The organism is Nitrospira sp. SG-bin1 (genome assembly GCA_002083365.1).
GTDB lineage: Bacteria > Nitrospirota > Nitrospiria > Nitrospirales > Nitrospiraceae > Nitrospira_D.
The window spans coordinates 57,672-142,082 of record LVWS01000034.1 but is presented as its reverse complement, the minus strand read 5'-3'; the positions used below and the strand labels follow the sequence as shown (position 1 = coordinate 142,082).

Annotated in this window: 87 protein-coding genes, 1 tRNA gene and 3 pseudogenes (1 of these 91 cut by a window edge); 48 read left to right on the top strand and 43 right to left on the bottom strand. The window is 57.6% G+C overall.

The features are described from left to right. Positions 1–25: 25 nt before the first annotated feature. Positions 26–1,546 (top strand): hypothetical protein, encoded by a 1,521-nt coding sequence (locus tag A4E19_20080; protein OQW32326.1) that lies wholly within the window; start codon positions 26–28, stop codon positions 1,544–1,546. A 247-nt stretch (positions 1,547–1,793) separates the two neighbouring features. Continuing rightward, positions 1,794–5,981, top strand: a complete 4,188-nt coding sequence (locus A4E19_20075; protein ID OQW32325.1) for a hypothetical protein — start codon at positions 1,794–1,796, stop codon at positions 5,979–5,981. A gap of 120 nt (positions 5,982–6,101) precedes the next feature. Here A4E19_20075 and A4E19_20070 read toward each other — a convergent pair whose 3' ends face one another. The 8 genes from A4E19_20070 to A4E19_20035 all read right to left on the bottom strand — a co-directional run bounded on the left by A4E19_20070 (position 6,102) and on the right by A4E19_20035 (position 12,093). Further along, entirely contained in the window at positions 6,102–6,326 is a 225-nt protein-coding gene (locus tag A4E19_20070; GenBank protein OQW32324.1) for a hypothetical protein, read from the bottom strand. Between the two features lie 15 nt (positions 6,327–6,341). Then, positions 6,342–7,379, bottom strand: coding sequence for a hypothetical protein (locus tag A4E19_20065; protein ID OQW32323.1), 1,038 nt, complete (start codon positions 7,377–7,379; stop codon positions 6,342–6,344). A 2-nt stretch (positions 7,380–7,381) separates the two neighbouring features. Continuing rightward, a complete protein-coding gene (locus A4E19_20060; protein ID OQW32333.1) occupies positions 7,382–8,713 on the bottom strand; it encodes a cytochrome BD ubiquinol oxidase subunit I in 1,332 nt (443 codons plus the stop codon). A gap of 110 nt (positions 8,714–8,823) precedes the next feature. Further along, positions 8,824–9,288 (bottom strand): hypothetical protein, encoded by a 465-nt coding sequence (locus A4E19_20055; protein OQW32322.1) that lies wholly within the window; start codon positions 9,286–9,288, stop codon positions 8,824–8,826. Beyond that, positions 9,285–10,301 carry a short-chain dehydrogenase gene (locus tag A4E19_20050; GenBank protein OQW32332.1) on the bottom strand — a complete coding sequence of 339 codons (1,017 nt, stop codon included), beginning with the start codon at positions 10,299–10,301 and terminating at the stop codon, positions 9,285–9,287. The genes A4E19_20055 and A4E19_20050 overlap by 4 nt, the downstream gene beginning before the upstream one ends. Positions 10,302–10,333: 32 nt before the next feature. Then, on the bottom strand, positions 10,334–10,534 hold the full coding sequence (locus A4E19_20045) for a hypothetical protein (GenBank protein ID OQW32321.1): 201 nt from the start codon (positions 10,532–10,534) through the stop codon (positions 10,334–10,336). A gap of 10 nt (positions 10,535–10,544) precedes the next feature. Continuing rightward, a complete protein-coding gene (locus A4E19_20040; protein ID OQW32320.1) occupies positions 10,545–11,573 on the bottom strand; it encodes a hypothetical protein in 1,029 nt (342 codons plus the stop codon). A gap of 157 nt (positions 11,574–11,730) precedes the next feature. Beyond that, complete coding sequence (locus tag A4E19_20035) at positions 11,731–12,093, bottom strand: hypothetical protein (protein ID OQW32319.1); 363 nt, start codon at positions 12,091–12,093, stop codon at positions 11,731–11,733. A 70-nt stretch (positions 12,094–12,163) separates the two neighbouring features. On the opposite strand from A4E19_20035, the gene A4E19_20030 reads away from it, so the two are divergent. The 6 genes from A4E19_20030 (at position 12,164) to A4E19_20005 (ending at position 16,467) form a co-directional block, all read left to right on the top strand. Beyond that, positions 12,164–13,213 carry a hypothetical protein gene (locus A4E19_20030; protein OQW32318.1) on the top strand — a complete coding sequence of 350 codons (1,050 nt, stop codon included), beginning with the start codon at positions 12,164–12,166 and terminating at the stop codon, positions 13,211–13,213. Between the two features lie 55 nt (positions 13,214–13,268). Beyond that, positions 13,269–13,544, top strand: coding sequence for a hypothetical protein (locus A4E19_20025; GenBank protein ID OQW32317.1), 276 nt, complete (start codon positions 13,269–13,271; stop codon positions 13,542–13,544). Between the two features lie 43 nt (positions 13,545–13,587). Continuing rightward, entirely contained in the window at positions 13,588–14,175 is a 588-nt protein-coding gene (locus A4E19_20020; protein OQW32316.1) for a hypothetical protein, read from the top strand. A 141-nt stretch (positions 14,176–14,316) separates the two neighbouring features. Beyond that, entirely contained in the window at positions 14,317–14,736 is a 420-nt protein-coding gene (locus tag A4E19_20015; GenBank protein ID OQW32315.1) for a hypothetical protein, read from the top strand. Between the two features lie 288 nt (positions 14,737–15,024). Then, complete coding sequence (locus A4E19_20010; GenBank protein OQW32314.1) at positions 15,025–15,729, top strand: hypothetical protein; 705 nt, start codon at positions 15,025–15,027, stop codon at positions 15,727–15,729. Positions 15,730–15,915: 186 nt separating this feature from the next. Further along, complete coding sequence (locus A4E19_20005; protein ID OQW32313.1) at positions 15,916–16,467, top strand: hypothetical protein; 552 nt, start codon at positions 15,916–15,918, stop codon at positions 16,465–16,467. Here the strand turns inward: A4E19_20005 and A4E19_20000 are convergent. From A4E19_20000 to A4E19_19990, 3 genes are all read right to left on the bottom strand, one after another. Beyond that, positions 16,455–17,822 (bottom strand): hypothetical protein, encoded by a 1,368-nt coding sequence (locus tag A4E19_20000; protein ID OQW32312.1) that lies wholly within the window; start codon positions 17,820–17,822, stop codon positions 16,455–16,457. The genes A4E19_20005 and A4E19_20000 overlap by 13 nt on opposite strands. Before the next feature lie 82 nt (positions 17,823–17,904). Continuing rightward, entirely contained in the window at positions 17,905–18,519 is a 615-nt protein-coding gene (locus A4E19_19995; protein OQW32311.1) for a hypothetical protein, read from the bottom strand. Then, positions 18,516–18,923, bottom strand: coding sequence for a hypothetical protein (locus A4E19_19990; protein OQW32310.1), 408 nt, complete (start codon positions 18,921–18,923; stop codon positions 18,516–18,518). Before A4E19_19990 ends, A4E19_19995 begins: the two co-directional genes overlap by 4 nt. 472 nt (positions 18,924–19,395) lie before the next feature. Here A4E19_19990 and A4E19_19985 point away from each other — a divergent pair, with 472 nt between their 5' ends. Further along, the gene (locus A4E19_19985; GenBank protein OQW32309.1) at positions 19,396–19,764 is read left to right on the top strand and encodes a hypothetical protein; all 369 of its coding nucleotides are present in this window, start codon (positions 19,396–19,398) and stop codon (positions 19,762–19,764) included. Positions 19,765–20,029: 265 nt separating this feature from the next. On the opposite strand, the gene A4E19_19980 is transcribed toward A4E19_19985, so the two are convergent. Both A4E19_19980 and A4E19_19975 read right to left on the bottom strand, forming a co-directional pair. After that, the gene (locus A4E19_19980; GenBank protein OQW32308.1) at positions 20,030–20,323 is read right to left on the bottom strand and encodes a hypothetical protein; all 294 of its coding nucleotides are present in this window, start codon (positions 20,321–20,323) and stop codon (positions 20,030–20,032) included. A gap of 269 nt (positions 20,324–20,592) precedes the next feature. Next, complete coding sequence (locus A4E19_19975) at positions 20,593–21,525, bottom strand: hypothetical protein (GenBank protein OQW32307.1); 933 nt, start codon at positions 21,523–21,525, stop codon at positions 20,593–20,595. Between the two features lie 349 nt (positions 21,526–21,874). On the opposite strand from A4E19_19975, the gene A4E19_19970 reads away from it, so the two are divergent. The 5 genes from A4E19_19970 to A4E19_19950 all read left to right on the top strand — a co-directional run bounded on the left by A4E19_19970 (position 21,875) and on the right by A4E19_19950 (position 26,934). Continuing rightward, on the top strand, positions 21,875–23,179 hold the full coding sequence (locus tag A4E19_19970) for a hypothetical protein (GenBank protein ID OQW32306.1): 1,305 nt from the start codon (positions 21,875–21,877) through the stop codon (positions 23,177–23,179). 284 nt (positions 23,180–23,463) lie between these two features. Next, positions 23,464–23,877: a hypothetical protein gene (locus tag A4E19_19965; GenBank protein OQW32305.1), complete on the top strand. Its 414-nt coding sequence runs from the start codon at positions 23,464–23,466 to the stop codon at positions 23,875–23,877. A 36-nt stretch (positions 23,878–23,913) separates the two neighbouring features. Continuing rightward, complete coding sequence (locus A4E19_19960; GenBank protein ID OQW32304.1) at positions 23,914–25,056, top strand: peptidase M50; 1,143 nt, start codon at positions 23,914–23,916, stop codon at positions 25,054–25,056. A 375-nt stretch (positions 25,057–25,431) separates the two neighbouring features. Further along, positions 25,432–25,971 carry a hypothetical protein gene (locus A4E19_19955; protein ID OQW32303.1) on the top strand — a complete coding sequence of 180 codons (540 nt, stop codon included), beginning with the start codon at positions 25,432–25,434 and terminating at the stop codon, positions 25,969–25,971. 216 nt (positions 25,972–26,187) lie between these two features. Next, positions 26,188–26,934: a hypothetical protein gene (locus A4E19_19950; GenBank protein OQW32302.1), complete on the top strand. Its 747-nt coding sequence runs from the start codon at positions 26,188–26,190 to the stop codon at positions 26,932–26,934. On the opposite strand, the gene A4E19_19945 is transcribed toward A4E19_19950, so the two are convergent. Then, positions 26,913–27,116: a hypothetical protein gene (locus A4E19_19945; GenBank protein ID OQW32301.1), complete on the bottom strand. Its 204-nt coding sequence runs from the start codon at positions 27,114–27,116 to the stop codon at positions 26,913–26,915. The genes A4E19_19950 and A4E19_19945 overlap by 22 nt on opposite strands. 66 nt (positions 27,117–27,182) lie before the next feature. Between A4E19_19945 and A4E19_19940 the strand changes: the two genes are divergently transcribed. The 8 genes from A4E19_19940 (at position 27,183) to A4E19_19905 (ending at position 34,399) form a co-directional block, all read left to right on the top strand. Further along, positions 27,183–27,707 (top strand): hypothetical protein, encoded by a 525-nt coding sequence (locus A4E19_19940; GenBank protein OQW32300.1) that lies wholly within the window; start codon positions 27,183–27,185, stop codon positions 27,705–27,707. Positions 27,708–27,899: 192 nt separating this feature from the next. After that, positions 27,900–28,454: a hypothetical protein gene (locus A4E19_19935; GenBank protein OQW32299.1), complete on the top strand. Its 555-nt coding sequence runs from the start codon at positions 27,900–27,902 to the stop codon at positions 28,452–28,454. A gap of 249 nt (positions 28,455–28,703) precedes the next feature. Continuing rightward, a complete protein-coding gene (locus tag A4E19_19930; protein ID OQW32298.1) occupies positions 28,704–29,132 on the top strand; it encodes a hypothetical protein in 429 nt (142 codons plus the stop codon). A gap of 66 nt (positions 29,133–29,198) precedes the next feature. Continuing rightward, positions 29,199–29,666 carry a hypothetical protein gene (locus A4E19_19925; protein OQW32297.1) on the top strand — a complete coding sequence of 156 codons (468 nt, stop codon included), beginning with the start codon at positions 29,199–29,201 and terminating at the stop codon, positions 29,664–29,666. A gap of 130 nt (positions 29,667–29,796) precedes the next feature. Further along, entirely contained in the window at positions 29,797–31,620 is a 1,824-nt protein-coding gene (locus A4E19_19920) for a glycoside hydrolase family 15 (GenBank protein OQW32331.1), read from the top strand. Continuing rightward, positions 31,617–32,972 (top strand): glucose-6-phosphate dehydrogenase, encoded by a 1,356-nt coding sequence (locus A4E19_19915; GenBank protein OQW32296.1) that lies wholly within the window; start codon positions 31,617–31,619, stop codon positions 32,970–32,972. The genes A4E19_19920 and A4E19_19915 overlap by 4 nt, the downstream gene beginning before the upstream one ends. A gap of 225 nt (positions 32,973–33,197) precedes the next feature. Next, the gene (locus tag A4E19_19910) at positions 33,198–33,749 is read left to right on the top strand and encodes a hypothetical protein (GenBank protein OQW32295.1); all 552 of its coding nucleotides are present in this window, start codon (positions 33,198–33,200) and stop codon (positions 33,747–33,749) included. 95 nt (positions 33,750–33,844) lie between these two features. Next, complete coding sequence (locus A4E19_19905) at positions 33,845–34,399, top strand: hypothetical protein (protein OQW32294.1); 555 nt, start codon at positions 33,845–33,847, stop codon at positions 34,397–34,399. A gap of 62 nt (positions 34,400–34,461) precedes the next feature. Here A4E19_19905 and A4E19_19900 read toward each other — a convergent pair whose 3' ends face one another. From A4E19_19900 to A4E19_19885, 4 genes are read right to left on the bottom strand one after another with little or no spacing between them, the layout of a single operon-like run. Beyond that, complete coding sequence (locus A4E19_19900; protein ID OQW32293.1) at positions 34,462–34,872, bottom strand: hypothetical protein; 411 nt, start codon at positions 34,870–34,872, stop codon at positions 34,462–34,464. Next, positions 34,869–35,327: a hypothetical protein gene (locus A4E19_19895; GenBank protein ID OQW32330.1), complete on the bottom strand. Its 459-nt coding sequence runs from the start codon at positions 35,325–35,327 to the stop codon at positions 34,869–34,871. The genes A4E19_19900 and A4E19_19895 overlap by 4 nt, the downstream gene beginning before the upstream one ends. Next, positions 35,324–37,627, bottom strand: coding sequence for a hypothetical protein (locus A4E19_19890; protein OQW32292.1), 2,304 nt, complete (start codon positions 37,625–37,627; stop codon positions 35,324–35,326). The genes A4E19_19895 and A4E19_19890 overlap by 4 nt, the downstream gene beginning before the upstream one ends. Then, a complete protein-coding gene (locus A4E19_19885; protein ID OQW32291.1) occupies positions 37,617–38,279 on the bottom strand; it encodes a hypothetical protein in 663 nt (220 codons plus the stop codon). The genes A4E19_19890 and A4E19_19885 overlap by 11 nt, the downstream gene beginning before the upstream one ends. A gap of 315 nt (positions 38,280–38,594) precedes the next feature. Here A4E19_19885 and A4E19_19880 point away from each other — a divergent pair, with 315 nt between their 5' ends. The 5 genes from A4E19_19880 (at position 38,595) to A4E19_19860 (ending at position 44,759) form a co-directional block, all read left to right on the top strand. Next, positions 38,595–39,110 carry a hypothetical protein gene (locus tag A4E19_19880; protein OQW32290.1) on the top strand — a complete coding sequence of 172 codons (516 nt, stop codon included), beginning with the start codon at positions 38,595–38,597 and terminating at the stop codon, positions 39,108–39,110. A 125-nt stretch (positions 39,111–39,235) separates the two neighbouring features. After that, the gene (locus A4E19_19875; GenBank protein ID OQW32289.1) at positions 39,236–39,613 is read left to right on the top strand and encodes a hypothetical protein; all 378 of its coding nucleotides are present in this window, start codon (positions 39,236–39,238) and stop codon (positions 39,611–39,613) included. A gap of 61 nt (positions 39,614–39,674) precedes the next feature. Further along, the gene (locus tag A4E19_19870; protein ID OQW32288.1) at positions 39,675–40,829 is read left to right on the top strand and encodes a transaldolase; all 1,155 of its coding nucleotides are present in this window, start codon (positions 39,675–39,677) and stop codon (positions 40,827–40,829) included. Between the two features lie 19 nt (positions 40,830–40,848). After that, positions 40,849–41,862, top strand: coding sequence for a type I glyceraldehyde-3-phosphate dehydrogenase (locus A4E19_19865; protein OQW32287.1), 1,014 nt, complete (start codon positions 40,849–40,851; stop codon positions 41,860–41,862). Between the two features lie 215 nt (positions 41,863–42,077). Next, the gene (locus tag A4E19_19860; GenBank protein OQW32286.1) at positions 42,078–44,759 is read left to right on the top strand and encodes a hypothetical protein; all 2,682 of its coding nucleotides are present in this window, start codon (positions 42,078–42,080) and stop codon (positions 44,757–44,759) included. A gap of 175 nt (positions 44,760–44,934) precedes the next feature. On the opposite strand, the pseudogene A4E19_19855 reads toward A4E19_19860, so the two are convergent. Beyond that, positions 44,935–45,942: pseudogene (locus A4E19_19855) on the bottom strand (glycosyl transferase). A gap of 259 nt (positions 45,943–46,201) precedes the next feature. Then, a complete protein-coding gene (locus A4E19_19850) occupies positions 46,202–46,660 on the bottom strand; it encodes a hypothetical protein (protein ID OQW32285.1) in 459 nt (152 codons plus the stop codon). Positions 46,661–46,783: 123 nt separating this feature from the next. Here A4E19_19850 and A4E19_19845 point away from each other — a divergent pair, with 123 nt between their 5' ends. The 11 genes and pseudogenes from A4E19_19845 to A4E19_19795 all read left to right on the top strand — a co-directional run bounded on the left by A4E19_19845 (position 46,784) and on the right by A4E19_19795 (position 53,624). Beyond that, positions 46,784–47,002 (top strand): hypothetical protein, encoded by a 219-nt coding sequence (locus tag A4E19_19845; protein OQW32284.1) that lies wholly within the window; start codon positions 46,784–46,786, stop codon positions 47,000–47,002. Between the two features lie 94 nt (positions 47,003–47,096). Further along, positions 47,097–47,732: a hypothetical protein gene (locus A4E19_19840; GenBank protein ID OQW32283.1), complete on the top strand. Its 636-nt coding sequence runs from the start codon at positions 47,097–47,099 to the stop codon at positions 47,730–47,732. A gap of 102 nt (positions 47,733–47,834) precedes the next feature. Next, on the top strand, positions 47,835–48,269 hold the full coding sequence (locus A4E19_19835; protein ID OQW32282.1) for a hypothetical protein: 435 nt from the start codon (positions 47,835–47,837) through the stop codon (positions 48,267–48,269). 28 nt (positions 48,270–48,297) lie between these two features. Beyond that, on the top strand, positions 48,298–48,627 hold the full coding sequence (locus A4E19_19830; GenBank protein ID OQW32281.1) for a hypothetical protein: 330 nt from the start codon (positions 48,298–48,300) through the stop codon (positions 48,625–48,627). A gap of 29 nt (positions 48,628–48,656) precedes the next feature. Next, complete coding sequence (locus A4E19_19825) at positions 48,657–48,995, top strand: hypothetical protein (protein OQW32280.1); 339 nt, start codon at positions 48,657–48,659, stop codon at positions 48,993–48,995. A 1-nt stretch (position 48,996) separates the two neighbouring features. Further along, on the top strand, positions 48,997–49,755 hold the full coding sequence (locus A4E19_19820; protein ID OQW32279.1) for a metallophosphoesterase: 759 nt from the start codon (positions 48,997–48,999) through the stop codon (positions 49,753–49,755). Positions 49,756–49,757: 2 nt separating this feature from the next. Then, complete coding sequence (locus tag A4E19_19815) at positions 49,758–50,633, top strand: hypothetical protein (GenBank protein ID OQW32278.1); 876 nt, start codon at positions 49,758–49,760, stop codon at positions 50,631–50,633. Next, entirely contained in the window at positions 50,630–51,316 is a 687-nt protein-coding gene (locus A4E19_19810) for a hypothetical protein (GenBank protein OQW32277.1), read from the top strand. Before A4E19_19815 ends, A4E19_19810 begins: the two co-directional genes overlap by 4 nt. A 3-nt stretch (positions 51,317–51,319) precedes the next feature. Next, positions 51,320–52,537 carry a glycosyl transferase family 1 gene (locus tag A4E19_19805; GenBank protein ID OQW32276.1) on the top strand — a complete coding sequence of 406 codons (1,218 nt, stop codon included), beginning with the start codon at positions 51,320–51,322 and terminating at the stop codon, positions 52,535–52,537. 79 nt (positions 52,538–52,616) lie between these two features. Next, a pseudogene (locus A4E19_19800) lies at positions 52,617–52,991 on the top strand (hypothetical protein). Between the two features lie 147 nt (positions 52,992–53,138). Beyond that, entirely contained in the window at positions 53,139–53,624 is a 486-nt protein-coding gene (locus A4E19_19795) for a hypothetical protein (protein ID OQW32275.1), read from the top strand. Between the two features lie 42 nt (positions 53,625–53,666). Here the strand turns inward: A4E19_19795 and A4E19_19790 are convergent, their stop codons facing one another. Further along, positions 53,667–55,061, bottom strand: a complete 1,395-nt coding sequence (locus tag A4E19_19790; protein ID OQW32274.1) for a hypothetical protein — start codon at positions 55,059–55,061, stop codon at positions 53,667–53,669. Between the two features lie 321 nt (positions 55,062–55,382). Further along, positions 55,383–55,799, bottom strand: coding sequence for a hypothetical protein (locus tag A4E19_19785; protein OQW32273.1), 417 nt, complete (start codon positions 55,797–55,799; stop codon positions 55,383–55,385). A gap of 610 nt (positions 55,800–56,409) precedes the next feature. On the opposite strand from A4E19_19785, the gene A4E19_19780 reads away from it, so the two are divergent. Beyond that, positions 56,410–57,069 carry a hypothetical protein gene (locus tag A4E19_19780; GenBank protein ID OQW32329.1) on the top strand — a complete coding sequence of 220 codons (660 nt, stop codon included), beginning with the start codon at positions 56,410–56,412 and terminating at the stop codon, positions 57,067–57,069. 2 nt (positions 57,070–57,071) lie between these two features. On the opposite strand, the gene A4E19_19775 is transcribed toward A4E19_19780, so the two are convergent. Further along, positions 57,072–57,722, bottom strand: a complete 651-nt coding sequence (locus A4E19_19775) for a hypothetical protein (protein OQW32272.1) — start codon at positions 57,720–57,722, stop codon at positions 57,072–57,074. Between the two features lie 10 nt (positions 57,723–57,732). Next, entirely contained in the window at positions 57,733–58,035 is a 303-nt protein-coding gene (locus A4E19_19770; GenBank protein ID OQW32271.1) for a hypothetical protein, read from the bottom strand. A 205-nt stretch (positions 58,036–58,240) separates the two neighbouring features. On the opposite strand from A4E19_19770, the gene A4E19_19765 reads away from it, so the two are divergent. Then, complete coding sequence (locus tag A4E19_19765) at positions 58,241–58,492, top strand: hypothetical protein (protein OQW32270.1); 252 nt, start codon at positions 58,241–58,243, stop codon at positions 58,490–58,492. A gap of 279 nt (positions 58,493–58,771) precedes the next feature. Here A4E19_19765 and A4E19_19760 read toward each other — a convergent pair whose 3' ends face one another. The 4 genes from A4E19_19760 to A4E19_19745 form a co-directional block, all read right to left on the bottom strand. After that, positions 58,772–59,281, bottom strand: a complete 510-nt coding sequence (locus A4E19_19760) for a hypothetical protein (protein ID OQW32269.1) — start codon at positions 59,279–59,281, stop codon at positions 58,772–58,774. A 59-nt stretch (positions 59,282–59,340) separates the two neighbouring features. Next, on the bottom strand, positions 59,341–59,796 hold the full coding sequence (locus A4E19_19755; protein OQW32268.1) for a hypothetical protein: 456 nt from the start codon (positions 59,794–59,796) through the stop codon (positions 59,341–59,343). Between the two features lie 251 nt (positions 59,797–60,047). Then, entirely contained in the window at positions 60,048–61,184 is a 1,137-nt protein-coding gene (locus A4E19_19750; protein OQW32267.1) for a hypothetical protein, read from the bottom strand. Positions 61,185–61,383: 199 nt separating this feature from the next. Next, complete coding sequence (locus A4E19_19745) at positions 61,384–61,761, bottom strand: hypothetical protein (GenBank protein ID OQW32266.1); 378 nt, start codon at positions 61,759–61,761, stop codon at positions 61,384–61,386. Positions 61,762–62,187: 426 nt separating this feature from the next. On the opposite strand from A4E19_19745, the gene A4E19_19740 reads away from it, so the two are divergent. The 5 genes from A4E19_19740 to A4E19_19720 all read left to right on the top strand — a co-directional run bounded on the left by A4E19_19740 (position 62,188) and on the right by A4E19_19720 (position 66,782). Then, complete coding sequence (locus A4E19_19740) at positions 62,188–62,715, top strand: hypothetical protein (GenBank protein ID OQW32265.1); 528 nt, start codon at positions 62,188–62,190, stop codon at positions 62,713–62,715. A gap of 65 nt (positions 62,716–62,780) precedes the next feature. Beyond that, positions 62,781–63,599 (top strand): hypothetical protein, encoded by an 819-nt coding sequence (locus A4E19_19735; protein OQW32264.1) that lies wholly within the window; start codon positions 62,781–62,783, stop codon positions 63,597–63,599. Between the two features lie 44 nt (positions 63,600–63,643). Beyond that, positions 63,644–64,315 carry a hypothetical protein gene (locus tag A4E19_19730; GenBank protein OQW32263.1) on the top strand — a complete coding sequence of 224 codons (672 nt, stop codon included), beginning with the start codon at positions 63,644–63,646 and terminating at the stop codon, positions 64,313–64,315. Positions 64,316–64,361: 46 nt separating this feature from the next. Further along, positions 64,362–64,937, top strand: coding sequence for a hypothetical protein (locus A4E19_19725; protein ID OQW32262.1), 576 nt, complete (start codon positions 64,362–64,364; stop codon positions 64,935–64,937). A 123-nt stretch (positions 64,938–65,060) separates the two neighbouring features. Further along, positions 65,061–66,782, top strand: coding sequence for a phosphoglycolate phosphatase (locus A4E19_19720; protein ID OQW32328.1), 1,722 nt, complete (start codon positions 65,061–65,063; stop codon positions 66,780–66,782). Between the two features lie 36 nt (positions 66,783–66,818). Here the strand turns inward: A4E19_19720 and A4E19_19715 are convergent, their stop codons facing one another. From A4E19_19715 to A4E19_19705, 3 genes are all read right to left on the bottom strand, one after another. After that, positions 66,819–67,259, bottom strand: a complete 441-nt coding sequence (locus A4E19_19715) for a hypothetical protein (GenBank protein ID OQW32261.1) — start codon at positions 67,257–67,259, stop codon at positions 66,819–66,821. Between the two features lie 39 nt (positions 67,260–67,298). After that, positions 67,299–67,814 (bottom strand): hypothetical protein, encoded by a 516-nt coding sequence (locus tag A4E19_19710; GenBank protein OQW32260.1) that lies wholly within the window; start codon positions 67,812–67,814, stop codon positions 67,299–67,301. A 265-nt stretch (positions 67,815–68,079) separates the two neighbouring features. Beyond that, positions 68,080–69,051, bottom strand: a complete 972-nt coding sequence (locus A4E19_19705) for a hypothetical protein (protein OQW32259.1) — start codon at positions 69,049–69,051, stop codon at positions 68,080–68,082. Between the two features lie 187 nt (positions 69,052–69,238). On the opposite strand from A4E19_19705, the gene A4E19_19700 reads away from it, so the two are divergent. Then, positions 69,239–71,158, top strand: coding sequence for a hypothetical protein (locus A4E19_19700; GenBank protein OQW32258.1), 1,920 nt, complete (start codon positions 69,239–69,241; stop codon positions 71,156–71,158). Positions 71,159–71,168: 10 nt separating this feature from the next. Further along, entirely contained in the window at positions 71,169–71,576 is a 408-nt protein-coding gene (locus tag A4E19_19695) for a hypothetical protein (GenBank protein ID OQW32257.1), read from the top strand. A 169-nt stretch (positions 71,577–71,745) separates the two neighbouring features. Here the strand turns inward: A4E19_19695 and A4E19_19690 are convergent. Continuing rightward, positions 71,746–73,089: pseudogene (locus tag A4E19_19690) on the bottom strand (hypothetical protein). Positions 73,090–73,766: 677 nt separating this feature from the next. Then, positions 73,767–74,936 carry a hypothetical protein gene (locus tag A4E19_19685; GenBank protein ID OQW32256.1) on the bottom strand — a complete coding sequence of 390 codons (1,170 nt, stop codon included), beginning with the start codon at positions 74,934–74,936 and terminating at the stop codon, positions 73,767–73,769. A gap of 424 nt (positions 74,937–75,360) precedes the next feature. Here A4E19_19685 and A4E19_19680 point away from each other — a divergent pair, with 424 nt between their 5' ends. Beyond that, positions 75,361–75,699 carry a hypothetical protein gene (locus A4E19_19680; protein OQW32255.1) on the top strand — a complete coding sequence of 113 codons (339 nt, stop codon included), beginning with the start codon at positions 75,361–75,363 and terminating at the stop codon, positions 75,697–75,699. A 342-nt stretch (positions 75,700–76,041) separates the two neighbouring features. On the opposite strand, the gene A4E19_19675 is transcribed toward A4E19_19680, so the two are convergent. From A4E19_19675 to A4E19_19630, 10 genes are all read right to left on the bottom strand, one after another. Further along, the gene (locus tag A4E19_19675; GenBank protein ID OQW32254.1) at positions 76,042–76,773 is read right to left on the bottom strand and encodes a hypothetical protein; all 732 of its coding nucleotides are present in this window, start codon (positions 76,771–76,773) and stop codon (positions 76,042–76,044) included. Positions 76,774–76,851: 78 nt separating this feature from the next. Continuing rightward, positions 76,852–78,057, bottom strand: a complete 1,206-nt coding sequence (locus A4E19_19670) for a hypothetical protein (GenBank protein OQW32253.1) — start codon at positions 78,055–78,057, stop codon at positions 76,852–76,854. A gap of 5 nt (positions 78,058–78,062) precedes the next feature. Further along, positions 78,063–78,677, bottom strand: a complete 615-nt coding sequence (locus tag A4E19_19665; GenBank protein OQW32252.1) for a hypothetical protein — start codon at positions 78,675–78,677, stop codon at positions 78,063–78,065. 194 nt (positions 78,678–78,871) lie between these two features. Further along, on the bottom strand, positions 78,872–80,395 hold the full coding sequence (locus A4E19_19660; protein ID OQW32251.1) for an oxidoreductase: 1,524 nt from the start codon (positions 80,393–80,395) through the stop codon (positions 78,872–78,874). Between the two features lie 249 nt (positions 80,396–80,644). Continuing rightward, positions 80,645–80,720: transfer RNA gene (locus A4E19_19655), tRNA-Arg, on the bottom strand. A gap of 173 nt (positions 80,721–80,893) precedes the next feature. Next, complete coding sequence (locus A4E19_19650; protein OQW32250.1) at positions 80,894–81,244, bottom strand: hypothetical protein; 351 nt, start codon at positions 81,242–81,244, stop codon at positions 80,894–80,896. 337 nt (positions 81,245–81,581) lie between these two features. Further along, positions 81,582–81,812: a hypothetical protein gene (locus tag A4E19_19645; GenBank protein ID OQW32249.1), complete on the bottom strand. Its 231-nt coding sequence runs from the start codon at positions 81,810–81,812 to the stop codon at positions 81,582–81,584. A 500-nt stretch (positions 81,813–82,312) separates the two neighbouring features. Then, positions 82,313–82,507: a thiamine biosynthesis protein ThiS gene (locus A4E19_19640; protein OQW32248.1), complete on the bottom strand. Its 195-nt coding sequence runs from the start codon at positions 82,505–82,507 to the stop codon at positions 82,313–82,315. A gap of 86 nt (positions 82,508–82,593) precedes the next feature. Then, the gene (locus A4E19_19635; GenBank protein OQW32327.1) at positions 82,594–83,910 is read right to left on the bottom strand and encodes a hypothetical protein; all 1,317 of its coding nucleotides are present in this window, start codon (positions 83,908–83,910) and stop codon (positions 82,594–82,596) included. A gap of 66 nt (positions 83,911–83,976) precedes the next feature. Continuing rightward, positions 83,977–84,411 carry the 3' end of a galactose-1-phosphate uridylyltransferase gene (locus A4E19_19630; protein OQW32247.1) on the bottom strand. The gene runs 570 nt beyond the window's last position, so 435 of the gene's 1,005 nt are visible here — the last part of the coding sequence; its start codon lies beyond the right edge, outside the window; the stop codon is at positions 83,977–83,979.

Here is an 84,411-nt window from a genome sequence, read left to right as displayed (position 1 = left end):
GCAATGTAATCCGGCCTTTTGTGCGATGCTGGGCTACACCGAAGAAGAATTGCGCGGGTTGACCGTCCACGGGCTGATCCATCCCGACGATCTGGCCGGGAACCGGGCTGGAATCGAGCGGCTCATACAGGAGGAATCGTCGAGCTTCGAGACCGAGAACCGGTATGTGCACAAGCAGGGGGAGCCGGTCTGGGCGCACAAGTTCGTCTCGCTGCTGCGCGACCATGCGGGCAAGGCGAAGTATCTGGTGGTCCTTGTCACGGATGTGACGGAACGACGACAAGCGGAACAGGCCTTGCGCGAGGCTCAACAGAAGCTGCAGCGTTGGAACGTCGAGCTGGAACAGACGGTCACCGTGAAGACCGCCGAGCTGATGCAGTCGCAGGAGCGTCTGCGCGCGCTGGCCAGCGAATTGAGCCTGGCGGAGCAGCGGGAACGGAAACGGCTGGCGACCGAGCTGCATGACCATCTGCAACAGATGCTGGTCTATGGGAAGATGACGATCGGACAGGGGAAGCGTCGGATCGCCGACGTGCCGGCCGCGGCGGAAGTGATGACGAAGGTGGACGATGTCCTCTCGGAGGCGCTGACCTATAGCCGCACGCTGGTCGCGGAACTGAGCCCGCCGGTGTTGCGGGATGAGGGATTGGCCGCCGGTCTCAGGTGGCTGGGCGAGTATATGAAGAAATACAATCAGACGGTCACGGTCCTGATCCCGGAACAACAGGAACTCAAACTTCCGGAGGCTCACCGTGTCTTGCTCTTTCAATCGGCCAGGGAACTCCTCATCAACGCCTCCAAACATGCCGGGACGGGCCAGGCGACGATCCTCATGGAACAACGCCATGGGCATCTGCGCGTGACGGTGAGCGATGAAGGCAAGGGGTTCGACCTGGCCGCGGGAACGGCGGGAACACCTAGTGGCGGGATCTCGTCGAAGTTTGGTTTACTGAGCATACAGGAACGGATGAAGGCGCTGGGCGGATCGTTCACCATCCAATCCGCTCCGGGGCAGGGAACCGCCGCGACGCTGGTCCTGCCCTTGGCCATGGAGGCCGAGCGGCACGCGCCGTACCCGACGACCACATCTGTTGTCCGTGCGGCGGTAAGTAAAGAGGGGACATCCGTGGCGCTTATGAAAGAACGAACCATGGTGCCGGTGTTGCTCGTGGATGATCATGCGATGGTGCGGCAAGGCCTTCGCGCGGTGCTGGATGCCTACGAAGACCTTCACGTGGTCGGAGAAGCTCGAGACGGGGCGGAAGCGGTGAAGTGCGTCGAGGAGCTCCGGCCTCGCGTGATCGTCATGGACATCAACATGCCGAAGATGACCGGCATCGAGGCGACGGAGCAGATCAAGACCAAGTGGCCGGAAACCATCGTCGTCGGCATCTCCGTGAACAGCGACAACGACGACAGCAACGCGATGAAGCGAGCCGGAGCGGTCGTCGTGCTCGCCAAAGACAAGGCGGTCGATCAGCTGCACGACGCGATCGTTCACGAGGTCGGCGCAGCCTCGGAAAAATTTTCCCCCTCCTCCCACTGACCGACCCCCGTAGCACTCATCGTTCACGAGTCTTCTCGCTCGAACAGATCCGATTCCTCCAGCGGCGAAGGTGGTCCGAAAATATTCGAATGACCTGATTTTTCTTAGACTCTCCCCCTAGGAAACCCCCTAGTTCTTCATGAACCTCATTGTGCCGGCGAGGTGATGAGCGTACGATGCTTCCCTTCGTACCGCACAGTACGGGCGCCTCTCTAACCATCCACCGCGCGAGGAGCCACGCAATGTAGTGAAAACGAAGCGTGGAGAAGTCATGACCCGTTCTCACCAATGGACCATCATCAACGTCAACGACTCTTCGACTACGCAAGCCTCGTCCGTTCAGCATCTCCGCGAGGCCGGATACCGGGTGATTGAGGCCTCCACCAATGAGGAAGCCTGCTCCATGGCGGAGCGGGAAGGAGCGGCGCTGCTGCTCTTGCGCGAGCAAGAATCGGAGGCATTTCATGTCTTGGCCGACCATGCGCCTGCGCTCCTCTGGATGAACGGGCCGGACGGCTGCGAGTTCGTCAATCAGGCGTACCTCGATTTTCTTGGAGTGCATGATGTTGACGTGCGAGGGTTCGATTGGGCGCAGTATGTCCATCCCGACGATTGCAAGGGCTACGTCGCAGCCTATCTGGAAGCCCTGGCCGAGCGCCGGTTGTTCGAAGCGACCTTCCGTTTCCGGCGCCATGACGGCGAATACCGCTGGATGAAATCCGTCGGCACGCCGCGATTCGGGCCGGATGGAGGTTTTCTCGGCTATGTCGGCTCCACGATCGACGTGACGGAGCTTCAAACTCGTGCGTTCAACTATCCGTCACCTACCAGTACAGGCTCTGATCGGAACGGCGAACTGCACCGGCGGTTTCGTACCGCTTCCACATGGCTTGCGTCGATGACAGCCTGTATCGCCGGTCTGGTTTTAGTCGGGTGGGGGTTCGGCCTCACGCTGCTCACCAGCATTTCGTCGTCGTTCATGTCCATGAAAATCACGACAGCCGTGGGGTTTCTGTGTTCCGCAGGGTCGGTGCTGCTCTTCAATACGAGAAGGAGCAAGTCGAATTCAGGAGCGGAGAAGGCTCTTGGACTCGCGTCGATCACGTTAGCTGTTCCAGCTGTCCTGCTTGGGTTCGGTACCTTGCTCGGCTATTCAGTCGGATTGGCAGGGGACGCCACGCATCCGGGGTGGATGGCGCAGGCCACCGCCGGGTGCTTCGTGTTGTTGTGGGTTGCGCTGATGTTCGCGAATCGCTGCGGCCGCATCAGTGAACGAATTTCGGAATTCTCGACGTTTCTCGTGCTGTGTATCGCCGGCGTAGCGTTGATCGGATGCCTCTACGACAAAAGCTCCCTCTATGCCGTCGGACCCTACAGCTCCATGGCCCTGCATACGGCCCTGTCATTCGTCTTTCTCGGCGCCGCATTGCTCTGCGCCGGTCCGGACCGCGGTCTCATGGCGACGCTCAGCAGCGGAGAACCAGGCGCGGTCATGATGCGACGTATGTTGCCGTTGACGGTGGGCCTGCTCGTGATCACAGGATGGATACGCCTGGTCGGTGAACACAAGGGATGGTTCGGGTCGCACTTCGGCCTGACGTTGCTGGTCGGACTCAACGTGGTGGGATTCGGCATGATCCTCTGGTCGGTCGCCCGCTCCTTGAACAGCACGGAATCGGCGCTGCGGGAGAGCGAAGAACGGTTGCAGGCCATCTTGGACCGTGCGCCGGCGGCCTTCTTCATTAAGGACGCCGAGGGTCGTAGCCTGTTTATGAATGAGTATTGCGCGAAAGTCCTTGGGGTGGAAGCGCGCGCGGCGAACGGAAAAACGGAATACGAGCTGTTTCCTCGCGACTTGGCCGATCAATTCAGGGCCAACGATGCCAAAGTCTGGAAGAGCGGGAAACTGTCCGTCGTGGAGGAGTACATCCCAAGCATGGAGGGCATACGCACCTATCTGTCGCAGAAGTTTCTCCTGCAAGACCCGCAAGGGGCGCCCTATGCCTTGTGCGGCATCGCGACGGACATCACGGAGCGGAAACAGGTTGAAAAGCAACTGCGCGAAAACGAAGAGCGATTGCGGTTGGCGCAGCAGGCGGCCCGCGTGGGGACCTTCGAATGGAACCTCCAAACTAACGTGAATACCTGGACGCCTGAGCTGGAAGCGTTGTACGGGCTCCAACGGGGTGAATTTGGACGAACGCAACCGGCATGGGAACAGCTCATTCATCCCGATGATCGATCCCATGCTCTCCAATTGGTCGAACAGGCGTTTGAAACGGGCCAACCCATCCAGGGTGAATGGCGAACCGTCTGGCCGGACGGCACGGTCCATTGGCTCGCCGGTCGCTGGCAAGTGTTCAAAGATTCGGAGGGAACGCCGCTCCGCATGACCGGTGTTAATTTCGACATCACCGAACGCAAGCAGGCGGAAGAAAGACTTCGCGAAAATGAGGAACGACTCCGGCTGGCACAGGGCATTGCACAGGCGGGCATCTTCGACTGGAATGTCCGTACCAATGAAGTCACGTGGACGGCGGAACTAGAGTCGGTGTATGGCTTGCGGGCCGGAGAATTCAGCCGGACGTACCAGGGTTTTCGCGACAGAGTCCATCCCGATGATGTGGCTCGGATCGAGGAGGAGCGGGATCGAGCGTTGTCGGAACATCGACCCTGGCACAACCTGGAGTTTCGCATCGTGTTGCCTTCCGGGGACATTCGCTGGGTCGATTCGGCCGGCGGCGGCATCTATGATGCGAGCGGGACGTTACATCGCGTGCTCGGGATCAATATGGATATCACCGAGCGCAAGCGGGCTGAAGAGCGACTGCGAGCGAGCGAAGAGCGGCTTCAGTTGGCCATGAAGGTAGGTCGGATGGGATCGTGGGATTGGGATGTGTTGACTGGGCGAGTCGAATGGTCACCCGGACACTTTGAGTTACTGGGCTTGCGTCCGGGTGATGTGCAACCCTCTTATGAGGCTTGGGCCTCACACGTGCACCGACATGACTTGCCCGGTGTCGAAAAGGTCTTGCAGCTGGCAATGGCCTCGCGTGATGAGTACCGGGCGGATTTCCGCGTGGTTTGGGCCGATGGCAGTACGCATTGGATGGCGGGGCGTGGTCGATTTGATTACGACGCGGACGGACGATGTCTCAGGATGGTGGGTGTGATGGTCGACATCACCGAACGGAAGCAAACGGAAGAGGCTCTGTGGGAGGCGCAAGCGCGGTTGCAACGCTGGAACGTGGAGTTGGCGCAGGTCGTCGAGGTCAAGACGGTCGAGCTGGTCCAATCGCAGGACCGTCTCCGCGCCATGGCGGCCGAGTTGAATCTCTTGGAGCAGCGGGAACGGAAACGGCTCGCTACGGAGCTGCACGACCATCTGCAACAGATGCTGGTCGTCGGCAAGCTGGCGATCGGACAGAGCAAGCGCGCGGTCCAAGGCGTGCCCGTCTGCGAAACCGCTCTGAAAAAGGTCGATGACGTCTTGTCCGATGCCTTGGCCTATAGCCGCACGCTGGTGGCGGAACTCAGTCCCCCGGTCCTGCGGGATCATGGTCTGGCCGCCAGTCTCAAGTGGCTCGCGGAGTATATGAAGAACAAGCACGACCACCGCGTGACCGTCGTGGTGCCGGACGATGAAGACCTGAGACTCCCGGAAGATCAAAAGATTCTCTTGTTCCAATCCGCGCGAGAGCTGCTGATCAACTCCTCGAAACATGCCGGCACCGGTGAAGCCACCATCCGGATGGAACAGCGGGATGGGCAGTTGCGGATCGACGTGCATGATGAGGGCGTGGGCTTCGATCTTGCTGCTGCTGCTGCTGCTGCTGCCGGTACGACTGACGGCGGTATTTCGTCCAAGTTCGGCCTGTTCAGCATTCAAGAACGGATGAGAGCGCTGGGTGGCTTGTTCACCATTCAATCGGCGTTGGGAGCAGGGACCACGGCGACGCTCACGCTGCCGCAACAGCACGAGGCTAAGGTCAAGGCTGAGATGAAGGGTTCAGAAACGATTCTTGCCTCAGCCTTAACCTCAACCTCCACCTTGCGGTCTCATGCATCACGCATTCGTGTGCTTCTGGTGGACGACCATGCGATGGTGCGGGAAGGGTTGCGCTCCGTACTGGATGCCTACGAGGATCTTCACGTGGTGGGAGAAGGTCGAGACGGGGTGGAGGCGGTGAAGCTTGTCGAAGAGCTGCGGCCTCGCGTGGTCGTCATGGACGTCAACATGCCGAAGATGACCGGCATCGAAGCGGCAACGCAGATTAAGATCAAATGGCCGGAGACCACTATCATCGGCATCTCCGTCAATATCGGGGACGACAACGCCACCGCGATGAAGCGGGCCGGAGCGGTCATCGTGCTCGCGAAAGATTCGGCGGTGGACGAACTGCATCAGACGATACAGCAGGTGTTGAAGACCTAAGTGGGCAGAGGCAACGAGCCCGGACCATCGACTCCCGATTGTTTGATTGCGACCATTGCACGATGCGATCGTCCACGAAGTCGCGTTTCTACGGACAAGGCCGCTTGCCCCAGTGACCGATCACCGCGCTTCGCGTTGGTTGACCGGCGGATCAGATCCTTCATAGGCGCGCTCCCTTTCGCTCTGCCAGAGCGTCGCCATCAGCCACATCAGCAAGAGCATCAGGGCAAACCGGAAGAGCCAGAAGTACGGGAGGCCGAGATACGGCGATTTGAACGCCCCGAAGAAATACAGGGCCACGATGATGAGTCCCAGGAACAAGCCACCGGCGATCAGCGTCACCATAAGAAAGTCCTGCTTTTAGCTTTTGAACTGTGCCGGGCGCGAGAGAATGTCCCCCTTGAACAGGGTGTATAAGTAATACAAAAAGGGAAGCAGCACGATGGATCCCAGGAGCAGGCTGGCCAACAGCACGTCCAATGTGCTGTGAGGAGCCGCATCGTGGATCGTCACCGACGGTTCGACCAGATACGGGTATTGCGAGAGAGCCCAACCCCACAAGACCGCGACCGCTCCGCCTCCCGCCAGGAATCGAGCCAATCGATCGCGCTCGGTGATCAATGCCCACAGGGCCGCCACGTGCAACAGCGCGGTGGCCACGATGGTGGCACGGCCCACAGCCGTCTTGGCCAGACCTCGATGGATTTCCGGGGCGCCGTCGCGTGTGAGGAACAACGCGACGGCGGCCATGCCGATGACGAGTATCCCGGTCATCATGGCCCGTCGTCGAAAGAGGCGGCGTAATCCCGGGTCCCGGCTCTCCATGATCAGATAGACGGCGGCGAGATAGGCGACCAATGCCGTCGCGAGGAAACCGACCGCGATGGGAAAGGGCGCGAGCCACGGGTCGACGAAGGTTTCTTTGACGGTACCGGTCGGTCCGGAGAGTCGCCCCGAGGCGATGGCCCCCAGGACCAGCCCCAACATGGCGGGAGTCAGCAGGCTCGACCAGGCGAATATTCGATGCCAGATCGCCGGCGCGCCCGTGAATCCGTCCGGACGCGACGTGATATCGTGCGTGCGAATCGCGAAGGCGGTTCCCCGCAGCACGATGCCGATGAGCATCACGGTCAATGGAATGTGCAGCCTGATCGAGATGACGGAAAAGGCGGGGGGGAAGGCGGTAAACAGAATCACGACCGCGATGATGAGCCACACATGGTTGGCTTCCCAGATGGGACCGATGGCCTCGTCGATCAACGCACGTTGCGGCTGGCCACGGCGCCCCATCGCAAAAAGCGTCCAGATCCCGGCGCCGAAATCCGCTCCGCCGAACAACAAATAAAACGTCAGCGCGCCGACGAGCGCCGCGGCAACCATGAGCTCATACGAGGGCATCGCTAGGCGGCTCTCCTTTCCGTTTCTGTTTCCACCGGAGGGACGGTCGCCGCGGCCGCGATGTGACGCCGGATCGCCCAGACGACGACGCCGGCCAGGACGACATACAAGACAGAAAAGGTGACCATCGGAATCCAGAGGCCCGGCATGGGTGTGACGGCCTGGGACGTGCGCAGGAGCCCCTGTATGGTCCACGGTTGACGTCCCACTTCCGTCACCACCCACCCGGCCTCGATGGCGACGAGTCCCAGCGGAGCCGTGACGACCAAGATCCTCAGGAGCCACCGATCCGTTTCCACGCGGCCTTTCCACCGACGCCAGCCGGCCCAGAGGGTGACCCCGGCCATGATCAGTCCACAGAGGACCATCACCTGGAAGGCCACATGGGTGACCGCGACGGGGGGCCAATCGTGACGAGGGATCCGGTCCAGTCCGGGAACCACCGCGTGAAGATCTCCGTGGAGGAGCAGACTCAATCCGTTTGGAATCACGACCGCATAGTCGACGGTTTGTGTGGACGCGTCGGGAAGTCCGAAGAGAATAAAATCCGCTCCGGCTTCCGTGACGAAGAGCGCTTCCATCGCGGCCAACTTAGCCGGCTGATGATCGGCGACGGCCCGCGCGATCAGATCTCCGCTGATCGGCTGAAGGAGCGCGGGGATCCCGCCGACCACCAGCGCGATGGCCAAAGCATTTCGGTGAAGTCGATGGGTCGGGTGGCGCAGCAGGAGAAAGGCATGGATGCCCGCGACCAGAAAACCGGTCGCGGCGAAGGCTGCCAGCAGCATATGCAACGTTTCATGGAAGGCAAAGGGGTGCAGAAACGGCACGAGCGGCCGGACGTTGCTGATTTGTCCGTCGATGATGTCGAAACCGGTCGGGGCGTTCATCCAGGCGTTGACCGTGACGATGAAGATCGCGGAGGCGGATCCGCTCACCGCGACGACCAACCCGGCGATGAAGTGCGTCCGAGGCGGGATGCGCGACCAGCCGTAAAGATAGATCCCCAAGAAGATCGCTTCGGTGAAGAACGCAAATCCCTCGAGCCCGAAGAGCGGGCCGACGACCGGGCCGGCGTGCTCCATGAACGAGGGCCAGAGCAGGCCCAATTCGAACGAGAGGACGGTCCCGGACACGGCGCCGACGGCGAACAAAATGGCGGTGCCCTTCGCCCAGCGCTTCGCCAGCGTCAGATAGACTTCGTCCCCCGTCTTCAGCCACCGCCACTCGGCGGCCGCCATCAGCACCGGCATCGCAATGCCCAGGACGGCAAAGACGATATGGAAGCCCAGGGACATGGCCATCTGGGAGCGAGCGGCGATGAGGTCGGACAGCATGGGTGCGTCTTTCAGGTCCCTAGAGTTTCCGGTTTCGGGTTTCTGGTCTGAGAGCGAAGGGTTTCAGGTTTTGGGTTCTGCTCTCTTGAACTCGAAACCTCATGGACTCATTTCCCTTCCAACGCCATGCCCTGTTCCCATCCGTAGCGGACGGCATCCTTGTACTGATTCCAGAGACCCATCGTGCTTTCGTTCCAGGTTCCGCGTACTTGAGGTTCCACGCCGTTCCAGTCCGGTTTCCGGTAACGTGGGTCGAGGGCCAGTTCAAAACCGTGTTGATACGCCGGCCGGTATTGATTGTAGTCATAGTGGGATGTCGAAAAATGCGATCGATAATGGTCCTTGAACCGCGCTTCGTGAGCCACGAACTTATCGAACGCTTCCTGTTCACGCTCGGTCATGCGAGCGACGCGATTCTGCTTCTGTTGAGACGACGATTGTTCCGGCGCCTCGAAGGAAACGAGGCGGCCGCCGGCGGATACGTGTTGTCCCACCGCGATCAGCAGCGTGAACATCCCGACCAACGGAACGACCAGGATAAGCGAGCGGAAAACGGTTGTAGGCTTCATCATGCCGACCTCCTTGGCGTCAGGAAAGAAGACAAGGCCGCAACCCCCAATCCTCCGAGTGCCAACCAACCGCGGTAGCGGTTGACCCAGGCCTGTAGGCTGTAGTCGGCGGAGCGTTTGCCGAACCGACCTCTTGCGCCGTAGTCGCCGGGCAAGGGCTCGTAGAGATTGTTGGGACGATGGGGATCCACCGGTTCGTGCGTCTGCTGAGCCTCGTATCCCATGGCGGCCAAATAGTGATCCAAGAGTCCGGGGACGAACTTGTCGCCGATGATGGCTTGCACGGCGGACAAGCCGATCGTGAACTCGCGTCGAGGATGATGGGCGACCCAGTAGACCGATCTGGCGATGACTTCCGGCTGAAAGATCGGCGGAACCGGCTGGGGATGGTTCGGCATCCGTGTCTTAATCCACGAGAATTGGGGTGTGTTGACCGCCGGCAATTGAACGATCGAGAGACGGACCCGGCTCCCGTCATGGATGAGCTCCGAGCGCAACGATTCCGTGAACCCCTGCACCGCGTGTTTGGCGCCGCAGTAGGCGGATTGCAACGGAATGGATCGGTATGCGAGGGCGGAGCCGATTTGCACCACGATGCCTCGGTCTCGGGGCACCATACGGCGCAACGCCGCCAAGGTCCCATGGACGTATCCGAGATACGTGACCTCGGTCACTCGTCGGTACTCCGCTGCCGTCATCTGAAGGGCAGGCGACAAGACGGACACCATGGCGTTGTTGATCCAGATATCGATCGGGCCGAACTCCTGTTCCGCTCGATCCGCCGCGGCTTCCACCTGCGTGTCGTCGGCGACATCCGTCGGGATGGGCAGCGCCCGCCCACCGAGACGTTCGACATCCCGCCTGGCTCCTTCCAGGCCGTCCCGGCCGCGGGCCAGCAGGACGACGGACGCGCCGTGCGCCGCGAACTCCTTTGCGATGGCTCTGCCGACACCGGCTGAGGCGCCGGTGACGATGACGACTTCGGATTTTGTCCTGCCGTTACGAACACGATTCATCGGTCCTCCTGCTCGGCCTGAATACGACCGCATCATGGGACTCTCACCGTGGGGTCATATCCTTCATAGGGATGATCGTATAGGGCGAAGCCGACGGTGAGCACGAACAGCACAAGAAGCAGATAAAACGCGAACCGAAACGCATCGCTATAGGGCGTGCTGAACCAACCGGCGACGTACAGCCCCGTGATGATCAGGGCGAACAGCAGAATGCCGGCAAGCAGCATGGTCATCGCGGATCTCCTATCCGGCCTTCTTCCATTGTCGCTCAGGTGTCGTGAGGGTTGACGTCGGAGACGGTGTCGTCCAGACACGGGACCAGCCGCCACCCGTTCGCTCTCGGCCGCGTCCTTTGAAAAAGGACAGGAGAAGAATCATTCCGCCGATCAGCGCGCTCCGTGCGCCGATGTGCAAAGGGCCGTAGTTCAGCAATACCGGGGCCAGCATCAACCAAAGACCGAGAGCGACGTTGACCCATCGAACGGAATGAGTAACTTCAGCCATGGCGATGATGGCCGTACTCACCACCAAGGGGCCCACAATATGATCGACGACCCGCTCCGGCCCTTCATACCCCATGACATCCGGTGCAGCCATGAGCCAGGCGCCCAGAGGGATGACCAGCAAGTGATTCCATATTCCTTCGAAGGGAAGACTATCCGTGCCGGTCTCCCTCGTGGGGGGCTGGACTGGTTCGAGCGCCGACGCGTCGCGATGCTGGATGGCTTCGCCGTGCCAGAATGTCTTCCACACCGACCGATTCTGCTCATGAGCACGCCGAAGGAACTGGAGACTCGCCAATATTTCATCCATCGCCGGCCCGATCATGATGAGCGAAATGAACGCGGAAAACAGGCACAGGGTACACCAGGCATGCAACAGCACCGGCTGGGAAATGACCAACAAGACGCTGACGAGTCCCAACGGACCGACGGCGAGGCCGAACAAAACGACCATCCACGGCATGGTCCGCCAACGTGCTTGTCCCCCGATGACTCCGGTCACGGCATCAAGTGCGTAGGCGAAGGCGCCAAGCGCCGCGTCGGGGACGGGAAGGAGATGAGAGAGAAACGAATTCAAGACCGTTTCACTTCCCGCGCCGAACAACGGTTCCCACACCTGTTCCACCCAGCCGAGTTGGTAGAGGGCCAGGTAACCGGAAACCGCGAACCCAAGGCAGGCCACACCCACGATCCACAGGCGCTCAGACCACGTCGAGGGATTGTATGACCATCCAAACGGGGCATCCGTACTGTCCGATCGTGGAGCCATGGCTTCCTTGTGTCTGTGCCCATGATCTCGAGGAGCGTCCTCACTCCGACTATGCAGATGTCCTCGGTAGGGCAACCCTGGGTCTGGGACGCCCTGTCCCAAGCAGGACAAATGGTCACATGGTGTCCGCATTGCGAGTCATCGTCGGCGGCGAATTTCAATCCTCGGGAAATCTAATGGATAAATTTGGCAATGGTTTCCGCCATCGCATACGTCCGATGTACCCACACGCAGACGCCATGAGGGGGATCGCAAAAAAGATCACAGCCCATTTCAGCGACATCTCACGTGATGCAATCTCGTGACGCAACATCGGTGCCCGCGCTGTGGAGACGTCTGCCCAAGATAGACCGTCCTTCACGAACAAGTTGTTCGGTGTAGGGAGACAGCGTGTCCGCCGGCCAAGAGCCGGGTCCTTCTTGTGCGTCGATGTGTCTTGAAAAAATTCAGCTGATTGGTCGATGGCCGCGCCAAACGCACGCCACAATCGTCTTGGTATGACCCTTGCGAAAATTATCATCTTTGGCTGATTTCGCCGATGCGGAGCTCGATCTCATCTCCATCTTGAACACATCGAAAGGAACATAACCATGACGACGTTATTACATCGTGTCATGTTACCGCTGGTGAGTCTTGGACTTGTGGCCGTCTGCCATACCGACGCCTGGTCCGATCAATCAGACACCACGAAAGGTCAGCACCCGTTACGACAGCAATCGATGAACGAAGCGTTGAACTTGGGGGGCGATCGACAATCGTCCAAATATACCGACCACAAGGCGTCGTGGAAGCAGGTGAGTGGGGAAATCGAACGGGTCAAGAAAGTGGCGGTGCGTGGGAAAGGGGAGGAGCATCTCGCTGTTCTCCTCAACACGGAGCAGGGCCGTCGCGTCGTGGCGGATTTGGGACAGGCCAAGCAGTTTCGCGGTGTGGAGCTTCGTGCCGGCGATTGGATTGCGGCGCGCGGCCCCGTGGGTCGGGTGAATGACCGTCGCGTGCTGTTCGCCCGCGAGATCAACGTCGATGGAGAGGTCATCCGCATCGATCGCGGGATGCCGGCACAACATTCGCGCCGATCTCCGAAAGCGGTGAGCGGGAAGATCGCCATTATCAAGGAGTTGAAGGTCAAAGACGGCGATCAACCCCACCAAGTCGTCCGAATCCTGATGAAAGACGGGAAACAAGTCGTTGCCGATCTGGGAAAGAAAGCCGCCCTTAAAGGTATCAATCTCGAATATGGACAAGAGATCTCCGTCGAAGGACCGATGGCAAGGTTGAGCGGCAAGCCGTTCGTCCTGGCTCAGAAAGTCACCACCAAAGGCGAGACGGCCCGCATCGAGCGGGAATTCTTGTCGGCGATGCCGCCCGGTCGGGAGGGAGAAGAAGCGGCCGCCGCCGAAAACAGATCGCGGGAAGTCAGCGGCGAAGTGCTGGTGAAAGGAGAGGTGCTCAATATCGATCGTGATGGGTTCTATATCGTGAGAGATCCCAGCGGGAAAGAGGTGCATCTGCTGATCGCGGAGGATTTGAATCAAGGCCTGCAAGTCGGTGATCGCATCCAAGCGCAGGTTCGGCCCGACGGGTCGGTCACGTCTATTTCGAAGGCATCCGAGACTCAATCTCAGTCGCCGAAGCAATAAGCGGTGGTACGACCTTGCGTCAATCGACAGGAGAAGAACCAAGAGGAGGTCCGCAATGAAACGGCTGATCGGTCTTTTTTGTTATGCATCCTTCTTCATGCTGACGACCATGACGACGTCCGCCTTCATGGCATCAGCCTCGGCGTATTCGGGCGGATATTTCGATGATGGATTGTACGACGACGACTGGTACGTCGACTATTACGAGCCGCCGACCGACTCTCCGCGTATGAGCAGCCAGGACGGCAATCAGGATCAGGACAAGCTGCGCGAGTATGATGCCGGTCAGATGTACGAAGGGGCGGAAGAAAGCGGCATCTTCAATTATTAATCTCTCATCGCCGCTTGGCGAGTTGATCGAGGAGTCCGTCATCATGAAGAAGTGGATTGTGTTTGTAGGCTGCATGATGGGAATTTTCGGCGCCATTGCCCTGATTCTCCCCATACCGGGCGTGGCGGCGCCCTGGCTGGCTCCGGCCGCCGACGAGCACATCAGTGCTCAGTGGGTGAAAGACGTGGCAAGAGCTCTTGAAAGCAACCGCTTCAAGAACGTCTTCATGCACCAGGCGTTTGGGTGCGATCAATGCGCTATTCTCGGATTTCTCAATGATGCGGCCGATGCGCTGGAGAGCGATAACCCGAGACTGGCCAAAAGCCTCGTTCGTCGGGCGCTGCCCGTCTTGGACGACGGGCGGGAACTCGGTCGATATTCCAAACACGATATTCGTCCGATCAAACGTTTGATCATCCGGAAGGCGAACGAGGGGTTCAAGGAATTTGGAGCCGAGCAGTTCGCCCGATCGATGCAGCATGAGAGTCGGGACCCACGATATGAGGAGGGAGATGATCCGCTGTTTGGTCAATCCGACAAGGCGGACCATTACGAAAAGGAGCCGGATCGATGGACGGGATACACCGGCGAGAGCCGATATGGACTGACAGAACGGCTCGATCAAAGATAGGACCGTATAAGAGCCGTCCGTGACGAAGTGCGTGTCCGGCCGGACTCTTCCGTTATGCCGGGTCCGTCGGTACCGTCGCTCAAGGGTAGCGAGACAAAACAGACCCATGGAAACGGAAGATAGAGATGAGGAGGTGCGTACATGCTTGAGATTACTATCTCGTTGTGCCTGGCGTTCCTGGCCATCTGGGGTTTGATGGCGTTTGCCGGTGAGAGGAGTGGATGGCAATGGGGCATGTGGCCGGCACTTCTGCTGTTTTTTCTGGCCATCTTGGTCGGGGGGTTATGGTTGGCACCCCTTGGTCCCCCGTTTGTCGGTGTGTACTGGTTACCGTTCGGACTCGTCGCGCTGTTTATCACGTTGTTCTGGGTCGCGATGCCGCCTCCGCCGAGACGAAAGCGGGGGACTGAGATACAGAATGCCGAATCGACCGCGCAGAGCGATACGCCGGCCACCGAGACGGGTATTGGAATATGGTTCTGGTTGCTCGTCCTGGGACTGATCGTCGCCGCGTTCTTTCGCTATGCCGCGTACGTGTCGCCGGTCGCCCAGGCATCGTGAAGCGGAAATCGGACGACGTGAAGATCGGGCCCTGTGGAAGAGAGTGCTGTGTGAAGTGTGTGGCATCGAAAGGTTGAGAAACCGGTTGCCGCTCGCCATCGAACGAATCCGTCCAAGGACGACTCACACGACAAGTAACCCGTAGCTCGATGCGGGAGCTGTGCGGGGCTGTCATGATCAAGAGCCGGGAGAAGAAACGGATGCGCCGGGTAGGACGATTGCCGATCGTTCCAAGGACATAGCATGAAGCTCGACTTATGCTTTCCTGATTCATAAGGAGGTGGAACAATGACTAGACTTCAAAAGGTATCGCTCGGAATTGTCCTTGTCGGCGCCACAATCTTTCCGATCTTGACGAGCCAAGCGCAGTTTTACGGGCAAAATTGGTACGACTTTCCCGACACGACGATCTATCCTGGAGATCCCTCTCCTTCGGACGGAGGCTATTCAGGTACAGGAACGCAAAGTTGGCGATGGCTGTCCGATCGTGAACTGAAAAAGGCTGTTGAGAACCAGCTGTTCTGGAGCCCATTCGTCGATGCGGATGACATCAAGGTTTCCGTCAAGGATGGAAAGGTGACTTTGCGCGGAACCGTGGAGGACCAGAGTACCGCCGAAGGTGCGATTGAAAACGCATACGAAGCGGGTGCCAGAGACGTCGTGAGTAAGCTCAAGACGGCGGAAGAGCAGAGGGCACACGAACAACGGTCTCATCGGAAAAATCAGCGGACAAAGACCGACCAACAACTGAAAGAGGACGTGAAAAACCGGCTTGCCCGGCATCCCAACGTGAACCCCGTCGATAACGGCGCTTGGCGAGTGGGGGTCACTGTACAGAACGGCGTCGTCACGTTACGAGGAACGTTGGATGATCAACATGCGGTGAATGACGCGATCCAAGCCGCTTACGAGGCGGGCGCCAAGGACGTGGTCAGTAAGTTGGATGCGGCGGAAGAATCCGGGGACGAAGGATTTATCACGAAAGACTTTTAACGGAGCACTAGTCGGTCCGGAGGGAGCAATGACGCAGTGTATGGTCCAAATCCTTTCGCCCGGTCGAGGCTCTCAGCCTGATGGCCAGAGTCGATGTTCGTCGGTGATGCCGACGTACGACTCACCGCCGCACAGCGTCGGACTGGACGGTGCCGTTAATTCTGGAGGGGTGAAAGAAGGTGGCTCATGAATCGGCCGACGATTGGGGTGATGTCGGTGTTGGTGTTGTTCGCCGGCGGATGTAATCGGCCGGACGTGATCCCGGAACGGCTTGAAGGAAAGGTCGATCGCGACCTGCGATACGCCGATATTAAACATGCTCCTCAAACACATAAAGGAAAACTCATGCTGGCGGGCGGGAAAGTGCTGTCTGCCGAACGCGTGCAAGACGGCACGGTGATCCACGTGCTGCAGATTCCCCTGTCGGGGGATTTGATTCCGACCGGCCGGGAAACCGAGTCGAAGGGACGATTCGTGGTGATCGATCGCAGCGGCCAGGTCTCCGATCCGGCCATATTCGACGATGATAAGACACGTATCACGGTGGTCGGGGAGGTGCTGGGCACGACGACCGTCACAGTCGATGAGAGGCAACAACAGGTTCCGGAGCTGGCCCTCAAACACGTCACGGTCTGGGACTGGGACCGCATGAAGGCCGGCTATCGGCCGTATGCAGGCTATCGATATCCGTCCGGTTGGGAATATCGTCACTCCCACGGCTATCCCTATTCTTGGTGAGCAACCAAACCAGAACATCGAGCTCGTTGGTGAGCGAACGAGTCGCGAACGGTCCTGAGCTTGGCTCGCACCTGTTCACGATCGATTTGCTGCGGGAGACTGCCGCAAAGCCCCTCGTCGATCGCCATGACCTGCCGTTCGAGCGCTGCGATTGCCTCGCTGTCGGTCAGGTGAGCCGTGACCAGCTTGCAGGTATCGAGTAGCCGGATGGTGACAAGAGCACTCGTATGTCCGTATTGGCGAATCGGACTCATGGTCTGTTCGATCAGTTCCGCTTCCGATACCGAATAGATCACCAGCCTGAGCCGACCTTTATCATCGTATCGGTACGGAGACGGTGTCCTGCGCCGGCCCAAGCGAATCATGGCGGCGCCCAGCCGATCGATACAGGCCAACGCTGTCGTCGGATCGTTCATGCTCGGCGAGAGAGCCCTCACGGCGATTTCGGTGAGTTGCTGCGCGGGGAAAAGCATGTCTTGCACCATCGTTCGCTCATCGCCCAAGATGAGTGCTTCGCATACCGTGTCGCCGACCTTCGGGAGTACCCGCTCCGCGGGGAAGATCGTGGCAACGGTCGACTCGCAGGTTATGAAATCTCCCGGGCGACAATCTAAACGAATGGTGAGGTCATGCCGAGCGGCGAGGAGGACAAGTTCCTCGACATTCACCATCTGTAGATACCCGCTCTCACGTGATTCAATCCGTGCGCAGTTGCCGTCGAACGTTTTCGAAGGGACGCATGGGTTCTGTGTTGCAGGAGGCGAGGGTCCCGGTCGCTTCACACGTTGAGGGAACAGCCTATCGATGGCCTCATCGAGGTCCAGCGCCACCTTGGCGATTACACTCGACGCGCGAATGGAGGACGTGGCGTGGTGAAAAAAATAGATGAGCACGCCGGCCGCCGTCAGAGCCAACACCAGCGCGATGGAGACCGACAGGTGCGGCACGAACTCGCCGGCTTCTTCCCCGCGCACGGCTCTCAGTATGATCAGGCAGTACAGATGGATGGAGATGAACGTCCCCAGAACGACTTGATTCCCGCGATCATGCATGAAATTACGGAGTAAACGCGGGCCGAATTGCTGAGAAGCCAGCGTGAGCGCCACCACCGTAATCGAAAAGATGACGCCCGCCACGGTAATCATCGCGCCGGCCACGGTGGAGAGCACTTCCCGTGCTCCATCGGCTCCTCCTCCGTACGCGAACGCGGTCTCAGCGGGTTTCCCCTTCAATACATGGTGATCGATCCATACAACGGTAAATGCCAACGTCACCGACCCTGCGGCCATGATCGACGGCACGAACCAAAGACTGCCTCGGATCATATCCCACAGCCAGGAAAGCTTGGTGAGCATGAGGGTGTTACTCAATACGGCTTGGTGAGTCCGACATGATTGAGTGAAAAGCTGTTCCAACCGAGCATCGCGTTTTCTTTCCTTAATTCAGCGGCTGCGGCATGAGGTCGGTCGAGGTCCAAGATATGATGAACAGCAGGGTGTATCGCTCGTGGTACACCGTGGCATCGACCGCGGATGGGGAGGCGATCAAACGTCCGGTTTCTTCGTCGTAGAGGTCCATGGACAGGCGCGAATAACCGCGGTGTCGCACCGTACTGTAGAATGTCAGCTCAGGCACGGCGATGGGCCAGAACCCGCTGTTGATTTGCGGAATGCCGACAAACACTTCTTTTTTGTCGAGGCCGAATGCATGCATGAGGACGCGCATGCGGTAGGCCGGAGAGTCTTTTCCGATGATCACGCCTTGCCGTGCCACCCAGGATTTCACGACGGCTTCGGCAAAGAGTTTGTCGGTGGAAAAGTCACCGTGGGAAGGCGGCCATGCGAACTCCACGGCGACGGAGTCGCCGGGCCTGATCGGAACGGCGGCATCCTCAAGGCTACGGAAGAGAGACTGTGTGAGCAAGAGTTGTTCGTACGGTATCCTCGGACCACCGACCGAACTCGCCTTCGTATTGCACCCGCCGACGTCCAGCAGAGCAGCGGCGGCCAGCAGACAGAGGAGCCGGCGGCGGCCTCGACGGTACAACCTCATCTGCAGCGATCTCCTTCCGGTGGTTCCCCCCAGGCGGCGTGCAACGCATGACAGGTCAGCCAGGTGATTCGGGCGCCGGTGGGACTCGATCGATATTCCGTTGCGCTGGCTTGGCCGCTCCATAGCACGGCATTGGAATCGGGATCTACTCCTCGCACCGAGACGGTCGGGGCGCGCAGGTCTCCCGTTTGTTCAACCCACACGATGGTGTGGGCCCCGATCCTGCGCGCCGTATCCGTTATTTCTGGATGGGTCGGTATGGGCCATGTGCCGGGCATCTCGAACGGCGTCACGCCACGGTTTTGCAGCCAACTCACGGTGGCCGCCACGGCATTCGGTCGGTTTCCGACGACCAGAACTTGGTTTGCCGCCATGGAGAGCCGGTGATGGGAACCTTGAGTCACCGGAGCTTCGTGGCACCCCATGATGGACCATGCAAGAAGGAAGACTATTGTTTTGGACCTGTGCAGCTGCCGGATGGCGTTTCTTCTGCAAGACATGTGGACGGAGCCCTCGGGTTATGGATGATGCTCGCAAAAGTATGTGCAGAATGAGTGCCAACGTTCTCGTTAGATGGATTTCGCGTGCCAATAGGGGAAGGGAGCGTTTGTTCACCGGCGGATAAGGTGTGCGTTCACAGACAAAATATCCCATACAACAACCTTCTAAAGAAGAGTTCTGGAATAGTCGGAACCGGAACGACCACGGAGTGCATCGGTGCGCCTTTTGCAAAGTATTTTGCAAAGTATAGGTGGTATGGATTGGGACATGTAGAGAAGGTTTCAATATCGGAGGAGCATATCGATGCTCAGCAGTAGAGGTCGCTCACTTATATTTATATTGTTGGTCGTTTGGATCCTATGGCTTCTTGTCCTTATGGGAAAGCTGGCTTATGCCCAGGATCAACAACAGGCCGCCGTGCAGGCGGTGGGGGATGAGATCTTAGAAACAAAAGTGGAACGGCGCCTGCGCATGGAAGGACGAATTCGATTCGACTCCCTCAAAGTCGAAGCCTCCAATGGTAAGGTGACGCTCTATGGGATTGTGAAATCGAACGAAGAACGGGAATGGGCGACAAAAGCTGCAAGCACCGTTCCGGAGGTCGTGGCGATTCACAACGAGCTTCTGGTCCAGCCTGAGAGCCAGCCTGGGGACAAATCGACGGATGCCCGCATTACTGAGACGACTCGCGACCGCGTCATCGAAGGTCCGGCCGGAGTGAAAGACCGACAGATTCTTCCCTGACGAGCGGTGTAGGTCGGGAACATAGCCCTATTCCTCTGCGTGAAGACGAGTAATCTCAGTTAGTACCGCTCGTCCGCAATCTGATGAATCCGAGTGGGCGGCGACTATCGTGAATACACAAACATGATCAAAGCCATCGATCTTGTCAGACGACTTGCAAACCCGCCAAATTGAGGAGATAGAGCACCGGAAACATGGCGAAGACGACGAAGCCATGATCATGAGAGAGGACGTAACGACTGGAATTGCTTGAACCGACCGGTGGTCACCAGCAACGCCGAAAACAGCACTGTACCCACCCCATACCACGTTGCTCGCCCGGGAAGGCAATCATCAAGACACTCCCGATCAATGCAGCAATACCGGCGATGGTGACGACCGCGGCGAGCAGTTGAGGAATGAAGATCAGCCGGACAGCCCAGCCTTTAGGTCTCGGCAGATCGCCGCAACCTTCAAGAAGCGTCCGACCTGTGACGACCGTATATCGTCCGACTTCCCGGATCATGGTCCACATGAACAGCGGAACGATCAACGGCCGCCCAGAGCATTTCATAGCCATACCGTGAGCCGACTCGGGGTGTAAATAAAATGGCTCCCGACCCGACGGAGGAGATCATCCACAAGAGGCCTGGTCCGTACCACCGGATGCGATCCGTGCCTTGTGCCGGTCTGCGATGTCTGCGCGGAGAAATGTTTCGGACATGAAGCTGAGCTCGTTCACACGGTAGCAATACAACTTATGGTCTTATGGTATTGGAGAAGCGGTTTTGTATGGTGACTTTCCGGGTTAAAGCCTGCCGGCGAAGTCGCATGTTCCTGCTTCATCGCTCATCGAGAAAGGCTTTGGGGCTCAGGTCTGAGGTGTGAGTCTGCGCGTCCTTCGTGCCTATTGCGGCTTCCATCGGTCTTGTCGTGGAACCAAACCACCTCATGAGGATAGGGGATATCGATACCCGCTCGATCCAACGCCAGCTTGATGCCCGTGGCGACCATATTGCCGGTCTTTAGGACGGCAGTCTGGTGGGCGTCGGTCCAGAAATACACGGTGAGGTTGACCGATGACGGCGCCAGTTCGGTGACATGGATCCACGGAGAGGGGTCCGGCAGGACTCCATCGGTGTCGCGCAAGACCTTTGCAATCACTTCGCGCGCTTCCTCGATGGAATCGGAATAGCCGATTCCGACGGTAAAATGGGAGCGTCGCTTCTCATAGGCGGTGCGCACAAGAATCGATCGTGAATACACTTCCATGTTAGGGACCGTCACCAGCTCTCCGTCATAGGTCTGGATTTTAGTCGAGCGGGTATTGATATCCTGGACCGTCCCTTCGAACTCTCCTGTCCGGATCTGATCACCTATTCGAAACGGTTGTCGCCACAGTAAGAGAATACCGGCTAAGAAATTCTGGAGGATATCTTTGAAGGCGAACCCCGCGGCAATCGATGTGATGCCGAGCCCGGCCATGAGATCCCCCGGGCGGAACGTCGGGAATACGATCACGGCGGCGACGAAGATTCCAAGGACGACTATCACCACCGAGACAAGCCGTCCCAAGAGATCGGCAAGCGCGGGATTGAGCTGCGTGCGGCGACCGCCAGCGCGGACCATGCTTTTCACCATGCGAGCGGCGACATAGAACATGGCCAGTACCAGTAGCCCGATGAGGATGAACGGGAGCCGTCCGAGGAATGCGTCCCATAGATCGATCAGCGTCTGCCAAGCCGCGCCAATATCGTTCATGCCGGATTGGTTGTGAGTCATTGTCTCCTTGAGGGTAACTCGCCCTTAGCCGGACATTGCCTTCAGGCGGATCGGGTCTTTGGCGGAAGGTACTTGTTCAGCCAGTTCCGCTAGTAGAGAGCAGGAGCTATGCCACGGCAGGTTCTCTGGTCCACGCATCTATCTTGGTGTGTGCGCGATAGCATTTTTGGAATTGTATCTTGGAGAGACAAGCGTGCAACGCATGCCATATCGCTGTACACCACAGCAGCCGCCTTGTGCTCTTGAATGATTCAACTTCCGCAACCTTCCCCTGGTCAGTAAAAAACGAGCATCGAGCCTAGGCGACTCCCTAGTAGGACACTTTGTCCTCACCCCGCATTCTAGTGACATGGATGGTTGTGGGCCTGCCCGTCACACCTACGTATCGCTGATCCTCCTCTGTGTTATTTCGATTCTATGGATCGATTCGGTTCGAGCGGATGACCAGCCGACTCCATTGGCCGGTGAAGAATTCCATACGAAGGTGCTCGGAGAGCGTGTCGAGGTGCCGCCCCGCGACCGCAGGAACGTGACCGCCGCGAGCTTCGGCGTTCAGTATCTTCCGAATGGACCGAGTTTTTATCAAGTCTTGCCATTCGGAGCCTTTTACCTGTGGCGCCATTCACACGATTACAAGAAGCGATTTCGCGGCAGTTTTGCGCTCGCAGTGAATGATGTGGCATGGAATGTGGGCTCCAGTGCATCACACGGGTGGGAACTCCGATTCACGTTCAATAACATGATCATCCCTTTGGGACGAGCGGAATATGTCGAGGGGCAGATTATTCGAGACGTCGAGGTGCAGTGGAATTATGTCTTCGCGGGTTTCGGTCTCGCGTACCGGAGACTCTTATCGCCCGGCCATCAGGACAACGCACTCGAGCTGTCCCTCACCTATGAACCGGGCTATCTCTGGTTTAAAGAAAGCGGAGACGCGTCGCCGAACTTCATCGTGCCGACCGATACCTATGAAGGCCGAGTCCATTTTCGACTTCGGAATGACGCGTTGGAACGCAACTTGATGGAACTGCCTCACCGCGGCTATGCCTTCGGCGGAGATTTTTTCTACGGTCATCGCGCAACCTGGGGACAATGGGGGGGAGTGGCCTTCGGGGCTCCGAATGTCGACCGGGAGCGGGACTACCTCCGAGCGAGCGGCTATGCCGTCATCGCCGGGGGAATCCCCTTTCTGAACAGCGAGCGGCATCGCTTTATCGCCACGTTTTACGGCGGCATAGGACAGGATCTCGATCGCTTTTCCGCCTTTCGGCTCCCGGGGCGACCGACCGGATATGAGTGGGAGGCGCTGGCATTACCGATCCTACCAAGCGTCGCGTTCAACGAGTTGTTTCCCTCGCGCTATGCCATCGTGCACGCCACCTATCGGTACGAGGCCTTGTTCTTTCTCTATCCGTACATTCGTGGGCTGTATGGATTGGTCGAACAGCCGCGTTTTCAACCCGGCGGGCAGATCCGCAACGAGATGGATTCCATGCCCGCGGTGAGCGCCGGCGTGGTGAGCGGCGCTCCATGGCGTTCCCAGATAGAAGTGAACTACAGCTATAACTTCGGCATTTATTCCGACCGAGGCGGAGGTCCGCCGATGGCCGGTCGACACGGCTTCTTTGTCTTTTGGTCCAAGGAATTTCGGTAGCGTCGGACCACGTTGGCCATTGAAGGATAGATCGACAAGCCTCGTGGACAAGTTGTCCGTCTGAAGAACATTCTCCCCCCGCGGTGCTCTCGCCCGGCGATCGGACCTGCATTGCCCCTTACGCATGGAGAACCTCTTCGAAATCGAATGTTAGAACATGTGTTCGTCTTACCGAACGGATCAAGGCCTGGCTCAAGTTTTGCGAAATATTCGGACATGTGAACAGAGAATGAGTCGGGTCAGCGTCACGTCACGGGAAGGCGGACCGAGGGGGCCTCGGCATTATGGTGGAGATTCTTGTCGCGATGTTTCTGGCATTCGGCGTCATGTGGGCGCTGATCGTGTATGCCGGTGAGAAGGGTGGATGGGGCGCATGGCCGGTGTTTTTCCTGTTCTTCTTCGCCATTTTGGCGGGAGGGCTATGGCTGACTCCGGTCGGTCCACCGCTGGTCGGCGTGTATTGGGTCCCGTTTTTGTTTGTCGCCATCTTTATCGCGTTGTTCTGGGCCGCTGCTTCTCCCATGCCCAAGCGAAAGAGACGGAGAAGTCCACCGCCGTCTGAACCAAGGATGGAAGATGATCAGCCTGTGGCACCGGTAGGGTTGAGTATCTTATTCTGGCTGCTCCTGGCCGGCTTAGCCATGGTCGCCCTTTTTCGCTATGCAACAACGCTTGGGCCCCTTACCCAGGCGTCATGAACACAGTGGCCAAACCGCCGAGCTGGAAAGGAAACAATGTTCGGAAGAAGTGTCGCCTTATTTCGGTTATTGGGGTTTCAAGTCCAGGCGGACCTGAGCTGGTTGATTCTCGCATTCCTTATCACTTGGTCTCTGGCGACCGGCTATTTCCCGTTACATTATACGCATCTCACACCCGTTCAGTACTGGGGGATGGGAATCCTTGCCGCCGTCGGCTTGTTCGGATCGTTGATCTTTCATGAATTGTCCCATTCGTTGGTGGCTCGGCGGTTCGGTATCCCGATGAAAGGTATTACGCTGCTCATATTCGGGGGGGTGGCCCATATGGAAGAAGAGCCACCGAACCCCAAGTCTGAATTCTTGATGGCGATTGCGGGACCGGTCTCCAGTGTACTGCTGGCGGCCTTGTTGTATGCCGTGATGTGGGGCGGGCGAGCCATCGGTTGGCCGGAACCAGCAAATGGAATATTGGGGTACTTGGCGTTCATCAACGTCCTACTGGCGATGTTCAACATGGTGCCGGCCTTTCCGTTGGACGGCGGACGAATATTTCGTTCCGCCTTGTGGGCCTGGAAAGGCGACCTTCGTTGGGGAACGAAACTGGCGGCCCGGTTCGGCTCAGCCTTCAGCATCCTGCTCATGGGATGGGGCGCGTTCAACCTCCTGAGCGGTCACTTCGTGGGAGGGTTCTGGTATCTCCTTATCGGCTTCTTTTTGTACGGCGCCGCCGATCAAGCGTACCAGCAGATGCTCGTGAACCGGGTTTTGAGCGGTGAACCGGTCACACGGTTCATGTCGCGCGATCCGATCAGCGTACCACTGGACATTTCAGTGCGATCGTTGGTCGATGACTATTTTTATCGCTATTTCCATGATGTGTTCCCGGTCGTGGTGGGCACACAGGTCGTGGGCTGTGTCTCGAAGAGGCAGATCGCCGCCTTACCGCGATCGGAATGGCCCTATAAGACCGTAGCGGACATCATGACCGGTTGTTCGTCGGAAAATACGGTGCAAGCCGAGTGCGATGTCATCAAAGCGTTGGCTCAAATGAACAAAACCGGATCGAGTCGGCTGCTCGTTCTTGACGGAGATCGCCTCGTGGGGATGATCGTCCTCAAGGATCTGCTCAAATATCTTGCGTTTCGCATGGATCTGGAGGGAACAGGGAGAGCCGCGTAAACTTCTGCATCCGGATGAAGAAATCGAATCGATCAGGGCGACAACACCATGCACGATGCCGGAAGGGAACATCCTTCTTTCAGTCCAATATTGTTACCTACTGTTGAAAGAAAGATACAGTACGGCTTGTACGGGGTCTCCAGCGGTTTGTCGCTGTGTGGTGAATCCTCGGGAAAACTAGGTGATTGGTTGATCGCTATGTATGATGTGCATGGCTCATATTTTGCAAAATCAATTTTTCGGGTATCGCCCGCATCCGGTCCGGTGAGAGTACAAAACGAAAACAGTATCGGATGATGCAAGAGTGCTTCAGAGAGTGAGAGCCGACGCCCATTCGAAAGAGACCACCTTCGAGAAGCTGTCGAGAGGCCTTTCATGGCTGAGATCCTTATCTTGTGGTTGTTGGGTTTGATCGTGGTTGCCATTGCATGGGGAGTCATTGATCGGATCACCGTGCCTTTCAAAGCCCTTGCGCAATCGTTGCGAGCTCCCCAACGAAGCAAGCGTGTGGAAATTGTTGTCGCGACTCTTTTGGCGTTGGCGGTGCTCTCGATCATGGTGGCCACGGCGAACCATCTTCACGTGAACACCATAATAGAGAGAAGCGGACTGCAGACGCTCCTGATATGGGCCGGTGGCCTCTGGTTCGTCCCGTTCCAGTTCGATGATGTGGGACATTACTGGCTCGCCGCGCTGGCCATCGCCTTGACTCTGATCCTATTTTGGGTGTGGGGCACTGCTTCTCCTTCCCCCCGAACGCACGCCCCAATAAACGTTTCGCCTCAACCGGGACAAGATACGACCGCCGGTGCGACGGGTCTGGGGTTCCTCTTGTGGATTGTCTTGATCGGCCTCACGGTGACCGCCATCGCCCGATACACGTCGATGGGGAATGCCGTGGCCCTTAATTCATAACCGTTCGCTCCTTCTTTCGTCGATCGTCTGCAACAACACTCTCCAGTCGGATCCGTAATCCGCCCGTCTCGGTGCATCTTTCTCTTAAAAAAGCCCGGCGCAATGTTCACAACAATGCCCGTCAATCATCTCTCCACCAAGTGAGACCAGGGGTCTAACCAGTGGAACCTTGTCGGGCGAACGGGCCACTATTGTCACATCCACATCGGAGGGGGCATGAAGCAATTCAGGCGTGTGCGGGACATTGCCAAATTGACTCTGTATGGTCACGATGGCCCGGTCGGCACGGCACAAGAGCTCTATTTCGACGACCAACATTGGACGGTCCGGTACCTGGTCGTGAGAACGGGAGGATGGTTGCTGGGGCGCGATGTATTGATCGCTCCGATTGCGATTGAGGGTATCGACGATACGGACGCCTCGATGCGAATCGGTCTGAACAATAAGCAGATCGAGCAAGCTCCTTCGATCGAGAGTACGAGGCCGATATCACGCCGCTACGAGGAAGCCTACTACAAGCATTTCCGTTGGGCTCCTTATTGGCAGCCGGACACCACAGTATGGGGAAGCCCGATTCCCTATTCCGATACTTCAGCCATGGACCATGATGAACCCTTGCGTACTGATTCCCCTGAACAGTCCCATCTCCGCAGCAGCAGCGAAGTCACGGGGTATGGGATTCATGCAAAAGACGGAGAAATCGGTCACCTTGAGGATCTGGTGGTGGATGATGAGGATTGGATCGTCCGGTACGTTGAGGTCGACACGGGAAACTGGCTGCCCGGAAAAAAAGTATTGGTGCAGAGCGGCCGGATTCAGCAGATCGATTGGCCGAGCCGGTCGGTGACGATGTCGCTCACTCGGCACGCCATCGAATCGGCTCCGGCTTATGATCCGTCGAAACTCATCACGCCGGATTATGAGGTTCGTCTGTTCAAACACTATGGACGAGATGCCGCATAGCCGCGAAACATGAAATCGCGGCTGTTGAAGGGTACAGGCCACCGTCCCAGGCCATCATCCTCAGCACATATAAAATAGATGGCAGAACTGCCCATCCCGAGACCGATGATCGACAACCATCGATCTTTGTGGGCGATCATCCTGTCCGTGAAGATAGAGACCAGCCCTACGGCAAAGCGCATCCTCGGTGAGTTCACTCGACGAGTGGGCGGAAAACATTCACGGAACAGAAGAAAGAGAGATTGATCATGACGCGGCGATCTAGAGTGGCTCGGTTTTGGTTGTATGGAATTGCAGCGGTTGTCCTCTTCGCCATGTTGCCGCCTGTCGGCATGGCAGATGATGGATTTGATGTATCAACGAATCGTTTGGGTCGGCAATCTGATTTGCAGCGTGAACAAGGCCTGCAAAAACTCATGGGCACGATAAAAAAGACGGAGAAAGTAGGTGCCGAGGACAGGGATCAACAGAACTTAATCGTGCAACTCAAGACACAGAAACAAGAAAAGACCATCACCGTGGATTTGGGCAACGTGGAGCAGCTCAAAGACATGGATATTCAGGTTGGAAACAGAATCATTGTTTGGGGTCGATTGGTCATCGACGGCGACAATCACTTGTTCAGAGCGCACCGGCTGTGGATCGCCGGCGGAACTATCGATATCGAACGTCCGGAGATGTCGAACCGACGAGCCGGCGGGCTTAGGTCCAGCGTTGAAAGCCGACAGAACAGGATAGTTGAAGAATCGGAGGACAATGATCGGAAGCGATAGTGGGAACCAATCTTAGAATTGATCCCGGGCCTCTCCATGCAGGGGAGCGGCTGAGGGAAGACGGTTGTTACACACACGTGAACTAGAGACAGGACACGGAAGCATGGCGATCGGCTTTGGTCGGGATGCCTTGTGAACAGGTTGGACCGTCTCATGGAAGAGGATGCTAATAGGAATGCCCGGTGCTCCTATGTGGCCGTCGTAGCGAGTACACTGGTATTTCTGATCCTTTCGGCGGCTCTCTATATCTGGTCGGGCGGCTACAACGTTGCCGCGAGTGACCCACACCTGGAGTTCGTGAGTCTGAGTTTGGCGACCATTCGAGACCGGTCCATCGAGGTGAGAGCGGGAGAGACCGAGGCACCTCGCCTCGAACCGGAAACGGCCATGAAAGGGTTCCGGCCGTATCATGGTCTGTGCAGCATCTGTCACTCGGCGCCCGGACTCGAAGCTGGTCCGATCCGTCAAGGACTCAACCCCAAGCCTCCGTTGCTGACTTCCGAACGCATCCAGCGGCGAAGCAATGAGCAGTTGTTTTGGATCGTGAAGCACGGAATCAAAATGAGCGGTATGCCGGCGTTCGGACCGACCCATAACGACCGCGAATTATGGCAGATCGTCTCGTTCGTCCGGCAGCTCCCTCGTATTACAGACGATGAATATCTGGCGATGGTGAGAGCTGCGGGCCGATTCGAGACCGACGACCATGGGCATGACCATGGTCGGCACACACACCATCAGCAATAGCGTCATGGTCTTGCGGGACCGGCTTGCGGAGGGACAAACGGTTCCGAAGCTAGACATCATGTCGATCCTTGCTTCTCCCAGTCTGCAACGCGCGACGCCATCTCGATGAAAATTCCCTGCGGTGGAGATAAGTTATGATTCACCGTCCAGGCGTTCTGCCTGCGTCGGTGGGCGGTGGAATTGGTATGGTCGTTGCGTTCCAGGACTTAGTACATTGAATGAATACATCTTATCGTGGAGGAGATACCCATGTTCATGAGAACGATGTTGCTAGGGATTGTCCTAGCCGCTTTCAGCGTGCCGTGCCCTACCGAGGTTCGAGCGCAAGCTACGGATGACGACTTCGATGTGTATGATTATCCACAGTCAGGTGACGACAATTGGTCTTACGGTCTTGTCGAGTCATGCCAAAAAGAAATATCGCGCGGTCCTTTGGGCGGCATAAGGGATTGGCAATGGAAATCAGACGAGGAACTGCGACGTGCTGTGAAATGCCATATTGAATCGAGCCCCTTTATCAAGAGTAAAGGCATCGATGTTTCGGTGAGTGACGGTACGGCCACCTTAAGTGGAACGGTACAGGATCAAGACTCGATTCGCAGTGCCATAGTCGATGCGTACGGAGCCGGCGTAAAAGACGTGGTCAGTAAACTCGAGGTCGAGCAAAACACGGAGTAGAATATTCTGTTGAATGCATTCTGTAAGGCGGTTACGTCGAGTGATTGAACTGAAAGGAGTCATACGATGACATATAAAAATCTATGTTCGTGTGTGTTGGCGACCGGTATCTGGTTGGCCGTGCCGGTCTTCGTGTCAGCGAAGGGACTGCCGTACTCTGCAGAAAGCCGGAACGCGCAAGATTCATTCATCCTTAACGTGCAGACTACTGAACGTTGGGAGACCGATCGCCCGGACCTCGGAGGTAAAGGGATTTACAGTTACGGCAGTGAGCTGTTCAGTGGAACGTGGGGAGGAAAATTGACCGGTGAACGTGAATCCCAGGAGAGTTCCGGTGTAATGGACACCCAGTCCTTTGGTAGTCCATCAGTCGATATGTCCCCCAGCGTCAATGGTCACACCGAAGGTGTAGACCGTCCCTTCTTCGGCGGCGGTCCGTCCGGAGGCGATCCGGCGGTCCAAGGTTTGAGCGGAATGGACGGCGGCGGCTTTTCTTCAGGCGGTGGCTCCGTCCCCGGCTATCATGGAAGATAAGAGGAAGGTAAGAGATATTGAAGCGCCCCATCGTGATCCGTTGGGGCGCTCGGAAAAGGCCGTTCCAAACGTTTTGAGTGCGAAGAAAGCGTGATATTTATCCGAGCCCGGCCTGCCTGTGACTGATCCTATCAAAAGTAAGTGGGGACCTCTCGGACAGACCGACGGATATCTGCCGCTGGAAGATTACGGGCTGATCGGGGACGGAACCACGGTCGCATTGGTGGGGCGGGACGGGAGTATTCCATGGCTGTGCTTGCCGCGGTTTGATTCACCTCCATTGTTTTGCGGGATACTGGATACTCACCATGGCGGGGCCTTTACCATCCAGCCGGATGGGCTGAGTGAGGCACGTCACTATTACGAACCCGACACCGCGATTCTGGTCACCGAACTCCGGGCCAAGACGGGGGTGGTACGCCTGACCGACGCCATGCCGGTTCGTTCCGGCGCCGATCTGACGGAAGATGTCGCGGCAGGGCGACATGAATTGTTGAGATACGCGCAGGTGATATCGGGGCATGTACGGCTGCATATCCGATTGGAGCCGAGAGGCGGGGCGAAGATTGAACGGCGAGGCGATGGGTTGAGGCTCCGCTGCCTGGAGCAGGAAGATCTCGATCTTCAACTGCGGGCCGGCGTACCGTTGCAAGGTCTCGATTCCACTCTTGATCTGAAGGCGGGGGAGCGGGTCCCGATCATTCTAGGTTGGAGCGCCGGACATCACCATCACCATCCCATCGAGGCGGAAGATCTCTTGTCCGCCACACGCGACGCATGGCGGCGCTGGACGGCGCATATCGACTATGACGGGCCGCAGACAGAGGCGGTCCGACGTTCGGCCGTCACGCTGAAACTTCTCGACCATTTCGACAGCGGTGCGATCATTGCCGCGCCGACGTCGTCCCTTCCAGAAGAAATCGGCGGGGTGCGCAATTGGGATTACCGGTACGCATGGATCCGAGATGCGGCGTTATCGGTCTATGCGCTCCTGCGAGTGGGGCTTCCGCAAGAAGCAGCGGGTTTCTTGGGATGGGTCCTCGATGCGGTGGAGAAGGATGGACGGCCCCGGGTACTGTACGATATCGACGGAGATGGTCCACTGAAAGAAACGGAGGATCAACGACTCGAAGGCTACCGCCGGTCCGCACCCGTCCGCTGGGGCAATGGGGCGGCTGAACAGCGCCAACACGATGTGTTCGGCGAGATCGTCGATTGTGCCTACCAATGGACCAGGCATCATGGCGGCGTGAGCGAGGCGCTCTGGGAAAAGCTGCGTCGATTGATCGATGCCGCCGGACAAGAATGGCATGAACCGGACCAAGGAATCTGGGAGGTCAGAACTTCCGGTCGGCGGTTCACATATTCGACGGCCTTGTGTCATGTCGCCCTTGATCGCGGCGTGCGTATAGCCGAACGGTTTGGACTTCCCTGCGACTTGTCACGCTGGAAAACCGAAGCGGACCGCATCGTGCGGGCCATCACGGATGAAGCGTGGAGTCCGCAGCTCAAGTCGTTCACCGAACATCTCGGTGGAGGAGGTCTCGACGCCAGTTTGCTCGCCCTGCCCATCCGTCGGGTCATTCCGGCCGACCATCCCCGAATGATCGCCACCACGGAGGCAGTCGTGCATCATCTCGGCGCCGGAAAGGGACTCTTGTATCGTTATCGATTGGAGGATTCGCCGGATGGCTTGACGGGACACGAAGGCGCCTTTCTCTTGTGCAGTTTCTGGCTGGTCGACAATTGGGCCAAACAAGGACGGATCGACGAAGCCTTGGAGTTGTATGAGTCGCTGTGTGCACGGGCCAACCCACTCGGTCTGCTTCCGGAACAAATCGACCCCTCGAGCGGAGCATTCCTTGGAAATTATCCCCAAGCCTTCAGCCATATCGGTGTCATCGCCAGCGGAGTGATCTTGGGACGCCTCTGTCGCGCCCGAAAGACATCGTGACGCAGTCATTCGTGATATTCGGAGCGACCGGTGACTTGACCGGACGGTTTTTATTGCCTGCTTTCGCCCATTTGCTCCATGCGGACAGACTGTCGGACGCCCCGACTATTGTGGGCATCGGGAGAGAGCCATGGGACCGCATGAAATTTCGTCGGCATGTTGAGGAACAGTTGATTTTGCATAGCGACACCGATGAACAGGCTCGGGGACGACTCATCGCCCGTCTTGAATATCAGCAGGCGGATATCACGGACCAGCGGCAAGTAGAAACCGTGCTGGGCAAGGTCAAGGGGCCGATCGTCGCCTATCTCGCGCTGCCCGCTGGATTGTTTGCTCCGGTCATCCGAGCCGTTGCGACTTCCGCCAAGGAAGGAACCCGCATCATCGTCGAAAAACCGTTCGGCGAGGACCTGGAATCCGCGCGGGCGTTGAACCGGTTGTTGCATGACTCGTTCTCCGAATCCGCCATCTTCCGCATGGACCATTTTCTCGGCATGAGAACGGTGCAGAATCTACTGGGTTTGCGGTTCGCCAACCGGCTTTTCGAACCCCTGTGGTCATGTGAGCATGTCAGTCGCGTGGAAATCATTTGGGATGAAACGCTGGGCCTGGAGGGGCGTTCTTCGTATTACGATCGGGCCGGGGCGTTGCGCGACATGGTGCAGAATCACTTGCTGCAAGTATTGTGTTACGTCGCAATGGAGCCTCCCTTGACGCTCGATGCGCATGACCTGCGTAGCCGAAAAGTGGACGTGCTGCGCGCGGTGAACAACATGACGGCGGAAGAGGTCCATACCCGCACCGTGCGTGCGCGGTACGGTGCCGGCCGAATCGGCGACCGGGCGATCCAGGCTTATGTCGATGAAGCAGGCATCAAACCGGAGCGCCGGACGGAAACGTTCGTGAAAGTCGTCCTGTACATCGACAACTGGCGTTGGGCGGGGGTTCCCTTCATGCTTCGTACCGGAAAGGCGCTGGCGCGAGACCGCCAGGAGATGGTCGTCCATTTCAAACCGGTGCCTCATCTGGCATTCGAACCGGGCACATCCGTTCAGCACAATCGACTTCGCATGCAATTCGACCCGGATCGCATCGACCTCCATCTCAATGTCACCGGCGCGGATGAGCTGTTCAGCCTCAAGGAAACGGCGTTGGAAAAACAATTCGTCAGGCAAACGATTCCCGCCTACGGTCAAGTCTTGCTGGACGTCATCCATGGAGATCAGACATTGTCCATTCGTCACGATGAAGCTGAAGAATCCTGGCGTATCGTCCAACCGATTTTGGATGCTTGGGCGGAAGGACGTAGTCCGTTGCAGGAATATCCCGCGGGAAGCGAAGGACCCACGTAATAAGTCCCGATACCATCCTTTCGCAGCGGCGGCACGAGCACAAGATGCCGGTCGAGGGACATTCCGTCTCGACTTGGACAGGTCGTCTTTTATCGCCAAAACTTTTCAGTGGAAAGAACCGGGCGTGTTCCTACTTCCCAAGCTTCCGGCCCTGGAATCACCTTTGCAGGAACACCAAGAAAAGGCCTTAGAACCAGTTCTGCAGAAAAAGAAGGAGGTGGGTCTATGTATTTATTGATGGTCGCGATGTTGTTCACGTCTCCTCTGTTTTTCGGTGGATGCAATCAGAAGGACGTGATCCCGGAGAGGTTGGAAGGGAAGGTCGATCGTGACCTGCGCTATTCCGACATCAAGAACAATCCGCAAGCCCATCGAGGCAAACTGATGCTCGCGGGCGGGAAGGTGTTGTCGGCAAAACGGACGCAAGAAGGGACAAGACTTGAAGTATTACAGATACCGTTGTCCGAAGATTTGATTCCCACCGGAAAAGAGACCGAATCGAAGGGGCGATTCGTGGTCATCGACCGGAACGATAAGGTATCGGATCCCGCCGTATTCGAGGATGAAAAGAAGCGCATCACTGCCGTCGGGGAAGTGGTGGGCATGACCACCATTACCATCGATGAGGTGCAACAACAAGTACCTCAGCTGGCACTCAAACATGTCACGGTGTGGGATTGGGATCGCGTGAAAGGCGGGTATGGTCCGTACGCCGGCTACGGATATCCCTATGCTTGGGGATACCGGGGGTACTACGGCTATCCCTATTATTGGTAGATGCACTTGTCGTCGCGAAACATGGTTCACAGAAGATTGCATAGCCGTGGCCGTTTGTCGCGCGGCCGGTGGACTTATTGAAAGGATGGTATGTCATGAATCGGCTGATACTCGCGGCGATGTCGGTCGTGCTTATGTTCGTCGGTGGATGTGATCGGACGGACGTCATTCCGGATCGGCTGGAAGGGAAGGTCGATCGTGACCTGCGCTACGCCGATATCAAAAATGATCCGCAAGCCCATCGAGGGAAACTGATGTTGGCGGGCGGGAAAGTGCTGTCGGCTCAACGCGTGAAGGAAGGCACGAGAATCGAAGTGCTGCAGATTCCCTTGTCCGAAGAGCTGATTCCGACGGGTCGCGAAACCGAGTCGAAGGGACGATTCGTGGTGATTGACCGGGGCGATCAGGTGTCGGATCCGGCGATATTCGACGAGGAGAAAACGCGCATCACGGTGGTGGGAGAAGTGCAGGGCACGACGACCATCACCATCGATGAGGTGCAGCAACAGGTTCCCCAGCTGGAGCTCAAACATGTCACGGTGTGGGATTGGGATCGCGCGAGAGGTCGCGGCTATGCGCCATATTATGGCTACGCCTATCCCCATGGTTGGGGATACATGGGGTACTACGGCTTTCCCTATTATTGGTAGAACCGGTCGCGCCCGTCATCACGTGTGAAGACCACGTCCGTCGTCGCGTTGAAGCGAGTCGATCAGCTCTTTTTTGGCGTTAGAGCTGCCACACGCGCGACCGCATCCCTGATCGCTTGGTCCAGCTGTTCCGCCTCGAACCGGCCTTTGATCAGGTATTGTTGCGCGCCGAACCACAAAGCTCCCTTCGAGAGCGTGTCGGATACGGAGCTGGTCAACATGATCACCGGGATCTTGGGCGGAGGGTCTTCGCCGACGAGTTGGACCAACACTTCGAAGCCCGATTGGTCCGGCAACTTCAGATCCAGGATAATGCAATCCGGCTCTAGGCGCGCGGCTGCTTCCACCCCCGAGGCTCCGTCTTTCGCTTCGTGCACGACATAGTTCGTGGGTAATCGTTCGAGGAACCGGCGGTAGATATGCCGGTCCTCGGAGCTGTCGTCGATCAACAGAACATTCACCGGAGTCTTCATTGGGCGGGCCCTCGTTCACTCAATATTTTGGGGGGAGGTAATATCATGATCTTGTCCCAGTATTCGACGAAGCCCAGCAGGATGTCTTCGAGATCCGTGTATTTGACCGGCTTGCTCATATACCCGTTGGCGCCCTGGTCGTAACAATAATCCACGTCCTTCGGACTGGATGACGTGCTGAAGACCACGGTCGGGATCGAACGAAAGTCCGGATCGCTCTTGAGGCGCGCCAATGTTTCCCGTCCATCGGTGCCCGGCATATTCAGGTCAAGCAGGATCAGCGAAGGCAGATGGGTAGTTCCGTCCGGGGGGTTGGTCAAATAGTTCAACACGTCCTCGCCGTCGCGACATCGAACGAGAGGCGGGCCGTTCGATCGACGCATCACCCGCTGGAACGCGATAAGATCTTCATCATTGTCTTCCGCGATGAGAATAATTCGCACAACTGCGCCTATCTCGGTAAAGCAATAAAAAAAGTGGAACCGACCGTCGGCTCCGATTCGACCCAGAGCCGCCCTCCGTGCCGCTCGATGATTTTCTTCGCGATCGTCAGGCCGACGCCGGTCCCTCCCCCATAGGCGTCGCGCGCGTGGAGGCGGCGAAACATATTGAATATCTGTTCCTGATGTCTGGTCGGAATCCCGATGCCGTTGTCCTTGACATGGAGGACGGTCATCCCCTCCTCCTGCGCGGCAACCGTTCGCTGAGAAGCTGGTTCTTCGGCCGAGACACCGATCTCGATCCACTTCTCGGGCTTGTCGTTGTATTTCATCGCGTTCGTGATGAGGTTGGCGAAGACCTCCTGGAACATCACCGGATTGACCGAAAGCGTGGGAAGGGGGCCGGTCGTTCGAACGGCCACTTGAAGCTCGTCCAGACGGGGCTTCAGGGATTGCACCACCCGCCGCACCAGCGATGCCAGGTCCGTCGGCTCGCCTTCCAATGCTTCACGACTCAACCGGGAATAGTGCAAGAGACCGTTGATCAGCTCATCCATCCGTTCGGTGAGCTTCATCATGGTCCGCAGCTTCTTTTGCCCTTCGGCGTCGAGCTTGTCCTCGTAGTCTTCCAGCACGAAGCGGGCATAGTTATGGATGCCGCGCAGCGGTTCCTTCAGATCATGGCTGGCGATATAGGCAAAGGCGTCCAGTTCCACGTTGCTGCGCGTCAGCTCCTCGTTGGCGCGCGCCAATTCCTCCGCTTTGCGTAACACCACGTCCACGATGGCCCGGCGCAAGTCCGCCGCCGCGGCCAGTTCGCTCTCGCGCCAAGGGCGGGACGAGCCACGAACCGATTCCTTCCAGAGCGCGAAGGATGCGCGCGGGATGAGCCGCTCTTCGCCGTCGATCCGGGATACGTCCACCGGCTTGTGCGGATCACCGGCCCAGTTCACAGTCTTGGCCACTTCGGGCAAGAACCACAGAATGAAATGGGGTTTGTGCGTGAACAGGCGCAGGGCCAGCAGACCGGACGCCAGTTCATGAAACGCTGCCGCAGGGGAGTAGGCCGCCGACAATCGATCAGTGGCATAGGTATCCTGTCCCATGTGATCCGCGAGCCATGTCACCAGGTCTTTCAGCCGGCTGTCGTCCGGCGTCCTGCCCAGCTTGTGGAGATGACCGTCCAGGGCGACCACCGCGCCGCTCGCTCCGAAATAGGACAATAAGTTGGTCTCGTGCCGGAGCAAGCCCTCCTGAAAGTTCACGTGCCGCAGCATCTGTTCCATCATCGTGGCATGGAGCCCTTTCAACTGTCCGACGTATTCTCGGTCCTGCAACTCTTCTTTGGACGCCATGGCGAGCGACATGAGGTGCGCCAAAAATTCCGCGGCGGTGCGGTGTTCATAGGCGACGTGTTTGGGATTTCGATGGTGCATGCACGAGATCAAGCCCCAGAGCTTGCCGTTTTTCAGCAGGGTCAGGACCATCGTGCTCTTGACACCCATGTTCTTGAGATACCCGCTGTACATCACGGAGACGCTGCGCAGGATGGAATAGCTGAGGTCCAACGGCTTCTCCTCCTCGCCCTGCTTCGCGATGAGCGGCACCGGTTCATAGCCCACATCGGGAAGATGACTGATCCATTTCATGGAAAATAGCCGACGGGCCGGTTCGGGGATGTCGCTCGCGGGATAATGCAGGCCGACATAGCTCTCTAGACCCTCTTCCCGATCTTCCGCCAGCACCCAACCACTGCGGTCCTCGAGAAACTTATAGGCCAGCACGCGATCGTACCCGGTAAAGCGACGGATACGGGACACCGCTAGGTCGAAGAAGGCCTGCAGCGATTCGGTGCGCTGCAGGTCGGCCATGCTGGCACGCACTTCGGAATAGAGGTCTTGCAGGGAGACCGGACCAGGTAGTCCCTTGCCCTCCAGTTCGACGATGAGCAGCCCGTTCTCGTTTCGATGGACGAAGAAATAGGCTTCTTTCATCGGACCGGGGACCGGTGCAGTGAAAAGACACACCGGAGGGCAGGTCAGGTTCTTTTCGTGGCTCACCTGACGACGGAATAATTGGGCCTCTTCGTGGTTCAAGAGCCGGTCGATAGGTTGTCCCAGCAGGTCTTCGGACGTCAGCCCGAGCCGTTCCTCCGTGTTCGCGCTGACGTGCGTGATCATACAATCAGGTTCGCTCAAGACGAGAAGCACTCCATGCGGTTGGATCGCTCCACAGAATTGGACCTGTTCCCGGTCGCAGTTCGAAAGGTCGACGTTCCGGGCGGTGATGGGCACTTCGCTTTGGTCAGGAGGCATGGAGAGCTAAGGAGTGGTAAGGGGCCGCCGGTGGATCGGCGGCATGGTTGAGCACAAGCCATTGTTCGAAAGAGGAAAAGGTTCGGCGGGCGCTGGCGATGATCGCCTCCTCTTGCAGCCGGTCGTAGGCCGCCGCCTCCAAGATACGCAGGAACTGGCTCCACATGTCGGGCACACGAACGCCGTAACTGGTGAAGAATCGCGCGAAGCGATCGGCGTTCGGGCCCAGCGAGCCGCGCAAGCTCTTGAGTATGATTTGCCCGCCTAATGTGGCTCCTTCCACGACATATAAGGATCCGAGCACCTCCGCCTGGTTTGTGATGGTCGGCAACTCTTGACAGAGGGGCAGTGTGCCGATGACAGCCGTGGAATCGCCCAGGGACATGAGATCCTCCAATAGCCACCATGATTTACTGCGGCATGCCACCGTGGCGCGTAACACCGGAGGAGCGGACGAGTCCAGGGATGCTTCGAGCGGCAGGTAGAATCCGAAAAATACCCGAAGCACATCACGATAGCGTTCGGGCGTAAGGCCGCTCTCCAATAGCGGGAGCCGTGTTTCGAGACGGTGATGGACCTGACGAGTCGCCAGCTCGAGACGTTTGTGAAAACTGCTTCGCGGAAATCGTAAGACGGTTCGTGTCGAAGTCATATCGTGGTTCCTGTCGTCCGGGATATGAGGGTGGGCCGACCGTAGAAGGACTAAGGGGTCTTGCCCACTAGGGGCACCCCTAGTTTTGAATCAGAATGGTTTGGGTTTGAACTTCATCGAATCCAAAGCGGCTAACCTGTCTTGCGCATGAACAAAATGTCTTGGCTCCATCGGATATTCCGGTCTGCCGAACCAGTACAACATGACAAATCCTTGATCTGATTGCGTTCCGCTGATCGGTGCAGCTCTTGCAGCCTTCTGGAGAAACGGCGACGGAGTCCGCAGGCCATTCCATCACGAGTTAAGGAGGACATCATGACACGACAATCAGGCGCCATCATCGCGTTGGCCATGTCACTCTCAGCCTGTCAGAGCATGGGACTGGGCGGAGGAGACGGGATGCCGACGATCACGCGAACCGGGGAAGTCAAAGACATCATCATACGAGAGAACGTGGATCCGGTGACCGTCACCGCCAATCCGGGGGACGAGATCCGTTTCATCAACAAGCGGCAGGGGGATGCGCGTGTGATCTTTCTGTTGCCGGTGGAAGGCCAGCTGACCTGCCAGCGCGGCTTCGGCGGATTACTGACGAGCGGAAACAAGAATCAGTATACGGCCAAGTTGAACGCCAACGACACGGCGAGCGTGTGTTTCAAGAGCCCGTCGGAGGTCAAGTATGTCGTGCGTGCGGATTCGAATCTCCCCAGCGGCGAGGAAAATATCGCGGGGACGATCAACGTCGGCGAAGGACAAGGTCAATCGTCTTCTGTCAGCGCTGACCCGAAGAAGGGCCGGATTTCACAAGCCGATCCTGACCAGGATCAGTAAACAGGGAGTGCGGGGAACAAAAAGGGACAATCCACGTTACCGGCCATCGGTCTCCATGTGAGCGGCGACACTCGGACGAAAAAAGAAAGGAAGGCGCAGGCATGACTAGAATAGCGATCATCGTGATGTCGATTACCGTTGGATATACCGCCGTCAGTTCGGCGGAGGAACATCAATCCAATAAAGGACAGCCTCAGAATGCCGTTCAAGGCACCGCCCCGGCATTTCCATTATCGAAAAATTGTACGACTAATTCTCCCTGCCGCAACGTCCAGGGGGAAATCGTCAAGATCGAAGAGTCCTACTGGATCACGCAGCCGAACGGCGTACAAAGTCACATCCGTGTCGTACCCGACACGAAAATTCAGTCGCGCGTGAAGGTGGGCGACAGCGTGGCGGCGCAAGTGAGATCCAACGGCGAAGCGGAGGCGGTGTTGAAAATGGATCCGCCCCAAGTCCGGGAATTGCCGGTGCCCGACAGCTCGCTGAAGGAAATGCGATAGCGAAGTTGAAGTGAAAGATCCGATTATGAAGACCTGAATCAACGAAGTCGTGAGGGTGGGCATGGCGGGGCCACGGAATACCAAGTCGTTAGAGCAGCTGCTTGCGGCCGGACAGAGCCATTGGTTGGATAATCTGAGCCAACACATGATCGCCGGCGGGGAATTGAAGGCATGGATTCGAACCCACGGTCTTCGAGGAATCACCGCGAATCCCACGACGTTTCGCGAGGCTCTCTCGAGTCGTGATTATGACCGGCAGATCGAAGCCCTCGCTCGGGAAGGACGGTCCACGAAGGATATTTATGAAACTCTGCTGGTCCACGACGTGCAGCAGGCCTGCGACTTACTGCACGATGTCTATGTGGAGACGGACGGGCTCGATGGCTATGTCAGTCTGGAAGTGTCGCCGCATGCGGCGTACTTCACGGAGGACACGCTGCATGAAGCCCGTCACTACGTGAAACGCGTGAATCGGCCCAATCTATTGGTGAAGGTGCCCGCGACGGACGCAGGCGTGCCGGCGATCGAGCAGCTGTTGACGGAAGGGATCGGGGTCAACATAACCCTGCTCTTTTCCATACCCAGCTACCAGGCCGTCATGGAGGCCTATCTTTCGGCTCTCGAGCGACGAGTGACATCTCGTCAGCCGCTGCGGACGGTCGTGTCAGTGGCGAGTTTTTTCGTGAGCCGCATCGACGTGCTGGTCGATCAGTTGTTGCAGCGGCGCATTCCCTCGGGGGATCGAGGACCACAGTCGCCGGCGGCCCGTCTACGGGGCTGCGTGGCGGTGGCCAATGCGAAGCTGGCCTACCGGGCATTTCGACAGGTGTTCGGGAGTGATCGATGGGCTCGGTTGGCGGTGAAAGGCGCACGAGTCCAGCGGCCCTTGTGGGCCAGTACCGGAACGAAGAATCCGAATTATCGGGATGTCGTGTATGTCGAATCACTTGTGGGACGGGACACGGTCAACACGATGCCGGAAGCCACGTTGCGCGCTTTTGCGGATCATGGCCGGGTCGTGCCGGATGCCGTCGGGACCGAACTCGAGCAGGCCGAATCGGTCATGCTTCAGTTGGAGCAAGTAGGCATCAACTTCGACTGCGTCACGTGGCAACTGGAACATGAAGGGGTGCAGAAATTCGTCGATGCCTATGATGCGGCCGTCAAAGCGCTCGATGAAAAGTGCGACCACTTTCGCCTGAAACACACGGCATGAGAGTGACGAGGATCGATCCATGATGAGAGTCGCCATCAACGGACTCGGCCGAATCGGACGAGCCACGTTCAAGATTCTCGCGAATACGCCGGAACTCGAACTCGTGGCGATCAACGACGTGGCGCCCCCCGACAACCTGGCCTACCTCCTCAACCACGACACCGTGTACGGTCGCTACCATATGCGGGTGAACGCCGAGCCGGATGCGCTCACGATGGCGGATCGGAGATATTCCGTCTTTGCGGAGCGCGATCCGGGCCGTCTTCCGTGGAAAGGGCTGGGCGTCGAGGTCGTCTTCGAGTGTTCGGGGAAGTTCAACACCAGGGTGGACCTTGCCAAGCATCTCGAGGCCGGGGCCAGACGGGTGATCCTCTCTGCGCCGGCCAAGGACGAGGATATCCCGACCGTCGTCTATGGAGTGAACGCGTATGATGAGAAGGCCGGTCCGATCTTATCCTGCGCCAGCTGCACGACGAACTGCGTAGCGCCCGTCGTCGAGATCATCGACCGCCATCTGGGCGTACACAAGGCGGTAATGACGACGGTCCATGCCTACACCGCCAGTCAGGCGTTGGTGGACGGACAACACAAGAGCACACGTCGCGGACGGGCGGCGGCGGCCAACGTCGTGCCCTCCGTCACGGGCGCCGCGACAGCTACGACGCGGGCCTTGCCCGCTCTCAACGGGCGATTCCAAGGCGCGGCCGTTCGGGTGCCCGTTCCGATTTGTTCGCTCTCCGATATCGTCATGCTGACGCAACAGGACACGAACGTCTCCGAGGTGAACGACCTCTTCCTGAACGAGGCGCGCAGCGATCGATATGCCGGAGTCCTGGGCGTGACCGAGGATCCGATCGTGTCCTCCGACGTCGTTCAAGATTCGCGCGCATCGATCGTGGATGTCGATATGACCCAGGTGGTGGACGGCAACCTCGTCAAGGTGATGAGTTGGTACGACAATGAATGGGGCTATGCCAGCCAAATGGTCCGTCAGGCGATCTCGATGGCGCTCATCGTACCGATTGAGGGCTGATGCAGTCGCTGACCGCACGACAAAGCCGTTGTTCCATCCTGTCGGAAGCGCCGACCAGCCATGCGTATCTCGCAGGCCGCGGAAACACTTGAAGTGTGTGTTTCGAGAGGGCTCAGCACGAGCGAAGCCCCTCGGTATTCACTGAGCGCTCCGTCCGCCCTGAGGCTCTCGAAGGATGAACGAAGTGTTTTTCCGCAGCCTGCTCCAACGCCGCGATGAATTCTTTGGAAAAGTTACAGCCATACCGGAAAAAGCGGAATTTTCGACGCACCACGGAACCTCGGGGAGGTCCCGCATCGCGATCCGGCTCGGCGCTGCAGTATGTGATCCAGAAACACGCCGCCAGACGACTCCATTACGATTTTCGGCTTGAGCTGGACGGCACCCTCAAGAGCTGGGCCGTCCCCAAAGGGCCGAGTCTGAACCCTTCCGACAAACGATTGGCCGTGCACGTCGAAGATCATCCGATGGAATATGCCGATTTCGAGGGTGTCATTCCTCCCGGACAGTATGGCGCCGGCAGCGTCATGGTGTGGGATCGAGGCCGGTGGATTCCGGACGGGGATCCTCGAGCGGGCTATGAAAAAGGACGACTGAAATTCACGCTGGCGGGTCAAAAGCTGCAGGGCCGCTGGACCCTGGTCCGCATGGGTGGAGCGCGCAATCGCGAGGAAGACAATTGGTTGCTCATCAAGGAACGCGACGCCACCGCCGGCACGGCCGCGTCCGACAATGCACCTGCCACATCGTCGCGAAGCGTGAAAAGCGGAATGACCATGGAAGAAATCGCTCGGGCCAAGGTCGATACATGGCATTCCAACCGCCGGTCCGTGATCCACAAGCGAACACCGAGGTCGGAATCCGGACAGACGACCACCCGTGCCGCCCCTCGTTCCAACGCATCCGGGAGTCGACGGGACAAGGCGGCCTGCCCGGAATGGATCACGCCCCAGTTGGCGACGTTGGTTTCCGGAGCGCCCGAAGGAGACGGGTGGATTCATGAACTGAAGTACGACGGATATCGCATGTTGTGCCGAATCGATCGGGGCGCGGCCCGCCTGTTCTCGCGGAACCGTAGGGACTGGACCGAAAAACTACCCGAGCAGAGACAGGCCGTTGCCCGATTGCCCGTGGAAAATGCATGGCTGGACGGTGAACTCGTCGCGCTCACCCCGGATGGAACGATGAGCTTTCAAGCGTTGCAGAACGCCTTCGACCGTGGGCGTGAGGTCCGGCTCCTTTACTATGTCTTCGATCTTCTCTTCCTCAACGGCGAAGATCTCAGATCGCGCCCGCTCCATGAGCGCAAGCAGCGACTCGCCGCTCTCTTGGACGGGCTTCCGGACAACGGTCCCTTGCGGTACGGTGACCATATTCGTGGGCAGGGCCGTATCGTGTTTGAGACGGCCTGTCGACGCGGGTTGGAGGGCGTGATCGCCAAACAGGCGGACAGTCCGTATGTCGCCGGCCGGACTAAACACTGGGTGAAGGTGAAATGCCACCGTCGCCAGGAGTTTGTGATCGGCGGCTTCACCGATCCGTCCGGTTCACGGCGAGGATTTGGGGCATTGTTGCTCGGCGTGTACGAAGGCGGAGGGCTGACCTATGTGGGACGGGTCGGAACCGGGTTTTCCGAAGAACGACTCTCGCAACTGCAGCGTGCCTTGCGATCGCGTCAACAACCGAAGCCGGCCTTCGTGAATCCTCCAACGGGTGGGGAGGCCAAAGGCGTACATTGGGTGAAACCGGAACTGGTGGCCGAAGTTCGGTTTGCGGAATGGACTCAGGAAGGCATCCTTCGCCAAGCTTCTTTCGTCGGTCTGCGGGAGGACAAGGCGGCCGGCGCCATCGTGCGTGAGTCCGCCGACAGAGTGCCTGCGAGCCGTTTGACGACCGACCGACGACGAGAAGAAGAGATTGCTCAGTCGAATCCCCCCCTGTCTTCCGCCCGTCGAGAGCGGTCATCCGGCCCAACGCGAAAGCGTGCCGGGGTGCCGATAGTGGCGGGGATCCGCATTTCCAACCCTTTTCGAGTGTTGTTCCCCCACGATGGCATCACCAAATTGGAGCTCGCGCAATTCTATGAGCGGATCGCGGGCCGGATCCTGCCGCACGTGCGAGGACGTCCGCTGACGTTGGTGCGTTGTCCGGATGGACAGGGGACAGGGTGTTTTTATCAAAAACACGTGACCGATCAGGTGCATGAGGCGATTGATCGCATTGAAATCCAAGAAACGGATGGATCGGCTCAGTATATGGTCGTAAACACGCCGGCGGCGTTGGTCGCGCTGGTGCAACTCGGCGTCCTCGAACTTCACACGTGGGGTGCCACGGAGGATCGGTTGGAACAGCCGGATCGGATGGTCCTCGATTTGGATCCGGCCCCCGACGTGCCCTGGCACGAAGTCGTTGAAGCCGCACGTCTCGTGAAAACGTTGCTCGATGAATTGAGTCTGACGTCGTTTCTCAAAACCACCGGCGGGAAAGGATTGCACGTCGTGGTGCCGTTGGAACGACGGCACTCGTGGGACGAGGTCAAGCAATTTTCCAAAACCTTGGCCGGACACCTGGTCCGCATTCTTCCGGTCCGCTTTACCGACAACATGTCGAAACGCGCCCGTACGGGGAAGGTGTATCTGGACTATCTGAGAAACGGACGAGGTGCGACCGCGGTGGCAGCCTATTCGACGCGCGCCAAGCCGCGGGCCCCCCTTTCGGTTCCGGTGAGGTGGGATGAATGCTCTCCGAACCTCCGATCCGACCAGTTTACGTTGCACAACATCGAGGAACGGTTCTCACAACTGACCCACGATCCGTGGGACGGGTATGCCAAGGTACAACAGCAGATCACGGCCGATATGATGCATCGACTCCGCCCCGTCCGCCGCCGATCCTGAGCCGGCCGAATGGGAAATAGCGCATTTAGACGGCCAATCGTCTTACTTGGCGCTGCTTCCCAATACGATGCCCGTCAATTCGCGCGTCGTCAGCACGTACGGAACGCGGCGACTGTCGCATGCTCCGGTAAGTAACTTGATCGGCCGGCTGGACGGTTTCTTTGCGTGCGGATCGTTGATAGAGAAATGCGTACTCTTGCGCCATTCGTTCGACGGTAAACCGTTCTTCGAACGCGGCCCGGCAGCGGCGACGATCGAGATTGGGAATCCATGCGACCGTATTGGCCATTTCCGCCAAGCTTTCGCACAAATACCCCGTGTTCCCGTGATCGACGATTTCTGGAATCCCGCCCCGCCTATAAGCGAGGATCGGTGTGCCGCAGGCGAGAGCCTCGATGAGCGCCAATCCGAAGGGTTCCGGCCAATCGTACGGACAGATGAGGGCATAGGCCTCCCCCAGAAAATCGTCTTTTTCCGCATCGGTGATTTCGCCGACATATTCCACCAGCGGATGTTCGAATAGTGGTGCGATGTGCTCGAAGTAACTCCGGTCGGCCGGTTCAACCTTGGCCGCGATCCTGAGCGGCATGTCAGTCCGTTTGGCCAATTCTATGGCATCCTCCATTCCTCGGCCTGGTGATATCCGACCCAGAAAGGCAAGGTACGCGCCGGGATGCGGATGCATGGAATACAGATCACGAGGCAATCCGAGATGGATGGTGCCCTGCCAATTGATCCACGGGAGCGAACCGCGCTGGGCTTCGGACACCGAGACCATGGGCAAGTCGGAAAAGTTTTGAAACACCGGGTTCAGTTCCGGCAGGTCAAGCCGACCATATAACGTCGTCACGACCGGCGTACGGCATCGACGGGCGAGGGGAAAACCTAAGAGATCGACGTGGGAATGGATGAGATCGAAGCCCCCGGCGTGGGTGCCGAACGCCCGCTCAAGGTGAAGGAACAACGGCGCCTCCGGACACGATATCGTCCGATTGGAACGTAGAGATGCCGGGCAGGCGGCGGACAGCTTGGCCGATGTGGAAGAATCCCCGGTCGCGAACAACGTCACGTCATGCCCCAGGCGAACGAGTTCTTCCGTCAAATACGAAACGATACGTTCCGTACCTCCGTAGCGTTGAGGAGGAATGCTTTCCCGCAACGGCGCAACTTGAGCGATCTTCATCTTAATCCTTTCGTCGGCATGGTGATCATGGATATGTCAATGACTGGAACGTAAGGGCCCGGAGATCCGGCAGTTTTGCATGAGACTGAGGTGAAGGTAAGCGGATTGTAGGGCAAATGAAACAAGTGACTTCCCTAGTACGAGACACGACTTCGATTGCCGCGGCGTGAAAATGATGAGAAGCGTCAATCTGATCGCCCTGATCGCCGCCACGGCTGCTCAGTTTTTGTCCAGCGAGGCAAGGCCGACTCTTCTCCATTCATGGTGGTGCAGCAGCGGCGGCGTTCTGCTCTGTCGTCGGATGCTCTGAAAGGGTCTGGATGTGAATGTGCCCCAATTCAGCGGTTTCACCGTTGTTGCGGAGATCCGATGGTCTTCGGACGACATAGCGGATCGTCCCGGGATTACGAAAACACAAGCCGGCACTTTCGTCGGGTTGGAGGGTCACCTCCGCACCGCTGTAGAAGTGGCCGCTAAAGTTGCTGCGGCAGGACAACCGGTTCAAGACATAATCCAAAACAACGATCCGCACCGGCGTCATGAGCGTATTGGTCCATCGGATTTCGTCTCCTTCCGCCGCTTCGATGGCAGCGATCGACAACTGATTACCAATCGTGATGGCCCTCACTTCACCGCTGCGTGAAAAACCGGGCAAGCTTTGACAGGCTACGAGCATGAGAGCAAGCGAGAAGAGTACAGTGCGACCGACATTCATCATGTGAAACACGATGACACGGACCGCCCGAACTCTTCACTCGGAGCCTCCCGAGCATGCCGCCATGCAACAAACCTAGGCGGTCTCCTAGTTAATGTCCGGAAGAACTTTGGATATGGTGAACACATGGTTATCGATACACAAGTGTTGGACGCGAAGCAGAGGAAAAGCGATTCCCAGGCAGAGGACGGAGTCGTGTTTGTGCGATTGGTGGCTCCGGATTGTTGGGTTCTGACCGTTGATCACCGCGTGTTTTATATTCACCGACAGCGAACCCGTCGGATGTCCGACTGTCATGCCTTCGATTGCCATGATCCATGGCCGCCGGACAAAGGAATCGCCTAATCATCGCCATCTGTTTCAAAGGGGTTGACTCATGCATACAATAGAAACCGCTCCGGTGCGAATAGATCTGAGGCGAGCGTCACGCGTACTATGCATGCTGTGTAGCATAGTTGGTGGGTGGGCCTTCTTGGGAGATGCGGGCCATGCCGGTTCCAAAGACAATCCCGGTGTTTCGAAGGGGGAGTCGAGTCAGCAGAGCGGCCAGCAGGGGCTGGGTTTAAGCGGTGCAGCCTCGTCCCCAATCCTTGCAGGGCCGGAAATCATCATCGGGGCTATCAAAAAGATCCAAGGTGAGGAATATACGATCGAAGGAGACCGCGGACAACAGATACATCTTCGCGTCACCAAGGATACGAATAAAGTGTGTCCATCCAGCGATCAGGCCCACGTCTCGTCTGGTCAGGAAGGAGTCCGGGAACGTACGGAAATTCCTCCGACTGCCTCGATGCAACAGTCTTCCAAGAACCATGAGCAAGCAGCCAAGGCGGGAGAGCGCGATCGAAAAGACCTGGAGCAACATGCCCTCGCTCCACCAACGCAAGATCCATCACACCTGCAGGCGACTGTCGGTTCGACGGACCCACGAGCCAAGGAAGACGTGGCACGCGGATCCGGATTCCAGATCGGCCACTGTGCCTTCAAAGAAGGGGATCAGGTTCGTGTCGAAGCCTCCGACATGGGTACGGCCACGACGATCAAACAGTTGCTCTCGTCTCGCAGCGGACAGTAGAGGACCATCGGACAGAGAATGAAGCGGTCGTCAATGATCCAGAATGATCACGGATGAGGTAATCGCGGATCAAGGAAGGTGCTCGCGACAGGAGAGGAAGTTATGGCAGGTACGGACAAACGTAAAACCAAGCAGTCTCAGATCCCGGCAGCAAAGCCGGATCCGGACAAGGAAGACCCCAAGGAAGACCGAATGCGTGCTGAATCGACCGGTCGGGGCTCGAGCGGGCATGCCGTCCGGCGCAGTTCATCACAGCCCGTCGCGGGGTCGAAACAGCGGCAGGAGACACAGCGGATTCCAGAGGAGCCGTCCTCCGGATTGCAGGAATCGGAGAAGGTTCTCGATGAAAAGCTTTCCGCTTCTGCTCCAAACGGGCACGACGGCATCGAACAGGATTCGGCGCACCGCCGAATCGCGGAGCGGGCGTTCATCCTGTTTCAAGACGGCGGTTGTCAACACGGCAATGATTGGGCCCACTGGTTTGAAGCGGAACGACAGGTCAATGAAACCCGGATGCCATCACAACATTCCGATTAGTGACTAGACACCAAAGGAGGGTACCAGTATGCGCAATGGAAGCTATTACGATGAACATGTCGGAGACGCCACGGGATGGTCCGCATTCATGGCCGGAGCCTTGATCGGGGCCGGCATCGCACTGCTGTTTGCTCCTCAGCGAGGATCGGAGTTGCGCGGTATGTTGCGTGACTACGCCAATCGCGCGACGGATGATTTGGTGGAGAAGGGACAAGAGGCATGGGACACCGCGGTGGAACGGGGAAAAGATTATTACAACAAGGGTGAAGAGGCGGTTCGTGATGCGGGACGTTCGGCCAAGGAATTCGCCAAGCAAGCGCAAGACATGGCGCGCGAGCCGGGCCGCTCGGCAATGTGATCCTGTTCTATATTTCCGGAGGACGCTCCATGCGAGGGTTCTTGCTCGCACTGTGGTTGGTCGGCGGGCTTGCCGCCTGTCAGGGCACGCAGAGCAACGCGGCCGTTCAAACCATGCATGACGCGTCTGTGACGGCGGCGGTGCAAAAGAATCTCACCGCCGATCGTCGGGCCAATTTTGCGAGAGTAGACGTCGACACGGAACAGGGAATCGTACGGCTGAGTGGAACGGTGCAGACTTCGGAGCACAGGATACGAGCCGAGGAACTCGCGAAACAGGTCAGCGGCGTCAGACGAGTCGACAACCACCTCCAGGTGCAAACGGCTCAACGGCACAACGGAAAAGAGCCCGATAAACAGCCAGACTGAGATGCCGGTCGACGGAAACGTACGGATCGGAGCCATAGGAGACCTGCATTGTCCCCGATTCGGGGTCGAGGAGATTCGATCCCTGTTCGGGCGGATCGCGGAATGCTGCGATGTTCTCTTATTGTGCGGTGACATCACCGATTACGGGAAGCCGGAAGAGGCGAAGCTGCTGGTTGAAGCCCTTCCGGCTCTCGAAGGGATTCCCGTGGCCGCCGTGCTGGGAAACCATGACCATGAATCGGGCCATGCTGAATCGCTTACCGATTTGTTCGAACGTCAGGGGATGTGCGTGCTCGATGGAACGTCCGTGCAGATAAAAGGAGTGGAGTTCGTCGGAGTCAAAGGATTCGCGGGAGGGTTCGGAGATCGCCTGTTGCAGTCCTGGGGAGAGCCGGCCGTCAAACGGTTCGTCCATGAATCGGTCGACGAGGCGTTGAAATTGGAATCGGCCTTGGCCAAACAGGCCGCGTCGCCTCGTGTCGTGTTGCTGCACTATGCCCCCATCCGGGAGACTCTGGTCGGAGAATCGCCGGAAATCGTCCCGTTTCTGGGGACCAGCCGCTTGGAGGAGCCGATCGATCGGTACGGTGCGACGGCGGTCTTTCATGGCCACGCGCACCACGGATCCCTGGAAGGACGGACCAAGGCCGGAATACCCGTATACAACGTCGCCCTGCCCCTGCTGCTTCAACAGACTACCCAGGAACCGCCGCTGCGGGTGATTCGGCTTCCGTTGACGAAGACGGTGGAACGGATATGAACATGACTCGAGAGCTCGTCGACCGGCCCGCCCAGGCACTCTATCGACAGGCATTGCGAGATATGCGACATTCTGGAATTCCCTTTCTGGTCGGCGGCGCCTTTGCCTTGGAAAGCTATGCCGGGGTGGTGCGTCGGACCAAGGATCTGGACGTCTTCGTGCACCGGGAGACCGTGGACCAGCTTATGCGGTTCTTGGCCGAGAAAGGATACGCAACGGAAGTGCGGTTTCCCCATTGGATCTGCAAGGCGTGGAAAGAGGATCACGTCATTGACATCATTTTCGGATCGGGAAACGGTATCTGCGCCGTCGATGCCGAATGGTTCGGTGAAGCCCCCAAGGTCGTCCTCTTGGGCGAGCCGGCGTATCTGGTTCCCGTCGAGGAGATGATCTGGTCGAAAGCGTTTGTCATGGATAGGGAGCGCTATGACGGGGCCGATATCGCGCACCTGTTCCACGCATGCTCCCGGACGCTCGACTGGTCGCGGCTGCTCCGGCGATTCCACGCGCACTGGAGAGTGCTCTTCAGCCACATGATCCTCTTCGGATATGTGTACCCCGGGCGTCGGTTGCACATCCCTCGCTGGTTGATGGGCGAGCTGCTCCGTCGAGTGGAGTTGGAAAGCGTCACGGTTCCGTCCGACAGGACGGTCTGTCAGGGGACGCTGTTGTCCTGGGGACAATATTTGGATTCCATCGAGCGAGGAGAGTACGAGGATGCCCGTCATCCTCCGCGCGGTTCTCTGACGGCCGAGCAAACGGAATTCCTGACGGCCCAATTTCGAAAAGAACAACACATCGGCTCGGATCGAGAACCCCCCCGAACATCGCGACGGCGGAGGAGTCCGCACGCACAGTCAGAGAAGTCGGCCGCATGAATCCGCCCGCCAACGAATATCCCCGAGCCATGCGTCCGTTTCAATTCGTCAGCTGTATGGAGCTGCGCGAGGTAATTGGGAAGCGCGCCACGGACATTCCTCGTCTCCTGGAGTTGATGGAGGAAGTTCCCTCCGACAGCATTTACTATCACACCCATAGCTACTATCTGCGTCACGCATACGCCCAGACCTTGTATCCCAATGATTTCGCCACCTGGGCCGCGCTGCATGCCCATGATCGTGTGCTCGGAGAACGTCTGGGGGTGTTGGATCCGTTCTCGTATCTTTCGCCGGAAGCGTTGCGACAAGACATTATTGCCATCCTCGACGAGCACCTCAGCCATCATCCTTCCGTGTATCGCATTACTGGTGCGGAACCGTTCGACTTCGTGCGGTCCTACGTCATCGAGGCGCCGCTGGAGCGCCAGGCTTGGACCTTGTGGGATTTCCGGAACGTCGTGCACGAGGTCGAAGTGGGGGCCCTGTATTTTCATCTGTGCGAGGCCCGCATGCGAAAGACGCCGGGGTTCGATGATTTTTCCCATTGGCTGAAGGCCCCGGAAGGTCTGAATCTGCCGCAGCTGTCGGCGCAGGTCGAACGCGTGGTGCGCCTCGGCTTGAATCTGGAAGGGATGCGCGCCCGCATCGTCGCATTGTGCGACGGTGAGTTACACAAGGCCTGACGCATGGCGGACCTGCTCGAACAATATCGTCCGTTCGTCCCTTCCGGCACGATCGAATTGCTTCGTCAACTCGGTCGGCGCTTGGAAGGAACGCGCATGTTGCACGTGAACTCCACCCGGTACGGCGGGGGAGTGGCGGAGATGCTTCACCGGCTGTTGCCCCTGTTCGAGGAACTGGGAATTCAGACCCGTTGGGAAATCATGGCCGGCTCCGATGCGTTTTATCATACGACGAAGAGTTTCCATAACGCCTTGCAGGGAACCGCTCAACACATTACGAAGGCGATGTATGAGGCCTATCTCGACACCAATCGGGATAATGCGCAACATCTCAACTTGGATGCCGACGTCGCCATGATCCATGACCCTCAGCCGGCCGCGCTCATCGGCTCACGCCCATCGGGGGCGCGATGGTTATGGCGGTGCCACATCGACGTATCGTCCCCTCAACCGGGGGTATGGCAGTTCCTCCGCCCGTTCGTGTCGCAGTACGATGCGGCGATCGTGTCCCTCCCGAAGTTCGCACGCCGCCTGCCGGTGCCGCAATTCATCGTCTACCCGTCGATCGATCCCTTGAGCGATAAGAACCGCGAACTCACGGAGGAAGAGATCCGTTCGGTGCTGGACAAGTTGAACGTCCCGACGGATAAGCCGATTCTGCTGCAAGTCTCTCGATTCGATCGGTTTAAGGATCCGCTCGGCGTGGTGGCCGCCTACCGGATCGTGAAACAGAGCCATGATTGCCGACTGGTGCTGGCGGGCGGCACGGCGACGGATGATCCCGAAGGGGCGGCGGTGCTCGCGGAGGTGCAGGAGGCGGTGGGGGTGGATCCGGACGTGCAACTGTTGCTGCTGCCGCCGACGGCGAACCTGGAAGTCAATGCGTTGCAGCGCGCTGCCACCATCATCATTCAGAAATCGGTTCGGGAAGGGTTCGGGTTGACGGTGACGGAGGCCATGTGGAAAGGCAAGCCCGTCATCGGGGGCGATACCGGCGGCATTACCGTGCAATTGATCCACGGCTACACGGGGTACACGGTCAATTCACCCGCCGGTGCGGCTTTCTACATCAAACGTTTGCTGAATGAGCCGGAGCGGATCGAGGTGATCGGTCGTCAAGCCAAGGAGTTCGCGCGTAATCGGTTCCTGGTCACGCGACATGTGCAGGACTATCTGGGAGTGATGATCCACTTGGCCCGAGGCGCACGGCGCGACGAATGAGGAGCGCCATGTCTTGGTGACGCGGCGGTGTCTGAGGGCGTTTCTCTACATCCGGATAGGTGAAAGAAAGGTGGCGACGATGGATGACAAGGCGTATGCCAGCCTGATAGGACGGGCCCTGATCGGATTGATCTTCCTGATGTCCGGTATCAACAAGATCGCCGATCCGCAGGGTACGCAGCAGTACATGGCCGCGATGGGGATCACCACGGCGACCACGTTCCTGTATGCGGGAGCGGTTGTCGTGGAGGTGGCCGGCGGGTTGTCGCTGTTGCTTGGAGTGTGGGCCAAATGGGGTGCTCTCGCGCTGATCCTGTTCATGATACCGACGACTTTGCTGTTCCATACGAACTTTGGGGACCAGAATCAGACGATCCACTTTTTAAAGAATCTCGCAATGATCGGCGGCCTGCTGTATGTGGCCGCGTATGGATCGGGGCGATGGAGTGTCGATCGTGGGGCTTCACGGACGCACCAGGATGTGGAATCCGATGCACCGTCCCTCAAGAAAGTGGTGCACCAATAACGAACACATCAGCAAGGGGAATACGGCCTTAGATACAGAGTAAAGCAAGCGGAACGATACGCATTCGAATGGGCCATGCGTCTTCTTTTGGCGATCGACGAGTCGGAGAACGCTCGGCGTGCCGTGCAGTATGTGGGAACGGTAGTGGGACGCGCTTCCCATGTGACCGTGACGTTGTTTCATGTCCTGAGGCCGATGCCCCGCGCTCTGTTGGAGCACGGCGGGTCGGAGAACCCTGCGATAGAGAAACAATTGAGCGCGCAATTGCACCGGGAGCAGGATGAATGGCTCAAGCGAGAGCGGGAGACCAAGAGTCCGCTCTTGCGGAAGGCTTGCGATGCGCTGATCGCGTCCGGCATCGATGAAAGTCGAATCAGGACAAAGTTCGGTCATGAGAGCGACATTGCGACCGCCATTCTAGAAGAAGCGCAGGAAGGACATCACGACACGATCGTGGTCGGACGTACCGGCACGTCTCGAATCACACGTTTGTTCGGCGGTGGAGTGACGGACCGCATGTTGCGAGATGCGAAGAGCGTGGCATTGTGGATTATAGAATGACGATACGCCTGTGACCTCCGGCATGCCGTTGGAAGCCAACATTTACTCAACGGTAGTTCTGTTTGGCGGTCTGTTCGTTTCACCGTGCAACCGGCCTTCGAGCCGCTCCGGTGTTGATGCCGATGCAGCAAAGTTGGAGGGGGATGTCGACTGGAGTCGATTCCTCAGTTCGCTCGCACGATGGCGTATGCGAGCCATCAAGCGTTGTCCGGACGGCACCGGATGCGAGAGTTCATTGAGGGCTTGCTCCCAGACGGCCAGCGCCTCGGTCGGCTCGCCGCGCCGCTCCAGTTCAATGCCCAACTGGTAAGCCGCCCATGAGGAAGAAGACGGGCAGTGGGCGGCGAGCTGAAACATCCGCTTGGCTCCTTGAGCGTCACCTTGTTCGGAGCTGATGATCCCGAGGCCGAGCAGGGCTCGGGAGTAGCAGGGAGCCCGTTGCAAAGCCTTTCTGTAGAACGTTTCCGCTTTGCCGAATTGTCGCTGCTGACGACGAAGATCGCCGGCGTCCGTCAAGAGTTCAAGATCATCCGGCATGAGCGTCAACGCCAGTTCATATCTCGTCCACGCCTCATCGGCGTCACCCCTGGAAGCCAACGCGCGGCCGAGATCATGCAGAATATCCGGTCGATTTGATTCCAGCCGCAACGCCGATTCATAGTGCCGGATCGCCATGTCCAGGAGGTCGGGATCTTTCCGAATGACGTCCGCCATCAATTGTAGTAGGTGCGCCGTCGCGACGAATCCGGCGAGCCCTGTTGATTTCGCGGTCGGGCGGTGAGGATCCGGCGGTCCCTCGGGATCGCCGCTCGGGAAGTGAAGGGTGCCCAGCCATTCGCGAATCCTCGATGAGGGAATGCAATAACTCAAACCTGCGCGCAACATCACCCGTCCCATCGATTCACCCTGCGCATTTTTTGCCGTTTCCAGATAAGGAACGGTATGCACCACAAGCCCGATGATCTGTCCGGACGCGGCGGCGACGAGCGGGCCGCCGCTGCTTCCCGCGTTCATGAGCCCGGTGACGTGAAGGAACGGCAGAGGTCTGTGCGTGATGCGGGACTGCCCCGTCGCTTCTCCGCTCACCGTGACAGGAAACACCGTCGGATGGATCGTGACGCCCATCTGGAGCACATCCGGCAAGCGGGGATAGCCGATCGTCACCGCATCCGCGCCGTCCTCGGGCGGCTCTCGGGACAACGGCAAATATGGAACCGGATACGATTCGGTCAGGCGCAGGGCGGCCAGATCAAGATCCGGATCCACCGCTATGACTTCGGGCGTTGCAGGTTGGCGGACCACCTCCCCGTAGACCAGGATCCGTGTGGATTCATGAATGACATGCGCGTTCGTCAAGAGCAGGCCGTCTGGAGACACGAACACGCCGCTGCCGAATGACAAGGCATGGGATTCATCATCGATTCCGATGATAAGCACCGTCGCATTCTTACCCGTACGGTAAAGCTTGCCCGCCCCCAGCCCCCAAGCCGGCCATGCGGAAAAGAGCCCCTCACAGGTCAAGGTGATGGTAAGGAGGAAAATGAAGGTACGATTATGGAATCCCGCGAGTGCGATGGTATCCTCGCTGCAACGCGCGGCACCTTACACCAAGCGGGAAATCCGCACAATCTAGCAGAATTTCATAGAGTAAAGTACGAGGGAACTGGGAAAAGCCCTAGTCGCATGCGGGACCGCCGCACGTCCTGGAAGCCCGATGACTCATGCCATAGCGCCCGAGGGAATGGCCTGCCCCTATGGTTACGCGTCGTCCCGACGGTCTTCCTGTCTCGCGATTTTCTCCAACACTTCTGCCTGATGTTGGCAGTTCAGACAGCGTTTGGCGAACGGGAGAGCCCTCAGGCGACCGGCACCGATCTCGGCGCCGCAATCCTCGCACAATCCATACTCTCCGTCGTCCAGTCTGCGGAGCGCCGTGTCGAGCATCACGCGGGTGCGGTTGCGCGATTCCAGCAGCGACAATTGTTGTTCGGCCGTGCTGTCGCGTAGCGACATGTCTTCGAGGTCGAGCACGGAATCATTGTGGGTCGTGGAATAATGCTCTCGATACTGCGCCAGGAGTTCATTGATCTGCTGTTGAACAGCCGACCGTTTGCCGAGCAACATCGTTCGAAGCTCATCGACGGATGTCGAGGTGGAATGGACCGCTTTAGACATGATCATGCTCCTCTTATGTGTGGGCAAGAAGTAATTTGTCTTCTATGCCGGTTTGCAAAAATGGGGCCGCACGTCGATACACAAACACCATGGCGCTAGGCGGCACATGAAGGTCCTCGCGAGAAGGTGCTTGCGAATTGAGAAGAACCATTCTCGACACGGTATTCGACGCATGCACATCCATACGGCCCTGTTGCTTAAGCCATCTCCAACTGATCGGGTGAACTGGATGTTTCAAGGCAGCGGTGCGACCATCGAGTGCCAATCGATCCTTTCTGTCTACAAAAGTCCGCAAGCAAGACAGATTGTCCGCCGGAGAGGGTATCGAATTCTCTCGGCTGCAGCCCAGTGGAGGGGACCGCTCTCCGGAAATAACAGGCATTCTGATTGCACCAATGTTGGAAGTTCGGCCTGGCGGATCGAGAGGGCGGTTGTAAGAGGCGTAGACTGCGGGATGCGGTGGTCGTGCAGATTTCAGCGTCAACATCGTTCTCGAACAGGGCTGTGCGGGGGCCGGATTGGGAGTGAGGCTCGAGAGAACAGATGCCGCTCCGCCTCCGCGATGCCATGGCTCTTTGATCCATTCCCCAACCATCTGTCGGTTCTGATCATGCGTCTCGCAGTCGCCACGTACAATGTGCATCGGTGTGTCGGGTGGGATGGACGGTACAGCCGTGAGCGCATCTTGGGGGTACTGGAGGAATTGCAGGCCGATCTCATTGCCCTTCAAGAAGTGGAAAAAGAAGACACCTTGCATTGGCTGGCCGATCACCTTCGCATGACCGCGATTGCCGGTCCCATGCTGCAACGAGCGGGGGCCTGTGGGAACGGTGTGTTGACGACGTGCACGCTGGACGAAGTCCGGCTGGTCGATCTCAGCATTCCCCATCACGAGCCTCGCGGCGCCATCGATCTCGATGTCCGATGCGGTACCGAAAAGGTTCAAGTCATCGCGACTCATTTAGGGTTACGCCCGGGTGAAAGGCGATGGCAGGTACGCGAACTTCTCAAACGGTTCGGCGCGCGCCATTGCCTACTCATGGGCGACATCAACGAATGGTTCTTGTGGGGTCGGCCGCTTCGCTGGATCAACAGGATTTTCGGACATTCACCTCCGCTCCGATCCTTTCCCTCTCCGTTTCCTCTGTTTGCGCTCGACCGCGTTTGGATCAGGCCGCCAGGCAGCGTCACCGACATTCGTGTCCATAAGACGGCGCTCTCGCGTCTCGCTTCCGATCATCTCCCGGTTCGGGCGGTCATTGAATGGTAAGGTCAGGCCGCCGCCGAGGTGGACGTCGGTGCGATCGTGCGCTCCAGTCGATGCTCGACGGTTTTCCAATTGACATTGGAAAAAAACGCTTCAATGTAGTCGATCCGTTCGGCGGGCTTGTAATCGAGAATGAATGCGTGTTCCCAGACATCCATGACAAGGACCGGGATGAAGCCCGCCACGGTGCCCGTTTCGTGCAGCGTGATCCAATGGTTGGTCAGCCTGCCGTTGGAGGGGTTGAGATAGCAGACGGCCCAGCCCACTCCCCGCATCTTGCCGACGCCGATGAAGTCGCCTTTCCACGCTTCATATGAGCCGAAGCTGCGTTCCGTTGCTTGTCTGAACGGAGAATGAGTTCCGGGATCCGGAGATCCGTCGATCATGAGATTGTCGAAATAGTATTCGTGCAGCACCATGCCGTTGTATTCGAACCCGTATCGCCGCTTGAGCTCCGAGTAGACCGGCATTTCTTCCTGGTCCACCTTCCCGTCCGCGAGGAATTGGTTGATTTTTGCCGTGAGCGCGTTCGTTTGCGTGACGTAGCCCTCATAGAGCTTGAAATGCATCGCGAGCGTCCGGTCCGAGATGCCGTGAAGCCCGTGGAGATCATATGATCGCGGTTCATAGTTCGCCTGCGGTAATTTCTTGTCCATGGTGTCGCTCCTATGGGCCGTTTTGCGCGTGAACCTGCTGGATCGGTTCATGCGTGAATTGGAGACGGAACCCCGGGTATGAGGCCGTACACAGAGACTTGACAAGCCAAGGCATGATGCCAAAGGCGCCGATGAATGCCGTCACCACGAAGGGAAAGAGGATCGCTCCCCAGGACGGACTCGTGCGAGAAAGTTCGGGCCAGCCCGTGACGATGAGTCCGTTCATGAGCATGAGCAGCAACAGCACGCTGCCTACTCCTCGCCAGAGAATGGTCCATCCGATTCGAATCGATTCCCAATAGTTCGGTACCATTTGAAGTCCTCCCCATCCTACCTACGGTGAACCAGGGCTCGGAGAAGGGGATGGATGCGGTGGGTTCGGTGTAGGGGCCGGTGGCCGAGGAGGCGGGATCGGCCCAGATGGGCGGGGGGTCGGGTCGGTCGGGCCGGGGCTTGGGTCCGTCGGCGGACCGGCTTCGTATGTGTGAACGATTATCGCCGCCTCCATCGGCGCGGTGATGAACCAGACGGCGAAGGCCAGAGTGAAAGCCATAAAAATCGGAATGCGGCTTCTGATCATAACGGCCGCCGGTTCATCGATCCGTCCCATGCAGTCACGCAGAGGGAGCCGCGGCCCCGACCATTTCGCGACAGAGATCGGCGCACCGACGGCACTCTTCAGCGCATGGACCGCACATGGCATGTTGAGGCGCATGGCGTTCGCACACCTCCGCGCATTGGTCGCAAATCTCCGCGCAAAGTCGGCATAGAGACTCGGCTCGTTGCGAGGAGCGGCTGATGAATTTGGCGGCTAGAATACAAATGTCCGCGCAGTCGTGACAAAGCCGGATACAACGCGTCATCAAATCATCATGGTCGTGGTGATGTTTCATGCCGATCATATCATTCGCGCATGCCTCGCAGATCTGCGCACATGAGAAACACGCGTTGAGGCAGTTTTGGTGCTGTTGAGATAACGTGTTCAGTTCCATAATCATCGGCTCCTTCCGTTAAGACGGTGTCTGTGCCATCAGTCGGACATCAGCTGATCATCGTTTCTTCTTGTGCGTCTTTTTGGCGCGGGACTTGCCGCGGCCGGGCGCTCCTCGTTCGGTTCCGGCGGCTTGTGTCTGTCGCGGGGTCTGCGGACGAGTGGGCGTAACGGGTTCGGAAGATGCGAGTTCCTGCACTCGTTCCTGGTATCCCTCGGACGACGCGGGGTTCAGTTCCCATCGGCGCGCATCGCGATCCGCCAATTTGTCGCCGAATCGCAGAGGCTCGGCATCCTCATACGTGATGCCGATCGCCTCGCCCAATTCATCGACCACATCCTGATCCGGAGTAGGAGCCGATCCTCCCACTGTCTCCTCACCGGCATCCGTTCCGCTTCCGGCCGCATCTACGTCCCCGCCGGACAGCGTGGCATCCGGTGTGGTCTCTTCGGACGAACGTGATACAGGGGCAAGCGTGTCCTCCGGGAAAGCTTCCTGCTCCGTACCCTCTGTTTCATAGTACCGGCGAATGAGCTGATCGGCATCGATGCGCTTCGGCTTGGACATAGGTGAAGTCCTTCAATGTAACGAACAGGAGAGCACGCGAGCGACCGCTGGTTGAGGCCTCATTTCTCGGAACCGTGCTCAGGCCAGGCCACGGCGACCAAGCGATGCAGCGATTCGATCGGCTTGTCCGTGGAATAGATGGCGGCATAGCGATTTTGCAGCATGGCAAAAAACTCGGGACGCCGTTCTTGCGGGATATCGGCAAGCGTCGCGAGGGACGTCAAATATTCCCCTTTTCCTTGAGCGATGTCCCGTTGAACGTTATCGAAGGTATACGCGATGAAAACCTGGAATCGATGTTTCGCCTTCAGCGGATCGTTATACATCGCCCCAGGAGTGGTGCTTGAAGTGAACTCTTTGAGCGGTTCCAGTATTTCCTTTGAAGCCTGTGTGGTTCCATTTGACAACGCCGTGGTCGCCTCAAAAGGCGCTTTGACCAGCTCTCGTGTGGCGTCGCATGCCGTGCTTCCTGACACAAGAAGTGTAAGCAAGAGCAGTGTCGTCAATCGGTCCATGTTGCGCTCCTTTCCGTTCATTCGTTTCATGAAAAAGACTACAGAGGTCTTACGATCTACCGTACTGGGGCGTTCCCTAGACATCCATGACGATCATCGGAAATTGTTTCGGGAGGATGACCATGACGTACGATTGTCAGCGGGCGATCCGTAACACCGAGTTGGAACAGCCGTAGTCGGGACGATGACCCAACATGGCATTCGTACGTCTCATTGGCACCTCCTTGATCCGTCACTGGTTGCGTTGCAGGCTAGGCGTCACGTACCCACTGGAGCCATCGCGGCTTGATATATTCTTCGATCAAGATTTTGAGGCAGGCCGCGAACGGAATCGCGAAGATCAGTCCGAAGAGTCCCCCGACGGCGCCACCCAAGAGCACAACGATGAGAATCGTTGCCGCGCTCATGTCCGTGGAATGGCTTTGCAGCCAGGGAGTGAGGATCCAGCTTTCGATGAATTGCACCACCAAGTAAGCGACGCTCGGCCATAACAAGACCGCCATCCATTCGGTCTCGGCGGACTGACCGGCGGTCACGGCGTCGGCGTACTTCAGTATGACGGCCAAGGGCCATCCGACGGCGGAAAGATATGGCACCAAGGAGGCTAAGCCGGTGGCCACTCCCAGCAGAAACCAATAGGGAACGTCGGTCAAGGCCCACCCTATCGCGTACAACACACCTGTGATCACGGTGATGAGGAGGCGTTCAAAAAAGAAGCCGCGCACGGCCGTATCCATCCGATGCAAGACGTGCAGGATGTGCGGTCGATGCGAAAGGGGAATCAGGCGGACGACGGTTTGGCTCATGCGTGTAAAGTGCCAGGCGAAGAAGAAAAAATAGACGGGAATCAAGAACGTGTAGAGGGCGGCGTTGACCGTGATCCCCAGCAGCTGTCCGAGCAGGCCGAAGGCCTGGCCGGTTCCCAAGAGGAGCGGTTGCAGTGTCGCCAGGGGGTCGTCGTACAGGCGGCCCAACAGGTCTCGTAGATTGAAAGACGAGCCGCCGAGCCAGGCGTCATAGCGTTGTGAAAGACTTCGTATGTACACCGGGATTTTCTGTATCAGCGCCTGAGTTTGTTCGACGATGAGAGGCACCAGCCAAAATCCGATGCCGACGAGGGCGAGCGCCAGCAGAAACATGAGTATTCCGACCGTGAGGGGGCGCGGAGCAGCCCAGTGGGAGGAAGCGTAGTCGACAAACGGATGAACCAGGTAGGCGAATAGAAGGGCGATAAACACCGGCAAAAAGACGGTATGCAAGGCGTACAGAGACCAGAGTAGTCCTGCGATGGCACCGAGGATGAAGAGATCACGAATCGGGCGGATCTCCCACAGGTGTCGGTCGATTCCCGCTTTGTCGCGCGTGGATTTATCTGATGACAAGGACACCGGTACGTTTCTGGACGTTGGCGAAGAGTGACGTGGACTCATCGAATCATTGCGTGCTCGGTTCAGTCGTGAGATCGAATCGTATCCCGTTGTCCCGCGCGCGGGGCGTCACGATCGAGGCTATCTTCTTTTCTAGTTGTCTCCCGGGCGTACGGGTCTACGGTCGGTCGCGGTGCGGTGGAAGAGACGGTTGTCCTGCTCACGTGTCACCTGCGAACGCGATGGTGCTGAGCAGGGCGTTTTCAGCCTGACGTGAATCGAGGCGGGTATGCTGCACCACGATCGGTACATCGGATTCGATAAGACTGGCGAAATCGGTCTCCTGAGGGACCGGTTCCGGATCCGTGAGGTCATTGAAACGGATATGCCTCGTTCGTCGCGCCGGCACCATGAGCTGATATGGTCCTCCCGGGTCACGGTCACTGTAGAAAATTGTGATACGGACCCGGGCATCTCGATCGGACGCGTTCAACAGGCACACTGTTTCGTGGCTGGTCATCTGCGGGGCAGGACCATGGCTCCCTGCCGGAATGTAACCTTCTGCGATCGCCCAGCGTCTGCGCCCGATGTTTTCCATAGGCAGCATCCTTCCCTTCTCAAGGGATCTGGCTGGTGCAAGCCAAGTGCCTAGACACGAGTGGCGTCCTTCTCCCTGGTCAAGGTTCCATCTCTCCTTATCGTTGAATAGGTTTTCTGGAAGACTTGTCTTTAGGACAGACATCTTGTCCGAGTAAGGGTCCCGGGTGTCGGAATCATTTTGCCGTTCTTCCCCTTCCCCATTTTCTTCCTCGAGACTCTCAGCGAAGCACCTCGCGATAGGATGAGAGACATGACTTATGGGGGACAAGAGGAATAATGAGTCATGAAGAAGCGGTCTGTGTTTTGCAGATTGTGTTTTGCAGAATGTTGTGATGCGAGTAGTGTCGAGAACGTTTCTTGATAAAGAGGTAGGGGATTCCCGAGTTTACGTGTGAGTGAAGAAGAGAGCGAGTGAATGAGAATCATGAGTCTTAAGCGATCAGCCGCCTCGGTTCGCGGACAGATGTCCGTATTGAAGTGGGGTATTGTGAGCTTGACGATGGTGGGGTGTGTTTGGGTAGGGAGTTTGGTCCATGCCGAGGACCAGCTTGCGGGCGTGTCGAACTATGCACAGATGATCGGGAAGCCGGTGAAAAATCCCGATGGGAAAAATCTCGGAAGGATTAAAGATCTGGTGATCAATTGGCGGAGCGACGGATATATCGACTATGCCGTGCTGTCCTTCGGCGGGTTCCTCGGATTGGGAGAGGAATACGTTGCGGTGCCGTGGGCGGCATTGACGCCGAGCGAGAACCATGATCACTTCGTGTGGAATGTGACAGAAGAACATCTCAAGAGCGCGCCGGGATTCATGGCGTATCGATTCTACGATCGCTCGTCCGTTTCCGTTCTCCGACCCAGTCGAGCGAATGCTCAATCCGCGTATGTGACGAAGGGCGACATCGGGTTCGATGAGAACGTCTCGGTGGCGAGACTGTTCAGTGCGCAATAATCCCTGACAACGGAGTTCTTCAGATGAATTGAGAGAACGGTGAACCGGTAAAGGAGGTATTGTTTATGGAAAACAGACGCATTGCACCGTTCGCCTGCGGCCTCGCGGCGTTGATGCTCGGCATTGCTTCTCCGGGCTACGTTGCCCAGGCAGATCAACAACTCGTGGGAGTGACAAAGGCGACGAACCTGATCGGCAAACACGTGACGAATCTGGAGGGGAAAGACCTGGGAGAGATCAAGGACTTGGTTATCAATTGGCGAAGCGGAGGCTTCGTCGAATATGCGGTCCTTTCATTCGGCGGGTTTCTTGGGCTGGGAGACAAGTATTTTGCCGTGCCTTGGGAAATCATGACGCTGAGCAAAGACAAAGAGCACTTCATTCTGAACGTGAAGGAAGAGCGTTTAAAAAACGCGCCCGGCTTCGACAAGGATAACTGGCCCGATATGTCGAACAGAGAGTGGGCCCTGGTGGTCTATCAGTTCTACGATTTGGATACGAATACCATGGGCAGCGCTCGTTCGAGGTCCGCAGAAGTGTCCCAGACGATGAAACAGGAGACCGGCATGGAGTTCAAGAACACGGTACGTGAAGCGTTGACCCATGCCCTGGAAGCAGAGTCAGCGGGAAAACAGGGCAAGCCCGACGCGTTGGTGACCCACGCAAAGAAGTCGCTCGATGCGGCAAAGCGCGCTCAGCGGAGCGGCCATAACGAACGGCTCAATGAAGGAGTCTATGCGTTGGGCGAAGCCATCGAACACGGGGAACAGCGGCAGACGACCGACGCGACCGAACATATGATGCATGCGATCATGAAGCTTTCACAGTCAGCCGGCTTGCAAATTCCCGAAGGCGCCGGGACGGGTCGGACATCGGCCAATTGAACGTAGGCTATGACGAGGAGGTTCTTATGACCAGGGGAAGTCGAATGGGTTACACGATGATAGTCACGGCGATGCTGCTGGCTCCCAACTGGGCTATGTCCCAGGCGAGCGGCGGCTCCGGTGATACGATGTCCGGCACCCAGAAGAATCAGCCGAATCCTCTTGAAAAACAGGCAACCGATATGACCGGTGGTCGGGAGGGCGTTGTCGGCAAATATGATGTCGTGCCGGTGCGTCAAGGCGAATTGGTCGATGAAAAGGGAGGGCCGTTGGATCAAGTCGTGAAAAACAAGCAAGGCGAGACGCTCGGTACGATCGAAAAACTGCTGAAGGATACCAAGACGGGAAAAGTTGAGTACGCCGTTCTCGAATTGGAAGAGACCAAGTATCAACTGCCCCTCCAATGGAGTCAGTTCAAACAGGAAGGAAGCCATTTGACATTGAACGTCTCCAAAAAGGACTTGTATCCCGCAACGAGTTCCGTCTATTCCAAGGATATGTCCCCTGATGTCTCGCAATACATGGATGCGATCAACAAAGTCCGTAGTGAACCAAAACCGAAGAGTGGAAATACCGCGGCCCAGGAGCGTCCGACGCCTGCGGGTCCTATGGGCGAAGCTACGGTCGGTGGTCACGATCCACCAAGCGGGCCGCGTGCTTTGCCGCCGGGACCAGCCCCCGGTCACGAAGGTGAGCAACCGAGCAGCAAACGATAGAAGATCGATGCGCCTGCGGGACGGCGAGGTCTGTTGAGGGTCTGTGATGAAAATCAGGACCGCATACTTGTACGCTTGCCTGTTCCTTTCTGTCTTTATCGACGGATGTAACCGGTATCAGGTCATACCGGATCGCCTAGCCGCTCACGTCAACGAAAAATTGTCCTATGAACAAGTTCAAACGTCACCGGACACATACCGTGGGAAATTGGTGGTGTGGGGCGGAGTGGTACTTAAGGCCGTACGGAACGCCGGAAGAACGTCGGTTGAAGTGCTGGAGTTACCATTGAATACGGACCATATTCCGCTCGGGAACCAGGCGTCCTCGCGAGGACGGTTCTTAGCGATAGACAGTCGTGGCGAAATAACCGACCCTGCCATTCTTAAGGATGGATCAAGGGTAACGGTTATCGGGGAGGTTATCGGTCTGCGGAGAGACACGCTCGATAACGCGGAGTATGACTATCCGCTCGTCGAGATTCATGACATGACTCTTTGGGATGAGCGTCCCAGAGCGCATTATCCCTTCGCCGATTTTCACAATTATTACGGGTATGGCTTCTACGGACGCCGGCCGCATACCTTCGGGGAAGAAACCCGGGTTGCGGGGAGTGAATCATAGGATTCTCTGAGAAAGGCGAGCCGTACGGCACACTTTTGTGTGCCTTGCATGAGTCGGCGGATCGATGGGGATTGTGAGGGCAAACGGCATGGTGAAATATTTCCGGTGTTTTCTGCGATGCCAATGAGGTACGTGGCTCTCGCAACGGATTACGACAATACGCTGGCACTCCATGGACAAGTCCGACCGGAGACGGTTTCTGCGCTCGAGCGTCTCGTTCAATCCGGGCGGAAAATCATTCTGGTAACCGGGCGTCTATTGCCGGATATTCTGGATATCTTTCCCGAGATCACGCTGTGCGAGCGAGTCGTCGCCGACAATGGCGCCGTGCTTTACCGCCCCGCGACGCGAGAACATTCGATGCTCGCCCCTCCCATCCCCGCCGCGTTCCTCGATGAACTGCGCCGTCGAAAGGTTCCTGAACTGTCATTCGGAGACTCCATCGTCGGCACGGTTCGGCCGCATGAGGTCACGCTGCTCGAGGTCATTCGCGATCTGGGGCTCGAACTGCAAGTCATATTCAATCGGGATGCCGTCATGGTTGTCCCGTCCGGGGTCAACAAAGCCACGGGTCTCATGGCCGCATTGCGTGAGATGAGCCTATCTCCGCGTAACGTCGTGGCGATCGGGGATGCGGAAAACGATCATGCCTTGTTGAACCGGTGTGAATATGCGGTGGCGGTCGCCAATGCGGTCCCGACTCTCAAAGAGATCGCCGATTGGGTCACTACGGGCGAAGCGGGACGCGGAGTCGCCGAAGTCATCGACGAACTCGTGTCGCATGATCTCGGCGTCTCTCCGTTCAGCGCGAGCCGTCGCAACGTTCTTATCGGCATGCGCGAAAACGGCGCAGAAGTCGAGATTCCTGCCGCGGGAGCGAACATATTGCTGGCGGGATCGTCGGGAAGCGGAAAATCGACGCTGGCCACCGGAATTCTCGAACGCGTGATCGAACAAGGGTATCAGTTTTGCGTGATCGATCCCGAAGGCGATTATGAAGGCTTTGCGGGAGCGGTCATGTTTGGGACTCCGCAACGGGGTCCGGGAACGACGGAGATTTTCACCGCTTTGGAGAGTCCGGACGCGAATGTGGTCGTCAATCTCGTGGGTTTGCCCTTGCAGGATCGTCCCGCCTTTTTCCTGGCCCTTTTGCCGGCCCTGCAAGAGCGCCGTGCAAAATACGGTCGGCCCCATTGGATTCTCGTGGACGAAACGCACCATTTACTGCCCCGCGATTGGCAGCCGGTCCAGGCTGTGCTGGCGAAAGATTTGACCGGTATGGTGTATGTCACCGTCCATCCAGACCATGTCGCGAGATCGGTGCTTGACACGGTGGATGTGGTGATGGCTTTGGGCGATGATCCGGCTGGTACGATTGCGGGCTTTTGTGAAACAGTCGGCCAGCCTGTACCTCAGATGCAGCTTACGGCGCTGGGCCATGGTGAAGCGGTCTTTTGGGATAGACGGTCCGCCGAATTGCCCTGCAAACTGCGCATCGCTCCCTGTGAAGCGGACCGTCAGCGTCATCGCCGGAAATACGCGGAAGGCGAGTTGCCGGAGGACCGAAGCTTTTATTTCCGTGGCCCGAACAATGCGTTGAACTTGCGCGCGCACAACTTGATTCTCTTCATGCAGCTCGCGGAAGGCGTCGATGAAACGACGTGGCTGCATCACCTTCGACAGGGAGATTACAGCACATGGATGGCCGAGGGCATCAAAGATTCCCAATTGGCCGATGCCGTTCGCCGCATCGAGCAACAACCTTCCATCAGCGCCGCGCGCAGTCGTCAGCTGATACGCTCCGCGATCGAAGAGCGGTACACCATTCCTGCCACGGGTCCGTGAGACACGGCCGTGCCGGATCATCGATTGATATGACGGTTACTTTGGGATGACTGAAATTCCGCCGCCTACCTCCAACACGGCATATTTGATTTGGTCCATTCGTTCAAGTCCTGGGCCTTGTCGAGCGGCGGCGAGCACGTCTTCCTCATCGACTCGTGCCTGATCCATCAGCCGCTTCAACGGAATGCCGTTTTCCACGATGATCATCGGCAAGCCGTCCAGCCATCGTTCCACCGCCGGGGAGCGATGTTTCCAATGGGACAACAAGATATCGATTCCCACGAGGGTGACGATCGCCAATACACCGGTCGTGACCGAATAGTCGTTGCCCAGCATGGCGTTCTGAGTGGCCTCGCTGATGATGAGCAGCAGAACGAAGTCAAAGCTCGTCATCTGCATGAGGGTGCGTCGACCGGCCAATCGAAAAACCATCAGCAGCACCAAATAAATGGTGAATGCCCGCAAAACGGTTTCCATGCCACACCTCCCCTGGAAACGTTGCACATACGATCGGGGTTACGGAAATACAAGCTGATGAAATGTGATGGAGCCGCGATCATTCACGCGAATGTGACCCTCGGCCATTCCGATATGCTCCGGTCGCAAGCGAAGGATGATCGCGGCCGGAGCATGTTGCGCGCCGATGTCGAATGTGTAGCTGAATCCATCCGACCCCGTGCGAGTGGCCGATGGTTCCGGGAGGATCTGCTCGATGGCATACTTGGCCCAATAGATTCGATCGATCCAGAGAGTCACATGGGAAGCCTTCGTCGCTTCGGGCGTCAATTCGAGCCGGAGAACCGATTCGCTCTCGTAGCGGCCGAAGCGATCGTACTCCAAGCTAAAGAGCCGTTGATCGTCGGTCATCACGGTTCGCGCTAAAGGACCGCTACTGAACACACCAGCCAATGCAGCCAAGACGATGAGTGCCATGGCGGCCCAACCGATGCGTTGTATGATCCAAGTCGTTCGCTGTACATCCAGATCTTGCTTGATCTCAAGATCGCCGATTCGTGTAGGAGAGGAGGCCATACCGGTTTCTTACCTGAGACAAGGTGCCGTATGTCCCTGCGCGAAAAGATGGGAAATTCGGCGACGGTCACGAGGTTGAGGGGCACCGGTTGGGTGATGATGGTTCGGGGTTAGGGTGCGAAGCTGCTTCATGGGTTCGTGCCCCGTGAGTGATCGCCGTATTGTCCCGTCTATCGGCTCGTTTACCTCGTGGGCGAGCCCGTCTTGGCTCGTCCACGAGGTATTTATATAAGCGCCTTGAGAACCATGCTGAAGACACGACGATTTAGCTGGCTCGTCTGATCTCCGCACGATCACGATATTGCTCCGCCTGCACCTCCACCTGAGGCGCCTCGGTTGTTCCGGTCATGCCGCCGGCGATCGACAATCCCAACGTGATGATGGCCAGGGCCGCCAGCCACATCGCAAGGGTTCCCATGCGGTCCAACGCGCGGTTTCCGGCTTCGACAGATTGTTGTTTGACTTGCTGAGCCGTTTCTTTCAGGGGCTCGATGAGACCGATGGTGGATTGAACCAACTGCCGTGCCTGAGGCTCGGTCATTCCCATTTTAGTGGTCATGATGTTGATGGCGGCGTCACGGTCCAATGCCATGAGCTTTTGCTGCAATTCTTGGAGGGCCGACTCCGCTAGCTGTTGCGGGGGCTGGCCTCTTCGCGATGCATCCGCAACACGCGCTGCGTCTTCGCGCACCTCGCCAGGTTGGAGTTCCTTCTTTCCTGTCGCGGCCAGAATCGACTCTGCCTGGCGTCGCAGATCATCCATGGAAATGGACATATTGCCGCCGCTCAATTGTGACGCGGCAGCCGACACAACCGTAGTGGCGCCTCGACCGAGACTCTGTAACGTGGTGCCGAAAGCGGAAAACACACCGCCCAACATCGTGGCCATCGCGGTGGTGGTCAACCAGGCGAAGACCAGCCAATTGACTCCCCAGACGATCACGCCGTGATAGAGTCCGTCATTTCTGGACGGACTGCCCGACATGCGCGCGGTAATGTATCCGCCGACGAAGGCCGAGATGAGCATGGAGATGCCGGTCCATATCCCTGTTCCGATCGGCACACCTCCCACCGGCTCGGCATCTTGCAGGTCGATAGACCAGGCGCCGATGGCCAATCCCATGAGCGTCAATACCAACTGAGTGGCGAGACCAACCGCCCAGCCGGCGACGACCGCGCTCCATCGCACCCGCACTCCTCCGATCGACCACTGTTCGAATGTACGTTCCACTTCCATTTCAGTCCTCCAGTTCGAGAAAGATAGTCAGACATTCTCCGTACGGGCATGCAAATGGAAGGCCTTGCGAGCACAACGAGGAAGCCGTTGGAATCAGGTCGATGGAGCCACGAGGACAAGGAAGAGGTGAACCTTCCTCGGTCATTCTGTCTTCGAGTGGACGAGATGTCCGAGCGATTCCTACCGAATGATTCTAAGCGGGGTCGGTATTGGCTTTGCAAATCATCTCGTGGATTTCATTTCCCACAGAATGCGCATCACGATGTACGGAGGTGTAGTCATGCCTGGCTCATGGCAAGAACGCAATATCTCGTCGCCTCTTCCGAATTCGATTCGCCAGGCGGCCGAAAAAGCCGAGGGCAACACAGGCTCCGCCGATTCCGTGCATGTCATCGAAGAAGGGGATTCATTTATCGTCGAACAGCCCATGGAACTGTTGTTGGAGAACGGCACCCAACAAACGCTCGGTCGAGTACTGCCTGGAGATATCCCTTGCGGGTATCATGTCCTGCGTCGTATGGATAGCGGTGCCGTCTCTCGTCTGATCGTCGCTCCACCGCGGTGTTTCCTTCCCGAAGAATTTCGCGCATGGGGGTGGTCGGTGCAGTTGTATAGCGCTCGAAGTCGGCGAAGCTGGGGAATCGGAGACCTCCGCGATCTCAAGGCGCTGGCCGATTGGACAGCTCGGCATGGGGGGGACGTTATTCTGGTGAATCCGTTGAAGGCCGATTGGCCGGTCGGTCCTCAACAGCCGAGTCCCTATTCTCCCATCACGCGCCGGTTCGGCAATCTTCTGTATGTGCAACCGGAATCGATCGAAGGCGCTTCACAGGCTGATTTGGACCTGAATCGACTTGCGGGAGCGGGACATGCGCTCAATGAAGAACGACGGATCGACAGAGGGGCCGTCCTCCAGCTCAAGATACAAGCCTTGCGACATCTCTGGGACGGCGGTCGTTGGCTCCATGATTCACGCCGCGAGCAGGCCTTCGATCGGTATCGGCAGGAACAAGGTCCGCCATTGCGCCAGTTTGCGAGGTTCTGTGTGATGGCGGAACAATGGGGGACCGATTGGAGGCAATGGCCAGGCGATTTCCGCCGGCCGCAGATCCCCTTTGCCGACGACTTTGACCAAGCTCATGAAGGGCGTATCGGATTCTACGAGTGGACGCAATGGCAATTCGATCAACAGCTGAATGCGGCTTCCCGGACGGTGCGAATCTTTCACGACGTGCCGGTGGGTTTCACGCCGGATGGCTTCGATGCGTGGGTGTGGCAGGATGCCTTGGCGTCGGACATGACGATCGGTGCGCCGCCGGACGCCTTCAGTGCTGACGGACAATCCTGGGGGTTGCCGCCGTTTGTTCCGGAACGGCTGCGGGCATTGGCCTACGAACCGTTTATTCAAACCATTCGCGCGTCATGCCGCCACGCCGGGGGCATTCGGCTGGACCATGTCATGGGTTTGTTTCGACAGTGGTGGATTCCTTCCGGTCAACCGGCTCGGGAGGGGGGATATGTGCATTACCCGGCCGAGGATCTGTTGGCCATCGTCGCGCTCGAAAGCCAACGAGCCGGCGCGATCGTGATCGGAGAAGATCTCGGGACCGTCGAAGAGGAAGTACGAGCACATCTGTCCAGACGACATGTCTTATCGTACAAAGTGATGTGGTTTGAAGCGGACCCGCCGACATGCTATCCGCGGCTGTCCGTCGCCTCTGCGACCACACACGATCTCCCGACCCTGGCCGGCGTGTGGACGGGAGGCGACGCCCGAGTGCAACGCGAGCGCGGGGGATCGCCCGACATGGCGCAATTGGACGATATGCGTCAACGTTTACAACGTGTCGGTGGGGTGGATGATCAGGCCGATGTCGAGTCGGTCGTGGAACGCGTCTATCGGCAGTTGGCGGCGTCGTCCTCCGCCATCGTCTTGGCGTCGATGGAGGATGGAACGGGCGGTGAGGAACGTCCGAACTATCCGGATGCGATGACGAGCGAGCTTAACTGGTCAGTGGGACAGCACCTGTTGCTTGAAGATTGGTGTCACGCTCCTTCAACGAAGAAGATCGTCGCCCAGATGGACGATCGCCGCGGGAGCGTGTGACCGGTTCTCCGTGCGGGCTGTTGCGACAGGCTCGGTTCACGAGCTCAAGAAGTTGCGCGAGATCGAACGGTTTCGCCACACGGCCAAAGGTTCCCTCCACAAGAGCGGCTCGGTCCGTCATCCAGGTATCTCCCGACATCAGGATGATGGGTGTCTCCGGCCACATCGACCGGCACATTTCGATGAATTGCAGGCCGCTCAACCGCGGCATGTGGAAGTCCGTGAGCACGGCGTCATAACGACGTCTTTTCATGTGCGCCAATCCTTCGAAGCCGTCGCAAGCGGTGTACACGTTATATCCGCGGTTCGACAAGGCCATTCCGGTCAAATACAGAATGTCCTCATTGTCGTCGATGATCAGTATCCGCTTGCCGTATCCGTCCATGGCACCATCCTCCTGTGTCGTAATCGTCTCTGATCGCTCGCCTCTTCCTCTGGGAAAAAACAGAACTAGCAAAGTTGGGTCCACCCGCCTAAGAACGTGACGTATCCAATTCTTCCGGATCGCAGGCTGTGGAAGGGGACTCCCCTTCGGCGGAGGCCGACAAGATGTCCGGAGAGAGATACCTTGTCCGAGGCTCGTTCGCGAGACCGTACTGCCGTAGTTTTCGCAATAACGTCTTGCGGTGAATCCCTAAAATTTCAGCGGACCGACCGAGATCCTGATGATGGTGCTTCAACACCCGTAGGATATGTTCTCGTTCCAATTCCTCCAGGGTGACCCATCCCTGCGCGTGAGCCGCCGCTTGCACCGTGGCGGTATGGACCGCCTGTGGGAGGTCCTCGGGATGGATGATGGGATGCGGAGTGAGGGCGACCGCTCGTTCGATGGCATGTTCGAGTTCTCGAACGTTTCCCGGCCACCAGTAGCGGGTCAGAACATCCATGGCTTCGGACGAGATCCCGGTCACGGGTTTCGGTTTGGACGGACCGTAGATTTGTACGAAATATTGCGCCAAAAGCGGCACGTCCTCCATGCGTTCCCGCAACGGCGGGATACGAATGGTCACCACGTTCAATCGGTAATACAGGTCCTCGCGGAACGTTCCTGACTGGACGAGCGAATTCAGGTCTTTCTTCGACGCGGCGACGATCCGTACGTCGACGGTCGTGGTCGCGGTGCTGCCCACGCGTCGGAATTCCCTCTCCTGAATGACGCGAAGCAATTTCCCCTGCAGCGACGGAGACAGGTCGGCCACTTCGTCGAGAAAACAGGTTCCCAGGTGGGCTTTCTCCAAGAGGCCTTTCTTGGAGCCCACCGCGCCGGTGAACGCTCCGCGTTCGTGTCCGAACAGCTCGGATTCGAGCAATGTTTCGGTCAACGCTCCACCGTCGACCGTCACGAAGGGGCCGGCATTCCGGGCACTGTTCGCGTGAATGGCTCGGGCAATGAGCTCTTTCCCGGTTCCGCTTTCACCTTCCAGCAAGACGGTGCTGTCCGTCTGAGCCACCCGTGCGATCGATTTGTACACGGACACGACGGCGGGACTGCTGCCGACGAGATTGTCGAATCGGTAACGGTCGCGGAGTTGGTCTTTGAGCTGCTGGTTTTGCCGGGACAGTTGGGTATGTTCGAGCGCGCGATGGACCACCAGCCGCACGTCGTCCATGATGAACGGTTTACTGAGATAATCGAACGCCCCGGCTCGGATGCCGTCCACCGCCGTCTTCAAACTGCCGTAGGCCGTCATCAAAATCACCGGCATGTCGTACGCGCGAGAACGCAACTCGTCCAGTAGAGCGAGGCCGTCGAGCCCCGGCATATGAATGTCTGAAATGACGAGATCCGGGGTCCGCTGGATGACGAGCTCTAAGCCGGTCCGTCCGTCGGCGGCGACCTCTATCTCATACCCTTCCTTTGACAATATGTCTCGGAGCAATACCTGTGTTTCGGCGTCGTCATCCACGATCAGGATAGTGGGGCGATACATGTCATCAACTCCCTATGGCAGTGGTCACTGGGATACGCCGACGACTACTGAAAGGACCGGTATCGTTTCGAGAACGCAGACGGTACGCGACACGTCGTCGATGGATGGGGACAAGTTGTCCGGTCCGACCCTGCCGATCAGCTGCGACGCCTCGCACTGTAAACACTGTATTCTCAACGGGTTCGTTCATCACGCGCGCATGGCAGTGTTCGTGCTTAGTCTTGGCCCATGGGTGAATGTTCGACTCAGTCGTGGGACGGGTCCAATCACAATCAACGGAAGGAGAACGGCCATGGTGTGTGAACGATGCGGAGGATTCAAAGTACATGATTATTTTTATGGGGCCACGGATTTATTCGCGTGGCAATGCCTCGGTTTGCGCTGTGTGAATTGTGGATCAATTAGCAACATTCAGCCTATACAACCCATGGATTCCGGCGAGTCAAGACCCAGACGCGGCACGAATCATTCACGAACCGTCCGAACACCGCATCACTCGCGAGCACGACACTCCACACTCGCGCGGTGACTATTCGTGAACACGTCCGAGTGCGCGCCGCAGGCAGGTGTCATTCACCGTCATCACCGTCCTTCGTGTGGTGGGACGGTGACGGCACCAGGCGATGAGGACTCCCGCCTTGAGCAACCACGAATACAAATTGTCTCGACCGGATATGTCACGCATACCGTTCATGTGCCGCATTGTGTCCGGGAGTAGTGTGATGCAAGACTCCATGTGCGCCCACTGGACAGTCCCCTAGTGCAGGCTCGACCGGTTCCGATGGCCCCAGCGGCCCTGTCGGTGATCGATAATACACGTCGAGCCATGTGGCGCTGACCAAAGAAGAATCTCCCAGGCGCTGGGCCAGCGTGGTGGTCAATCGACAGAGTCCCTTCACCAATCGTTCTTCGAGTGGGACCCACCGCTTCATTTCCGTCACCGCCACGGCCATCAGCGTATCGGGGTATACAGCCTCGCGAACCAGTCCGAATTCCGCCACAAGACGGTCAAGTGTGGTGAGTTCATAGCCATAGAGGTAGGGAAAGCTCAGCAGATTGTTCCATGCGAGACCGGTATACAAGGGCTTCCGCAACCAATGGTGCGCCTTCGCCATTTCCATGGCGGACCGAAAACAGCGGCCGTGTGGAATCCGGATGACGAGCAAGCCGTCCGGCCTCAGGTATCGGGTGATTGTCGTCAATATGGGCCGTGGATCGGGGAGCTGATCGAACGTATTCCAGATGACCACGGCGTCGATTCCGCCTTGCGGGCGGGGGAATTCCTCCAGCGTCCCCTGGAAAACCGATAGACCTCGTTCACGACAGAATCGTACGACCGCCTCTCCAGGGTCCACGCCGACGACATCCCAGCCATGTTCTTGTGCTGCCGCCAGAAAGCCGCCGACAAAACTGCCGACTTCGATCAGTCGTGGAGCAGGATGGATCGCAAGATGCCGGGCAATGAGCGGAATTTTCGTACGCGCCCAGTTCAGCTGGGATTCAAACTCCTCGGCTAAATGCGACGGCGCATAGTATTCATCGACATAGGCGTCGGTGACCGCCTTAGCCGGAGGATGGGGATTGCGACACAGCAATCCGCAAGCGCAACAGGCGACGATGTACGTCTCGTAATTATGGGTGAACGAGACACGGTCCGCGAGAGACGCTCGGTGAGGCTCAGCCGCGTGATTTTCAGCAAGGCGGCGCCGGTGGAACTGTTCCAAGAAGCACTGCTGAGCGGCGATGTCCGAGGGGGCGGCAATGGCAACGAAATCCGACCCGCCACAGAGCAGGCATGGTGTATAGATACGTCGGTGATTCTCCAGAGAGGTCGATGCGGAGTCCATCGGCTCATCCACCGTCACACATCGTTCGGCAAATGGGTACCGAATGGAACCGATGGATAAAGCCAGAAAGGTTGATGAGAAACACCCTTCTAGTACAACAACTTACCCGCATGCTGTGATCATAGGGAGCAGGAGGATGAAGAGCCACTAGGAAGATCCCAAAGCACTTTCAAGTTTGAATTTAGAACAGAGGTGTGTGAGGGCCGGCTCGGTGATTCTTCTAGTGGACTTCCTAGTACCGGAACGTCCGGAAGCCATTAGAGTGGTGATCAGTGACAAAGAGGAGGAGATGAGGGGGGAAACGTCGAACCTAGATTGAAAGTGGACACGCCAGTCTTACTTTCTTACCTCGGTCGCCTGGTAGGCACGGTAGCCAATCCGTGTAATAGGCTCGTAGTTCGATATGATGATATAGGGAGAAAACATGTGGGCAAACCCGCTCTGTTTCGGTTTCGCGGTTCTACTAGGGGGGATGGGCACGCAGGGGCATGCCCTACAAAAGGACATCGCCTTCGTTGAAGACCGCCCGGTACACCACGTCGTCACGGGCATCCTCGATCAGCTTGATTTCGACAACGGCAAGGGATTGCTGAAAACAGACCTTGGTAAACCCATATTTTTTGACATGGCCCGACCGGAATTATTCCGACGGCTGTCAATCGGCCAACGGGTGACCATCGGGATGAATGAACAGGGGCAGGCTGTGAAGGTCATGGAAGTTCCACCGGTCGAACTTCCGATTCCGCCGTCAAACAAGCAGTAGGCCGCTTTGCGCACGTTGTGACTAAAGGTTACGGCGAAGGAACGTTGGGAGGGCAGGTTGTGCTGGAACGCCTCGGGGAGAATGACCCGGGGGTGTCCGCTCATCCCCGGGTCGGAAGGAAAGGAATTCGTTAGGTTACCGGAGGTCGCCGCCCCATGACGAGACCCACGATAGCCACAATGAGGAAGATGACGAACAGGATATAGGCGATGTTCGTGGCCGTGCCGGCAATGCCCGAGAGTCCCAAAATACCGGCAATGATCGCGACAACTAGAAACGTAATAGCCCAGCTCAACATGGTCACACCTCCCTTGATAAAAACGGACTAAACCATGGCCTCACTCAGGGTGCCGTGTCTTTGTCACGAGGATGATCGGGTTCCTCAACCACAGCTGATTCAGAACCTTGACGAATCGCATTGAGACGGGCCTCGAGTCTCTGGGCTTCACGATCGCGATGGGTCGTCGACAAGATCCTGACCATCATTTCCATACTCTGAGCAGTCTCCGGATGGCGCTCGCCCACGGTGTGTTCCAGGATGGCAATCGATCGCTCCGCGAAGCGTTCCGCTTCCTCATAATTACCCTCCAGGGCATAGACCGTTGCCACGGTGCGACAGGTGGATCCGCTACGGGGGTGGTAGATCCCAAACAATTCGAGACTGACTTTTAGGCTTTCGCGCGCCACCCCGTGTGCCTCGAAGAACTTATTCTGTGAAGCGTAAATCACACTGAGATTTTGCAGCGTCAGGACGACGGAAGGATGGTGTCGCCCAAATGCCCGCTCATTGATGGTCAAGGCCCGCAGAAACAATGGTTCAGCTTCGAGTTCTCGGTTTTGCATGCCGTACAATACGCCCAAGTCGTTCAATGTATTGGCCAAGCGAGGATCGTCGGGATTGACGGTTTCTATGTGTTTGGCCGCGGCCAGCAGCAAACGTTCGGCATCCATGACCCGTCGCTCTTGAACCGCTTGCTGTCCGGCCGACTGATACGTCTCCCACAACGTGACTTGAGCCCTGCTCGGCATTCCATCGAACGAAAGAAAGAGGATGAGGAGTATCGGCGCCAACATTGTTACCCGATTCATAAGAAAACCTTATCGTCCTTGCCAGGCGCCAGATACTCGGAAGTTCCCTTGGCGAAGATGGCGTCAAAAGTAGAAGTGCAGACCGATGCCGAACCAGTGAGCATGTCGGGTGTAGAACTGACCATCGGGAGATGGACCGGCGAAGTATTCCGCGAGGAGTTGCAACTGACGATTTCCTATACGTGCATTGTCAAAGCGCAGGCCTGCCATGAGTGAATGGGCCACGGCCCAATTCGAACGCTCATTGATTTGAACATCCGTGTAGCAGATGGGTCGGATGGAGCCGTGAAAAAAGGAAACAGGACTCGTCAATTCGGCGCCCCATTGCGTAGTGATGGGTTGGACATCCGATGGATAACGATGAACCAGGTATCCGGCGCCTCCATAGGCCCGGAGCCATGTGAACCATTCATAGGACAGCTTGATGTCTATTTCCTCGTAACTCAGATTGATGCGTTGAGTCTGCGGATTACTCAGCAAGAATTCGTCTCCGAGGTGCGAGCTTTGGTGATGGAGGCGTACAAAGCCCGAGAAGCTGCCGGAGCGGTACGTCGTCAGAACTCCGACATTGTAGTCCGCGTTCACCAGGTCGAGCGACGCGGCGCTCAGGTCAAACAAGCTGAATACGCCCGCTTGGATGACGAATTCCCATTGACCGTCGAGCGGGGCGCGGTGACGGTAGAGGGAAAACGTTTCACCGAAGTTGCCGGCAAAAGCCGCCGAAAGATCATGGGTACGGTATCCGCGGTAGACGGCTGAGAAATGAGGCCATCGGGGATCCGCGTGCAAGGGGGCGAAGAGAAGGCCGCGAGGCAAAAAACTGGACTCCGTCTCGGGCACATCGATCAGGACGCCTTGATCGGGTGGTGGGGAGGCCGGGAACTCTGGGCTCTCTACGACGACAACTTCCTTGACGCCGGCAATGCCGGCGAGTGAACGCGTGATCTTTTCGCGGTCAAGTCCGCTGAGCGATCGCACGCCGATTCGGACCACGCCGTTGTGCACTTGCACTGTAGAATCGGCCGCTTTGTATTCATGCTGTAAGAGCGCCGTTGCAAAACCGGCGATATATTCGTCGGATGTCGCTTGCGACTGTGCCGAAGGGGCACTCAACAGAGAGAAAAATAAAAACACTGCGGGTATGAGCAGCAATGACGCGAAGTGGTGGCCTGTGGGACATGTCGTCAGCGGTGCTTTTAGAAACCCTGAGCCGGCGGACGCGTTTTCCTTGGCCATCCGCCGGCGCTCGGTTTCTACGAAGGACGGCATGGCCGCTAGAAGTGAATGTTCAAGCCAATCGTGACCATGTGACCATTGTCATTGAACTTCTTGTCCACAAGATTCTGGTCTCTGGACTCCAGTCGTTCCAGCCAGATGTGACGATATGTACTATCGACGGAGAAGTGGTCGGTAATGAAGAACTGCAATCCTCCTCCGACATGGCCTCCGAACCGATGTTGTGTGTCATCGAAATTGCCGGGGCCATCGACCGTGGTGAAATACCACCCACCGCCGCCGAGAATGAACGGTGCCAGACGAGTCGTCCCGAGGGGATAGATGAGCAGGGACCCTTGTACGGGATAGGTATGGGTCTTCGTCCCTCCGGGAAACTCGTCTCGCCGATAGTCGGCCGATCCCTCGATGGCGAGATAGCGCCACGGATGAATGCGCAGTTGTGCGCCGCCGAACCACTTGTCGTCTCCCTCTTTGGGATCGAAATAGGTGGCGCGACCACCGATCGAAAAAAACCCGATGTCGACTTGCGGCAGACCGGCCCAATTTGTCTCGTCGCCGTCCGCGGCTTGTGCGTCGCCGATCTGTAAGCAGACGGCGAGGAGAATAAGAGCGGTGACGATCCTTAATGTCTTAAGCGTCGTCGATGGATACATGATGGCGCTCCTTTGTTTCCGCGCACACTTCACATTTCTCTTAACGCAGGACCTGGCAAGCAGCGACTGGTTGGTTCCCTAGTTAATGCTACGAGAGAACCGCGGTAATCGGAAGCAGTGACTGGTCTTCAAAAAGCTCTTCATGCTAGCCTATTTCTAATTCTAAGGAGAAAAGTGCGGTGGTATGACGACGGCTATGTCTCAATCGGAGATAAATTGGTGTTTGCCGGCCCATTTATCACTTTGCCATAGGCATCGAAGCGGGAGCCATGGCATGGGCAGTTCCAGGTGTGTTCTGTGGAGTCCCAAGCCACAATACACTTTAGGTGAGGGCACACGGCTGAGCGACGATGCAGCGTTCCATTTTCATCGCGATACACGGCCACCTTTTGCATGCCGTTTCGAAGGACAGCCCCACATTCTTTAGGAATTTTACTTTCGGACGCGATGTCACCTGGCGAAAGCCAGTCCGCGTACTGGGCCGCCACATTGAGATTTTCTTGCACAAAGGTGCCGATCGATTTCAACGATTTACGGGACGGGTCATACAACGCAGCCCATGGATTGTCGCGTCCCATAATGAGGTCGGTCAACAGCATCCCGGCTATCGTGCCATGTGTCATTCCCATGCCCGAATCGCCGGTCGCAATATATACATTCGATGCATCCCCGGGATTTCGACCGATCAACCCCAAGCCATCTGTCGGTTCCATCACCTGCCCCGACCACCGGTACTCGATCTGTTCCATCATGGGAAACCGTTTGCGAGCCCAACGTTCCAAACGGAGATGACGCTCTTTCCCATCGTCCGCCTGACCGGTTTTGTGGTCTTCCCCGCCGATAATCAATACATCACGACCATTGGTTGCCGCGCCCTTCTGAATTCTCACGTAGTGGTAGGGGTCGGCTTGGTCCCAATACAACGCGGCAGGCACGGAATTTTTCGGGACGCCGGCTCCGATCACATAGGTGGTATAGGGGGCTTGTTTGGTGTGCACCACGACCATATCATTGATGGGCGTGTTCGTGGCGACGACCACGGACTGTGCCAGGAGGACATGGCCTTGCTGCATTTCTATGACGGCGTGTTCTCCGCCCTGTACGGTTTCCACGTGGGTGTCCGTGAAGATGCGTCCACCCCGTCGTTCGATCGCCTGCATCAGACCGGTCAGGTACTTCAATGGATGAAATTGAGCCTGGCGTGGAAACCGGAGGCAGGGGCCTGGTTCCAAGACCGGCGGCGAAGGCCGTTCAATCCGTTCCACACCGACGTGGCCTGCGCGTAGAGCCGCCAGGCGTTCCTCTTCGAGACGCTCCACCGGTTGCCCGGGCGCTTGAAAGAGAAAGCCATCGACTCGCTCGAAGTCGCAGGCAATGCGCTCGGCCGCGGCGATCGTTTCAATTCGATCGATCGCCGCCGTATGGCTGTCGAAAGCCAGGCGGGAGCCTTGTTCGCCATGAAGCCGCTCGATCGTCACATACCCGTCGTCGATGACGTTCGACAGGTGCGCGGTGGTCCGTTCCGTCATCCCTCCGCCGATCGGGCCGTCATCAAGCACGACCACGGATTTGCCTTCACATGCCAACAAATAGGCAGTAGACAAACCTGCTATTCCCGCGCCGACCACGCACACATCCGTTTCAAAAGAGCGATCGACTGGATGTGATTGCGGCACCGCCGACTCCATCCAAACCGATCGGCTTTTACTTTCCTGCATGATGCCTATTGATCCATAACCTCTTCCTTGCTCACAACAAGGGAAGCCCCTTGAGAGAGTCGCAAGAGAACAGGCACCGGGAACGGCGTAGGAAAGACAGGTATGCCGGATGAGCCGCTGGAACGAGCTTTACCCGTGCCCTGTTAGTTGGTTCCGGGTCAAGCAAGCTTGTTTGCTGTGCCCGACAGGACTTGATGTGATAGGCCCAGATCCGTCAGGTAGGCATAGAGAACGGTACCAGCGCGGGTGTGGTGCGCCCGACAGGACTTGAACCTGTAACCCCCAGATCCGTAGTCTGGTGCTCTATCCATTGAGCTACGGGCGCATCGCTGAGAAATAAGTTGTGAGGTAAAAGGCAAGCCTGACGACGATGGTGAAGGTGAGTCTTCTTGCCTCCGCTCCTTTGTCTCAGTACGTTCCAGCGTGAGTGGTTATACAGTTGTCGGAGAGAGAGGGTCAAGAGACGAGCGAGGAAAAAGTCCAGAGGTACGGGTGTGGTCAAAGGATGGCTTTACTCACTTCATTTGAGAAGGAACTTTCGGCTCCATCCGTATTGTATGCGGTGACTACGAAGAAATAAGTGGTACCGTTTTCCAGTCCGGTCATGGTGTAGTTTGTGACGTCCATGGTCACGGTCGCAACCGGTGCTCCATACGCACCTGAGGCCGTTGCATGATAGATTTTATATCCGGCAACATCTGCTCCCGCACTGGCATCCCATGAAAGTGTTGCCGTTCCGTCAGCTATGACTGCGGGAGAGTCGGATGAGGCGCACGCTGTCATGATGAACAGCAGCAAACCGATCGGAAGCCACTGATAGGGGCTGGGAATCGATTTGGGTACATGCATGTCATACCTCCCTCGCCCCGCAGTCCGCTCGGAAGTCTACCCGCAAAGCTCGTACCGATGTCAACGCAAAAAATGCTTCTGCCTAAGTCCTTCGAATTATAAAGGTGATAGTTGGATTATTAGCTCCGATTGGTCATAGCATGAGCGCGGGTCGAAGACGGAATCGTACGCCTTGTTCAAATTTGTCGTGAGCATCAGTCTGCTCCGATGGGAATCTAAGAGAGCCAGGTGTGGGTGAATCTGAAGGGAGTAGTGAGAGAAAAGAGAAGGTTCTGAACAACAGGGGGCTTCCTACGGTGTAGGAAACCCCCCGGGTCCAGCCTCAGCAAGCCGAGTCTTACTTGCCGCCCTTGTCCTTCTTCTCTTCACCGAAGGTGTCGGCATGGCCGCCCTTCTTCTCTTCCTTCTTATCGCCGAAGGTCTCGTCGGCCTTACCGTCCTTCTTCTTCTCTTCCGCCATCACGACATGGCCGCTCTTCTTCTCTTCCTTCTTCTCGCCTGCGAAGGCCGGCGCGCTGAAGGTCACTGCCACTGCCACTGCCATAACCGCCATCAACATGCTCTTCATTATAAAAATCCCCCTATGAGTAAAAAGTTGAAAGTGTCTGTGCCATTCATTTGGCACTTGTGTAATCGTTCAGCAAAGGTAGTGCCGCTCGGCCCTATTGATGAGATGAAAGACAGACCGCTGAGTAATCAGCAGGTTACAAAATTTCTCTCATGAACTTGCGAATGGTTTATCCTACAGCTTGTTGTAGCGGAATGGCACGGATCCGACTAAACTGCCTCATTTCCAGGATGACAAGGTGATGGACGGATGCAATGTGAACCTGGTGAACCGCTTTGATGAGCTAAGATGTCACTTTGAGTGTGAGGATGGATGTATCTCGTGACATTGCGCAGCTAGTTTGACCATGCCGGCAATCAGATGTATTCGTACGATCCATTCATATTGATACGTTTCGGAAGGCTATACTATGGGCTGGTTCCTCATCACGAGGCTCCACTGAATTCGCCGGGATCCCTTCGGGGAGGATCTTTGCTCGTGATGGAGAATTTGTGTCCGTATTACCCGCCCGAAATCACCGGTCGAATTTCGATTTGATCCTTGTCGGAGAGAATCTCATCTTCAGTCACCAATTCGTCATCCCGAATCACCAAGTGTGCTTCAGTCAGAAGATTTAATTCGCGTAGCACGTCTTTCGCTCGCTTCGGACCCTTGATTTCGACCGACCGCGAAGGATGGCTCAGTTGTACGTGCATGGGAAGATGATACGCGCTTTAGCGGCCAAGGGGCAAGGGTGTTTCGACCGATTAGAGAGTTCTGAAAGTCAGGAACAAGGATCCGTTCAACAGGGATCGGAGAATCGATTCTTGACGTACACGAGACCTTCTTCCAGGGTGCTAAATTCTCCGTCGAGTTGCGCCTCATAACAGTCATCAAGGAGGCGCCCCATGCCAGGACCAGGCTGAACCCCAAGTTCCAATAGATGGCGGCCCATGACAATGGGAAGGGGAGCGTGGCGGTCCACGGCCAACTCTTGTGCTTTGGTCAACAGCCACTCACCGGCTGGAAATCCATCAAACGGCTTAGGCGGACGGCCTGCGTGGTCCGCCCGCGCGACGCGCACCAACCGGTCGATGCGCTGAACGTGGCGTGCCAATCGGCGGATTGCGCTGTCCGAAGCAATGGCGTCATGGAGAGCACGAGGACGAAGGTGGCACTGGACCAAAGGAACGACTTCGTCGATGAGGTCAAGCTGATCGATCAATCGTCCGAGAAAACGCCTTGTCGGGACTAGTCCCTCCGATTCGTGCCCTCGTGACGTCACGCGCCCAAATTCCTCTCTGGTCGTGGCCGGTTTGCCGAAATCATGGCAGAGTATGCCCAAGCCGACGGTAAGGTCGTCACGCTCTTGACCGGTCCGCTCCGCAGCAAACCAGTCCAGACAATGGAGCGTGTGAATCCAGACGTCGCCTTCCGGATGCCAGATCGGATCTTGCGGACAGCCCTCAAGGGCCGCCAGTTCCGGATAGAAACGGAGCCAGCCGCAGTGACGTAAGAACTGCAAACCCAGCGAGGGCTTACGTCCTTGAAGGACCAGCTTCTTCCATTCCTCCCATAGGCGCTCGCGTGGCTGGTCGTCCTGTGACAGGGTTTGACACAGGGCCACGGTGTCCGGCGCAGCCGTGAGTTCGAAGCGGGCGGACAACTGCATGCCACGCAAGACGCGCAATGGATCCTCCACGAATCGGTTGGACACGTGGCGCAATCTCCGCGCATCAAGATCACCGCGGCCGTCATAAGGATCGCGAAGCTCCATCGTGTCCGGATCCCAGGCCATCGCGTTGATGGTGAAGTCTCGCCGCGCGAGGGCTTCGTCGATCGACATGTCGGGATCGACTTGTCTCTGCAGGCTGGGGTGAGCGGTGTCGTCGGCGGACATGCGCGAGGGGATGGATAGATCGACCGGCAGACCTGGCAATTTGAAGACCGCGAACGCTTTTCCGACGAATTGAACGGAGAAGTGCTCCGCCAGCAATGCGTGGATGTGACCCGGTGGGAGGCCTAGGACCTCGATATCCAGATCACGGGGCTGTCGACCGAGCACCAGATCGCGCACAGAGCCCCCGACCAACCAGATCCTTCCCCCTCCACGGCGAATGATCTGTTCGATACGGCGAAGGACATCCCTAAGGGCTGGATCTTTCAGACGAAAGCGGGTGGGCACTTAGATCACCGTTTCGCGGAGGAACGTCGCGGCTTCTTCAGGAGACACCGGATTGATGTAGAAACCGGTACCCCATTCGAAGCCGGCCACCTGCGTCAGTTTAGGGATAATTTCCAGATGCCAATGGTAATAGTCACCGGTCTTCTCATGCAGAGGAGAACTATGGAGTATGAAGTTGTACGGGGGGCGGGACAGCACTTTGTCCATGCGGCGCAACGATTCTGAAAGGATCGGGGCCAGGAATTCGAACTGCGACTTCTGGCTTTCCTCGAAATACGCGGCATGGCGTTTGGGAAGAATCCACATCTCGAACGGAAACCGCGGCGCGAAGGGTGTCACACAAAGGAACTCCGGGTTCTCGGCCACGATTCGATCGCCATCCGAGAGATCTTGCCGGAGGATGTCACAATAGATGCAGCGTTCCTTCTGCTGATA

Coding starts and splice junctions, on each gene's coding strand:
- A4E19_19770 (OQW32271.1), bottom strand. CDS start 58,035: ATGGTACCGAACTATTGGGAATCGATTCGAATCGGATGGACCATTCTC.
- A4E19_19950 (OQW32302.1), top strand. CDS start 26,188: ATGAAGCAATTCAGGCGTGTGCGGGACATTGCCAAATTGACTCTGTAT.
- A4E19_19705 (OQW32259.1), bottom strand. CDS start 69,051: ATGGAAGTGGAACGTACATTCGAACAGTGGTCGATCGGAGGAGTGCGG.
- A4E19_19815 (OQW32278.1), top strand. CDS start 49,758: ATGACTCGAGAGCTCGTCGACCGGCCCGCCCAGGCACTCTATCGACAG.
- A4E19_20000 (OQW32312.1), bottom strand. CDS start 17,822: ATGCTCACCAAGCTTTCCTGGCTGTGGGATATGATCCGAGGCAGTCTT.
- A4E19_19720 (OQW32328.1), top strand. CDS start 65,061: ATGAGGTACGTGGCTCTCGCAACGGATTACGACAATACGCTGGCACTC.
- A4E19_20020 (OQW32316.1), top strand. CDS start 13,588: ATGAAGAAGTGGATTGTGTTTGTAGGCTGCATGATGGGAATTTTCGGC.
- A4E19_20050 (OQW32332.1), bottom strand. CDS start 10,301: ATGAATCGTGTTCGTAACGGCAGGACAAAATCCGAAGTCGTCATCGTC.
- A4E19_19650 (OQW32250.1), bottom strand. CDS start 81,244: ATGCATGTACCCAAATCGATTCCCAGCCCCTATCAGTGGCTTCCGATC.
- A4E19_20005 (OQW32313.1), top strand. CDS start 15,916: ATGAATCGGCCGACGATTGGGGTGATGTCGGTGTTGGTGTTGTTCGCC.
- A4E19_19715 (OQW32261.1), bottom strand. CDS start 67,259: ATGGAAACCGTTTTGCGGGCATTCACCATTTATTTGGTGCTGCTGATG.
- A4E19_19965 (OQW32305.1), top strand. CDS start 23,464: ATGGTGGAGATTCTTGTCGCGATGTTTCTGGCATTCGGCGTCATGTGG.
- A4E19_19905 (OQW32294.1), top strand. CDS start 33,845: ATGAATCGGCTGATACTCGCGGCGATGTCGGTCGTGCTTATGTTCGTC.
- A4E19_19890 (OQW32292.1), bottom strand. CDS start 37,627: ATGCCTCCTGACCAAAGCGAAGTGCCCATCACCGCCCGGAACGTCGAC.
- A4E19_19640 (OQW32248.1), bottom strand. CDS start 82,507: ATGCACGTACAACTGAGCCATCCTTCGCGGTCGGTCGAAATCAAGGGT.
- A4E19_20015 (OQW32315.1), top strand. CDS start 14,317: ATGCTTGAGATTACTATCTCGTTGTGCCTGGCGTTCCTGGCCATCTGG.
- A4E19_19735 (OQW32264.1), top strand. CDS start 62,781: ATGGAAAACAGACGCATTGCACCGTTCGCCTGCGGCCTCGCGGCGTTG.
- A4E19_19885 (OQW32291.1), bottom strand. CDS start 38,279: ATGACTTCGACACGAACCGTCTTACGATTTCCGCGAAGCAGTTTTCAC.
- A4E19_19995 (OQW32311.1), bottom strand. CDS start 18,519: ATGAGGTTGTACCGTCGAGGCCGCCGCCGGCTCCTCTGTCTGCTGGCC.
- A4E19_19725 (OQW32262.1), top strand. CDS start 64,362: ATGAAAATCAGGACCGCATACTTGTACGCTTGCCTGTTCCTTTCTGTC.
- A4E19_19835 (OQW32282.1), top strand. CDS start 47,835: ATGGCAGGTACGGACAAACGTAAAACCAAGCAGTCTCAGATCCCGGCA.
- A4E19_19830 (OQW32281.1), top strand. CDS start 48,298: ATGCGCAATGGAAGCTATTACGATGAACATGTCGGAGACGCCACGGGA.
- A4E19_19980 (OQW32308.1), bottom strand. CDS start 20,323: ATGGCTATGAAATGCTCTGGGCGGCCGTTGATCGTTCCGCTGTTCATG.
- A4E19_19685 (OQW32256.1), bottom strand. CDS start 74,936: ATGGACTCCGCATCGACCTCTCTGGAGAATCACCGACGTATCTATACA.
- A4E19_19745 (OQW32266.1), bottom strand. CDS start 61,761: ATGGAAAACATCGGGCGCAGACGCTGGGCGATCGCAGAAGGTTACATT.
- A4E19_19945 (OQW32301.1), bottom strand. CDS start 27,116: ATGCGCTTTGCCGTAGGGCTGGTCTCTATCTTCACGGACAGGATGATC.
- A4E19_19730 (OQW32263.1), top strand. CDS start 63,644: ATGGGTTACACGATGATAGTCACGGCGATGCTGCTGGCTCCCAACTGG.
- A4E19_19810 (OQW32277.1), top strand. CDS start 50,630: ATGAATCCGCCCGCCAACGAATATCCCCGAGCCATGCGTCCGTTTCAA.
- A4E19_19755 (OQW32268.1), bottom strand. CDS start 59,796: ATGGACCGATTGACGACACTGCTCTTGCTTACACTTCTTGTGTCAGGA.
- A4E19_19850 (OQW32285.1), bottom strand. CDS start 46,660: ATGATGAATGTCGGTCGCACTGTACTCTTCTCGCTTGCTCTCATGCTC.
- A4E19_19805 (OQW32276.1), top strand. CDS start 51,320: ATGGCGGACCTGCTCGAACAATATCGTCCGTTCGTCCCTTCCGGCACG.
- A4E19_20080 (OQW32326.1), top strand. CDS start 26: ATGCTGGGCTACACCGAAGAAGAATTGCGCGGGTTGACCGTCCACGGG.
- A4E19_19910 (OQW32295.1), top strand. CDS start 33,198: ATGTATTTATTGATGGTCGCGATGTTGTTCACGTCTCCTCTGTTTTTC.
- A4E19_19985 (OQW32309.1), top strand. CDS start 19,396: ATGGGAAAGCTGGCTTATGCCCAGGATCAACAACAGGCCGCCGTGCAG.
- A4E19_20070 (OQW32324.1), bottom strand. CDS start 6,326: ATGGTGACGCTGATCGCCGGTGGCTTGTTCCTGGGACTCATCATCGTG.
- A4E19_19845 (OQW32284.1), top strand. CDS start 46,784: ATGGTTATCGATACACAAGTGTTGGACGCGAAGCAGAGGAAAAGCGAT.
- A4E19_19820 (OQW32279.1), top strand. CDS start 48,997: ATGCCGGTCGACGGAAACGTACGGATCGGAGCCATAGGAGACCTGCAT.
- A4E19_19875 (OQW32289.1), top strand. CDS start 39,236: ATGTCGATTACCGTTGGATATACCGCCGTCAGTTCGGCGGAGGAACAT.
- A4E19_19925 (OQW32297.1), top strand. CDS start 29,199: ATGACATATAAAAATCTATGTTCGTGTGTGTTGGCGACCGGTATCTGG.
- A4E19_19840 (OQW32283.1), top strand. CDS start 47,097: ATGCTGTGTAGCATAGTTGGTGGGTGGGCCTTCTTGGGAGATGCGGGC.
- A4E19_20065 (OQW32323.1), bottom strand. CDS start 7,379: ATGCCCTCGTATGAGCTCATGGTTGCCGCGGCGCTCGTCGGCGCGCTG.
- A4E19_19740 (OQW32265.1), top strand. CDS start 62,188: ATGAGTCTTAAGCGATCAGCCGCCTCGGTTCGCGGACAGATGTCCGTA.
- A4E19_20045 (OQW32321.1), bottom strand. CDS start 10,534: ATGACCATGCTGCTTGCCGGCATTCTGCTGTTCGCCCTGATCATCACG.
- A4E19_19765 (OQW32270.1), top strand. CDS start 58,241: ATGAACCAGACGGCGAAGGCCAGAGTGAAAGCCATAAAAATCGGAATG.
- A4E19_19680 (OQW32255.1), top strand. CDS start 75,361: ATGTGGGCAAACCCGCTCTGTTTCGGTTTCGCGGTTCTACTAGGGGGG.
- A4E19_19775 (OQW32272.1), bottom strand. CDS start 57,722: ATGGACAAGAAATTACCGCAGGCGAACTATGAACCGCGATCATATGAT.
- A4E19_19710 (OQW32260.1), bottom strand. CDS start 67,814: ATGGCCTCCTCTCCTACACGAATCGGCGATCTTGAGATCAAGCAAGAT.
- A4E19_19665 (OQW32252.1), bottom strand. CDS start 78,677: ATGTATCCATCGACGACGCTTAAGACATTAAGGATCGTCACCGCTCTT.
- A4E19_20035 (OQW32319.1), bottom strand. CDS start 12,093: ATGATAATTTTCGCAAGGGTCATACCAAGACGATTGTGGCGTGCGTTT.
- A4E19_20025 (OQW32317.1), top strand. CDS start 13,269: ATGAAACGGCTGATCGGTCTTTTTTGTTATGCATCCTTCTTCATGCTG.
- A4E19_19675 (OQW32254.1), bottom strand. CDS start 76,773: ATGTTGGCGCCGATACTCCTCATCCTCTTTCTTTCGTTCGATGGAATG.
- A4E19_19700 (OQW32258.1), top strand. CDS start 69,239: ATGATTCTAAGCGGGGTCGGTATTGGCTTTGCAAATCATCTCGTGGAT.
- A4E19_19795 (OQW32275.1), top strand. CDS start 53,139: ATGCGTCTTCTTTTGGCGATCGACGAGTCGGAGAACGCTCGGCGTGCC.
- A4E19_19870 (OQW32288.1), top strand. CDS start 39,675: ATGGCGGGGCCACGGAATACCAAGTCGTTAGAGCAGCTGCTTGCGGCC.
- A4E19_19785 (OQW32273.1), bottom strand. CDS start 55,799: ATGTCTAAAGCGGTCCATTCCACCTCGACATCCGTCGATGAGCTTCGA.
- A4E19_19865 (OQW32287.1), top strand. CDS start 40,849: ATGATGAGAGTCGCCATCAACGGACTCGGCCGAATCGGACGAGCCACG.
- A4E19_19930 (OQW32298.1), top strand. CDS start 28,704: ATGTTCATGAGAACGATGTTGCTAGGGATTGTCCTAGCCGCTTTCAGC.
- A4E19_19760 (OQW32269.1), bottom strand. CDS start 59,281: ATGTCCAAGCCGAAGCGCATCGATGCCGATCAGCTCATTCGCCGGTAC.
- A4E19_19880 (OQW32290.1), top strand. CDS start 38,595: ATGACACGACAATCAGGCGCCATCATCGCGTTGGCCATGTCACTCTCA.
- A4E19_19955 (OQW32303.1), top strand. CDS start 25,432: ATGGCTGAGATCCTTATCTTGTGGTTGTTGGGTTTGATCGTGGTTGCC.
- A4E19_20040 (OQW32320.1), bottom strand. CDS start 11,573: ATGGCTCCACGATCGGACAGTACGGATGCCCCGTTTGGATGGTCATAC.
- A4E19_19645 (OQW32249.1), bottom strand. CDS start 81,812: ATGAAGAGCATGTTGATGGCGGTTATGGCAGTGGCAGTGGCAGTGACC.
- A4E19_19940 (OQW32300.1), top strand. CDS start 27,183: ATGACGCGGCGATCTAGAGTGGCTCGGTTTTGGTTGTATGGAATTGCA.
- A4E19_19860 (OQW32286.1), top strand. CDS start 42,078: ATGAATTCTTTGGAAAAGTTACAGCCATACCGGAAAAAGCGGAATTTT.
- A4E19_19975 (OQW32307.1), bottom strand. CDS start 21,525: ATGACTCACAACCAATCCGGCATGAACGATATTGGCGCGGCTTGGCAG.
- A4E19_19780 (OQW32329.1), top strand. CDS start 56,410: ATGCGTCTCGCAGTCGCCACGTACAATGTGCATCGGTGTGTCGGGTGG.
- A4E19_20055 (OQW32322.1), bottom strand. CDS start 9,288: ATGATGAAGCCTACAACCGTTTTCCGCTCGCTTATCCTGGTCGTTCCG.
- A4E19_19960 (OQW32304.1), top strand. CDS start 23,914: ATGTTCGGAAGAAGTGTCGCCTTATTTCGGTTATTGGGGTTTCAAGTC.
- A4E19_19970 (OQW32306.1), top strand. CDS start 21,875: ATGGATGGTTGTGGGCCTGCCCGTCACACCTACGTATCGCTGATCCTC.
- A4E19_19900 (OQW32293.1), bottom strand. CDS start 34,872: ATGAAGACTCCGGTGAATGTTCTGTTGATCGACGACAGCTCCGAGGAC.
- A4E19_19670 (OQW32253.1), bottom strand. CDS start 78,057: ATGCCGTCCTTCGTAGAAACCGAGCGCCGGCGGATGGCCAAGGAAAAC.
- A4E19_19660 (OQW32251.1), bottom strand. CDS start 80,395: ATGCAGGAAAGTAAAAGCCGATCGGTTTGGATGGAGTCGGCGGTGCCG.
- A4E19_20010 (OQW32314.1), top strand. CDS start 15,025: ATGACTAGACTTCAAAAGGTATCGCTCGGAATTGTCCTTGTCGGCGCC.
- A4E19_19825 (OQW32280.1), top strand. CDS start 48,657: ATGCGAGGGTTCTTGCTCGCACTGTGGTTGGTCGGCGGGCTTGCCGCC.
- A4E19_20030 (OQW32318.1), top strand. CDS start 12,164: ATGACGACGTTATTACATCGTGTCATGTTACCGCTGGTGAGTCTTGGA.